The 115,343-nt window shown below is 50.3% G+C and carries 115 protein-coding genes, 3 tRNA genes and 4 pseudogenes (2 of these 122 running past the window's edge); 56 read left to right on the forward strand and 66 right to left on the reverse strand.

From position 1 onward, the window contains the following. The 4 genes from chaA to A7589_RS03530 all read left to right on the forward strand — a co-directional run. Nucleotides 1-1,045 carry the 3' portion of a sodium-potassium/proton antiporter ChaA gene (chaA, locus tag A7589_RS03505; protein ID WP_000180147.1) on the forward strand. The gene continues 56 nt to the left of window position 1, outside the view, so 1,045 of the gene's 1,101 nt are visible here — the last part of the coding sequence; the start codon falls outside the window, past its left edge; the stop codon is at nt 1,043-1,045. A 405-nt stretch (nt 1,046-1,450) separates the two neighbouring features. Beyond that, nucleotides 1,451-1,558, forward strand: coding sequence for a type I toxin-antitoxin system toxin Ldr family protein (locus A7589_RS03510; protein WP_001441942.1), 108 nt, complete (start codon nt 1,451-1,453; stop codon nt 1,556-1,558). A gap of 427 nt (nt 1,559-1,985) precedes the next feature. Then, the gene (locus A7589_RS03520; protein ID WP_001441942.1) at nt 1,986-2,093 is read left to right on the forward strand and encodes a type I toxin-antitoxin system toxin Ldr family protein; all 108 of its coding nucleotides are present in this window, start codon (nt 1,986-1,988) and stop codon (nt 2,091-2,093) included. Between the two features lie 412 nt (nt 2,094-2,505). Beyond that, complete coding sequence (locus A7589_RS03530; protein WP_001441942.1) at nt 2,506-2,613, forward strand: type I toxin-antitoxin system toxin Ldr family protein; 108 nt, start codon at nt 2,506-2,508, stop codon at nt 2,611-2,613. A 146-nt stretch (nt 2,614-2,759) separates the two neighbouring features. On the opposite strand, the gene kdsA is transcribed toward A7589_RS03530, so the two are convergent. From kdsA to hemA, 6 genes are read right to left on the reverse strand one after another with little or no spacing between them, the layout of a single operon-like run. Beyond that, on the reverse strand, nt 2,760-3,614 hold the full coding sequence (kdsA, locus tag A7589_RS03535) for a 3-deoxy-8-phosphooctulonate synthase (protein WP_000811058.1): 855 nt from the start codon (nt 3,612-3,614) through the stop codon (nt 2,760-2,762). A gap of 35 nt (nt 3,615-3,649) precedes the next feature. Further along, entirely contained in the window at nt 3,650-4,459 is an 810-nt protein-coding gene (gene sirB1 / locus A7589_RS03540) for an invasion regulator SirB1 (RefSeq protein ID WP_001257033.1), read from the reverse strand. Nucleotides 4,460-4,462: 3 nt separating this feature from the next. Next, entirely contained in the window at nt 4,463-4,855 is a 393-nt protein-coding gene (gene sirB2 / locus A7589_RS03545) for an invasion regulator SirB2 (protein ID WP_000200411.1), read from the reverse strand. Next, nucleotides 4,852-5,685 (reverse strand): peptide chain release factor N(5)-glutamine methyltransferase, encoded by an 834-nt coding sequence (gene prmC / locus A7589_RS03550; protein WP_000456437.1) that lies wholly within the window; start codon nt 5,683-5,685, stop codon nt 4,852-4,854. Before prmC ends, sirB2 begins: the two co-directional genes overlap by 4 nt. Further along, a complete protein-coding gene (gene prfA, locus A7589_RS03555) occupies nt 5,685-6,767 on the reverse strand; it encodes a peptide chain release factor 1 (RefSeq protein ID WP_000804729.1) in 1,083 nt (360 codons plus the stop codon). The genes prmC and prfA overlap by 1 nt, the downstream gene beginning before the upstream one ends. 40 nt (nt 6,768-6,807) lie before the next feature. Next, complete coding sequence (gene hemA, locus A7589_RS03560; RefSeq protein WP_010354707.1) at nt 6,808-8,064, reverse strand: glutamyl-tRNA reductase; 1,257 nt, start codon at nt 8,062-8,064, stop codon at nt 6,808-6,810. Nucleotides 8,065-8,277: 213 nt separating this feature from the next. On the opposite strand from hemA, the gene lolB reads away from it, so the two are divergent. From lolB to dauA, 4 genes are all read left to right on the forward strand, one after another. Continuing rightward, nucleotides 8,278-8,901, forward strand: a complete 624-nt coding sequence (lolB, locus tag A7589_RS03565) for a lipoprotein insertase outer membrane protein LolB (RefSeq protein WP_108188726.1) — start codon at nt 8,278-8,280, stop codon at nt 8,899-8,901. After that, nucleotides 8,901-9,752: a 4-(cytidine 5'-diphospho)-2-C-methyl-D-erythritol kinase gene (gene ispE, locus A7589_RS03570; RefSeq protein ID WP_001260349.1), complete on the forward strand. Its 852-nt coding sequence runs from the start codon at nt 8,901-8,903 to the stop codon at nt 9,750-9,752. The genes lolB and ispE overlap by 1 nt, the downstream gene beginning before the upstream one ends. A gap of 150 nt (nt 9,753-9,902) precedes the next feature. Further along, complete coding sequence (gene prs / locus A7589_RS03580) at nt 9,903-10,850, forward strand: ribose-phosphate diphosphokinase (RefSeq protein ID WP_001298109.1); 948 nt, start codon at nt 9,903-9,905, stop codon at nt 10,848-10,850. A 124-nt stretch (nt 10,851-10,974) separates the two neighbouring features. After that, nucleotides 10,975-12,654 carry a C4-dicarboxylic acid transporter DauA gene (dauA, locus tag A7589_RS03590; protein WP_001033163.1) on the forward strand — a complete coding sequence of 560 codons (1,680 nt, stop codon included), beginning with the start codon at nt 10,975-10,977 and terminating at the stop codon, nt 12,652-12,654. 59 nt (nt 12,655-12,713) lie between these two features. On the opposite strand, the gene ychH is transcribed toward dauA, so the two are convergent. Next, entirely contained in the window at nt 12,714-12,992 is a 279-nt protein-coding gene (gene ychH, locus A7589_RS03595) for a stress-induced protein YchH (protein WP_000823884.1), read from the reverse strand. Between the two features lie 276 nt (nt 12,993-13,268). Between ychH and pth the strand changes: the two genes are divergently transcribed. The 3 genes from pth (at nt 13,269) to A7589_RS03610 (ending at nt 15,427) form a co-directional block, all read left to right on the forward strand. Then, on the forward strand, nt 13,269-13,853 hold the full coding sequence (gene pth / locus A7589_RS03600) for an aminoacyl-tRNA hydrolase (RefSeq protein WP_000152950.1): 585 nt from the start codon (nt 13,269-13,271) through the stop codon (nt 13,851-13,853). A gap of 116 nt (nt 13,854-13,969) precedes the next feature. Next, entirely contained in the window at nt 13,970-15,061 is a 1,092-nt protein-coding gene (gene ychF / locus A7589_RS03605; protein WP_000505865.1) for a redox-regulated ATPase YchF, read from the forward strand. Nucleotides 15,062-15,250: 189 nt separating this feature from the next. Further along, entirely contained in the window at nt 15,251-15,427 is a 177-nt protein-coding gene (locus tag A7589_RS03610) for a hypothetical protein (RefSeq protein ID WP_016158417.1), read from the forward strand. Nucleotides 15,428-15,462: 35 nt separating this feature from the next. Here the strand turns inward: A7589_RS03610 and dhaR are convergent, their stop codons facing one another. Continuing rightward, nucleotides 15,463-17,382, reverse strand: a complete 1,920-nt coding sequence (gene dhaR, locus A7589_RS03615) for a dihydroxyacetone kinase operon transcriptional regulator DhaR (RefSeq protein ID WP_105282434.1) — start codon at nt 17,380-17,382, stop codon at nt 15,463-15,465. Nucleotides 17,383-17,608: 226 nt separating this feature from the next. Between dhaR and dhaK the strand changes: the two genes are divergently transcribed. The 3 genes from dhaK to dhaM are packed head-to-tail and all read left to right on the forward strand — an operon-like array spanning nt 17,609 to nt 20,751. Further along, entirely contained in the window at nt 17,609-18,679 is a 1,071-nt protein-coding gene (gene dhaK, locus A7589_RS03620; protein ID WP_000733747.1) for a dihydroxyacetone kinase subunit DhaK, read from the forward strand. Nucleotides 18,680-18,689: 10 nt separating this feature from the next. Beyond that, complete coding sequence (dhaL, locus tag A7589_RS03625; protein WP_000059414.1) at nt 18,690-19,322, forward strand: dihydroxyacetone kinase subunit DhaL; 633 nt, start codon at nt 18,690-18,692, stop codon at nt 19,320-19,322. A gap of 10 nt (nt 19,323-19,332) precedes the next feature. Next, a complete protein-coding gene (gene dhaM / locus A7589_RS03630; RefSeq protein ID WP_010354701.1) occupies nt 19,333-20,751 on the forward strand; it encodes a dihydroxyacetone kinase phosphoryl donor subunit DhaM in 1,419 nt (472 codons plus the stop codon). A gap of 52 nt (nt 20,752-20,803) precedes the next feature. Here dhaM and A7589_RS03635 read toward each other — a convergent pair whose 3' ends face one another. Continuing rightward, nucleotides 20,804-22,180 carry a glycoside-pentoside-hexuronide (GPH):cation symporter gene (locus A7589_RS03635; protein WP_108188727.1) on the reverse strand — a complete coding sequence of 459 codons (1,377 nt, stop codon included), beginning with the start codon at nt 22,178-22,180 and terminating at the stop codon, nt 20,804-20,806. Between the two features lie 329 nt (nt 22,181-22,509). On the opposite strand from A7589_RS03635, the gene A7589_RS03645 reads away from it, so the two are divergent. After that, a complete protein-coding gene (locus tag A7589_RS03645; RefSeq protein ID WP_000804566.1) occupies nt 22,510-24,201 on the forward strand; it encodes an alpha,alpha-trehalase in 1,692 nt (563 codons plus the stop codon). A gap of 139 nt (nt 24,202-24,340) precedes the next feature. On the opposite strand, the gene A7589_RS03650 is transcribed toward A7589_RS03645, so the two are convergent. Further along, complete coding sequence (locus A7589_RS03650) at nt 24,341-24,595, reverse strand: GlsB/YeaQ/YmgE family stress response membrane protein (RefSeq protein ID WP_000511315.1); 255 nt, start codon at nt 24,593-24,595, stop codon at nt 24,341-24,343. Nucleotides 24,596-24,795: 200 nt separating this feature from the next. Between A7589_RS03650 and ycgR the strand changes: the two genes are divergently transcribed. Then, the gene (gene ycgR / locus A7589_RS03655) at nt 24,796-25,530 is read left to right on the forward strand and encodes a flagellar brake protein YcgR (protein ID WP_000020170.1); all 735 of its coding nucleotides are present in this window, start codon (nt 24,796-24,798) and stop codon (nt 25,528-25,530) included. A 1-nt stretch (nt 25,531) separates the two neighbouring features. Here the strand turns inward: ycgR and emtA are convergent, their stop codons facing one another. Beyond that, nucleotides 25,532-26,143 carry a membrane-bound lytic murein transglycosylase EmtA gene (emtA, locus tag A7589_RS03660; RefSeq protein ID WP_001295616.1) on the reverse strand — a complete coding sequence of 204 codons (612 nt, stop codon included), beginning with the start codon at nt 26,141-26,143 and terminating at the stop codon, nt 25,532-25,534. 99 nt (nt 26,144-26,242) lie between these two features. Between emtA and ldcA the strand changes: the two genes are divergently transcribed. Continuing rightward, a complete protein-coding gene (gene ldcA / locus A7589_RS03665; protein WP_000051594.1) occupies nt 26,243-27,157 on the forward strand; it encodes a muramoyltetrapeptide carboxypeptidase in 915 nt (304 codons plus the stop codon). A 94-nt stretch (nt 27,158-27,251) separates the two neighbouring features. Further along, nucleotides 27,252-28,922 (forward strand): annotated as a pseudogene (locus A7589_RS03670) (potassium/proton antiporter); the annotation flags it as partial. Here the strand turns inward: A7589_RS03670 and A7589_RS23650 are convergent. From A7589_RS23650 to dadA, 3 genes are read right to left on the reverse strand one after another with little or no spacing between them, the layout of a single operon-like run. After that, complete coding sequence (locus A7589_RS23650) at nt 28,860-29,006, reverse strand: hypothetical protein (protein WP_423779532.1); 147 nt, start codon at nt 29,004-29,006, stop codon at nt 28,860-28,862. The pseudogene A7589_RS03670 and the gene A7589_RS23650 sit on opposite strands and share 63 nt — an antisense overlap. A gap of 43 nt (nt 29,007-29,049) precedes the next feature. Beyond that, nucleotides 29,050-30,120, reverse strand: coding sequence for a catabolic alanine racemase DadX (gene dadX / locus A7589_RS03675; protein WP_000197888.1), 1,071 nt, complete (start codon nt 30,118-30,120; stop codon nt 29,050-29,052). 9 nt (nt 30,121-30,129) lie between these two features. Beyond that, nucleotides 30,130-31,428, reverse strand: coding sequence for a D-amino acid dehydrogenase (gene dadA, locus A7589_RS03680; protein ID WP_001266888.1), 1,299 nt, complete (start codon nt 31,426-31,428; stop codon nt 30,130-30,132). A 329-nt stretch (nt 31,429-31,757) separates the two neighbouring features. Here dadA and A7589_RS03685 point away from each other — a divergent pair, with 329 nt between their 5' ends. Then, complete coding sequence (locus tag A7589_RS03685; protein ID WP_000190825.1) at nt 31,758-33,290, forward strand: SpoVR family protein; 1,533 nt, start codon at nt 31,758-31,760, stop codon at nt 33,288-33,290. Between the two features lie 149 nt (nt 33,291-33,439). Here the strand turns inward: A7589_RS03685 and fadR are convergent, their stop codons facing one another. Beyond that, nucleotides 33,440-34,159: a fatty acid metabolism transcriptional regulator FadR gene (gene fadR, locus A7589_RS03690; RefSeq protein ID WP_010350948.1), complete on the reverse strand. Its 720-nt coding sequence runs from the start codon at nt 34,157-34,159 to the stop codon at nt 33,440-33,442. Nucleotides 34,160-34,380: 221 nt separating this feature from the next. On the opposite strand from fadR, the gene nhaB reads away from it, so the two are divergent. Beyond that, entirely contained in the window at nt 34,381-35,922 is a 1,542-nt protein-coding gene (nhaB, locus tag A7589_RS03695) for a Na(+)/H(+) antiporter NhaB (RefSeq protein WP_000406399.1), read from the forward strand. A gap of 145 nt (nt 35,923-36,067) precedes the next feature. After that, a complete protein-coding gene (gene dsbB / locus A7589_RS03700; RefSeq protein ID WP_000943445.1) occupies nt 36,068-36,598 on the forward strand; it encodes a disulfide bond formation protein DsbB in 531 nt (176 codons plus the stop codon). Nucleotides 36,599-36,685: 87 nt separating this feature from the next. On the opposite strand, the gene ruvB is transcribed toward dsbB, so the two are convergent. Continuing rightward, nucleotides 36,686-37,696, reverse strand: a complete 1,011-nt coding sequence (gene ruvB / locus A7589_RS03705; protein WP_000568522.1) for a Holliday junction branch migration DNA helicase RuvB — start codon at nt 37,694-37,696, stop codon at nt 36,686-36,688. A gap of 8 nt (nt 37,697-37,704) precedes the next feature. Continuing rightward, nucleotides 37,705-38,316, reverse strand: a complete 612-nt coding sequence (gene ruvA, locus A7589_RS03710) for a Holliday junction branch migration protein RuvA (RefSeq protein ID WP_000580341.1) — start codon at nt 38,314-38,316, stop codon at nt 37,705-37,707. Nucleotides 38,317-38,590: 274 nt separating this feature from the next. Between ruvA and A7589_RS03715 the strand changes: the two genes are divergently transcribed. Continuing rightward, nucleotides 38,591-39,193 (forward strand): YebB family permuted papain-like enzyme, encoded by a 603-nt coding sequence (locus tag A7589_RS03715; RefSeq protein ID WP_000701080.1) that lies wholly within the window; start codon nt 38,591-38,593, stop codon nt 39,191-39,193. A 1-nt stretch (nt 39,194) separates the two neighbouring features. Here A7589_RS03715 and ruvC read toward each other — a convergent pair whose 3' ends face one another. Genes ruvC through aspS form a run of 4 tightly spaced genes read right to left on the reverse strand, consistent with a single transcriptional unit; the run spans nt 39,195 to nt 42,738 of the window. Continuing rightward, complete coding sequence (gene ruvC, locus A7589_RS03720) at nt 39,195-39,716, reverse strand: crossover junction endodeoxyribonuclease RuvC (protein ID WP_010350951.1); 522 nt, start codon at nt 39,714-39,716, stop codon at nt 39,195-39,197. Between the two features lie 34 nt (nt 39,717-39,750). Next, nucleotides 39,751-40,491 (reverse strand): YebC/PmpR family DNA-binding transcriptional regulator, encoded by a 741-nt coding sequence (locus A7589_RS03725; protein ID WP_000907234.1) that lies wholly within the window; start codon nt 40,489-40,491, stop codon nt 39,751-39,753. A gap of 29 nt (nt 40,492-40,520) precedes the next feature. Continuing rightward, nucleotides 40,521-40,973, reverse strand: coding sequence for a dihydroneopterin triphosphate diphosphatase (gene nudB / locus A7589_RS03730; RefSeq protein ID WP_077629253.1), 453 nt, complete (start codon nt 40,971-40,973; stop codon nt 40,521-40,523). Continuing rightward, nucleotides 40,966-42,738: an aspartate--tRNA ligase gene (gene aspS / locus A7589_RS03735; protein ID WP_001258657.1), complete on the reverse strand. Its 1,773-nt coding sequence runs from the start codon at nt 42,736-42,738 to the stop codon at nt 40,966-40,968. Before aspS ends, nudB begins: the two co-directional genes overlap by 8 nt. Before the next feature lie 310 nt (nt 42,739-43,048). On the opposite strand from aspS, the gene A7589_RS03740 reads away from it, so the two are divergent. From A7589_RS03740 to cmoB, 5 genes are read left to right on the forward strand one after another with little or no spacing between them, the layout of a single operon-like run. Beyond that, on the forward strand, nt 43,049-43,615 hold the full coding sequence (locus A7589_RS03740) for a hydrolase (protein WP_000891643.1): 567 nt from the start codon (nt 43,049-43,051) through the stop codon (nt 43,613-43,615). After that, on the forward strand, nt 43,612-44,430 hold the full coding sequence (locus tag A7589_RS03745) for a DUF72 domain-containing protein (protein WP_000639252.1): 819 nt from the start codon (nt 43,612-43,614) through the stop codon (nt 44,428-44,430). Before A7589_RS03740 ends, A7589_RS03745 begins: the two co-directional genes overlap by 4 nt. Before the next feature lie 52 nt (nt 44,431-44,482). Next, nucleotides 44,483-44,878 (forward strand): MAPEG family protein, encoded by a 396-nt coding sequence (locus A7589_RS03750; protein ID WP_002462319.1) that lies wholly within the window; start codon nt 44,483-44,485, stop codon nt 44,876-44,878. A gap of 40 nt (nt 44,879-44,918) precedes the next feature. Then, the gene (gene cmoA / locus A7589_RS03755; protein ID WP_000019621.1) at nt 44,919-45,662 is read left to right on the forward strand and encodes a carboxy-S-adenosyl-L-methionine synthase CmoA; all 744 of its coding nucleotides are present in this window, start codon (nt 44,919-44,921) and stop codon (nt 45,660-45,662) included. Beyond that, nucleotides 45,659-46,630 carry a tRNA 5-methoxyuridine(34)/uridine 5-oxyacetic acid(34) synthase CmoB gene (gene cmoB / locus A7589_RS03760; protein ID WP_000564733.1) on the forward strand — a complete coding sequence of 324 codons (972 nt, stop codon included), beginning with the start codon at nt 45,659-45,661 and terminating at the stop codon, nt 46,628-46,630. The genes cmoA and cmoB overlap by 4 nt, the downstream gene beginning before the upstream one ends. A 35-nt stretch (nt 46,631-46,665) precedes the next feature. On the opposite strand, the pseudogene torZ reads toward cmoB, so the two are convergent. The 4 genes and pseudogenes from torZ to A7589_RS03785 form a co-directional block, all read right to left on the reverse strand. Further along, a pseudogene (gene torZ, locus A7589_RS03765) lies at nt 46,666-49,096 on the reverse strand (trimethylamine N-oxide reductase TorZ). A gap of 24 nt (nt 49,097-49,120) precedes the next feature. After that, nucleotides 49,121-50,221, reverse strand: coding sequence for a NapC/NirT family cytochrome c (locus A7589_RS03775; protein ID WP_001214350.1), 1,101 nt, complete (start codon nt 50,219-50,221; stop codon nt 49,121-49,123). A gap of 373 nt (nt 50,222-50,594) precedes the next feature. After that, nucleotides 50,595-51,341, reverse strand: a complete 747-nt coding sequence (cutC, locus tag A7589_RS03780; RefSeq protein ID WP_001185708.1) for a copper homeostasis protein CutC — start codon at nt 51,339-51,341, stop codon at nt 50,595-50,597. Between the two features lie 13 nt (nt 51,342-51,354). Then, nucleotides 51,355-51,921, reverse strand: coding sequence for a VOC family protein (locus tag A7589_RS03785; RefSeq protein WP_010354695.1), 567 nt, complete (start codon nt 51,919-51,921; stop codon nt 51,355-51,357). A 215-nt stretch (nt 51,922-52,136) separates the two neighbouring features. Here A7589_RS03785 and argS point away from each other — a divergent pair, with 215 nt between their 5' ends. Further along, nucleotides 52,137-53,870, forward strand: a complete 1,734-nt coding sequence (argS, locus tag A7589_RS03795; protein ID WP_001025300.1) for an arginine--tRNA ligase — start codon at nt 52,137-52,139, stop codon at nt 53,868-53,870. Between the two features lie 41 nt (nt 53,871-53,911). Here argS and yecV read toward each other — a convergent pair whose 3' ends face one another. Then, nucleotides 53,912-53,956, reverse strand: a complete 45-nt coding sequence (yecV, locus tag A7589_RS23190) for a protein YecV (RefSeq protein ID WP_211180499.1) — start codon at nt 53,954-53,956, stop codon at nt 53,912-53,914. A gap of 90 nt (nt 53,957-54,046) precedes the next feature. Between yecV and A7589_RS03800 the strand changes: the two genes are divergently transcribed. Further along, a complete protein-coding gene (locus tag A7589_RS03800) occupies nt 54,047-54,535 on the forward strand; it encodes a lysozyme inhibitor LprI family protein (RefSeq protein ID WP_016158432.1) in 489 nt (162 codons plus the stop codon). Nucleotides 54,536-54,656: 121 nt separating this feature from the next. Here A7589_RS03800 and flhE read toward each other — a convergent pair whose 3' ends face one another. The 14 genes from flhE to flhD all read right to left on the reverse strand — a co-directional run bounded on the left by flhE (nt 54,657) and on the right by flhD (nt 68,752). Then, complete coding sequence (gene flhE / locus A7589_RS03805; RefSeq protein WP_001221461.1) at nt 54,657-55,049, reverse strand: flagellar protein FlhE; 393 nt, start codon at nt 55,047-55,049, stop codon at nt 54,657-54,659. Further along, nucleotides 55,049-57,127 (reverse strand): flagellar biosynthesis protein FlhA, encoded by a 2,079-nt coding sequence (gene flhA / locus A7589_RS03810; protein ID WP_000066958.1) that lies wholly within the window; start codon nt 57,125-57,127, stop codon nt 55,049-55,051. Before flhA ends, flhE begins: the two co-directional genes overlap by 1 nt. Further along, a complete protein-coding gene (gene flhB / locus A7589_RS03815) occupies nt 57,120-58,268 on the reverse strand; it encodes a flagellar biosynthesis protein FlhB (RefSeq protein ID WP_001278915.1) in 1,149 nt (382 codons plus the stop codon). Before flhB ends, flhA begins: the two co-directional genes overlap by 8 nt. A gap of 201 nt (nt 58,269-58,469) precedes the next feature. Beyond that, nucleotides 58,470-59,114, reverse strand: coding sequence for a protein phosphatase CheZ (cheZ, locus tag A7589_RS03820; RefSeq protein ID WP_000983594.1), 645 nt, complete (start codon nt 59,112-59,114; stop codon nt 58,470-58,472). Between the two features lie 10 nt (nt 59,115-59,124). Beyond that, nucleotides 59,125-59,514: a chemotaxis response regulator CheY gene (gene cheY / locus A7589_RS03825; RefSeq protein ID WP_000763857.1), complete on the reverse strand. Its 390-nt coding sequence runs from the start codon at nt 59,512-59,514 to the stop codon at nt 59,125-59,127. A gap of 14 nt (nt 59,515-59,528) precedes the next feature. After that, nucleotides 59,529-60,578: a protein-glutamate methylesterase/protein glutamine deamidase gene (gene cheB, locus A7589_RS03830; RefSeq protein WP_000036375.1), complete on the reverse strand. Its 1,050-nt coding sequence runs from the start codon at nt 60,576-60,578 to the stop codon at nt 59,529-59,531. 2 nt (nt 60,579-60,580) lie between these two features. Next, nucleotides 60,581-61,441: a protein-glutamate O-methyltransferase CheR gene (cheR, locus tag A7589_RS03835; RefSeq protein ID WP_000204527.1), complete on the reverse strand. Its 861-nt coding sequence runs from the start codon at nt 61,439-61,441 to the stop codon at nt 60,581-60,583. Between the two features lie 148 nt (nt 61,442-61,589). Next, nucleotides 61,590-63,251 (reverse strand): methyl-accepting chemotaxis protein II, encoded by a 1,662-nt coding sequence (tar, locus tag A7589_RS03840; protein ID WP_010357117.1) that lies wholly within the window; start codon nt 63,249-63,251, stop codon nt 61,590-61,592. 140 nt (nt 63,252-63,391) lie between these two features. Beyond that, nucleotides 63,392-63,895 carry a chemotaxis protein CheW gene (cheW, locus tag A7589_RS03845; RefSeq protein WP_000147309.1) on the reverse strand — a complete coding sequence of 168 codons (504 nt, stop codon included), beginning with the start codon at nt 63,893-63,895 and terminating at the stop codon, nt 63,392-63,394. Between the two features lie 21 nt (nt 63,896-63,916). Next, nucleotides 63,917-65,881, reverse strand: coding sequence for a chemotaxis protein CheA (gene cheA / locus A7589_RS03850; protein WP_010357118.1), 1,965 nt, complete (start codon nt 65,879-65,881; stop codon nt 63,917-63,919). A gap of 4 nt (nt 65,882-65,885) precedes the next feature. Further along, nucleotides 65,886-66,812, reverse strand: a complete 927-nt coding sequence (motB, locus tag A7589_RS03855; RefSeq protein ID WP_108188730.1) for a flagellar motor protein MotB — start codon at nt 66,810-66,812, stop codon at nt 65,886-65,888. Further along, on the reverse strand, nt 66,809-67,696 hold the full coding sequence (gene motA / locus A7589_RS03860) for a flagellar motor stator protein MotA (protein ID WP_000906346.1): 888 nt from the start codon (nt 67,694-67,696) through the stop codon (nt 66,809-66,811). Before motA ends, motB begins: the two co-directional genes overlap by 4 nt. 124 nt (nt 67,697-67,820) lie before the next feature. Further along, entirely contained in the window at nt 67,821-68,399 is a 579-nt protein-coding gene (flhC, locus tag A7589_RS03870) for a flagellar transcriptional regulator FlhC (RefSeq protein WP_001291598.1), read from the reverse strand. A 2-nt stretch (nt 68,400-68,401) separates the two neighbouring features. Then, entirely contained in the window at nt 68,402-68,752 is a 351-nt protein-coding gene (gene flhD / locus A7589_RS03875; RefSeq protein ID WP_021550922.1) for a flagellar transcriptional regulator FlhD, read from the reverse strand. Between the two features lie 776 nt (nt 68,753-69,528). Between flhD and uspC the strand changes: the two genes are divergently transcribed. Beyond that, a complete protein-coding gene (uspC, locus tag A7589_RS03880) occupies nt 69,529-69,957 on the forward strand; it encodes a universal stress protein UspC (protein WP_000122664.1) in 429 nt (142 codons plus the stop codon). A 6-nt stretch (nt 69,958-69,963) separates the two neighbouring features. Here uspC and otsA read toward each other — a convergent pair whose 3' ends face one another. From otsA to araF, 5 genes are all read right to left on the reverse strand, one after another. After that, nucleotides 69,964-71,388 carry an alpha,alpha-trehalose-phosphate synthase gene (gene otsA, locus A7589_RS03885; RefSeq protein WP_010356942.1) on the reverse strand — a complete coding sequence of 475 codons (1,425 nt, stop codon included), beginning with the start codon at nt 71,386-71,388 and terminating at the stop codon, nt 69,964-69,966. Next, nucleotides 71,363-72,166 (reverse strand): trehalose-phosphatase, encoded by an 804-nt coding sequence (gene otsB, locus A7589_RS03890; RefSeq protein WP_000138761.1) that lies wholly within the window; start codon nt 72,164-72,166, stop codon nt 71,363-71,365. Before otsB ends, otsA begins: the two co-directional genes overlap by 26 nt. 163 nt (nt 72,167-72,329) lie before the next feature. Beyond that, nucleotides 72,330-73,316 carry an arabinose ABC transporter permease AraH gene (gene araH / locus A7589_RS03895; protein WP_010356944.1) on the reverse strand — a complete coding sequence of 329 codons (987 nt, stop codon included), beginning with the start codon at nt 73,314-73,316 and terminating at the stop codon, nt 72,330-72,332. A 14-nt stretch (nt 73,317-73,330) separates the two neighbouring features. After that, nucleotides 73,331-74,845: an arabinose ABC transporter ATP-binding protein AraG gene (gene araG / locus A7589_RS03900; RefSeq protein WP_105282653.1), complete on the reverse strand. Its 1,515-nt coding sequence runs from the start codon at nt 74,843-74,845 to the stop codon at nt 73,331-73,333. 73 nt (nt 74,846-74,918) lie between these two features. After that, a complete protein-coding gene (araF, locus tag A7589_RS03905) occupies nt 74,919-75,908 on the reverse strand; it encodes an arabinose ABC transporter substrate-binding protein AraF (protein WP_000548667.1) in 990 nt (329 codons plus the stop codon). Between the two features lie 789 nt (nt 75,909-76,697). On the opposite strand from araF, the gene A7589_RS03915 reads away from it, so the two are divergent. After that, nucleotides 76,698-77,201 carry a non-heme ferritin-like protein gene (locus A7589_RS03915; RefSeq protein ID WP_000246122.1) on the forward strand — a complete coding sequence of 168 codons (504 nt, stop codon included), beginning with the start codon at nt 76,698-76,700 and terminating at the stop codon, nt 77,199-77,201. An 83-nt stretch (nt 77,202-77,284) separates the two neighbouring features. On the opposite strand, the gene yecJ is transcribed toward A7589_RS03915, so the two are convergent. Then, the gene (gene yecJ / locus A7589_RS03920) at nt 77,285-77,536 is read right to left on the reverse strand and encodes a DUF2766 family protein YecJ (RefSeq protein ID WP_000082114.1); all 252 of its coding nucleotides are present in this window, start codon (nt 77,534-77,536) and stop codon (nt 77,285-77,287) included. A gap of 114 nt (nt 77,537-77,650) precedes the next feature. After that, nucleotides 77,651-77,737: a stress response protein AzuC gene (gene azuC / locus A7589_RS22760; protein ID WP_077629254.1), complete on the reverse strand. Its 87-nt coding sequence runs from the start codon at nt 77,735-77,737 to the stop codon at nt 77,651-77,653. A 264-nt stretch (nt 77,738-78,001) separates the two neighbouring features. Between azuC and yecR the strand changes: the two genes are divergently transcribed. Both yecR and ftnA read left to right on the forward strand, forming a co-directional pair. Next, nucleotides 78,002-78,325, forward strand: a complete 324-nt coding sequence (yecR, locus tag A7589_RS03930) for a YecR family lipoprotein (RefSeq protein ID WP_000681530.1) — start codon at nt 78,002-78,004, stop codon at nt 78,323-78,325. A gap of 177 nt (nt 78,326-78,502) precedes the next feature. Beyond that, entirely contained in the window at nt 78,503-79,000 is a 498-nt protein-coding gene (gene ftnA, locus A7589_RS03935; RefSeq protein WP_000917207.1) for a non-heme ferritin, read from the forward strand. Nucleotides 79,001-79,037: 37 nt separating this feature from the next. Here the strand turns inward: ftnA and A7589_RS03940 are convergent, their stop codons facing one another. Next, the gene (locus tag A7589_RS03940) at nt 79,038-79,277 is read right to left on the reverse strand and encodes a YecH family metal-binding protein (RefSeq protein ID WP_000377222.1); all 240 of its coding nucleotides are present in this window, start codon (nt 79,275-79,277) and stop codon (nt 79,038-79,040) included. A 190-nt stretch (nt 79,278-79,467) separates the two neighbouring features. Here A7589_RS03940 and tyrP point away from each other — a divergent pair, with 190 nt between their 5' ends. Next, a complete protein-coding gene (gene tyrP / locus A7589_RS03945; RefSeq protein WP_000797589.1) occupies nt 79,468-80,679 on the forward strand; it encodes a tyrosine transporter TyrP in 1,212 nt (403 codons plus the stop codon). A gap of 62 nt (nt 80,680-80,741) precedes the next feature. Here tyrP and yecA read toward each other — a convergent pair whose 3' ends face one another. From yecA to uvrY, 7 genes are all read right to left on the reverse strand, one after another. After that, the gene (gene yecA, locus A7589_RS03950; RefSeq protein WP_000847896.1) at nt 80,742-81,407 is read right to left on the reverse strand and encodes a UPF0149 family protein YecA; all 666 of its coding nucleotides are present in this window, start codon (nt 81,405-81,407) and stop codon (nt 80,742-80,744) included. Between the two features lie 194 nt (nt 81,408-81,601). Continuing rightward, nucleotides 81,602-81,688 (reverse strand) — tRNA-Leu (locus tag A7589_RS03955). A gap of 12 nt (nt 81,689-81,700) precedes the next feature. Beyond that, nucleotides 81,701-81,774 (reverse strand) — tRNA-Cys (locus A7589_RS03960). Nucleotides 81,775-81,826: 52 nt separating this feature from the next. Further along, nucleotides 81,827-81,902, reverse strand: a tRNA-Gly gene (locus tag A7589_RS03965). A 151-nt stretch (nt 81,903-82,053) separates the two neighbouring features. Next, the gene (gene pgsA / locus A7589_RS03970) at nt 82,054-82,602 is read right to left on the reverse strand and encodes a CDP-diacylglycerol--glycerol-3-phosphate 3-phosphatidyltransferase (RefSeq protein ID WP_001160187.1); all 549 of its coding nucleotides are present in this window, start codon (nt 82,600-82,602) and stop codon (nt 82,054-82,056) included. A 56-nt stretch (nt 82,603-82,658) separates the two neighbouring features. Next, the gene (gene uvrC, locus A7589_RS03975) at nt 82,659-84,491 is read right to left on the reverse strand and encodes an excinuclease ABC subunit UvrC (RefSeq protein WP_000116021.1); all 1,833 of its coding nucleotides are present in this window, start codon (nt 84,489-84,491) and stop codon (nt 82,659-82,661) included. Then, the gene (uvrY, locus tag A7589_RS03980) at nt 84,488-85,144 is read right to left on the reverse strand and encodes a UvrY/SirA/GacA family response regulator transcription factor (protein WP_000611331.1); all 657 of its coding nucleotides are present in this window, start codon (nt 85,142-85,144) and stop codon (nt 84,488-84,490) included. The genes uvrC and uvrY overlap by 4 nt, the downstream gene beginning before the upstream one ends. A 296-nt stretch (nt 85,145-85,440) precedes the next feature. On the opposite strand from uvrY, the gene A7589_RS22765 reads away from it, so the two are divergent. Both A7589_RS22765 and yecF read left to right on the forward strand, forming a co-directional pair. Further along, the gene (locus tag A7589_RS22765) at nt 85,441-85,617 is read left to right on the forward strand and encodes a hypothetical protein (RefSeq protein WP_032337164.1); all 177 of its coding nucleotides are present in this window, start codon (nt 85,441-85,443) and stop codon (nt 85,615-85,617) included. Further along, nucleotides 85,604-85,828, forward strand: coding sequence for a DUF2594 family protein YecF (gene yecF / locus A7589_RS03985; protein ID WP_000106474.1), 225 nt, complete (start codon nt 85,604-85,606; stop codon nt 85,826-85,828). Before A7589_RS22765 ends, yecF begins: the two co-directional genes overlap by 14 nt. 66 nt (nt 85,829-85,894) lie before the next feature. On the opposite strand, the gene sdiA is transcribed toward yecF, so the two are convergent. The 4 genes from sdiA to dcyD all read right to left on the reverse strand — a co-directional run bounded on the left by sdiA (nt 85,895) and on the right by dcyD (nt 89,266). Then, on the reverse strand, nt 85,895-86,617 hold the full coding sequence (sdiA, locus tag A7589_RS03990) for a quorum-sensing transcriptional regulator SdiA (protein WP_001154262.1): 723 nt from the start codon (nt 86,615-86,617) through the stop codon (nt 85,895-85,897). 230 nt (nt 86,618-86,847) lie between these two features. Next, nucleotides 86,848-87,600: an L-cystine ABC transporter ATP-binding protein TcyN gene (gene tcyN / locus A7589_RS03995; RefSeq protein ID WP_001273017.1), complete on the reverse strand. Its 753-nt coding sequence runs from the start codon at nt 87,598-87,600 to the stop codon at nt 86,848-86,850. Beyond that, complete coding sequence (gene tcyL / locus A7589_RS04000) at nt 87,597-88,265, reverse strand: cystine ABC transporter permease (protein WP_001158229.1); 669 nt, start codon at nt 88,263-88,265, stop codon at nt 87,597-87,599. Before tcyL ends, tcyN begins: the two co-directional genes overlap by 4 nt. A gap of 14 nt (nt 88,266-88,279) precedes the next feature. After that, nucleotides 88,280-89,266, reverse strand: coding sequence for a D-cysteine desulfhydrase (gene dcyD, locus A7589_RS04005; protein WP_001128249.1), 987 nt, complete (start codon nt 89,264-89,266; stop codon nt 88,280-88,282). 239 nt (nt 89,267-89,505) lie between these two features. On the opposite strand from dcyD, the pseudogene A7589_RS23195 reads away from it, so the two are divergent. The 3 genes and pseudogenes from A7589_RS23195 to A7589_RS04020 all read left to right on the forward strand — a co-directional run. Continuing rightward, nucleotides 89,506-89,640: pseudogene (locus A7589_RS23195) on the forward strand (tyrosine-type recombinase/integrase); the annotation flags it as partial. 436 nt (nt 89,641-90,076) lie between these two features. Continuing rightward, nucleotides 90,077-94,048 carry an autotransporter outer membrane beta-barrel domain-containing protein gene (locus A7589_RS04015; protein WP_108188731.1) on the forward strand — a complete coding sequence of 1,324 codons (3,972 nt, stop codon included), beginning with the start codon at nt 90,077-90,079 and terminating at the stop codon, nt 94,046-94,048. A 23-nt stretch (nt 94,049-94,071) separates the two neighbouring features. Further along, nucleotides 94,072-94,313: pseudogene (locus A7589_RS04020) on the forward strand (integrase core domain-containing protein); the annotation flags it as partial. Nucleotides 94,314-94,347: 34 nt separating this feature from the next. Here the strand turns inward: A7589_RS04020 and tcyJ are convergent. The 4 genes from tcyJ to A7589_RS04040 form a co-directional block, all read right to left on the reverse strand. Further along, nucleotides 94,348-95,148: a cystine ABC transporter substrate-binding protein gene (tcyJ, locus tag A7589_RS04025; RefSeq protein WP_000779810.1), complete on the reverse strand. Its 801-nt coding sequence runs from the start codon at nt 95,146-95,148 to the stop codon at nt 94,348-94,350. An 87-nt stretch (nt 95,149-95,235) separates the two neighbouring features. Continuing rightward, nucleotides 95,236-95,787, reverse strand: coding sequence for a flagella biosynthesis regulatory protein FliZ (fliZ, locus tag A7589_RS04030; protein WP_024257326.1), 552 nt, complete (start codon nt 95,785-95,787; stop codon nt 95,236-95,238). Between the two features lie 45 nt (nt 95,788-95,832). Next, on the reverse strand, nt 95,833-96,552 hold the full coding sequence (gene fliA, locus A7589_RS04035; RefSeq protein WP_000839543.1) for an RNA polymerase sigma factor FliA: 720 nt from the start codon (nt 96,550-96,552) through the stop codon (nt 95,833-95,835). Nucleotides 96,553-96,855: 303 nt separating this feature from the next. Beyond that, nucleotides 96,856-98,199 carry a FliC/FljB family flagellin gene (locus A7589_RS04040; protein WP_000079761.1) on the reverse strand — a complete coding sequence of 448 codons (1,344 nt, stop codon included), beginning with the start codon at nt 98,197-98,199 and terminating at the stop codon, nt 96,856-96,858. 245 nt (nt 98,200-98,444) lie between these two features. Here A7589_RS04040 and fliD point away from each other — a divergent pair, with 245 nt between their 5' ends. The 4 genes from fliD (at nt 98,445) to amyA (ending at nt 102,226) form a co-directional block, all read left to right on the forward strand. Next, nucleotides 98,445-99,860 carry a flagellar filament capping protein FliD gene (fliD, locus tag A7589_RS04045; protein ID WP_108188732.1) on the forward strand — a complete coding sequence of 472 codons (1,416 nt, stop codon included), beginning with the start codon at nt 98,445-98,447 and terminating at the stop codon, nt 99,858-99,860. Nucleotides 99,861-99,875: 15 nt separating this feature from the next. Further along, a complete protein-coding gene (gene fliS / locus A7589_RS04050) occupies nt 99,876-100,286 on the forward strand; it encodes a flagellar export chaperone FliS (protein ID WP_000286601.1) in 411 nt (136 codons plus the stop codon). Beyond that, nucleotides 100,286-100,651, forward strand: a complete 366-nt coding sequence (fliT, locus tag A7589_RS04055; protein WP_001015043.1) for a flagella biosynthesis regulatory protein FliT — start codon at nt 100,286-100,288, stop codon at nt 100,649-100,651. The genes fliS and fliT overlap by 1 nt, the downstream gene beginning before the upstream one ends. 87 nt (nt 100,652-100,738) lie before the next feature. After that, nucleotides 100,739-102,226, forward strand: coding sequence for an alpha-amylase (gene amyA, locus A7589_RS04060; protein ID WP_001245675.1), 1,488 nt, complete (start codon nt 100,739-100,741; stop codon nt 102,224-102,226). 33 nt (nt 102,227-102,259) lie between these two features. On the opposite strand, the gene yedD is transcribed toward amyA, so the two are convergent. Beyond that, on the reverse strand, nt 102,260-102,673 hold the full coding sequence (yedD, locus tag A7589_RS04065; RefSeq protein WP_010354207.1) for a lipoprotein YedD: 414 nt from the start codon (nt 102,671-102,673) through the stop codon (nt 102,260-102,262). Between the two features lie 185 nt (nt 102,674-102,858). On the opposite strand from yedD, the gene yedE reads away from it, so the two are divergent. Both yedE and yedF read left to right on the forward strand, forming a co-directional pair. Continuing rightward, nucleotides 102,859-104,064, forward strand: coding sequence for a selenium metabolism membrane protein YedE/FdhT (yedE, locus tag A7589_RS04075; RefSeq protein ID WP_000118928.1), 1,206 nt, complete (start codon nt 102,859-102,861; stop codon nt 104,062-104,064). Continuing rightward, a complete protein-coding gene (gene yedF / locus A7589_RS04080; protein ID WP_000790504.1) occupies nt 104,061-104,294 on the forward strand; it encodes a sulfurtransferase-like selenium metabolism protein YedF in 234 nt (77 codons plus the stop codon). The genes yedE and yedF overlap by 4 nt, the downstream gene beginning before the upstream one ends. Before the next feature lie 126 nt (nt 104,295-104,420). Here the strand turns inward: yedF and zinT are convergent, their stop codons facing one another. Next, the gene (zinT, locus tag A7589_RS04085) at nt 104,421-105,068 is read right to left on the reverse strand and encodes a metal-binding protein ZinT (protein WP_105282720.1); all 648 of its coding nucleotides are present in this window, start codon (nt 105,066-105,068) and stop codon (nt 104,421-104,423) included. A 223-nt stretch (nt 105,069-105,291) separates the two neighbouring features. Here zinT and A7589_RS04090 point away from each other — a divergent pair, with 223 nt between their 5' ends. Further along, nucleotides 105,292-105,696 (forward strand): DUF1398 family protein, encoded by a 405-nt coding sequence (locus tag A7589_RS04090; protein WP_000373062.1) that lies wholly within the window; start codon nt 105,292-105,294, stop codon nt 105,694-105,696. Nucleotides 105,697-105,881: 185 nt separating this feature from the next. Next, nucleotides 105,882-106,283, forward strand: coding sequence for a g-type lysoyme inhibitor PliG (gene pliG / locus A7589_RS04095; protein WP_000700155.1), 402 nt, complete (start codon nt 105,882-105,884; stop codon nt 106,281-106,283). Nucleotides 106,284-106,872: 589 nt separating this feature from the next. On the opposite strand, the gene fliE is transcribed toward pliG, so the two are convergent. Beyond that, a complete protein-coding gene (gene fliE, locus A7589_RS04105; RefSeq protein WP_024257392.1) occupies nt 106,873-107,187 on the reverse strand; it encodes a flagellar hook-basal body complex protein FliE in 315 nt (104 codons plus the stop codon). 214 nt (nt 107,188-107,401) lie between these two features. Between fliE and fliF the strand changes: the two genes are divergently transcribed. The 9 genes from fliF to fliN all read left to right on the forward strand — a co-directional run. Beyond that, nucleotides 107,402-109,060, forward strand: a complete 1,659-nt coding sequence (gene fliF, locus A7589_RS04110) for a flagellar basal-body MS-ring/collar protein FliF (protein WP_105282718.1) — start codon at nt 107,402-107,404, stop codon at nt 109,058-109,060. Further along, a complete protein-coding gene (fliG, locus tag A7589_RS04115) occupies nt 109,053-110,048 on the forward strand; it encodes a flagellar motor switch protein FliG (RefSeq protein ID WP_000067965.1) in 996 nt (331 codons plus the stop codon). Before fliF ends, fliG begins: the two co-directional genes overlap by 8 nt. Continuing rightward, complete coding sequence (gene fliH, locus A7589_RS04120) at nt 110,041-110,727, forward strand: flagellar assembly protein FliH (RefSeq protein WP_001282690.1); 687 nt, start codon at nt 110,041-110,043, stop codon at nt 110,725-110,727. The genes fliG and fliH overlap by 8 nt, the downstream gene beginning before the upstream one ends. Then, nucleotides 110,727-112,097: a flagellar protein export ATPase FliI gene (gene fliI / locus A7589_RS04125; RefSeq protein ID WP_000213314.1), complete on the forward strand. Its 1,371-nt coding sequence runs from the start codon at nt 110,727-110,729 to the stop codon at nt 112,095-112,097. The genes fliH and fliI overlap by 1 nt, the downstream gene beginning before the upstream one ends. Nucleotides 112,098-112,118: 21 nt before the next feature. Next, the gene (gene fliJ / locus A7589_RS04130; protein ID WP_000807574.1) at nt 112,119-112,562 is read left to right on the forward strand and encodes a flagellar export protein FliJ; all 444 of its coding nucleotides are present in this window, start codon (nt 112,119-112,121) and stop codon (nt 112,560-112,562) included. Further along, complete coding sequence (locus tag A7589_RS04135; protein WP_000620050.1) at nt 112,559-113,686, forward strand: flagellar hook-length control protein FliK; 1,128 nt, start codon at nt 112,559-112,561, stop codon at nt 113,684-113,686. The genes fliJ and A7589_RS04135 overlap by 4 nt, the downstream gene beginning before the upstream one ends. Nucleotides 113,687-113,790: 104 nt before the next feature. Next, complete coding sequence (fliL, locus tag A7589_RS04140) at nt 113,791-114,255, forward strand: flagellar basal body-associated protein FliL (protein ID WP_000133128.1); 465 nt, start codon at nt 113,791-113,793, stop codon at nt 114,253-114,255. Between the two features lie 4 nt (nt 114,256-114,259). After that, nucleotides 114,260-115,264 carry a flagellar motor switch protein FliM gene (gene fliM / locus A7589_RS04145; protein ID WP_010346990.1) on the forward strand — a complete coding sequence of 335 codons (1,005 nt, stop codon included), beginning with the start codon at nt 114,260-114,262 and terminating at the stop codon, nt 115,262-115,264. Beyond that, nucleotides 115,261-115,343, forward strand: the start of a protein-coding gene (gene fliN, locus A7589_RS04150; protein WP_001281689.1) for a flagellar motor switch protein FliN. It continues 331 nt past the right edge of the window; only the first 83 of its 414 coding nucleotides appear in the window; its start codon is at nt 115,261-115,263; the stop codon falls past the right edge of the window. The genes fliM and fliN overlap by 4 nt, the downstream gene beginning before the upstream one ends.

A 115,343-nucleotide genomic window follows, 5' to 3' on the forward strand; every position in this document is an offset into this window, starting at 1 on the left:
CCCGGTTCTGGCGCTGGTAGTGCTGTTCCTTTGGGGAAGCAGTCAAACACTACCAGTGGTCATAGGCATCAATCTTCTTGCGCTTATTGGTATTTTAAGCAGCGCCTTTAGTGTTGTCCGTCATGCGGACGTATTAGCCCATCGACTGGGAGAACCTTATGGTTCTCTTATTCTTAGCCTTTCCGTGGTTATTCTTGAAGTCAGCCTGATATCAGCCTTAATGGCGACCGGCGATGCGGCGCCGACGTTAATGCGAGATACGCTCTATTCAATCATTATGATTGTTACTGGTGGACTGGTTGGTTTTTCATTACTGTTGGGCGGGCGCAAATTTGCCACCCAATATATGAATCTGTTTGGTATTAAACAGTATTTAATCGCCCTGTTCCCATTGGCAATTATTGTGCTGGTATTCCCGATGGCCCTGCCTGCGGCGAATTTTTCAACCGGTCAGGCGTTGCTGGTGGCATTAATTTCCGCAGCAATGTACGGAGTATTTTTGCTAATTCAGACCAAAACGCATCAAAGTCTGTTTGTCTATGAACATGAAGATGACAGTGATGATGACGATCCGCACCATGGCAAACCCTCTGCCCATAGCAGCCTGTGGCATGCCGTCTGGTTGATTATCCATTTAATTGCAGTGATAGCGGTTACCAAAATGAACGCAAGTCCGCTGGAAACACTGCTCACCAGCATGAATGCCCCGGTGGCCTTTACCGGTTTCCTGGTGGCGCTATTGATTCTTTCGCCGGAAGGTTTAGGGGCGTTAAAGGCGGTATTAAACAACCAGGTCCAGCGCGCGATGAATCTGTTCTTTGGTTCGGTTTTAGCGACAATTTCGCTTACCGTACCTGTCGTCACGCTGATCGCCTTTATGACAGGCAATGAATTGCAGTTTGCGCTTGGTGCGCCAGAAATGGTGGTGATGGTAGCCTCTTTGGTGCTGTGCCATATCTCCTTCTCCACCGGACGTACTAACGTGCTCAACGGCGCTGCACATCTGGCACTCTTTGCCGCCTATTTAATGACAATATTTGCCTGACATTGATATCTCCCCTGGCGACGGAACCTGGGGGAGATAATAAAAATACCTGCCCGGTTCCTTTCTTCAGTTATTCTGAACAATTCGTCAGACATAATTGCGAGCCTGTACCACAACATGCAAGAAAGCACTGCAACAGTTGATGAAAAGCTGGAATGAACTCTTCATTACGAACGTTTCAGTGGTGAAGTAAAGAAGACTTGAGACGTAGTATCCACACCAAGCCGGCGTTATCCGGTGAGGCGCAATGTTGTGGGGGCTTTATCCCTGGCGGCATTGGTTGCTGGAAAGAGAAAACCCCCGCACGTTGAGAGGTAAAACCTGACAACAGAACGGGGGCTAATCTTGAACCATCAACAATTCAAGAATAGCCGCAAAATGTTGTCATTACAACAAGGCGGTTATATGACGCTCGCACAGTTTGCCGTGATTTTCTGGCATGACCTGGCAGCGCCGATCCTGGCGGGAATTATTACCGCAGCGATTGTCGGCTGGTGGCGTAACCGGAAGTAAGGTGAAAACGGGCGTCAGGCTGCCGTGATGGCAATATGCGCCCGAAACCGGCCGCAGGGGTAACAGCCTGCGGCCTTTTTTGTCTTTATCTCTTTCAGAAGTAGACACCGCCAACCCAACCTGGAAGCATCAACCAGAGCATTCATGAAACAACTGCAACGGCTGATAAAAAGCCGGAATGCATACTGCATTACGAACATTCCTGGGGTGAAGTGAAGAACACTTGAGATATAGAATCCACACCAAGCCGGCGTTATCCGGTGAGGCGCAATGTTGTGGGGGTTTTATCCCTGGCGGCATTGGTTGCTGGAAAGAGAAAACCCCCGCACGTTGAGAGGTAAAACCTGACAACAGAACGGGGGCTAATCTTGAAACCAGACACTTCAAGAATAGCCGCAAAATGTTGTCATTACAACAAGGCGGCTATATGACGCTCGCGCAGTTTGCCGTGATTTTCTGGCACGACCTGGCAGCACCGATCCTGGCGGGAATTATTACCGCAGCGATTGTCGGCTGGTGGCGTAACCGGAAGTAAGGTGAAAACGGGCGTCAGGCTGCCGTGATGGCAATATGCGCCCGAAACCGGCCGCAGGGGTAACAGCCTGCGGCTTTTTTGTCTTTATTGACCCGTCAACCCAACCTGGAAGCATCAACCAGAGCATTCATGAAACAACTGCAACGGCTGATAAAAAGCCGGAATGCATACTGCATTACGAACATTCCTGGGGTGAAGTGAAGAACACTTGAGATATAGAATCCACACCAAGCCGGCGTTATCCGGTGAGGCGCAATGTTGTGGGGGCTTTATCCCTGGCGGCATTGGTTGCTGGAAAGAGAAAACCCCCGCACGTTGAGAGGTAAAACCTGACAACAGAACGGGGGCTAATCTTGAACCAGAACAATTCAAGAATAGCCGCAAAATGTTGTCATTACAACAAGGCGGCTATATGACGCTCGCACAGTTTGCCGTGATTTTCTGGCACGACCTGGCAGCACCGATACTTGCGGGAATTATTACCGCAGCGATTGTCGGCTGGTGGCGTAACCGGAAATAAGGTGAATACGGGCGTCAGGCTGCCGTGATGGCAATATGCGCCCGAAACCGGCCGCAGGGGTAACAGCCTGCGGCCTTTTTTGTCTCCGTCAACCATGAAAAAAGCCTTACCGCAGAACGATAAGGCTTTTGTTTTCAAGCAAAAAATTACTTGCTGGTATCCAGTTCTTCGAAACCTTTCACCAGATCATCAATCGCTTTCATCTGCTTGAGGAACGGTTCCAGTTTAGCCAGCGGCAGCGCAGATGGGCCATCGCATTTTGCGTGTTCCGGGTCCGGATGCGCTTCAATAAACAGCCCCGCCAGACCTACCGCCATACCAGCACGTGCCAGCTCAGCCACCTGAGCACGACGACCACCAGAAGCTGCACCAAACGGATCGCGGCATTGCAGTGCGTGGGTCACGTCGAAAATCACCGGCGAGTTGCCAGAAACTTTCTTCATAATGCTGAAGCCCAGCATATCGACAACCAGGTTGTCATAGCCAAAGTTAGCGCCGCGATCGCAAAGAATCACTTTATCGTTGCCGCCTTCTTTGAATTTATCAACGATGTTACCCATCTGACCCGGGCTGACAAACTGCGGTTTCTTGACGTTAATTACCGCACCGGTTTTCGCCATGGCTTCCACCAGGTCAGTCTGACGAGCGAGAAATGCCGGTAACTGGATCACATCCACAACATCAGCAACTGGCTGTGCCTGGCTTGGTTCGTGAACGTCGGTGATAATTTTCACGCCAAAAGTTTGCTTCAATTCCTGGAAGATTTTCATCCCTTCTTCCAGGCCCGGTCCACGATAAGAGTGGATAGAGGAGCGGTTGGCTTTGTCAAAAGAGGCTTTGAACACGTAAGGGATACCCAGTTTCTGGGTCACGGTTACGTAGTGTTCGCAAATGCGCATCGCCAGATCGCGAGATTCCAGCACGTTCATACCGCCAAACAGCACGAACGGCAGGTCATTTGCTACGTTGATGTCGCCAATGCTAACCACTTTTTGTTTCATAGGATCGCCTTAATCTTAAGTAAAATGTCGATTAATTAATGCAGCACAATATGTTTATGCGCGATGTTATTAATTTGCGCACGGATCATTTCGCTGATCGGGTCTTCCGGACACTGTTCAACGAAATAACTTAAATCATTTAACGCAACGTGTTCGCAATCCAGTTGCGCGTAAATCAACCCACGATCGCGAATTTCATACGGATCTTCCGGGTTGAACTGTAATAAGGCCTCGCTGGTGCGTAATGCCAGTTCCATCTGATTTTCTTCCATCAGCGACGCTTTCAGCGTATCCAATAGTTTGCGGATAACCTCAATGTTATCGGCTTCATCCAGGTCTTCATAAAACAGTTCCGCTGACGGGCTGATATTTCCCTTTAACCATACATCCAGCATATGTTCGCTTAACGATTCACCGTTAAAAGGGTTAATCAACCAAATTTCGCCATCCGGACATTCAATGCGCAATATAAGCTGCGTCGGGAATATCACCGGCATCAGCGGCAAATCGAGACGATTAGCGACCCACACCAAAACGGCGCCTAATGATACCGCACTGCCCTGCCGATTTTTTAACACCTGATCCAACCATAATGCATCGGAAAGACGATAAACACCGCGTGAGGCTTTAAATCCCCATTCGCCGTAAAACAACGCGATCAATTTTTCCAGCTGTTCTTCTAAAGGCAGAAGCTGGCTAATTTCTTCCTTCGCCAGATTAACGAGACGCTCCAGTTCGTCGTATACATCTTGCGAGGGAAAATCGCGGCGGATTGCTTCGCAAGCCAGGATCATGCCTTCGCACAGCGGCGCTTTATTAAATTCGAAATCAGCTAACGATCTCATGACTTACCCCAGTAACGGTACTTTTGTGGTGGCGAGTTTAATGATGATGTACAGCACCACCAGCGCCAGCGGGAAGGCAATAATGCGCACCTGCTGACTGTGCACCCGACGATAATCGAGAGCAATAAAACCCAAAACGATATAAATGATAACTCCAAACAGCTTTTCAGTCAGCCATTGTGCCTGCCCGGAAAATGGCAGGATGTGCGCTTTAGCCATTAGCGCAACGCCGCTTAACAATAACACCGTGTCGATAACCGGCGGCGTAATGCGCGTCCAGCGAGCAAATGCCTGAGGATGCTCCTGATAACGTAGCCAGAAACGTAAGGTTAGTAGCCCAACAGAAAGCGCGACACTGATGAGATGAACGCTAAGCAGCGTAGTAAAACTTGTCATCGATAATAGCGACCAAGCGTCACGCGCTCGTTATCACCGTAGTCCCGGCAGGTTTCGACATTACGATAACCCGCCTGCATAAATGCCTGTCGAACCACTTCGCCCTGCTGCCAGCCATGCTCCAGAAGCAGAAATCCGCCAGATGTCAGTGCGTTACGAGACTTTTCGATGATGTGAACGATATCCGCCATACCGCTGTCTGCCGCAACCAACGCCGACAGCGGCTCAAAGCGGACATCGCCTTGTTGAAGATGGGGGTCCTGCTCGTCAATATATGGCGGATTGCTGACAATCATCGCAAATTGCTGCTCGCCAAGCGCACTAAACCAGTCGCTTTGCAGGATATGGATATTTTTAATCGCCAGATGCTGCGCATTACGCTTCGCAAGGGCAACAGCATCCGGCATTCGGTCAACGGCGGTTACCTCACAATCTGGACGCTCGCTGGCCAGCGCCAGCGCAATTGCCCCGGTGCCCGTACCGAGATCGAGAATACGACAAGACTGTTCAGGCAACCGCGCCAGAGCCTGTTCCACCAGACATTCGGTGTCAGGACGGGGAATTAAGGTCGCTGGCGAAACAAATAACGGCAACGACCAAAATTCACGCACACCGGTTAAATGAGCAATAGGTTCACCCGCACGACGACGCGCCAGCAGTACGTCGAGTTGCTCACACTGCGCATCAGTCAGCAGTGTTTCGCCAAAAGCGAGAATGAAGGTGCGCCCCTTGCCGGTAACATGCTCCAGCAAGATTTCAGCATCGCGACGCGGACTTTCGCTCGCCTGAAGTTGGGTTATTGCGTCACGCAACCAGTGTTGATATTCCATTATTCTTGCTCGGACAACGCCGCCAGTTGGTCAGCCTGATGTTCCTGGACGATCGGCTCAATCAGCATATCCAGCTTCCCTTCCATCACTTCATCCAGACGGTAGAGCGTCAGGTTGATACGGTGGTCGGTGACGCGCCCCTGCGGGAAATTGTAGGTACGGTTACGGTCGCTGCGATCGCCACTGCCCAGCAGGTTACGACGGGTAGACGCCTCCGCCTGCTGGCGTTTTGCCATTTCTGCTGCGTGGATGCGAGCACCAAGTACAGAAAGAGCTTTAGCTTTGTTTTTATGTTGTGAACGTTCGTCCTGACATTCAACAACAATACCGGTTGGTAAGTGGGTAATACGGATTGCCGAATCGGTGGTGTTAACGTGCTGCCCGCCTGCCCCTGAAGAGCGGAAAGTATCAATGCGCAAATCTGCCGGGTTGATATCCGGCAGTTCCGCGTCAGGCAGTTCTGGCATTACAGCAACGGTACAAGCAGAAGTATGAATACGCCCCTGAGATTCAGTGGCCGGAACACGCTGCACGCGATGACCGCCGGATTCAAATTTCAAACGACCATATACACCATCACCACTGATTTTGGCGATGATCTCTTTATAGCCACCATGCTCGCCCTCGCTGGCGCTCATGATTTCCACGCGCCAGCGACGGGCTTCTGCGTAACGGCTGTACATACGGAACAGATCGCCGGCAAATAATGCGGCTTCATCACCACCGGTTCCGGCACGCACTTCGAGGAAGGCGTTGCGTTCGTCATCAGGATCTTTTGGCAGCAAGAGAACCTGAAGTTGTTGTTCCAGTTGCTCGCTTTTTTCTTTAGCTTCGCGCAGTTCATCCTGCGCCATTTCACGCATTTCAGGATCGTCGAGCATCATCTGTGCGGTTTCGATATCTTCCTGAACCTGTTGCCAGTCGGTGAAACAGCGCGAAACATCACTTAACTGCGCATATTCACGAGATAATGCGCGAAAACGTTCCTGGTCAGCGATGGTTTGCGCATCACCCAGCAGCGCCTGAACTTCTTCATGGCGTTCATGCAGGGCTTCCAGTTTGGCAACGATAGAAGGCTTCATAGGCGTAAATGCACCCTGTAAAAAAGAAAATGATGTACTGCTACTCCAGCCCGAGGCTGTCGCGCAGAATATTCAGGCGTTCGTTATCCCCGTCACGGGCGGCCTGTTGAAGTGATTTCGTTGGCGCATGGATCAGGCGGTTAGTCAGTTTCCATGCCAGATCCTGCATAATGGCTTGCGCGTCTCCGCCCTGCTCAAGGGCTGCTAACGCTTTGGCGGTTAACTCATCGCGAACCTGCTCTGCCTGACTGCGATACTCGCGAATGGTTTCGCTGGCGCTTTGTGCGCGTAACCAGGACATAAACTCGCTGGTTTCCTGAGCGACGATAGTTTCCGCCTCAACTGCTGCAGCTTTACGCTGCGCCAGGTTATGCGAAATAATGCTTTGCAGATCGTCAACGCTATAAAGATAAGCATTCGCCAGTTTGCCGACTTCCGGCTCAACATCGCGCGGAACGGCAATATCCACCAACAGCATCGGTTGGTTGCGACGGCTTTTTAATGCGCGCTCCACCATACCTTTACCGATGATCGGTAACGGGCTTGCAGTGGAACTAATGATGATATCGGCTTCACGCAGACGTTCGTCGATATCGCTCAATGCAATCACTTCCGCACCGACTTCATCTGCCAGAATTTGGGCACGTTCACGAGTACGGTTGGCGATAATCATCTTCTGAACTTTGTGTTCGCGCAGGTGACGCGCCACCAGCTCGATGGTTTCACCCGCGCCAACCAGCAAAACCGTTACCGTTGAGAGCGATTCAAAGATCTGCCGCGCCAGCGTACAAGCCGCAAAAGCGACAGATACGGCACTGGCGCCAATATCCGTTTCAGTGCGGACGCGTTTTGCTACAGAGAAAGATTTCTGGAACATGCGTTCCAGCTCGCTCGCCTTCATATGGCCTTTTTGCGAATCAGCAAATGCTTTTTTCACCTGACCAAGGATTTGCGGCTCACCAAGGACGAGTGAATCAAGCCCGCTGGCAACACGCATCAGATGGCTGACCGCGTCGTTATCCTGATGCCAGTAGAGGCTATTACGCAGATCTTCTTCGTTGAGATTGTGGTAATCGCACAACCAGCGAATGAGCGCCTCTTGCAGGTTATCCTGCTCTTCAACGCTAAGATAAAGTTCCGTGCGGTTACACGTCGACAGCACCACGCCGCCCTGCACCATCGGCTGCGCGAGCAGGCTGTCAAGCGCCTGATCGAGCTTGTCCGGCGAAAACGATACACGTTCTCGTAGCGATACAGGTGCCGTTTTATGGTTAATACCGAGTGCTAAAAGGGTCATGTCTGCGGGAAATAATACCAACGTTGATATGGTTAGTCTGCTCGCATCATACAGGATGCGTGGGATCAATAAAAGAGAGCGCCCCCTTTTGGAGTAATTGCCAAAAGCCGTTAGATTCTGGCAATTAAGACAACTTGAACATAGACGATAGCGGACGGTAACGCTAGCATTAAAGGTTATAACTGCAACGTATCTCAAGGACTTGTCATCACTATGCCCCTGCCCGATTTTCGCTTTATTCGCCTGCTACCGCTGGCTGCCCTCGTGCTCACTGCCTGTTCCGTTACCACGCCAAAAGGCCCCGGCAAAAGCCCGGATTCCCCGCAGTGGCGTCAGCATCAGCAAGACGTTCGTAACCTCAATCAGTATCAGACACGCGGTGCATTTGCGTATATTTCCGACCAGCAGAAAGTGTATGCCCGCTTCTTCTGGCAGCAAACTGGCCAGGATCGCTACCGTCTGCTGCTGACTAACCCATTGGGAAGCACCGAACTGGAGCTGAATGCTCAGCCGGGTAACGTGCAACTCGTAGATAACAAAGGTCAACGTTACACCGTCGATGACGCCGAAGAGATGATTGGCAAATTGACAGGAATGCCGATTCCGCTCAACAGCTTGCGTCAGTGGATTTTAGGTTTGCCCGGTGATGCGACCGACTACAAACTGGACGATCAGTACCGCCTGAGCGAAATCACCTACAGCCAGAACGGCAAAAACTGGAAAGTCGTATACGGTGGTTATGACACCAAAATGCAACCTGCGATGCCTGCCAATATGGAACTCACCGACGGTGGTCAGCGCATCAAGTTAAAAATGGATAACTGGATAGTGAAATAATGCGGACACAGTGGCCCTCTCCGGCAAAACTTAATCTGTTCTTATACATTACCGGTCAGCGTGCGGATGGTTACCACACGCTGCAAACGCTGTTTCAGTTTCTTGATTACGGCGACACCATCAGCATTGAACTTCGTGACGATGGGGATATTCGCCTGTTAACACCCGTTGAAGGCGTGGAACACGAAGATAATCTGATCGTTCGCGCAGCACGGTTGTTGATGAAAACAGCAGCAAACAGCGGGCGTCTTCCGGCGGGAAGCGGTGCAGATATCAGCATTGACAAACAATTACCGATGGGCGGCGGCCTGGGCGGTGGTTCATCGAATGCCGCGACTGTTCTGGTGGCGCTGAATCATCTCTGGCAATGCGGCCTGAGCATCGATGAGCTAGCGGAAATGGGTCTGACGCTGGGCGCAGATGTTCCTGTATTTGTCCGTGGTCATGCCGCTTTTGCTGAGGGAGTGGGTGAAATATTAACGCCAGTGAATCCGCCAGAGAAATGGTATCTGGTGGCGCACCCTGGTGTAAGTATTCCGACACCGGTGATTTTTAAAGATCCTGAACTCCCGCGCAACACGCCGAAAAGGTCAATTGATACGTTGCTAAAATGTGAATTCGGTAATGATTGCGAGGTTATCGCAAGAAAACGTTTTCGCGAGGTTGATGCGGTGCTTTCCTGGCTGTTAGAATACGCCCCGTCGCGCCTGACTGGGACAGGGGCCTGTGTCTTTGCTGAATTTGATACAGAGTCTGAAGCCCGCCAGGTGCTAGAGCAAGCCCCGGAATGGCTCAATGGCTTTGTGGCGAAAGGCGTCAACCTTTCCCCATTGCACAGAGCCATGCTTTAAGCCGGGCAAGCTGAGTTTCGGTGACAACGTCACCTTGTTCCAGACGTTGCATCGCGCTCTTTAATACACCGCCTGGAAAGAATATTGCCTGGCCCGCACAGTTTTCGGCAGATTCTTTCCACCAATGGACGCATGCCTGAGGTTCTTCTCGTGCCTGATATGAAGCTTTTTGCTGGTAACGCCACCCCGGAACTAGCACAACGTATTGCCAACCGCCTGTACACTTCACTCGGCGACGCCGCTGTAGGTCGCTTTAGCGACGGCGAAGTCAGCGTACAAATCAATGAAAATGTACGCGGTGGTGATATTTTCATCATCCAGTCCACTTGTGCCCCTACTAACGACAACCTGATGGAATTAGTCGTTATGGTTGATGCCCTGCGTCGTGCTTCCGCAGGTCGTATCACCGCTGTTATCCCCTACTTTGGCTATGCGCGCCAGGACCGTCGCGTCCGTTCCGCTCGTGTACCAATCACTGCGAAAGTGGTTGCAGACTTCCTCTCCAGCGTCGGTGTTGACCGTGTGCTGACAGTGGATCTGCACGCTGAACAGATTCAGGGTTTCTTCGACGTTCCGGTTGATAACGTATTTGGTAGCCCGATCCTGCTGGAAGACATGCTGCAGCTGAATCTGGATAACCCGATTGTGGTTTCCCCGGACATCGGCGGCGTTGTGCGTGCCCGCGCTATCGCTAAGCTGCTGAACGATACCGATATGGCAATCATCGATAAACGTCGTCCGCGTGCGAACGTTTCCCAGGTGATGCATATCATCGGTGACGTTGCAGGTCGTGACTGCGTACTGGTCGATGATATGATCGACACTGGCGGTACGCTGTGTAAAGCTGCTGAAGCTCTGAAAGAACGTGGTGCTAAACGTGTATTTGCGTACGCGACTCACCCGATCTTCTCTGGCAACGCGGCGAACAACCTGCGTAACTCTGTAATTGATGAAGTCGTTGTCTGCGATACCATTCCGCTGAGCGATGAAATCAAATCACTGCCGAACGTGCGTACTCTGACCCTGTCAGGTATGCTGGCCGAAGCGATTCGTCGTATCAGCAACGAAGAATCGATCTCTGCTATGTTCGAACATTAATCGAACCCGGCTCAAAGACCCGCTGCGGCGGGTTTTTTTGTCTGTAATATCCATTTGTATGACCTATGCCTCCTTCACCTGCCATTTAGTTGACAGATGATGCGCTCACGGATGAAACATTATTGTGAACAAAATATTCTTCTCACATGTGATGCCTTTCCGCGCTCTGATCGACGCTTGCTGGAAAGAAAAATACACTGCCGCACGGTTTACCCGTGACCTGATTGCCGGGATTACCGTCGGGATTATCGCTATTCCGCTGGCGATGGCGTTGGCAATTGGTAGTGGCGTAGCTCCGCAGTACGGTTTATATACCGCTGCTGTTGCAGGGATTGTCATTGCTCTGACGGGTGGGTCGCGTTTTAGCGTTTCCGGTCCGACTGCGGCATTTGTGGTAATTCTCTATCCTGTTTCGCAACAGTTTGGACTGGCAGGCCTGCTGGTTGCGACGTTGTTGTCGGGGATCTTTTTGATCCTGATGGGGCTGGCGCGCTTCGGTCGCCTGATTGAGTATATTCCGGTTTCCGTTACCTTAGGCTTCACTTCGGGTATCGGGATCACCATCGGTACGATGCAGATTAAAGATTTTCTCGGTCTGCAAATGGCACATGTCCCGGAACATTATCTGCAAAAAGTTGGCGCATTATTTATGGCGCTACCGACCATTAACGTGGGCGATGCCGCAATTGGTATTGTAACGCTTGGGATACTGATTTTCTGGCCGCGTCTGGGCATTCGTTTACCTGGTCATCTTCCGGCCTTGCTGGCTGGTTGTGCGGTGATGGGCATTGTTAACCTGCTCGGTGGACACGTTGCTACCATCGGATCGCAATTCCACTACGTCCTCGCCGATGGATCTCAGGGTAATGGTATTCCGCAACTGCTGCCGCAACTGGTACTGCCGTGGGATCTACCTAATTCAGAATTCACGCTGACCTGGGACTCCATACGCACACTGCTGCCTGCGGCATTCTCAATGGCAATGCTCGGCGCAATCGAATCTCTGCTCTGCGCTGTGGTACTGGATGGTATGACCGGGACTAAACACAAAGCGAACAGCGAGCTGGTCGGTCAGGGTCTGGGGAATATCATTGCCCCGTTCTTTGGTGGTATTACCGCTACAGCCGCGATCGCGCGTTCTGCCGCTAACGTCCGTGCCGGTGCAACCTCGCCCATCTCGGCGGTGATCCACTCGATTCTGGTTATTCTTGCCCTGCTGGTACTGGCACCGCTGCTCTCCTGGCTGCCGCTTTCCGCCATGGCTGCCCTGCTGTTAATGGTGGCATGGAACATGAGTGAAGCACACAAAGTGGTCGACTTGCTGCGCCATGCGCCGAAAGATGACATCATCGTCATGCTGCTTTGCATGTCGCTGACCGTGCTGTTTGATATGGTTATTGCCATCAGTGTGGGTATCGTACTGGCATCGCTGCTGTTTATGCGTCGCATCGCCCGTATGACTCGTCTGGCACCTGTGGCGGTAGATGTTCCTGACGATGTACTGGTTCTGAGAGTTATTGGTCCGCTGTTTTTCGCTGCGGCTGAAGGCTTATTCACCGATCTTGAATCGCGTCTGGAAGGCAAAAGAATTGTTATTCTGAAGTGGGATGCAGTTCCGGTGCTTGATGCCGGTGGCCTTGATGCGTTCCAGCGTTTTGTGAAGCGCCTGCCTGAAGGGTGTGAACTGCGGGTGTGTAACGTGGAATTCCAGCCACTGCGCACCATGGCTCGTTCTGGTATTCAACCGATCCCTGGACGCCTGGCGTTCTTCCCGAATCGCAGCGCAGCAATGGCCGATCTGTAAGAAAGGCATTAAACTGACCAGTCAGCGCAAACTGACTGGTCAGCAACCTACATTATGCGTTAGCTATGACGACGATTATCGTTACGGCGGCAACGTTTGTCATAGTGGCGAACCCACCAGTAACGGTCACACACCTGTTCATGCCCGCCAACACGGGCACCCGCCAGCCAGAGAATGGCACCGACGAAAATACTCAGCACTGCACCATGTGCGAAATACTGGGGCATATTAAACTGTGGTAACTGGTTGAGGATTGAATACCCCACGCCGACCACCATGACCACCAGACCCAACCCCATGAGCACGTTACCGAGTAACGAAGCGTTTTTGCGTTTCATATGTCACCTCCGGAACTTTCTGGGTTGTAACAGGGAATACCCCTCTTCCTTATGTGTAAAGTATAGACAACACCCTGTAGGTTATGTGCGGGCGTGATCACAATTACAACCCTTATTTCAACAAAACTTTACAAATAACCGCCTGAACACCCTGACTTTCTAATAGTTCGCAGAGGCAATTATTGTGTTGTCTGCGTATAAGGTGCTGTTTTTTGTCAAGCGAGGCCACAACCAGTAAACTACGCGCCAGTTATGCACTCACTCAGGACAAAAAACGTGACGATTAAATTGATTGTCGGCCTGGCGAATCCCGGCGCTGAATACGCCGCAACGCGACACAATGCTGGCGCCTGGTTCGTTGACTTACTGGCGGAGCGTTTGCGCGCCCCCCTGCGCGAAGAAGCTAAATTCTTTGGTTATACCTCGCGAGTTACCGTTGGAGGCGAAGATGTCCGCCTGTTAGTCCCGACCACATTTATGAATCTCAGCGGCAAAGCCGTCGCGGCGATGGCCAGTTTTTTCCGCATTAACCCGGACGAAATTCTGGTCGCCCACGACGAACTGGATCTGCCCCCTGGCGTCGCCAAATTTAAGTTGGGCGGCGGCCATGGTGGTCACAATGGACTGAAAGATATCATCAGTAAATTGGGTAATAACCCTAACTTTCACCGTTTACGCATTGGAATCGGTCATCCGGGCGATAAAAACAAAGTTGTCGGGTTTGTGTTAGGCAAACCTCCTGTTAGTGAACAGAAGTTAATTGATGAAGCCATCGACGAAGCGGCACGTTGTACTGAAATGTGGTTTACAGATGGCTTGACCAAAGCAACGAACCGATTGCACGCCTTTAAAGCGCAATAAGTCGTTGTCTGCGGCATTTTTGCCGCGTGCCGTGTATAATAGGCAGAGTTATTTCCATTTCTACAATCTGTTTACGATAACAGGTTGATTATTAAGATATTAAGGTGATTTAAATCATGGGATTCAAATGCGGTATCGTCGGTTTGCCCAACGTCGGGAAATCTACCCTGTTCAACGCGCTGACCAAAGCCGGTATTGAAGCGGCCAACTTTCCATTCTGCACCATCGAGCCGAACACAGGCGTTGTGCCAATGCCCGATCCGCGTCTGGATCAACTGGCTGAAATCGTAAAACCGCAGCGTACGCTTCCCACGACCATGGAGTTTGTCGATATCGCTGGCCTGGTAAAAGGCGCATCGAAAGGCGAAGGTCTGGGTAACCAGTTCCTGACCAACATCCGTGAAACCGAAGCGATCGGTCACGTTGTTCGCTGCTTTGAAAATGACAACATCATTCACGTTTCCGGCAAAGTTAATCCGGCAGACGATATTGAAGTTATCAATACCGAGCTGGCTCTGGCGGATCTCGACACCTGTGAACGTGCGATTCACCGCGTACAGAAAAAAGCCAAAGGTGGCGATAAAGACGCGAAAGCCGAGCTGGCGGTACTGGAAAAATGCCTGCCACAACTGGAAAACGCAGGTATGCTGCGCGCGCTGGATTTAAGCGCAGAAGAAAAAGCAGCTATTCGTTACCTGAGCTTCCTGACGTTGAAACCGACGATGTACATCGCTAACGTCAACGAAGACGGTTTTGAAAACAACCCGTATCTGGACCAGGTGCGTGAAATCGCGGCGAAAGAAGGTTCTGTTGTCGTTCCGGTTTGTGCTGCTGTTGAAGCCGACATTGCCGAACTGGACGACGAAGAACGTGACGAATTTATGCAGGAGCTGGGACTGGAAGAGCCGGGTCTGAACCGTGTGATCCGTGCCGGTTATAAACTGCTGAACCTGCAAACTTACTTCACCGCCGGGGTGAAAGAAGTGCGCGCATGGACCATTCCGGTTGGTGCAACCGCGCCGCAGGCTGCTGGCAAAATCCACACCGATTTTGAAAAAGGCTTTATCCGTGCACAAACCATCGCGTTTGAAGATTTCATCACTTACAAAGGTGAACAAGGCGCGAAAGAAGCAGGCAAAATGCGTGCAGAAGGTAAAGATTACATCGTTAAAGATGGCGATGTGATGAACTTCCTGTTTAACGTTTAACTCCGCGTCATCTCCTGACGGTTAATAATGAGCCATTATGTGAATCGCACATAATGGCTTTTTTACGCCTGCTACGCTGCTTCTTTCAATTCTGAGCTACCAAAACTCATAATCAGACTTCTGGCAATATTAACAATGCGGTCTTTATGTGATAACAATCACAATGCATTAACTGTTCAAGAGTTTGTCATGAAAAAAACATTTACCTTCAGCCTGTTAGCAATTGTCTTTGCGAGCCTGTTAAGTGCTTGTGTTCCTCACCATCATCACCGCCACAGCGATGGCCCGCGTGGTCCTGCGGCTTCCGGTAAGCCAATGCCACCTTCAAATGGTGGGCCAAATCATGGCAGTCATGGTCGCTATTAATTAGCAAGTCATACGCAGGAGAGTGCATACTCCCGCTATCCCCGGCGCTTAAACTGACCCGCATCAATGCCATATTGTTTCATTTTTCGCCACAGCGTGGTGCGACCAATTCCAAGTAACGCCGACATTTCCAGAATACGTCCGTCAGTCACCTGGGCGGCGTTAATAATCGCTTCTTTTTCGACTTCCGCAAATGACAGACTGGTGGAAAGACGCGTGGCGCTGATATCTTCTGTCGCCTGTTCGGTAAACAGATGCTCAGGCAAATTACTGACGCGAATACGCCCGTTGTCGCTGCTCAGGGCAAGGTTCTCAATGACGCTATACAGTTCAAAATCATTACCGGGCCATGCGCAGGAGACCAAACGAGCAAGCGCATCATCATCAATCTTCAAACGGGTTGAGAAGCGTTTTTCGAGATTACGCAATTTATTATTCACCAGCGCCGGAATACTGCCGCGCCGCATACGCAGAGGCGGGATGGTAATTTCAAATGCATGGAGCGCGTAATAAAGCTGCCGACTAAAGCGATTTTGTTCCACCAGCATTGCCAGATCTGCGGTCGTTGTGGCAATCACTTTGACATCAATCGGGATTAAACGCCGCGCATCCAACCGCGTGATAACGCCCTGCTTGATGACCTGAAGCAATGCTGACTGTAACTCCACCGCCAGATACTCAATCTTTTCGAGAAACAGCGTGCCGCCGTGTGCCAGTTCCAGACGACTCAGACGGCCATTTTTATTCTCCGTGCGATCGCCGCCAATAAATTCTTCCACCAGCGTCGCATCACCATATAACTCGCAATTGACGGCGATATAGGGACCTGCGGCGCGTTCGCTTTCATTATGAATCGCCTGGCTTAACAGGGCTTTACCAACGCCTTCTTCTCCACAAAGTAACACCGGAAAACTGCTGCGCGCCGCCTGACGACCAAAATGAATCAAGCGGCGGGTTTGCGGATCATCCTGTGGCATATGAGCAAAAGTATGACTAACTTTGCCTAATTGACTGGTCATCAATTGCCGCATCTGTTCCACCGGATGCAGCAGCAGAATAAAGCTGGTTCCCTGGGCTTCAATTATCGGTTTAAGGGTAATGACCGTATCAATAAACTGGTGCTGACTTTCAAAGGTCGCTTCCACATGTTTGAGCGGATGTGCCTGTTTTATTGCCTGTTGCAACACGGCGGGTAACGTTAACAGTTCCGTGATTGCTCTTCCCTGACTTGCCGTCACATCCAGACGTAAAACACGCGCCGCCTGAGCATTGATAAATTGCAGATTACCCTGCTCATCCCAGCTAATCACGCCATCGTCCATACTTTCTAACAGGGCGTTAAGCTGATTTAAATGCCGATTAGTTTCAGCCAGCAAACTGTCCGTTAGCAGTAAGTTTCCCACCTCGCGAGCAATTGCCAGCGTCAACGGCAAATCGGCTGCTGTCGATTGTTCCGCCGGACACGCCAGGGCTATCGTCCCCGTCAATCGCCCCTTGCTGTCAAACAGCGGCGCTGCACAAAATGCCCATTTCCAGAGCGCCTGTTTAAAATGTTGATCGGCTATCGTTTTCACCGCCTGACCAGAGATAGCCGCTAACGATAACGCACAAGTACCGATGATTCCTTCGGCACAATAAGTGCCGTCATTAAATCCCAACGCACTAAGCTGCTCCATAGTCTGCGGATCACCATAACGGCTAAGGATGCAGGCAGTTTCATCGAGAATAAGCAAAACGCACGCTCGTGGCGCCATATATTCCAGGGCATCTTCCAGCGCCGCCTGACCAAGTGTCAGCATCGCCTTTTTACGCCGACAGATAGTAGCAAATGTCACGCCCTGGGCCTGGTGCGGTACGCTCCACGATTCCCGTTTCATCAGTTTGCGGCATCGCTCCCAGGATGCTGCAATCCAGGGAGAGTTAGCCTGGTCATCGTTGTGAAAACCGCCTCTCATATTCCACTCGCTTCTGGCAAAAGGTGTTCTGACTCGCAATTTTAAGTATCAGGACATTCTTATGTTCCATTATGGAACATTTATTAAAACATATGTTTCACCATGAAACATAATTTGTATGAATTTTCTTTTCCTAAGTCTGATGCACAATGGATTCATCGGCAGTCAGTGGTCGCCGTGTCGTTGAACATCATCCATGCCCTACGATAATTGCTGGAGCAAAATAATGAAAAAATTGATCAATGATGTGCAAGACGTACTGAACGAACAACTGGCAGGGCTGGCGAAAGCGCATCCTTCGCTGACATTGCATCAGGATCCGCTGTACGTCACACGAGCTGATGCACCGGTTGCCGGAAAAGTCGCCCTGGTGTCAGGCGGCGGCAGCGGACACGAACCGATGCACTGCGGTTATATCGGTCAGGGGATGCTTTCGGGAGCCTGTCCGGGCGAAATTTTCACTTCACCGACCCCCGATAAAATCTTTGAATGCGCCATGCAGATTGATGGCGGCGAAGGCGTACTGCTGATCATCAAAAATTACACCGGCGATATTCTTAACTTCGAAACAGCAACCGAATTACTCCACGACAGTGGCGTAAAAGTGACCACGGTGGTCATTGATGACGACGTCGCGGTGAAAGACAGTCTTTATACCGCCGGGCAGCGCGGTGTTGCCAACACGGTATTAATAGAAAAACTTGTGGGTGCGGCGGCGGAACGTGGCGACTCACTGGACGCCTGTGCGGAACTGGGGCGTAAGCTGAATAATCAGGGTCACTCAATTGGTATCGCTCTCGGTGCCTGTACCGTTCCAGCCGCTGGCAAACCCTCATTTACGCTGGCAGATAATGAGATGGAGTTTGGCGTCGGTATTCATGGCGAGCCGGGTATCGATCGTCGCCCCTTCTCTTCTCTTGATCAAACCGTCGATGAAATGTTCGACACGCTGCTGGAAAATGGCACATACCATCGCACACTGCGCTTCTGGAATTATCAACAAGGAAACTGGCAGGAAGAGATACAAACCAAACAGCCGCTACAATCTGGCGATCGGGTGATTGCACTGGTCAACAATCTCGGCGCCACACCACTTTCTGAGCTTTACGGCGTCTATAACCGTCTGGTTACGCGTTGTCAGCAAGCGGGGCTGACTATCGAACGTAATTTAATCGGCGCGTATTGCACTTCACTGGATATGACCGGTTTTTCCATCACCTTACTGAAGGTTGATGACGAAACGTTGGCGTTATGGGATGCCCCAGTCCACACCCCGGCGCTGAACTGGGGTAAATAAGGAGATAACGATGTCACTGAGCAGAACTCAAATTGTTAACTGGCTTACTCGCTGTGGGGAAATCTTCAGCAAAGAGAGCGATTATCTTACCGGACTGGATCGTGAAATTGGCGACGCTGACCACGGGCTAAATATGAATCGAGGATTTAGCAAAGTGGTGGAAAAACTACCCGCCATTGAGGACAAGGATATTGGTTTCATCCTCAAAAATACCGGTATGACGCTGCTTTCCAGCGTCGGTGGTGCCAGTGGTCCGCTATTCGGTACATTCTTTATTCGCGCCGCGCAGGCAACTCAGGCGCGCCAAAGCCTGACGCTGGAAGAGCTTTATCAGATGTTCCGCGATGGTGTGGACGGCGTAATCAGCCGGGGGAAAGCCGAACCTGGCGATAAAACCATGTGCGATGTCTGGAAACCAGTGGTTGAGTCGTTACGCCAGTCCAGCGAGCAAAATCTCTCTGTTCCGGCGGCGCTCGACGCAGCCAGCGGAGTGGCTGAATCCGCTGCACAAAGCACGATTACGATGCAAGCTCGCAAAGGCCGTGCCAGTTATCTCGGTGAACGCAGTATTGGTCACCAGGATCCTGGCGCGACCTCAGTGATGTTTATGATGCAAATGCTGGCGTTAGCCGCGAAAGAGTAAGGAATTGGTGATGGTAAACCTGGTCATAGTTTCACATAGCGCCCGGCTGGGTGAAGGTGTCGGTGAATTAGCCCGTCAGATGTTAATGAGCGATAGTTGTAAAATCGCCATTGCCGCAGGGATTGATGACCCGCAAAATCCCATTGGTACTGATGCCGTCAAAGTGATGGAAGCCATCGAATCCGTTGCTGATGCCGACCATGTGCTGGTTATGATGGACATGGGAAGCGCGTTATTGAGTGCAGAAACCGCTCTGGAATTGCTGGCGCCAGAGATCGCCGCAAAAGTACGTTTGTGTGCAGCGCCATTGGTCGAAGGAACTCTGGCGGCAACGGTTAGCGCGGCATCGGGTGCAGGTATCGACAAAGTTATTCATGATGCTATGTCTGCGCTGGAAGCCAAACGCGAACAACTGGGTTTACCGTCATCCGCCACTGAGATATCTGACACATGCCCGCCGCACGATGAAGAAGCCCGTTCCCTCGCTGTGGTGATTAAAAACCGTAACGGCCTCCACGTACGCCCGGCCTCTCGACTGGTCTATACCTTATCGGTATTTAATGCAGATATGTTGCTGGAGAAAAACGGCAAATGCGTCACGCCGGAAAGTATTAACCAAATTGCGCTATTACAAGTCCGCTATAACGATACTCTGCGCCTGATCGTGAAAGGGCCAGAAGCTGAAGAGGCGCTGGCCGCTTTCCGCCAGTTGGCTGAAGATAACTTTGGTGAAACAGAAGATATTGCGCCACCAACTCTGCGCCAGGTTACTCCTGTCACGGGTAAAGCCTTTTATTATCAACCGGTTTTATGCACAGTACAGGCAAAATCAATCCTGACGGTGGAACACGAACAGGAACGATTACGCCAGGCTATTGACTTTACGTTGTTAGACCTGATGACGTTAACGGCAAAGGCAGAAGCAAGCGGGCTTGACGATATCGCCGCGATCTTTTCCGGTCACCATACTCTGTTAGACGATCCTGAACTGCTGGCGGCAGCAAGCGAACTTCTTCAGCATGAACATTGCACCGCAGAGTATGCCTGGCAGCAGGTTCTTAAAGAACTTAGCCAGCAATATCAGCAGATTGATGATGAATATCTGCAGGCGCGCTATATCGATGTGGATGATCTTCTGCATCGCACCCTACTCCATCTGACACAGACGAAAGAAGAACTACCGCAATTTAGTGCACCGACCATTTTGTTGGCAGAGAACATTTATCCCTCCACCGTGCTGCAACTGGACCCGACGGTCGTTAAAGGCATCTGCCTTAGTGCCGGAAGTCCGGTATCCCACAGCGCCTTAATTGCCCGTGAACTGGGTATTGGCTGGGTTTGCCTGCAGGGGGAAAAACTGTACGCGGTACAACCTGAAGAGACGTTAACTCTGGACGTTAAAACCCAAAGTTTTAGCCATGATGGCTAAAACAGTGTTCGGATGGCATCGCTACGATGCTATCCGAAAAAGCCGTACGCTATTAGCCAGCGTACTGACCATGTTGTAAATCCTGTACTACTTTGTTCATTTTCGCTTCATTCAACAGATAAAACTTAATAGAAATTGCAGTCAGGAAGTAGAAGAATGCCGGCAGGAAGTAGAAGAATGCCGGCAGGAGGGTAAACAGTAACACTACGCCCTGTACTGAATTAGCGGATTGAGTTGTGCTACTGGTTGCATAACCATAATAAGCCAGTACCCAACCAATCACCGCCCCACCTACTGCAACGCCCAGTTTGATGACAAAAATATTCGCAGCAACGTTCATCCCCGTAATACGACGACGCGTTTTCCATTCACCATAGTTATTCGCATCGGTAATCATTGACCACTGGAGCGCACCATTTCCGCCCTGAATAATCTGAATTGCCAGATGAGCCAGTAATGGAATAATCCAGTATTCCACCGGCAGGAAATAACAGAGCACGCCCAACGCTGCGTTAATAATATTAACCCAGAATGAAAGTTTAATTTTACAAAAGCGAGTGCCAAATGGTTTCGCCAGTACAGAACCTAACATAGAAGCAAACATTCCGCCGAGCATAAACCACGTAAGAATATCTGAACCTTTATTTAAAACGGTATTAACATAATAAACAACAGCACCGCCACGGATAACCACCGCCACCAGCATCATAAAATTATAAACAGAGAGAATGCGCCACTGATCATTCTTAAAAAGAATCTTCAAATCGCGCGCGATATTCAGATTTTCTTCCTGAATAGGTTGTACACGCTCTTTGGTGGTCAGGAAACAAATTAAGAACATAATGCAGCCAATAACGCCAAAAACCGCCATCGCAATCTGGATACCAGTAGCCCGGTCTCCAGGAGAGAGGAAGTCAGCGACAGGCAGGATAAATGCAGTACCTAACGCACCACCAATAGGCGTGATGGCAAAACGCCAGGATTGCAGTGACAGGTTTTCACGCGGATCGGACGTCAACGCCGCGCCCAATGAGCAGTAAGGGATATTAATGGCCGTATACATTAATGTCATAAATATATAGGCGGCAACCGCATAGACAACCTTACCGCTGTCAGAGAAATCAGGAATGGAGTAAACCAGCACGCAACTGACCGCAAACGGTACACAGATGGCCAACAGCCACGGACGGAAACGCCCCCAACGAGATGAGGTTGCATCGGCGATTGCCCCCATAATCGGATCGGTAATTGCATCCAGTAGACGCACCAGTAAAAACATGGTTCCCATTACGGCTGGCGGCAGACCATAAATATCGGTATAGAAATAAGCGAGGATGGCAACAGAAGAATCAAAGACGATATGGCTGGCAGCATCACCCAGGCTATAGCCTATTTTTTCTTTTATTGGCAATTTTTCCACATTAGACATGTTTTATCCTTATCTATAAATTTACTTCACGAAATACCTTTCACTGGCGCAATTCTTCACGGAAGTTTTTGGTCGGTCTATTATGTTTTTTCATTAAATTCTTATGATTTTTTTCTTCTGTGATCGCACAGCAAAAGTCACTGCCCATTTAATAAACAACATATATTTTGTGAATATATTGCAACACTATTTATGCCTTTAATTACACCTTCCATATGCCTGACACTTCGCAGAATGAGATTTCAATCATGCAGTTGCCGCGATCCTGAACTAAGGTTTTCTGATACTTGATTACCGTTTTGTTCGGTATCGCCAAAGGAGAATGATTGATGAAACCACGTGTCCCTCGTCACCTGCAAAGAATGGCGTTAATTCCCACCACCGTTTTATTGTGTTTTGCCACGCTATCGGCACAAGCGGAAGAAATCGCTGTCACACCACAATCGCCTGATATTTTGTTGGGACCGTTGTTTGACGATGTGCAAAACGCCAAACTTTTTCCTGATCAAAAAACCTTTGCCGACGCCGTGCCCAACAGCGACCCGCTAATGATCCTCGCTGATTACCGGATGCAGCAGAACCAGAGCGGGTTTGATTTACGGCACTTTGTGAAAGTTAATTTCACTCTGCCAAAAGAAGGCGAGAAGCATGTCCCACCGAAGGGACAGTCGCTGCGTGAACATATTGATGGACTTTGGCCGGTATTAACCCGTACAACGGAAAGCACCGAAAAATGGGACTCTCTGTTGCCATTGCCGAAACCCTATGTCGTGCCAGGAGGCCGTTTTCGGGAAGTGTATTACTGGGACAGTTACTTCACCATGCTGGGGCTTGGCGAAAGCGGTCACTGGGATAAAGTGGCGGATATGGTGGCGAATTTTGGTTATGAAATAGATACTTATGGACACATTCCCAACGGGAACCGCAGCTACTATTTAAGCCGTTCGCAGCCGCCTTTCTTTGCGTTGATGGTGGAGTTACTGGCGCAACATGAAGGCGACGCCGCGTTGAAACAGTATCTGCCGCAACTACAAAAAGAATATGCTTACTGGATGGACGGCGTTGAAAATCTGCAAGCCGGGCAACAGGAAAAGCGCGTTGTAAAGCTCAAGGATGGCACCATTCTTAACCGCTACTGGGACGACCGCGATACACCTCGTCCGGAATCATGGGTAGAAGATATCGCTACCGCTAAAAGCAATCCAAATCGTCCTGCCACTGAAATTTACCGTGACCTGCGTTCTGCCGCCGCATCTGGCTGGGATTTCAGCTCGCGCTGGATGGACAATCCACAGCAGTTAAGTACATTACGCACCACCAGCATCGTACCGGTCGATCTCAATAGCCTGATGTATAAAATGGAAAAAATCCTTGCCAGCGCCAGTAAAGCCGCCGGGGATAATGCGATGGCCAGCCAATACGAAACGCTGGCGAATGCCCGTCAGAAAGGGATCGAAAAATACTTGTGGAATGATCAACACGGCTGGTATGCCGATTACGATCTGAAGAGTCATAAAGTACGTAATCAGTTAACTGCCGCCGCCCTGTTCCCGTTGTACGTTAATGCAGCAGCGAAAGATCGCGCCAGTAAAATGGCAACAGCGACCAGAACGCATCTGCTGCAACCTGGCGGACTGAACACCACCTCGGTGAAAAGTGGGCAGCAATGGGATGCGCCAAATGGCTGGGCGCCGTTACAATGGGTCGCTACTGAGGGATTGCAAAACTACGGACAGGAAGATGTGGCGATGGACATTAGCTGGCACTTTCTGACCAATGTTCAGCACACCTATGACCGGGAGAAAAAGCTGGTGGAGAAATATGATGTCAGCACCACCGGAACAGGTGGCGGCGGTGGCGAATATCCGTTGCAGGATGGTTTTGGTTGGACCAACGGCGTAACGCTGAAAATGTTGGATTTGATCTGCCCGAAAGAAAAACCGTGTGACAACGTTCCGGCAACGCGCCCGACCAGTGCTTCCGCAACGCAGCCAACAAAAGTCACAGAACCCACACCTTAATCTTTTCTTCTCCCGACAGCGTCATTCTGCTTATCTGGATGACGTTGCCGTTTTATCTGGTTTTCAAACACCGTGAGATTTACACATAATTTGAAAGCGGATAGTGATGCCTGCACCGCTATCCGCCAGAAAGATTACGTTATTCTCTTCGCAGGAGGCGGAATACCCCCAGCACCAGGATAGCGCCGACCACCGCCACCAGGAAGCTATGTAAATTAAAACCACTGATGGAGCCGCCAATGCCAAACATGGTCGCCAGCCAGCCGCCGACAACCGCACCGACTATCCCGAGAATGCAGGTCAGGAAAAATCCACCACCATCACGCCCTGGCATGATCAGCTTGGCGATAATGCCGGCTATCAGGCCAAAAATAATCCAGGCAATAATTCCCATGTTCAGGCCCTCGTTTCGATGAATCGGACGCAAGAAATGCTTACGTCAACGCTCTAAGTATAGGCAAGCACAGGATCAATGGTGGGAGGCTGTCGGTTGAATTAGTCGTAAGTTGTAAAAAAAATTCACGCATTTGTATTAAGTTTTGTTAGTCCCTACCGATAAACCAAAGACAGTTTGTCGGTCAGGAGTTTTTCCGCGTGAGTCATTACCATGAGCAGTTCCTGAAACAAAATCCGTTAGCAGTCCTGGGCGTTTTACGCGATTTACATAAAGCCGCAGTACCACTGCGTATCAGTTGGTCAGATGGTCAGTTGATCAGCAATATACTGGCGATAAGCCCTGATAAACTGGTGCTGGATTTTGGTAGTCAGCAAGAAGACAACAATGCCGTGCTTAAAGCGCGACAAATCACTATTACCGCCGAAACGCAAGGCGCCAAAATCGAATTTACCCTTGCTCAATTACAGCAAAGTGAATATTTGCAGCTTCCGGCGTTTATCGCCACTCCCCCTCCCGCATTATGGTTTGTGCAACGACGCAGATATTTCCGCATCTCCGCCCCACTTCATCCGCCTTATTATTGTCAGACCAAACTGGCGGATAACAGTACGTTACGTTTTCGCCTGAGTGATTTATCACTAGGTGGCATGGGTGCATTACTGGAAACGGAAAAACCGGCCGGATTGCACGAAGGTATGCGCTTCGCACAGATTGAAGTCAACATGGGACAATGGGGCATTTTTCACTTTGACGCCCAGTTACTGACCATCAGCGAGCGCAAAGTGATTGATAGCAGAAATGAAACTATCTCCACTCCCCGCCTGAGCTTTCGTTTTCTTAACGTCAGCCCGACGGTGGAGCGGCAATTACAGCGGATTATATTCTCACTCGAACGGGAAGCCCGGGAGAAATCGGACAAAGTGCGCGACTGAGTTACATCGCGTCCAGCGCCTGCTCAAGTTTGTAGATATAGCGTGGAGCCTGCGGTGCAGGGTGATTTCTTGCTACGTGATCGAGGAACTCATCAGCATCCAGATCATTAATTTTGCTGATCGCTTTTTTCCGATCTGATGAGAAAGTCCGCAGCAACGCACCAGCCCCGTTAGCGTATGACACCACCAGCGCATATTGCAGTACCTTCGGATCTTCAATGCCTGCCAGCGGGCCGGTTTCCAGAATATTCAGGTAAGCCGCCCCCATTGAGATATTACGCTCCGGGTTTTTCAGCTCGCTGGTCGTCGGCTCGCCACTCCAGCCCATACGGCGATAAACATCACGTCCGGAGGTTGAGGCTTTTAACTGCATTAAACCAATAGCATTCGACTTACTTACCGCGTTCGGGTTACCACCCGATTCGATAGCGATAATTGCCGTGATCAATTGCGGATCAACGCCCCATGCCGCTCCGGCTTTCTGACTTATTGGCATCCACTGCATCGCACGTTGTACCGGGACTTTCGCATTCCATGGCGGGTTCGTATAGTCATGCTTTGAAGAACAACCCGCTAATAACACAATCAAAAAGGCAAACCATCTCAATTTCACTTCATCAATCCTTATAGCCTGGAATCGCCGTTGAGGTGACAACGGCACACCTAAGCGGCATGATATACATTTCGTTTCTGTTGTCAGCAAGGAATTGCCATGTCTCTGTTTCACTTAATTGCCCCGTCGGGTTACTGCATTAATCAGCACGCCGCACAGCGCGGCGTTCAGCGCCTTACCGATGCGGGGCATCAGGTCAATAACGTCGGGGTTATCACCCGTCGCTGTGAACGTTTTGCTGGTACGGAAACGGAGCGTCTGGAAGATCTCAATTCCCTTGCCAGACTGACCTCACCCAACACCATCGTGCTGGCAGTACGCGGCGGTTACGGTGCCAGTCGCTTACTGGCGGATATTGACTGGCAGGCTCTGGTGGCTCGCCAACAACATGATCCGTTGCTTATCTGCGGGCATAGCGATTTTACGGCCATTCAGTGCGGTCTTCTGGCACAAGGCAATGTCATCACCTTTAGCGGCCCGATGCTGGTGGCAAATTTTGGCGCGGATGAGCTGAATGCCTTTACCGAGCACCACTTCTGGCTGGCGTTACGCAATGAAACGTTCAGCATTGAATGGCAAGGGGAAGGCCCGGCGTGTCAAACAGAAGGAACATTGTGGGGAGGCAACCTCGCGATGTTGATTTCGCTTATCGGTACGCCGTGGATGCCACAAATTGAGAACGGTATTCTGGTACTGGAAGACATCAACGAACATCCGTTCCGTGTCGAACGCATGTTGTTACAGCTTTATCATGCTGGAATTTTACAGCGCCAGAAGGCGATTATTCTCGGTAGCTTCAGTGGCAGCACGCCCAATGATTATGATGCGGGTTACAACCTGGCGTCGGTGTACACGTTCTTGCGTTCCCGCCTGTCGATTCCGCTGATTACCGGCCTCGACTTTGGTCATGAACAACGCACAGTGACGCTGCCGCTGGGTGCACATGCTATCCTCAAAAACGACAAAAACGGCACACAATTGACAATTAGCGGTCATCCTGTTCTGAAAGCGTAAAAAAATCACGCTTCCGGGCTAACTAAAACGCTGTTTCTGCCGTGAATATGGTAGGTTTATAGCACGAGACAGCGTAATCAGGAGTAACCGACCGTTGGATGCCGCAACAATTATTAGCCTTTTTATCTTAGGCTCCATCCTTGTCACCAGCAGTATTTTACTTAGTTCATTTTCTTCCCGCCTTGGCATTCCGATTCTGGTTATTTTCCTGGCGATCGGTATGCTGGCTGGAGTCGATGGTGTCGGCGGCATTCCGTTTGATAATTATCCTTTTGCCTACATGGTAAGTAACCTGGCACTGGCGATTATTTTGCTCGATGGCGGAATGCGCACCCAGGCCAGTTCATTTCGCGTGGCGTTAGGACCTGCACTTTCACTGGCGACGCTGGGCGTGCTTATCACCTCCGGTTTAACCGGCATGATGGCGGCATGGCTGTTTAATCTTGATTTGATTGAAGGCTTATTGATTGGCGCAATTGTCGGCTCCACCGACGCCGCAGCGGTCTTTTCTCTGCTGGGCGGCAAAGGGCTTAACGAACGTGTTGGCTCGACGCTGGAAATAGAGTCCGGCAGCAATGATCCGATGGCGGTCTTTCTGACAATTACCCTGATTGCGATGATCCAGCAGCATGAAAGCACTATTAGCTGGATGTTCGTTGTCGATATCCTGCAACAATTTGGCCTGGGGATTGTCATCGGTCTTGGCGGGGGTTATTTACTGCTGCAGATGATTAACCGCATCGCCCTGCCTGCGGGCTTGTATCCATTGCTGGCATTAAGCGGCGGTATTTTAATTTTTGCTTTAACCACGGCGCTGGAAGGCAGCGGCATTCTGGCAGTTTATCTGTGCGGTTTTCTGCTGGGTAATCGTCCGATTCGCAACCGCTACGGCATTCTGCAAAATTTCGACGGCCTCGCCTGGCTGGCACAAATCGCTATGTTCCTGGTGCTGGGGTTGTTGGTTAACCCGAGCGACCTGTTGCCTATTGCCATTCCGGCGCTCATTTTGTCTGCATGGATGATTTTCTTCGCCCGCCCCCTTTCGGTATTTGCTGGATTGCTACCGTTCCGTGGCTTCAATCTGCGCGAGCGCGTGTTTATTAGTTGGGTTGGATTACGCGGCGCAGTGCCGATCATCCTGGCGGTGTTCCCGATGATGGCGGGGCTGGAGAATGCGCGTCTGTTCTTTAATGTCGCCTTCTTCGTAGTTCTGGTTTCACTGCTATTGCAGGGAACATCGCTGTCGTGGGCAGCGAAAAAAGCCAAAGTGGTGGTTCCGCCAGTGGGACGTCCGGTATCACGCGTTGGGCTGGATATTCATCCGGAAAATCCGTGGGAGCAGTTTGTTTACCAATTGAGTGCCGATAAATGGTGCGTGGGCGCGGCGCTGCGCGATCTGCATATGCCAAAAGAGACGCGCATTGCGGCACTGTTTCGTGATAACCAGTTGCTTCACCCCACCGGCAGCACCCGACTGCGCGAAGGCGACGTGTTATGCGTGATTGGTCGGGAACGCGATCTTCCGGCACTCGGAAAACTGTTTAGCCAGTCGCCGCCGGTCGCGCTTGATCAACGCTTCTTTGGTGACTTCATTCTCGAAGCCAGCGCGAAATATGCCGATGTGGCGCTGATCTATGGTCTGGAAGACGGTCGGGAGTATCGCGATAAACAGCAAACGCTGGGTGAAATTGTTCAGCAATTGTTAGGTGCGGCTCCGGTTGTCGGCGACCAGGTGGAGTTTGCCGGGATGATCTGGACGGTGGCTGAGAAAGAAGATAACGAAGTGTTGAAGATTGGCGTTCGGGTGGCGGAGGAAGAAGCCGAATCTTAAGTTTGATGCGGCTGATATCGCCGGATGCGATGCTTACGCATTTTATCCGGCTTGCCACAAGTTACACCGTCACAACAGGTACACGTAGCGCCAGCGCGCACATCAACTCATAGCCCACCGTTCCGGCAGCGGCGGCGACATCATCAATTTTGATCTCCTTGCCCCACAGCTCAACTGGCGTACCAATACCCGCCTGCGGGCAAGGCGTCAAATCGACCGCCAGCATATCCATCGAGACTGTCCCCACCGTCATGGTGCGCACGCCGTCCACTAAAACAGGTGTTCCGGTTGGTGCATGACGCGGATAGCCGTCGGCGTATCCGGCGGCGACAATGCCGATTCGCTGCTCATCGCGCGCAGTATAGCGACCGCCATAGCCCACACGTTCGCCCGCTTTTAGCGTCTGAACACCAATAATCTCACTGCTTAACGTCATGACCGGGCGTAATCCGGTATTGGCGATATCGCGCCACTGACCGGACGGCGAAGCACCATATAAAATAATGCCAGGTCGAACCCAGTCAAAATGCGCTTCCGGATGCCACAGGGTTGCCGCCGAATTAGACAACGAGCGCCGACACTCCAGCCCTTCCGCTGCCTGCTCAATACGCGCCATCGCGCCGGAAATCCCATCAGGATGCTCCGCATCGGCAAAATGCGACATCAGCGTCATTTCGCCAACGTTCGCCATCGCCCGCAGCTGCTGCCAGACAGTGAGCACGCGATCGGGCTGGAACCCCAACCGATTCATCCCACTATTCACCTTAAGGTAAATATCCAGCGGCGCTTTTAGCCGCGCATTTTGCAGTGCTTTGAGCTGCCAGTTACTGTGCACGCAGGTGGTCAGGCGGTACTGGTCATAAATTTCCAGATCCTGAGCGTGAAAAAAACCCTCCAGCATCAGGATTGGCCCTTTCCAGCCGCGCTCGCGCAGGATAATAGCCTCTTCAGGATTAAGTAACGCAAAACCATCGGTCGCCCCGAGCGCGCTCCAGATACGCTCGATACCGTGCCCGTAAGCGTTCGCTTTTACCACCGACCAGACGCGCGCGTGCGGCGCGGCCTGGCGGACAATGGTCAGATTTTGTTTTAATGCCTGCAGATCGAGGCTGGCCTGTATCGGACGAGTCATCTCGATTCCTTAACTGTGCGCGCCATGTAAATGGCCTGGACGTGATGGCGTAAATCCACGACTGTAGCGCGCTACACTTAGATCCTCATACGGGATCGCTGGCGTGCGCCCTGACAGCAGATCGCTTAACAACTGACCGGAACCGCAAGCCATCGTCCAGCCAAGCGTGCCGTGACCGGTATTCAGCCACAAATTTTTAAAGCGTGTACGCCCCACAACCGGCGTGCCGTCTGGTGTCATCGGGCGCAGACCGGTCCAGAAAGTAGCCTGCTCAACATGGCCGCCGCGCGGATAAAGGTCGCGAACCACCATCTCCAGCGTTTCACGACGCGGTTGCAACAGCTCGGTGTTAAAGCCAACAATTTCCGCCATCCCGCCGACACGAATACGGTTATCGAAACGGGTAATAGCGATTTTGTAGGTTTCATCAAGAATGGTGGACACCGGCGCACCGTCTTCATGCGCAATCGGAATGGTCAAAGAATAACCTTTCAGCGGATAAACCGGGATATCGACAATGCCCTTGAGCATCGCCGTCGAGTAAGAGCCAAATGCCATAACATACGCATCGGCCTTAATCACCTCATCACCACACTTCACGCCATAGATCTGCTCGCCGTCACAAAGCAGTTGATCGACTGGTGTATTAAAGCGGAATTTAACCCCCGCCTGTTCCGCCATTCGCGCCAGATTCTGGGTAAAGAGCTGACAGTCACCGGTTTCGTCATTGGGTAGTTGCAGGCCGCCAGTCAGTTTGTGCGCAACTTCCGCCAGCGCAGGTTCCACTTCCGCCAGGCGACTGGATTCCAGCAATTTATATGGCACGCCTGCATCTTCCAGTACGGCGATATCGCGAGTGGCGTTTTCATACTGTTGTTCAGTGCGGAACAGTTGCAGCGTCCCGCCCTGCCGGCCTTCATACTGGATATTGGTTTCGGCGCGCAATGCTTTCAGGCAATCACGGCTGTATTCTGCCAGGCGCACCATCCGCCCTTTGTTTTCCATATAGTGGCTGGTGTCACAGTTACGTAACATTTGCCACATCCATTTCAACTGGAATTGCGAACCATCGAGACGAACCGCCAGCGGCGCATGGCGCTGGAACATCCATTTAATCGCTTTTAAAGGCACGCCTGGCGCCGCCCACGGCGCGGCATATCCGGGAGAAATTTGCCCGGCATTTGCTGCGCTGGTTTCCAGTGCTGCGCCCGGCTCCCGATCAATGACGGTGACCTCATGTCCTGCCTGATTTAAATACCAGGCGCTGGCAACGCCTACCACACCACTTCCCAGTATGACAACTCGCATAGCCACTCCGATAACGGTATATACAGTAAAAGAACAATAATCTAATTACATCTTGATAACCCAGATGAAAATATTATTCAACATATGGCTTTTTTATGGTGAGCTGGCTCACATCTCCCTGACTCTGCGGGAATATGGCGTCTTTGGTATCTCCTGCTGGTCGAGCTTTATATCCAGCAGAAAATTCCGTTCAGAAGCTAATTATTGGCACTCCGATAATAAGAAATCGCAAAGAAAAAAATTCTCCAGCGACGCGGTTTTTAACTGGTGTTCTATGCTTGAAATGAGGTGCTCCACACAGAGAGCGCCGACAACAATGAGGTGCGCGTATGGCGACGATCGATTCTATGAATAAGGACTCCACACGTTTGAGCGATGGACCTGACTGGACGTTCGACCTGCTGGATATTTATCTGGCAGAGATAGACCGGGTGGCAAAACTCTACCGGCTTGATACCTACCCGCACCAGATTGAAGTAATTACATCAGAGCAAATGATGGATGCCTACTCCAGCGTCGGGATGCCAATTAACTATCCGCACTGGTCGTTTGGCAAAAAGTTTATTGAAACCGAGCGTCTGTATAAGCACGGTCAGCAAGGGCTGGCCTATGAAATCGTTATTAACTCTAATCCGTGCATCGCTTACCTGATGGAAGAGAACACCATTACCATGCAGGCGCTGGTGATGGCTCACGCCTGTTATGGCCATAACTCTTTCTTCAAAAACAATTACTTATTCCGTAGCTGGACCGATGCCAGTTCGATTGTCGATTACCTGATTTTCGCCCGCAAATACATTACCGAGTGCGAAGAACGCTATGGCGTTGATGAGGTAGAAAAGCTGTTGGACTCGTGCCATGCGCTGATGAACTACGGTGTGGATCGTTATAAACGCCCACAAAAAATCTCGCTGCAAGAGGAGAAAGCCCGGCAAAAAAGTCGCGAAGAGTATCTGCAAAGCCAGGTCAATATGCTCTGGAGAACGCTGCCTAAGCGCGAGGAAGAGAAAACCGTTGCCGAAGCGCGCCGCTATCCATCCGAGCCACAAGAAAACCTGCTCTATTTTATGGAGAAAAATGCGCCGCTGCTGGAATCATGGCAGCGTGAAATCCTGCGCATTGTACGTAAAGTGAGCCAGTATTTTTATCCGCAAAAACAGACTCAGGTGATGAACGAAGGCTGGGCGACCTTCTGGCACTACACCATCCTTAACCATCTGTATGATGAAGGGAAAGTGACCGAACGTTTTATGCTGGAGTTCTTGCATAGCCACACCAATGTGGTCTTCCAGCCGCCCTATAACAGCCCGTGGTACAGCGGAATTAACCCGTATGCCCTCGGATTCGCTATGTTTCAGGATATTAAACGGATTTGTCAGTCGCCAACGGAAGAAGACAAATACTGGTTCCCGGATATCGCCGGTTCCGACTGGCTGGAAACGCTGCATTTCGCGATGCGTGACTTCAAAGATGAGAGCTTTATCAGCCAGTTCCTGTCACCGAAAGTAATGCGTGATTTCCGCTTCTTCACAGTGCTGGATGACGATCGGCATAATTATCTGGAGATTTCCGCCATTCATAATGAGGAAGGTTATCGGGAGATCCGTAACCGTTTATCGTCGCAATATAACTTAAGTAATCTTGAGCCGAATATTCAGATCTGGAACGTAGATTTACGCGGCGACCGTTCGCTGACGCTACGTTACATTCCACATAACCGCGCACCACTGGATCGGGGGCGTAAAGAAGTGCTGAAGCATGTACATCGCCTGTGGGGGTTTGATGTGATGCTCGAACAGCAAAACGAAGACGGCAGCGTTGAGTTACTGGAACGTTGCCCGCCAAGAATGGGAAATCTGTAAATATCCCTCCTCGTTTGAGGAGGGTTTATTTTGCCGGATGCGGCGTAAACGTCTTATCCGGCTTATAGAACATAGCAAATTCAATATATTGAAGGCCTGATAAGCATAGCGCATCAGGTAACTATGCATTAGTCATCAGTATGGATGGATTATCGCCCCTGAATGGCTAAATCACCCGGCAGGTTTTTCTGCATCCGGTGCCAAATCTCGCCACTCTCATGCCCATAGCGGCGTACTGTTTCGTAAACCTGGTCGTGGGCGCCTTCACTGCACAACGCAGACAGCTTGTGGTAGAAGCCCAGCGCCAGACTACGCGCTTCCGGATTGGCGAAATAGTGACGACCAATGCGCGTATACAACCCTTTCATTCCGTTAAGGATCAGACCATAAATCGGGTTACCAGAGGCAAACGCCAGACCGCGAAAAATGTTGTAATCCAGATCAGCAAAAGCGTCTGCGTGATCGGCCACTTCATTAGCCGTTGCCAGCACTTCCTGCGCTTTATCAGGATGCTGGCGAAACGCGGTACGAATAAAAATGGTCGAAATATTGGTACGCACTGACAGCAAATTATCTATGAGTTGCGGTACACTTTCGTGATCCAGTCGCGCCAGCGTCTCAAGGATATTCAACCCGGAGGTTTCCCAGAAATTATTCACCTTCGTCGGTTTGCCGTGTTGAATGGTCAGCCAGCCGTCTCGCGCCAGGCGCTGTAACACTTCGCGTAACGTCGTTCTCGTTACACCAATTAATTCCGAAAGTTCACGTTCTGCGGGCAAAATAGTCCCGGGTGGGAAGCGGTTATTCCAGATACTTTCAATAATGTACTCTTCCGCGAAACCCGCCGGGCTTTGCGCCTTAATGACCATAGTGAGATTTCCATAACACAGCAAAACAAAGTTGGACTCATCATACCAGAGGGCTAACAACGCTGATAGCAGACAAAAAGAAGAAAAAAGGGATCAAGGCTTCATTTTCTGTATCTCTTTCCCCTTGACTATCAAGACTTGCCTCGATCCCCCCCGACCGTTAAGCTTTGCGTTCTAACATAAAAACATCATTTATTATTTGTAAGGTAAGGGAAACCATCATGGAGATCTCCTGGGGCCGCGCGTTATGGCGCAATTTTTTGGGTCAGTCACCTGACTGGTACAAACTTGCCCTTATTATTTTCTTAATTGTTAACCCGTTAATTTTCCTCATCAGCCCTTTTGTTGCTGGCTGGCTGCTTGTCGCGGAATTTATTTTCACTCTGGCGATGGCTCTGAAATGCTATCCGCTGCTCCCCGGCGGTCTATTGGCTATCGAAGCTGTCTTCATCGGCATGACCAGTGCGGAACACGTCCGTGAAGAGGTGGCGGCAAATCTTGAAGTCTTACTGTTACTGATGTTTATGGTGGCGGGCATCTATTTTATGAAACAGCTTCTGCTGTTCATATTTACCCGTTTACTGTTAAGCATTCGCTCCAAAATGCTGCTGTCACTCTCTTTTTGCGTGGCGGCGGCGTTTCTCTCTGCGTTCCTCGATGCCTTAACCGTAGTTGCTGTGGTGATCAGCGTTGCTGTTGGTTTTTATGGTATTTATCACCGCGTAGCTTCTTCCCGCACCGAAGATACCGACCTGCAAGACGACAGCCATATCGACAAGCATTACAAAGTGGTTCTGGAGCAGTTCCGTGGCTTTCTGCGTAGCCTGATGATGCATGCGGGTGTCGGCACTGCATTAGGCGGCGTGATGACCATGGTAGGCGAACCACAGAACCTGATCATTGCCAAAGCTGCTGGCTGGCATTTTGGCGATTTCTTCCTGCGCATGTCACCGGTGACCGTCCCTGTCCTGATTTGCGGTCTGTTAACCTGCCTGCTGGTGGAGAAGCTGCGTTGGTTTGGCTACGGCGAAACGCTGCCGGAAAAAGTCCGCGAAGTGCTGCAACAGTTTGACGATCAAAGCCGCCTCCAGCGTACACGTCAGGATAAAATTCGTCTGATTGTCCAGGCGATTATCGGCGTCTGGCTGGTCACCGCGCTGGCGTTGCATCTGGCAGAGGTCGGCTTGATTGGTTTGTCTGTCATTATATTGGCGACATCACTGACCGGTGTAACTGATGAACATGCAATCGGCAAAGCCTTCACAGAATCTCTGCCATTCACCGCACTGTTGACGGTCTTTTTCTCGGTAGTGGCGGTGATTATCGACCAACAACTGTTCTCCCCAATTATCCAGTTTGTATTGCAGGCATCAGAACACGCTCAGCTATCGCTGTTTTATATCTTCAACGGTTTGCTGTCTTCAATTTCGGATAACGTCTTTGTAGGGACGATTTATATCAATGAAGCAAAAGCGGCAATGGAGAGCGGTGCTATTAGTATGAAGCAATATGAACTGCTGGCAGTCGCCATCAACACCGGGACCAACCTGCCCTCCGTCGCCACGCCGAACGGACAGGCTGCGTTCTTATTCCTGTTGACCTCAGCACTCGCGCCATTAATACGTCTTTCTTATGGCCGCATGGTGTGGATGGCTCTGCCCTACACTCTCGTACTGACCCTCGTCGGATTACTCTGCGTAGAGTTTACTCTTGCCCCTGTAACTGAATGGTTTATGCAAATGGGGTGGATTGCAACGCTTTGATAACAACTTACCGGGCATATTTATGCCCGGTTTGCCTTTCCGCCCGATAATTGTTCAATTACATCCTATTTTTACTCCCTCCTGGTGGCGCAACGAATGAATTGGTTTAAACTGCGCATTCGATGCATATTGCAGGGAAATTATTATGTTGCGATTTTTGAACCAATGTTCACAAGGCCGGGGGGCGTGGCTGTTAATGGCGTTTACCGCTCTGGCACTGGAACTGACGGCGCTGTGGTTCCAGCATGTGATGTTACTTAAACCTTGCGTGCTCTGTATTTATGAACGCTGTGCGTTATTCGGCATTCTGGGCGCCGCGCTGATTGGCGCTATCGCCCCGAAAACTCCGCTGCGTTATGTGGCGATGATCATCTGGCTGTATAGTGCTTTTCGTGGCGTGCAATTAACTTACGAGCACACCATGCTCCAGCTCTATCCTTCACCGTTTATGACCTGTGATTTCATGGTCCGATTCCCGGACTGGCTGCCGCTGGATAAATGGGTACCACAAGTGTTTGTCGCCTCTGGTGATTGCGCTGAGCGTCAGTGGGATTTTTTAGGTCTGGATATGCCGCAGTGGCTGCTCGGTATTTTTGTTGCTTACCTGATTGTCGCAGTGCTGGTGGTGATCTCTCAGCCGTTTAAAGCGAAAAAACGTGACCTGTTTGGTCGCTAATCAATTCGGCGCTCCTGCGGGAGCGCCTGTCTGGCTTCATCTTGTCGATAGCTTAATGTTGGATGCGGCGTGGACGCCTTGCCCGACCTACGGCATTTCTGGCGGAGTAATCCCGAAGTGGTTCCACGCCCGCACTGTCGCCATACGCCCGCGCGGCGTGCGCTGCAAAAAGCCCTGCTGAATCAAATAAGGTTCCAGCACATCTTCAATGGTTTCACGTTCTTCGCCAATGGCCGCTGCCAGGTTATCCAGGCCTACCGGCCCACCGAAGAATTTATCAATTACCGCCAGCAATAACTTGCGGTCCATATAATCGAAACCTTCAGCATCAACGTTCAGCATATCCAGCGCCTGAGCAGCGATATCTGCCGAGATGGTGCCATCATGCTTCACTTCAGCGAAATCTCGCACACGACGCAGCAGGCGGTTGGCGATACGTGGCGTACCTCGCGCCCGGCGAGCCACTTCCAGCGCGCCATCGTCACTCATCTCAAGCCCCATAAACCGTGCGCTACGACTGACGATATATTGCAAATCAGGCACCTGGTAAAACTCCAGGCGCTGCACAATACCGAAACGGTCACGCAATGGCGATGTCAATGAGCCAGCACGCGTTGTCGCGCCAATCAGGGTGAACGGGGGGAGATCGATTTTAATTGAACGTGCTGCCGGGCCTTCACCAATCATAATATCCAACTGGTAGTCTTCCATGGCCGGATACAGCACTTCTTCCACCACAGGCGAAAGACGGTGGATCTCATCAATAAACAACACATCATGTGGTTCAAGGTTGGTGAGCATCGCCGCCAGATCGCCCGCCTTTTCCAGCACCGGGCCGGACGTGGTGCGTAAATTGACGCCCATTTCATTGGCGACGATGTTGGCAAGTGTGGTTTTACCCAGCCCCGGAGGACCAAAAATCAATAGATGATCAAGGGCATCGCCGCGCAGTTTCGCCGCTTTGATGAAAATTTCCATCTGTGAACGAACCTGCGGCTGACCAACATACTCTTCCAGTAGTTTGGGGCGAATGGCGCGATCTGCCACATCTTCCGGCAAAGTCGTACCGGCAGAAATCAGACGGTCTGCTTCAATCATCCGTTACCTCATAACGCGGCGCGCAGGGCTTCGCGAATTAATGTTTCACTGCTGGCATCAGGGCGAGCGATTTTGCTCACCATGCGGCTGGCTTCTTGTGGTTTATAGCCCAGCGCCACCAGCGCAGCAACAGCTTCCTGTTCGGCATCGTCGGTTGCCGGGCTTGCCGGTGAGGTCAATACCAGATCGGCAGCCGGTGTGAACAGATCGCCATGCAGACCTTTAAAGCGATCTTTCATTTCAACGATCAGGCGTTCAGCAGTTTTCTTACCAATGCCAGGTAATTTCACCAGTGCACCCAGTTCTTCACGCTCAACGGCATTCACAAACTGCTGCGCTGACATACCCGAGAGGATCGCCAGTGCCAGTTTCGGTCCCACGCCGTTAGTTTTGATCAACTCTTTAAACAACGTGCGCTCTTGTTTATTGTTAAAACCATACAGTAGCTGCGCATCTTCACGCACCACAAAGTGAGTGAAAACAATCGCTTCCTGGCCCGCTTCAGGGAGTTCATAAAAACAGGTCATCGGCATATGCACTTCATAGCCTACGCCGCCCACTTCAAGTAACACCAGCGGGGGTTGTTTTTCCAGAATGATGCCTCTCAGCCTGCCTATCACATGACGCTCCTGCGTAATGAATCAAAGATAATGTTGTATGATAAAAAAATGCTGGATAGATATCCAGCGAAGGATGAAGAAAAATTGCGAGGCGTCTCGATGAACTGAAAAATGACGCAGTATAATTGATCCGCTAAGTCATCTTTAAAATAAATATTGTAATGTTAAATATTTAGAGGATAAATCCACTAAAAAAATAAACCTTTCCGTTCCTGCAAAAAAATATTTTTTATGGTATTACGTATATTCATATTTATTTCAATGGAATGACAAAGTGAAAATTAATTACCCTTCTGAATATGAAATTGGCGATATTGTATTTACATGTATAGGTGCTGCCTTATTTGGTCAAATATCTGCCGCATCAAATTGCTGGAGTAATCACGTCGGGATCATTATCGGTCATGACGGCGATGATTTTCTGGTCGCAGAAAGTCGTGTTCCCCTCTCCACAATCACCACACTGTCCCGCTTTATTAAACGCTCTGCTAACCAACTCTATGCAGTAAAGCGATTAGGTACCGGGCTAACAGAACAGCAAAAACAACGGCTGGTAGAACAGGTTCCCTCCCGGCTGCGCAAGCTCTACCATACCGGTTTTAAATACGAATCTTCCCGCCAGTTCTGTTCAAAATTCGTTTTTGATATTTATAAAGAGACGCTATGTATCCCGGTGGGTGAAATAGAGACATTTGGAGAACTGTTAAACAGCAATCCGAATGCAAAGCTTACTTTCTGGAAATTCTGGTTTTTAGGTTCGATTCCGTGGGCGCGTAAAACCGTCACGCCAGCGAGTTTGTGGCATCATCCGGGTCTGGCGTTGATATATGCAGAAGGAATAGAAACACCTCAGCCAGAATTGACTGAGGCGGTATAACTTAACGCAGTCGCCCGCGAGCCAGGTTCAGCCTCGATTCGCTCATCTGCATCGCATTCTGGCTGACATGGCAGTGGGTGATGGCAATCGCCAGCGCATCGGCGGCGTCCGCCTGTGGGTTAGCGGGTAGTTTTAGCAAGGTGCGCACCATATGTTGCACCTGACTTTTTTCAGCACTACCAATACCTACCACCGTTTGTTTGACCTGACGGGCAGCATATTCAAACACCGGCAATTCCTGATTAACCGCTGCCACAATCGCCACGCCGCGTGCCTGCCCCAGTTTCAGGGCAGAGTCGGCATTCTTCGCCATAAAGACTTGTTCGATTGCGAAATAATCGGGCTGGAACTGGGTGATGATTTCCGTCACGCCCGCATAGATGAGCTTCAGACGAGACGGTAAGTCATCCACTTTGGTGCGTATGCATCCACTGCCCAGGTAGGACAGTTGCCTGCCCACCTGACGGATAACGCCGTAGCCGGTAACGCGCGAACCCGGGTCAATACCGAGAATAATAGACATCACGCGTCTCCGTTTTGTTGGTTAGCCGGCCTCATCAGAGGGTCGCTGCAACCTCATCAGAGATCTCACCGTTATGGTAAACTTCCTGCACGTCGTCACAGTCTTCCAGCATATCGATCAGACGCATCAGTTTCGGTGCAGTTTCTGCATCCATATCGGCTTTGGTTGACGGGATCATGGAAACTTCTGCGCTGTCTGCTTTCAGACCAGCCGCTTCCAGAGCATCACGTACTTTACCCATCTCTTCCCACGCAGTGTAGACGTCGATTGCGCCGTCATCATAGGTCACAACGTCTTCTGCACCTGCTTCCAGCGCCGCTTCCATGATGGTGTCTTCATCACCTTTCTCAAAGGAAATCACACCTTTTTTGCTGAAAAGATAGGCTACGGAACCGTCAGTACCAAGGTTGCCGCCACATTTGCTGAATGCGTGACGCACTTCAGCAACAGTACGGTTACGGTTGTCAGACAGACATTCAATCATGATTGCAGTGCCGCCAGGACCGTAACCTTCGTAGATGATGGTTTCCATGTTCGCATCATCATCACCGCCTACACCACGTGCAATTGCGCGGTTCAGGGTGTCACGAGTCATGTTGTTAGACAGTGCTTTATCAATGGCTGCACGCAGACGCGGGTTAGCATCCGGATCGCCGCCGCCCAGTTTAGCTGCGGTCACCAGCTCACGAATGATTTTAGTGAAGATTTTACCGCGCTTAGCATCCTGCGCAGCTTTACGATGTCTGGTGTTGGCCCATTTACTATGACCTGCCATAAAAAATATCTCCAGATAGCCCTGCCTGTTCAGGCAGCGTTAATTACAAACTGTTCAATCGCCTGCCGGTTGCTCCATGACTTAGTGAGCGCCGCTGCAGCGGGCGCATCAAGCCACTTGTAGGCCAAATGTTCAGTAAAAACAATCTGACGTTCGTGCGGGAGCGCAAGGCAGAACCATGATTCTGTATTGCGCGTCACGCCCGGCGCATAGCGATGACGTAAATGTGAAAAAATTTCAAACTCTACCGTGCGCTGACAGTCAATTAAGGTCAGTTGTTCAGCGACAACATCTATAGTGACCTCTTCCTTTACTTCGCGCATGGCAGCTTGCGGCGCGGTTTCACCCTCTTCCACGCTGCCGGTTACCGACTGCCAGAAATCGGGATCGTCACGCCGCTGCAACATCAGCACCCGTTTCGTATCTTGTGCATAGATGACCACTAAGATCGAAACGGGACGCTTATAAGTCATATCAATTATTCTCAGCCTTCTTTACAACCTGAATGCTCAGCTCTGCCAGAGCAGTCGGGTTGGCAAAGCTCGGAGCTTCAGTCATCAGACACGCTGCCGCCGTGGTTTTCGGGAAGGCGATAACGTCACGGATGTTGTCGGTGCCAGTCAGCAGCATGGTCAGACGGTCAAGGCCAAATGCCAGACCTGCGTGCGGCGGAGTACCGTATTTCAGGGCGTCGAGCAGGAAGCCGAATTTCTCGCGCTGTTCCTCTTCGTTGATACCCAGAATACCAAACACCGTCTGCTGCATATCACCATTATGGATACGCACAGAGCCACCGCCTACTTCGTAACCATTGATGACCATATCATAAGCGTTCGCCACCGCATTTTCCGGCGCCGCTTTCAGCTCGGCAGCAGTCATGTCTTTCGGTGCGGTGAACGGATGGTGCATCGCGGTCAGGCCGCCTTCGCCGTCGTCTTCAAACATCGGGAAGTCGATAACCCACAGCGGTGCCCATTTGCTTTCGTCAGTCAGACCAAGGTCTTTACCCACTTTCAGACGCAGTGCGCCCATCGCGTCGGCAACAATTTTCTTGTTGTCGGCACCGAAGAAAATCATATCGCCATCTTGCGCGGCAGTACGATCCAGGATGGCTTCGATGATTTCAGCGTTGAGGAACTTCGCTACCGGGCTGTTGATACCTTCCAGACCTTTCGCGCGTTCGTTGACTTTGATGTAAGCCAGACCTTTCGCGCCATAGATTTTGACGAAGTTACCGTATTCATCGATCTGCTTACGGGTCAGCGATGCACCGCCCGGAACACGCAGAGCAGCGACGCGGCCTTTCGGATCGTTCGCCGGCCCCGCAAATACTGCAAATTCAACAGATTTCAGCAGATCGGCAACGTCGGTCAGTTCCATCGGGTTACGCAGATCTGGTTTATCGGAACCGTAACGGCGTTCAGCTTCCGCAAAGGTCATTACCGGGAAATCGCCCAAATCCACGCCCTTCACTTCCAGCCACAGATGACGCACCAGGGCTTCCATCACTTCACGCACTTGCGGCGCGGTCATGAAAGAGGTTTCCACATCGATCTGGGTAAATTCTGGCTGGCGGTCAGCACGCAGGTCTTCGTCACGGAAGCATTTTACAATCTGATAATAACGGTCGAAACCGGACATCATCAGCAGCTGTTTGAACAACTGCGGCGATTGCGGCAGTGCGTAGAATTTACCTTTATGCACACGAGAAGGCACCAGGTAGTCACGCGCACCTTCCGGCGTCGCTTTGGTCAGCATCGGGGTTTCGATGTCGAGGAAGCCGTGGTCGTCCATAAAACGGCGCACCAGGCTGGTGATTTTTGCGCGGGTTTTCAGGCGCTGAGCCATTTCCGGGCGACGCAGATCAAGATAGCGGTATTTCAGACGCGCTTCTTCGGTGTTGACGTGGTTAGAGTCCAGCGGCAGAACGTCTGCGCGGTTGATGATGGTCAGCGAGGACGCCAGCACTTCGATTTCGCCGGTCGCCATATCGCGATTGATATTTTTTTCGTCACGCGCACGTACGGTGCCCGTTACCTGAATGCAAAACTCATTACGCAGTTCAGAGGCCAGCTTTAACGCGTCCGCACGATCCGGATCGAAAAATACCTGCACGATACCTTCGCGGTCGCGCATATCGATGAAGATCAGGCTACCAAGATCACGACGACGGTTGACCCAACCACACAGAGTCACCTGCTGCCCCACGTGGGACAAACGGAGCTGTCCACAATATTCTGTACGCATGAGATATCCCTTAACTTAGCTGCCGGCGGACGTCCCCTGCTGCGCAGGTGACCTAAGTCGCAGCGTTAGCTGTATGTCACAACTGAATGAAAAAAGGCGGCTATTATACTGGAAATTCTGCCGCACCGTAAGAGTCTGGCCCGCTCTGGAACGACTCGTTACCACTTTATATCAGGCCTGAAATCAGACTCTACCCTTGTTTGCTATAAAGGTGTTGCCTGAGCACATAAAAATTAACAAAATTTGTCGTTCTGCCATCGGCTAATCGCATTAAGGTGAGAGGCTCGATTTTGTTTTATCTGGAGTCATCATGCTTGAACTGAATGCTAAAACCACTGCGCTGGTGGTGATTGATTTACAAGAAGGTATCTTACCTTTTGCCGGTGGACCGCATACTGCTGAAGATGTCGTTAATCGCGCCGGGAAACTGGCGGCGAAATTTCGAACTAACGGTCAGCCTGTGTTTCTGGTGCGCGTCGGCTGGTCTGCCGATTACGCCGAAGCATTAAAACAGCCAGTTGATGCTCCCTCACCTGCCAGAACGTTGCCGGAAAACTGGTGGCAACATCCTGCGGCGTTAGGTGCAATCGACAGCGATATCGAAATCATCAAGCGTCAATGGGGTGCGTTTTACGGTACGGATCTGGAGTTACAATTACGCCGTCGTGGCATTGACACCATCGTCTTATGTGGGATCTCAACCAATATTGGCGTCGAATCAACCGCCCGCAATGCCTGGGAACTCGGCTTTAATCTGGTGATAGCCGAAGACGCCTGCAGTGCAGCCAGCACCGAACAGCACAATAACAGCATCAACCATATCTACCCGCGCATTGCCCGCGTGCGTCGCGTGGAAGAGATCCTCAACGCATTATGATTTACATCGGTCTGCCGCAATGGTCGCATCCCAAATGGGTGCGGTTGGGGATCTCCAGCCTGGAAGAGTACGCCCGCCATTTTAACTGCGTGGAGGGCAACACCACACTTTATGCTCTGCCAAAACCGGAAGTTGTTCTGCGCTGGCGCGAGCAGACCACCGATGATTTTCGTTTTTGCTTTAAGTTTCCGGCGACTATTTCGCATCAGGCAGCATTACGGCATTGCGATGATTTAGTGACTGAATTTTTGACCCGCATGTCACCGTTAGCGCCGCGCATTGGACAATACTGGCTGCAACTGCCCGCCACGTTTGGTCCACGGGAGCTGCCTGCGCTTTGGCACCTTCTCGATTCTCTTCCTGACGAATTTACCTATGGTGTGGAAGTCCGCCATCCGCAGTTTTTCACCAAAGGCGAGGAAGAACAAACGCTTAATCGCGGTTTGCATCAGCGTGGCGTTAATCGGGTGATTTTAGACAGCCGTCCGGTTCATGCAGCACGTCCACATAGTGAAGCCATTCGCGACGCGCAGCGGAAAAAACCGAAAGTTCCGGTACATGCCGTGTTGACGGCGACGAATCCGCTGATCCGTTTTATCGGTAGCGATGATATGACACAAAACCAGGAATTATTTCAGGTCTGGTTACAAAAATTAGCGCAATGGCAACAGACCACCACGCCTTATCTTTTCCTGCATACACCAGATATCGCCCAGGCACCGGAACTGGTACATACTCTGTGGGAAGACTTGCGTAAAACACTCCCAGAGATCGGAGCAGTTCCGGCTATTCCACAGCAATCTTCTCTTTTCTGAAATTGCCACCTATCATAGACAAGTGCCATCGGCCATTTTAAAGGGAGTTTGTATGGTAAGCGCGCTGTATGCCGTTTTAGGTGCGTTGTTATTAATGAAGTTCTCTTTTGATGTTGTTCGCCTGCGAATGCAATATCGCGTTGCCTATGGCGACGGCGGTTTTAGCGAACTGCAAAGCGCCATTCGCATTCACGGTAACGCGGTGGAATATATTCCCATCGCGATTGTGTTGATGCTGTTTATGGAAATGAATGGCGCAGAAACCTGGATGGTGCATATTTGCGGCATCATTCTGCTTGCTGGTCGTCTGATGCATTATTACGGTTTTCATCACCGGCTGTTTCGCTGGCGACGTTCCGGCATGAGCGCCACCTGGTGTGCGCTGTTGCTGATGGTGCTGGCGAATCTTTGGTATATGCCCTGGGAGTTGGTTTTCTCCCTGCGTTAGCGCACAATACGCCACTTTCTTTTTCCCGGATTTTTACGTTATGTCTCACCGCGACACGCTATTTTCTGCCCCTATCGCCAGTCTGGGTGACTGGACCTTTGATGAACGGGTAGCCGAAGTCTTCCCGGATATGATCCAGCGTTCCGTTCCTGGCTATTCCAATATTATTTCAATGATTGGGATGCTGGCTGAACGCTTTGTACAACCAGGTACGCAGGTCTACGATTTGGGCTGTTCTTTGGGCGCCGCGACGCTCTCGGTGCGTCGCAACATTCATCATGATAATTGCAAAATTATTGCCATCGACAACTCTCCAGCGATGATCGAACGCTGCCGTCGCCATATCGATGCATACAAAGCGCCGACACCTGTAGACGTGATCGAGGGTGACATTCGCGATATCGCTATTGAAAACGCGTCAATGGTGGTACTGAATTTTACCCTGCAATTCCTGGAACCTTCTGAACGTCAGGCATTACTGGATAAAATTTATCAGGGGCTGAATCCTGGCGGCGCGCTGGTGCTTTCGGAAAAATTCAGTTTCGAAGATGCCAAAGTTGGTGAACTGCTGTTCAACATGCACCACGACTTTAAACGAGCCAACGGTTACAGCGAGCTGGAAATCAGCCAGAAGCGCAGCATGTTAGAAAACGTAATGTTGACTGATTCCGTTGAAACCCACAAAGCGCGTCTGCATCAAGCCGGGTTTGAACATAGCGAGCTATGGTTCCAGTGCTTTAACTTTGGTTCGCTGGTGGCATTAAAAGCAGAGGACGCTGCATGATCGACTTTGGTAACTTTTATTCTCTGATTGCCAAAAATCACCTTTCGCACTGGCTGGAAACACTGCCCGCGCAGATTGCCAACTGGCAGCGTGAACAGCAGCACGGTCTGTTTAAACAGTGGTCCAATGCGGTGGAATTTCTGCCTGAAATTAAACCGTATCGTCTTGATTTACTGCATAGCGTGACGGCAGAAAGCGAAGAGCCGCTGAGTGCCGGGCAAATTAAACGCATTGAAACCCTGATGCGCAACCTGATGCCGTGGCGCAAAGGGCCGTTCTCGCTGTATGGCGTTAACATTGATACCGAATGGCGTTCCGACTGGAAGTGGGATCGTGTTCTGCCCCATCTCTCTGATTTGACCGGGCGCACGATCCTCGATGTCGGCTGCGGCAGCGGTTATCACATGTGGCGCATGATTGGCGCGGGTGCACATCTGGCGGTGGGTATCGACCCGACCCAACTCTTCCTCTGCCAGTTCGAAGCGGTACGCAAACTGCTGGGTAACGATCAGCGCGCACATCTGTTACCTTTAGGCATTGAACAACTTCCGGCGCTGAAAGCCTTTGATACCGTCTTTTCGATGGGCGTGCTGTACCATCGCCGTTCGCCGCTGGAGCATCTCTGGCAGTTGAAAGATCAGCTGGTGAATGAAGGTGAACTGGTACTGGAAACACTGGTTATTGATGGCGACGAAAACACCGTGCTGGTGCCGGGCGACCGTTACGCGCAAATGCGTAATGTCTACTTCATTCCTTCGGCGCTGGCGCTGAAAAACTGGCTGAAGAAGTGTGGTTTTGTTGATATCCGCATTGTGGACGTGAGTATCACCACAACAGAAGAGCAGCGTCGCACTGAATGGATGGTTACCGAGTCTCTGTCCGATTTCCTCGACCCGCATGATCCGAGTAAAACAGTAGAAGGCTATCCTGCGCCTAAACGCGCGGTGCTGATTGCGCGTAAGCCGTAAAAATTTAGCGCCCATTTCCGGGCGCTATTTATTTCTTACGCCTGAATGGCTGGCTGATCAAACGCCGTTAACTTCGGCGCATTGCCCGTGTATTTTTCGATATACACCAGAGAGGTGTTACCGGCACAAGCATTCGCCAGCTGCGAGCTTGGAATATCCGCCGTTAACACGTTTGCGCAGCCGTTTTTACACAAGCCATTTTCCAGATCCGGCCATGCGCCTTCATGCACGCACACCACGCCTTTTTTGATCCCGTCAGTCACCACGGCTCCAGTCAGGATCTGACCACGTTTGTTCCAGACGCGTACCAGATCGCCATTCGCAATACCAAAGCGAGCAGCATCTTCGGTGTGAATAGTGATCGGTTCACGATCGGCAACCGCATATTTTTTACGCAGTTCCGCATAGTTAAGCTGACTGTGTAAACGGTGTGCCGGATGCGCGGTCAGAAGCTGCAACTGCTTCTCGTCGGCGGTGCCTTTCCACTCATCAGGTGCAAGCCAGGTTGGGTGCGCCGGGCAATCCTTATAAGCAAATTTTTCCAGCGTTTTGGAATAAATCTCAATTTTGCCGCTTGGCGTACCCAGCGCGTTTTTCACCGGATCGGCGCGGAAATCGCTATAGCGAACATATTGCTCGTTCTTCTCGCTGCGGCGCATTTCGAGCAGTTTATTTTGCAACCAGAAGGTATTAAACACTGGCATGGTAACACGCTGCGCACGGGCGCTTTTCTGAGCGGCATCATAAAAGAATTTCAGCCACGCCATTTCATCTTTACCTTCGGCATAGATCTCTTTTCCGCCTGGTTTCAGTAATTCAGCAAGGTCGGCAAACACGTCAAAATCGTTACGTGCTTCAAACTGCGGCGCAACCACTTGCTTCATCGGTACGATGTGCTGGTTGCTGTAGTCGCCGGTCATCGTCAGGTCATTGCGCTCAAACGATGTGGTGATCGGTAATACGATATCCGCGTGTTTAGCTGCTGCCGTCCAGTAGCATTCAGAAACGACGATCAGCTCTGGTTTCTGCCAGGCTTTTATCAGACGATTGGTATCCTGGTGATGGGTGAAATTACCGCCGCCAGCCCACCAGATCATTTTGATATTTGGGTAAGTTTGTTCTTTACCATTGTGCTGATATTTGCCGCCAGGATTTTCCAGCGCATCGACAATACGGGCGACAGGGATCGCCGTCATTCCGCCATCATCAGCGGACTCACTGGCCTGTCCGGCAATCGCCGCAGACATTTCCGGCAGTACGCCGCCAACGCGTGTTGGGTTGCCACCGTTGGAGTAATGATAAGAGAAACCAAAGCCGCCGCCTGGCGTACCAATCTGTCCTAACATCGCCGCCAGGGTCACCAGCATCCAGTGTTTCTGTTCACCATATTGCTGGCGCTGAATTCCCCAACCTGCCATCAGCATCGTGCGATTCGCCGCCATCAGTTCGGCAAGTTTGACTATCTGCGCTTCCGGCACGCCGGTAATTTCCGCCGCCCAGGCCGCGCTCTTCGGCGAATTATCTTTCTTGCCGGTCAGATACTCTTCAAATTGCGGATAGCCGGTGGTGTATTTTTCAAGGAACGCTTTATCGTGTTTGCCTTGTGTCATCAGGGTGTGCGCAACCCCTAACATCAGCGCCACGTCTGTGCCCATATTCGGCGCGATCCAGGTGGTGTTATCGCCAAAGAACTCGATCGTTTCGGAACGGATAGGATCAATGGCAATCACCGGTTTGCCAGATTTCTTCAGTTGATGGAAGTACTCCAGCCCCTGCTCATCAGTACTGCTCCAGGCAATTTTTAAGGTATTCAGCGGGTTCATCCCCCACAACACCACCACCTGGCTGTTTTCCAGAATCAGCGGCCAGGAGGTCTGCTGTTCATAAACCTCTACGGAACCGACAACGTGCGGCATGATCACCTGCGCAGCCCCGGTCGAGTAATCGCCACTATGTCCTGAATAACCGCCCGCCAGATTCATATAACGTTGCAGTAAAGTTTGCGCTTTATGCAACACGCCAGAAGAACGCCAACCGTAAGATCCGGCAAAAATGGCCGATGGTCCATTGGCCTTGCGGATGCGCTCGTGTTGTTCATGAATCAGTTTTAATGCCTGTTCCCAGCTCACCTGAACGTAACTGTCGTCGCCGCGACCTTTCGCCGGTTGCAGTGGATTGTCGAGATAGCTTTTTCTCACCATCGGATGCTGAATACGCGCCGTGGTATGCACCTGATCCGCCGCCGTAGATTGCAAAGAGTTCGGGATGGTCTTCGCCAGCGCGCCTGTAGAAGAAACAATTTTACCGTCCTTCACTTCTACGTTCATTCGCTCCCCAACGGCCTGCGGTAAGAATTTTACCGCCCTTCTCTTCTGCCCAGGCAGGTAACGGTACAGCCGATGTCACCACCAGCGCCCCTGCCGCAATACCACTATGTTTAATAAACTCACGTCTTGTTAATGCCATAACTTCCTCCCTGATCAACGAAGATCACTGTTTCTCGGTAATATCTTTAGCGTTGTACTGGAAGTACCGCGTCAAAATATCCAGTTCGTTTTCGCTCATGCTGGTTCGCGCCCCCATCCCTTTGGCAATGGACGGCCAGGCATTGACGGTGTAATGGTCGGCGGCAATAGGTGCATGGCAACCAGCGCAATAGGTGTCGTCGAGTTTTTCAGCGTATTGCCATAGCGGTTTACGGTCTGCTAATGCGGGATCGGTAAGCGTCCCCTGTAATGACGCCTGACGCCATTGATTACCGTATTCGTCAGCTTTCCATTCCCCGTTTATCGTTAGCGCCTTGATACCATCTTCGCTTAGTGTGGCTAACGCCAGTCGTTGACCTGCCGCCAAGTAAAGCGTGTTTTCACTGCCCTGCATCTGATAACCCTGCAACAGGACGAGCGGCTGTTTGCCACTGGCATCAACAACCGTGAGAGCGGTGCCAGGATTCACAGTAGCCAGTTCACCTATGCGGGAAGGTTTGAAAGGATAAATATGCGCGCCATTAGTCACTGATGTGGCGGCCTGACTTTCCAGTTCATGTGCCGCGTTGTCATCCATTTTTATTTCAGGCGGAAAATGGGCAATGCCTTTATGACAATCGATACAGGTTTCGCCATCCTTTTGCGCTTTGTTATGCATTTTCTGTGCAGCTTCACTTTGCGAAGCAATATCCATGGCATCAAAAGAATGGCAACTACGGCACGTTGCAGAGTCTGAGGCCTTTAATTCTTTCCACACTGTTTCGGCCATTTCCTGACGATGGGATTCGAACTTATCGTCGCTGTCTATTTTGCCGCTAACAAATTCATGATAAATATCTTTAGATGCTTTTAATTTAGCAAATAAATAATCCCTTCCTGACTTTGGAATATGGCAATCGGCACATTCAGCACGAATACCTTTTTGATTAGAAAAATGGACAGTCCCCTGATATTCCTCAAACGGTTTGCTCATTGAGTGGCAGGAAAGACAAAATGCCGTGTCCGACGTTTTGTGCAACGTTTTTTGCGCCAGCAATAACCCACCGCCACCCACCACTACTGCCATGAGTAGAAAAAATAACCAAATGCGTTTTTTCCCTCGCATAGATTCCTCTAATTAAATTCCAGTAAACCGAACTAGTTGTATAAATAAATACACAACGAATTAATAACTCACTAAATTCGGCACAACACTGCCTGAAATAATCGACAAAGAATATGATTTATTGCAATTTAACCATTAATTATTAAAGAAGAAAGCAGTCGTTATTTTTAATATATATTTGGTGGTTTTAATAATTTAAATTACATAGTTAATATGAATATATATAACATTTTAGCAGCATGAATTTGCGCACTATCACACGATAATTGTTCATTTTTTATACTATTCAAGAATAAAAAAAGGCCCCTGTTGAATGGGCAGGGGCCTGGTACGAGCAAGCATCATATTGGGCGACATGATGCAACGGTAAAAATCATTTGGCCTGATGGCGCTCAATGATTCCTTTCATTTCAGCAACCGCCGTCCCGTCTACGACATAACGCGAATACTCGTCCGCGCGTGCATCTGATGACATGGACAATCCCTGATTACGATAACGCATCGGTGAGGCTTGCCACGCTCCTGCAGAGCTATGGACTTCCAGCACTCCGGCATCGAGGAAATGGTGCAGGTTTTCTGCACGGACTCCTGCTCCGGCCATGATGATTGGAGCATCACCATAGGCAATAAGTTCCATAATTTTTGATAAACCTTGCAATGCATCTGATTTTTGCCCCGATGTCAGCACCCTGGCAACGCCTAATTCAGCAAGGTTATTCAGTGTATTTAAAGGGTTAGCGCACATATCGAAGGCGCGATGAAAAGTGACTGCCAGCGGACCGGCAGCCGCCATTATTTTTTCCATTCGTGGCATATCGACATTACCGTCAACATCCAGAACGCCCGTCACCAGCCCAGGAAATCCTAATTCGCGTACTGTGCGGATATCTTCAAGAATGGCGGCAAACTCACCGTCGCTGTAGCAAAAATCGCCACCGCGTGGGCGGATGATCGGATGTACGGGGATCGTAACATGCTGGCGCACGGACTTAAGAACGCCCAGCGACGGCGTTAGCCCCCCTTCTTTCGGTGCCGCACACAATTCTATTCTGTCGGCACCGTTTTGCTGCGCCGTCAGCGCGCACTCCATGCTGTAACAGCAAATTTCCAGTAATGCCATTTTTGCTCCTTAATCACGCCGACTGCTCACTGGCGACAATCTCTTCGATAGACCACGGATGAAACTTAATCGTTGTTTTGCCATCGGTGACCGCCAGCGTCGGATTTGGTAATCGCTCATGTTCACCTTTTGGCGAGCTGGTTTTAACCGAGATCCCCGGCTGGCGGAGTCCTTCATCAGAAAGCAACGCCAGCGCACGAGCATTCAACGTTTCCGGCTCTCCTGGCAGAACAATTTCGATATGTTCCCAGCCTTCGTGCGGGTAGCGTTTTTCCCCAGGCCACGGTAGCTCCACAATGGAAAACTGCCAGTGAGCAACCTGTACCGGTTCACGCAATTTAAACAGACAAATCGGTCTGCCATTGATCATATTTTCTGACAAAAGCTCGCCGCACTGTTCAAACCCGCAACGCCAGCGTTCAGCAGTGGCGTTTTGATGGCAACGCAAAGAAATGTGATCGGCAGTCAGCGGAGTGATATCCAACCCCAGACGGCGGGAAAGTTCATCTAATGCGTGGATAAATCGCGGTAAATCCGTTGCAATATCCTGCAACTCGTCGATAGATTGCCAGTTCGCCATAATCACTCTTCGTCTTTCAGTAAAAGCGTTAATTTACCCTGTTGCCCTGCGCCAACCAACTGCTGATTTCACGCCGCTTCTGATGCAATAGTGAAAACGGCAATACGCCACGCGCACGTAGCTGACGAAAACAGCCATTTGCAGTATACTCCCGCCCTAATTTCTTTAACTGGTGCGGGCAATTTTTGCTCGCTTCATCAATGTAAGGTATTCCGGTGAATATTCAGGCTCTTCTCTCAGAAAAAGTCCGTCAGGCCATGATTGCGGCAGGCGCGCCTGCGGATTGCGAACCGCAGGTTCGTCAGTCAGCAAAAGTTCAGTTCGGCGACTATCAGGCTAACGGCATGATGGCAGTTGCTAAAAAACTGGGTATGGCACCGCGACAATTAGCAGAGCAGGTGCTGACTCATCTGGATCTTAACGGTATCGCCAACAAAGTTGAGATCGCCGGTCCTGGTTTTATCAACATTTTCCTTGATCCGGCATTCCTGGCTGAACATGTTCAGCAGGCGCTGGCGTCCGATCGTCTCGGTGTTGCTACGCCAGAAAAACAGACCATTGTGGTTGACTACTCCGCGCCAAACGTAGCGAAAGAGATGCACGTCGGTCATCTGCGTTCCACCATTATTGGTGACGCGGCAGTACGTACTCTGGAGTTCCTCGGTCACAAAGTGATTCGCGCTAACCACGTTGGCGACTGGGGCACTCAGTTCGGTATGCTGATTGCATGGCTGGAAAAGCAGCAGCAGGAAAACGCCGGTGAAATGGAACTGGCTGACCTTGAAGGTTTCTACCGCGATGCGAAAAAGCATTACGACGAAGATGAAGAGTTCGCCGAACGCGCACGTAACTACGTGGTAAAACTGCAAAGCGGTGACGAATATTTCCGCGAGATGTGGCGCAAGCTGGTCGACATCACCATGACGCAGAACCAGATCACCTACGATCGTCTGAATGTGACGCTGACCCGCGATGACGTGATGGGCGAAAGCCTTTATAACCCGATGCTGCCGGGTATCGTGGCAGATCTGAAAGCCAAAGGTCTGGCAGTAGAAAGTGAAGGCGCGACCGTCGTATTCCTTGATGAGTTCAAAAACAAGGAAGGCGAACCGATGGGCGTCATCATTCAGAAAAAAGATGGCGGCTATCTCTACACCACCACCGATATCGCCTGTGCGAAGTACCGTTACGAGACGCTACATGCCGATCGCGTGCTGTATTACATCGACTCCCGTCAGCATCAACACCTGATGCAGGCGTGGGCGATCGTCCGTAAAGCAGGCTACGTGCCGGAATCCGTACCGCTGGAACACCACATGTTTGGCATGATGCTGGGCAAAGACGGCAAACCGTTTAAAACCCGTGCGGGCGGTACGGTGAAACTGGCGGATCTGCTGGATGAAGCACTGGAACGTGCACGTCGTCTGGTGGCAGAGAAGAACCCGGACATGCCAGCTGACGAGCTGGAAAAACTGGCTAACGCGGTTGGTATTGGTGCGGTGAAATACGCGGATCTCTCCAAAAACCGCACCACCGACTACATCTTCGACTGGGACAACATGCTGGCGTTTGAGGGTAATACCGCGCCGTACATGCAGTATGCCTACACCCGCGTATTGTCCGTGTTCCGTAAAGCGGAAATTAACGAAGAACAACTGGCTGCCGCTCCGGTGATCATTCGTGAAGATCGCGAAGCACAACTGGCTGCTCGCCTGCTGCAGTTTGAAGAAACCCTCACTGTGGTTGCTCGTGAAGGCACGCCGCATGTGATGTGTGCTTACCTGTACGATCTGGCCGGTCTGTTCTCTGGCTTCTACGAGCACTGCCCGATCCTCAGCGCAGAAAACGAAGAAGTGCGTAACAGCCGCCTGAAACTGGCACAACTGACGGCGAAGACGCTGAAGCTGGGTCTGGATACGCTGGGTATTGAGACAGTAGAGCGTATGTAATCCATTTTTCGTGAGAATGAAGCCTGATCAGGGTTACCCGATCAGGCTTTTTTATTGCCATCTAAATGTATTCTGAAAATGGACATACCATCGTTTTCTCACTGTTGGGTAAGAGGCCAGAAGCGTAATATCCAGCCCCAGGGTAACGGTAACGGTTGATTTTAAGGAATACCTCAGTGTTTAAATTTCTTGTATTAACATTAGGCATTATTTCTTGCCAGGCTTACGCAGAAGATACGGTTATAGTAAATGACCATGACATTTCAGCCATCAAAGATTGTTGGCAAAAAAACTCAGATGATGATACTGACATTAACGTGATCAAATCATGCCTGCGACAAGAATACAATCTCGTCGATGCGCAATTAAATAAAGCCTATGGTGAAGCTTATCGTTATATAGAACAGGTGCCACGCACAGGTGCAAAAAAACCTGATACCGAACAACTTAACTTGCTTAAAAAATCACAACGAGCCTGGCTGGACTTTAGGGACAAAGAATGTGAATTAATCCTTTCAAATGAGGACGTTCAGGATTTAAGTAACCCTTATTCTGAATCAGAATGGCTATCATGTATGATCATCCAGACCAATACGCGAACTCGCCAGTTGCAGCTATACCGTAACTCTGAAGATTTTTATCCAAGCCCTTTGACAAGAGGGTAATTCACATATTTTTGGCATGTTTTGTTGCAAGCTATTCCTGATAAATAATTGCAACAAAACATGGAGCCTTTTTCACTGAGTTATTAAACATGCTCACGAGCGCGTATTTTTTATTTGTACTTCAGCGATAATTCACAATCACTTCATTACGTTGTACCTTCAGCGGCGGAATTAACCGCCCACCGCCAGGCACTTCCCAGATAAAGCGCAACGGTTCTGCTGCCGGGATGCTGGAAAAGGCCACAGTGTTCCCGCTCTGCCCGTCTAATTCGACACAACGAGATTGCGAGCACAAGCGAACCCGCAGCCCCGATGGTGTCGGGCCGATAAGCTGATAACGCCACGCCACCAGCGTCATCAATCCTGAAACAGGTTGTCGCGAAGAAAGAGGTGCTGACGACATCGACTCACCGCGATGATTTAGCGTAACGCCCACACTACTTGTCTGCCACATCCCCTCCCCGGCGGCTTGTACAACCAGCGGAAACAACAATATCGCCAGTAAGATCCTCATTATTTACCACCAATAGTCGCCGTCATCCGAATCTGCCGGTTATCAGAGAGTTCGAGATTCGACAGCACCACCAGTTGCGGCAGGCTACGGCGCAGAAAGCGAGACAATAGCGGGCGCAGCGCGTGGTTCACCAACAGTACTGGCGGCGCACCCAGCATCTCCTGACGGGATAATGCTTCCTGGGTTTGCGCCAGCAAACGATCCGCCAGCCCCGGTTCCAGTCCGCCACCGCCCTGCAACGCCTGTAACAGTAACCGCTCCAGTGGCGTATCCAGACCAATAACGTGAACTTCATCTTTACCGGGGAACCACTGCTGAGTAATTGCCCGCCCCAGCGCCACGCGGACGACGGCGGTTAATTCATGCGGATCGCTCTGGATGGGCGCGTGTTCCGCCAGCGTTTCGAGAATGGTGCGCATATCGCGGATCGGTACTTTTTCATCAAGCAGGTTTTGTAGCACTTTATGCAGCGTAGTGAGCGTGACAACGCCAGGAACCAGATCCTCCGTCAGTTTTGGCATCTCCTGCGCCACGCGATCCAGCAACTGCTGCGCCTCCTGGCGACCAAACAGTTCTGCGGCATGTTGACTAATGAGGTGGTTAAGATGCGTTGCCACCACTGTACTGGCTTCAACTACCGTATATCCCTGAATCTGCGCTTGTTCTTTAAGCGCACTTTCGATCCAGATAGCATTAAGACCAAATGCCGGATCGACAGTCACTTCACCGGGAAGCGTCCCGGCGGCTGTTCCTGGGTTAATGGCCAGCCAGCGCCCCGGATAAGCATCACCACTGCCAATCTCAACGCCTTTCATCAAGATACGATAGCGGGCAGGTTGTAGATCCATATTGTCGCGGATGTGCACCACTGGTGGCAGAAAGCCCATCTCCTGAGCAAATTTCTTGCGAATACTGCGAATACGACCAAGCAACTCGCCATCCTGCTGAAAATCGACCATCGGGATCAGCCGATAACCCACTTCCATTCCCAGAGAATCTTCCAGTTGCACATCGTTCCAGGTCGCTTCGACAACGGCATTATTTTCCGCCATCTTCACTGGTTTCGGTTCAGCAGGCGCGTTTTGTTCGCGTCCACGTATCCACCACGCCAGCCCCAGCAATCCCGCTGTGAACAGTAAAAATACCAGGTTTGGCATTCCTGGCACCAGACCAAGTAAACCCAACACAGCGGCACTTAACAGCATGACTCTGGGGTTACTGAAAAGCTGATTCACCATCTGCTCGCCAACATCCTGATCGGTGCTGACTCGCGTAACGATAACCCCCGCAGCGGTAGAAATAACCAGTGCTGGTATTTGCGCGACCAGGCCATCACCGATGGTCAACAGCGTATAACTTTCCGCTGCATGACCCATGCTCATGCCATGTTGCAACACACCAACCAGCAATCCGCCAACAACGTTAATGACCATGATGAGGATCCCGGCGATGGCGTCACCACGGACAAACTTACTCGCCCCGTCCATTGAGCCGTAAAAATCAGCTTCCTGGGTCACTTCTGAACGTCGCTTTTTTGCTTCATCTTCGCCAATCAGGCCAGCGTTGAGGTCGGCATCAATCGCCATCTGCTTACCCGGCATACCGTCGAGAACAAAGCGCGCGCCCACTTCCGCGATACGTCCGGCACCTTTGGTGATAACCATAAAGTTGATGATCACAAGAATGACGAACACCACAATGCCAATGGCAAAGTTACCGCCCACGAGAAAATGACCGAACGCTTCGACGACCTTCCCTGCCGCCGCCGCACCGGTATGGCCTTCCATCAAAATGATACGCGTGGAGGCCACATTAAGCGCCAGACGCAACAGCGTGGTAAACAACAGAATGGTCGGAAACGCGGCAAACTCAAGCGTGCGCTGGGTAAACATCGCCACCAGCAACACCATAATCGACAAGGCAATATTGAAGGTAAACAGCAGATCGAGAATGAATGCAGGCAATGGCAGCACCATCATCGACAAAATCAGCAAGATCAAAATAGGCCCGGCAAGGATCTGCCATTGTGTCGATTTCAGGTTTGCGGGCAGGCGCAGCATCGCGGCCAGATTACTCATGGGACGGTTTCTCGTTGATAAAATCCAGGGCTTCCGGCACCGGAAGATAAGTGGGTTGTACGGGGCGTTGTCCACCGGCCAGACGCCAGCGTTTCAGTTGCCAGACCCAGGCCAGCACTTCCGCCACGGCGGCATACAGTTGACCGGGAATTTGCTGGCCGATTTCTGCGTGTCGATACAGCGCGCGCGCCAGCGGCGGTGCTTCAAGAGTCGGGACGTTATTTTCAGCGGCAATTTCACGAATGCGTAACGCCACCAGCCCCGCGCCTTTAGCAACGACTTTCGGCGCGCTCATTTTGTTTTCGTCATATTGCAATGCCACTGAGTAGTGAGTTGGGTTATTAACAATGACGTCCGCTTTCGGCACATCGGCCATCATCCGCCGCCGCGCGGCAGCACGCTGCATCTGACGAATTCGCCCTTTGACATGCGGATCGCCTTCGCTTTGTTTGAACTCATCACGAATATCCTGTCGTGACATACGAAGCTTTTTCAGGTGGCTGAAAATTTGAAAAAAGACGTCAAATCCCACCATCGGAATGACACCAAGCACCACTAAAAGCGCGCATAACCCCACAACATCCATCGCGTTAGCCATTGCAGTAATGGGTGACTGCGCCATTAAGCGCATCATCTGCGGCCAGTGATGCCAGAGATAAAAGCCAGTAACACAGCCAACCAGTGTAGATTTCAGGATAGCTTTCAGCAGCTCCGCGCCAGTTTGCGCCGAGAACATACGTTTAATGCCCGGTAGCGGGTTGAGTTTAGAAAACTTCGGTTGCAATGATTTACCACTGAATACCAGCCCCCCCAGCATGACCGGCGAAATAAGCGCCACCAGCACCACCCCGCTAATCAGCGGCAACAGTGCCAGCATGGCTTCTCTGATCAGCAAAATAATCTGTCCGAGGATCAGGTTGGGATCATTAATGATGCTGTGATCAAAATGCAGCCCGGCGGAGAGCATCCCCGACAACCGCCGTGCCAGAGACGCGCCACCAAACCAGATAACACACACGCCAACCAGCAAAATCAGCAGTGAAGTCAGCTCACGGGAGCGTGGGATCTGCCCCTCTTCCCGCGCTTTTTCAAGTCGGTGAGGTGTGGGGGCTTCTGTTTTGTCGTCGCTCTCGTCAGACACGTCGCCAATCCTGGAAATGGTGATAAGCGTGAATAATGCCAGAGCGAAAAGCGTTCAATGCCTGGAGTAAGGGGCAAAACAGGTGGGATTTGGGGCTTTTGCCGCAATACACCAGGCATGGTGCACGTTTGTCGGATGTGGTGTAAACGCCTTATCCGACCTCCTGATATGACGCGGTCACGCCACATCAGGCAATACAAATCAAAACCCAAGACTATCCAGTAAATCGTCAACCTGATCCTGACTGGCAACCACACCGGCTTTGCTGGTATCGACCTGTGGTCCGTTAAGCAAACTCTGGTTTTCACGTTTCGGGCGCGCATCCTGCTCCGGGATGTTTTCCAGCAGCACCATCAACAGCTGGCGTTCAATTTCCTGAATCACATCCATCATCCGTTTAATCACCTGCCCGGTGAGATCCTGAAAATCCTGCGCCATCATAATTTCCAGTAACTGCGCGTTAGTGAAGCTGGTATGAGCGGGCACATCCGCCAGAAATTGCCGCGTATCCGTCACCAGTTCCCGGGCATCGGCAAGGTCAATCGGATCGGCAAACCAGTCATCCCAACGTTGGGTTAATGCTTTTGCCGATTTCTCCATTTGATCCTGATGCGGTTGTGACGCCTCAACGCTGTTCAGCGCCCGCTCTGCGGCCTGCGCAGTCATCTGTACAACGTAGAACAGGCGATCGCGGGCATCAGGGATGGCTTCCGCTGCTTCGGCTATCGCCTGATCCAGCCCCAGCTCACGCAGGCTGTCACGCAGCATACGCGTCAGGCTGCCGATGCGCGCTATGATATCGCCGGCTGCATGTTCATCAGCAGGTTTGATTGATGGTTGCATCATAGTCGCATCCTCACATGCCCAGTTTCTCAAAGATTTTGTTGAGTTTTTCCTCCAGCGTCGCGGCGGTAAATGGCTTAACCACATAGCCACTGGCCCCCGCTTGTGCTGCCGCGATAATGTTCTCTTTCTTCGCCTCTGCGGTCACCATCAGCACTGGCAGCGCCGACATCACCCCATCGGCACGAATGGTTTTCAGCAACTCCAGACCATCCATATTCGGCATATTCCAGTCGGAGATCACAAAACCATAACCACCCGCCTGTAACTTGTTGAGAGCATCAGCGCCATCTTCTGCTTCCTCAACATTGTTGAAACCCAACTCTTTCAGTAGGTTACGCACAATGCGTCGCATGGTGGAAAAGTCATCCACAACCAAAAATTTAAGTTCTTTATCCGCCATTTCACACTCCTGATTTAAATACGTATCGCCTGTCCGGCACTGATTTTCGCCAGCATTTGCTGGCTTACCTGGCTAAGATCGACCACTTCGCAGACGCCCCCCAGATTGATAGCCTCGCGCGGCATACCGAACACCACACAGCTTGCTTCGTTTTGCGCAAGGGTCCATGCCCCCGCCTGACGCATCGACAACATTCCCGCCGCACCGTCGTTGCCCATACCGGTGAGGATCACCCCAACCGCGTTGCGCCCCGCCTGTCTGGCGACAGAATGAAACAACACATCCACTGACGGTCGATGACGGTTAACCGCCGGGCCATCGTGAATTTTGATTTGATAGTTCGCGCCGCTGCGCGCCAGTTCCATATGTCGATCGCCTGGGGCGATATAGGCATGTCCCGGTAAGACGCGTTCACCGTCTTCCGCCTCTTTCACGCCGATTTGACACAGCTTATTCAGGCGGTCGGCAAAAGAACGGGTAAAGCCAGGCGGCATATGCTGGGTGATTAACAGTGCCGGGCTGGAAAGCGGCAGCGGCTGCAATACGTGCCGAATTGCCTCAGTTCCCCCCGTCGAAGCGCCAATCGCAATCAGTTTTTCAGAACTCAACAACGGCCCCGCCTTCAGCGTTGTCGGTGCCGACAATGGCTTATGTGCTGCAAGGCTCGCCTTTGCTGCCGTACGCACCTTTTCAGCAATCATTTCGCTATACGCCAGCATTCCTTCGCGAATACCCAGTTGCGGTTTGGTGACAAAATCTATTGCCCCCAGCTCCAGCGCGCGCAGCGTCACTTCAGAACCTTTGCCGGTCAGAGAAGAAACCATCACAACGGGCATTGGACGCAAACGCATTAACTTTTCGAGGAAATCCAGTCCGTCCATCCGTGGCATTTCAACATCCAGCGTCAGCACATCGGGGTTGAATTTCTTAATCAAATCTCGTGCGACCAGCGGATCGGGCGCCGTTGCCACCATTTCCATATCGCTATGGCTGTTGATGATTTCCGTCATGATCTGGCGCATCAGTGCCGAATCATCGACAGACAACACCCTGATTTTGCTCATGGTTAATCCTTACTTAGCGCATACACCGTCTGCCCACGCAGCGTGAAGCTGCGCTCAAGGTGGCTGAAATTTTCAGAGTGCCCCGCAAACAGCAATCCGTCAGGTTTAAGTAGTGGTACGAAGCGGCGCAAAATCTCCTGTTGGGTCGTTTGATCAAAGTAGATCATGACGTTACGACAGAAGATCGCATCAAACGGCCCCGGTACGGTGTACTGTTTCGCCAACAAATTCAGCGGGGAAAAATCGACATAGCTCGCCAGTTCCTGGCGCACGCGCACCAGCCCTTCATGCGGCCCCGTGCCGCGCATGAAGTAACGCTGGAGTTGTTGTGGCGTCAGGTTTTTCAGTTCTTCATGGCGATAAATACCGCTTCTGGCTTTTTCCAGCACTTCGGTGTCGATATCACTGGCGAACACTTTCCAGCGTCCGGGCGCGGTGCCTAATGTGTCCGCCAGCGTCATGGCAATGCTGTACGGCTCTTCACCTGTCGACGCCGCCGCGCTCCATACACGATATTCTCCGGAACGACGGCGAGCGTGAGCCGCGATCAGTGGGAAATGATGCCCTTCACGAAAAAATGCCGTCAGGTTGGTGGTCAGCGAGTTAATAAATGCCTGCCACTCGCCGCTGTGCTGATTAGATTCCAGCATGTTCAGATAATGACCAAAATCGACCAGTCCCAGCGAACGCAAACGGCGTATCAACCGGTTGTAGACCATGTCACGCTTGTGATCGGCCAGAACGATCCCCGCCCGTTGATAGATCAATTGGCTTATCCGCCGAAAATGAACGTCGGAAAGCACCAGGCGCTCGGTCATCTGTAACAATAAAGACGTTTGCCCACAGGGCTGAGATGATGTCATAGCGCCTTCTCAATCACTTCAGGAAACCACTGACACAGCCTGTAACTGCGCCGATTGTGTTGTAATAGCGCCATCAGAGACGATAAGCGCGACGTTCTGTTGCATCATCGGCCTCATCTGGCGGCAATGGCGCTTGGGTAAATACCCATCAAAATGTTTCCCAGTTTGGCTCTTGTTCCGCGATACGCCGCCGCGACTGTGCTGGTGATTGCTCACTGGCAGGCCGGGATTTTAGTGGTGGTTTGTGGTTTAGCTGACTTGCAGCCAGACGAAATGCGGATACAGCCTGAGTTAAACGGCTGGCCTGCTCTTCCAGTGCGGCAGCAGCGGCGGCTGACTCCTGCACCAACGAGGCATTCTGTTGAGTGACGCGATCCATTTCCGACACAGCCAGCGCAACTTGATCAATGCCACGGCTCTGCTCATCGGAGGCTGAAGCAATTTCCCCCATAATGTCGGTGACGCGCGTAACCGCATTAACGATACTCGTCATCGTTTCCCCGGCGCTTTCGACCAGCACCGAACCAGTATCAACGCGGGAAACTGAGTCTTCTATCAGAGCTTTGATCTCTTTTGCTGCCTGGGCGCTGCGACTGGCAAGATTACGCACTTCGCCCGCCACCACAGCAAAACCACGCCCCTGTTCCCCGGCACGCGCGGCTTCAACAGCGGCATTCAGCGCGAGGATATTGGTCTGGAATGCGATGCCGTCGATTACGCTAATAATGTCGGCAATTTTCTTCGAACTGTCGGCGATTTCATGCATGGTTTTCACCACGCCATCCACCACTTTGCCGCCGTGCTGCGCGGTGTCGGAGGCACTTTGTGCCAGTTGCGAGGCCTGACGGGCGTTATCGGCGTTCTGTTTTACCGTCGCGGTGAGCTGTTCCATGCTGGCGGCAGTTTCTTCCAGCGCGGATGCCTGCTGTTCAGTACGGGAGGAAAGATCGGTATTGCCCGCTGCAATTTCACGTGTGCCGGCATAGATGGCGTCCGACCCCTGCCGCACGTGAGTAACTGTGTCGGTCAAGGAACGCTGCATATGCGAAACGCTCTGTGCCAGCTCGCCCATTTCACTGCGTCCATCAATGATGAGGCTATTCGCCAGGTTACCGCCGGCAATTTCGCTAATGTGAGCAATGATTTTCGCCAGCGGGTTAAGCAACATGCGGCGGATGCCGAACCACGCCACCAGCAAAATTAATACCACCACCAGCGCGATAATCGCCAGTTGCCACTGGGAAAAGCGGTAATCTTCTGCATTGTTAGTGACGATATTGCGGTAAAGTTTTTCACTACTAAGGGCGTACTGAGCAAATGCTTCGCCCATCGCATTTTGCATTCCCTGGGTTGGTTGAGCGAAGTAGGCGCCAGTATTGCCATAATCAAGATAATCAATCAGTTCTGTTAATGCTGTGTGATAGTTTTTGTATTTTTCATCAATATTACGACTGGTGGCGACCATTTCAGGTAACGGTGCCATGCTTTTGAATTTTTTATAATGAGTCGCGGCCTGGGCCAATGTTTTCCTGGCGCTATCGAGCAATTCAACTTTGGCGTTACTTTGTTGATTGGAGGAATCCATCATCATCCGCACCGCTGAACGACTCAGGTTAATGCGCGTTTGTAGCATTAAATCCCAGGTTGAGGTTAGCTCACTCTGTTGTTCCCGTAGTTCATTGGAAACGACAAAGCTTTTCTGGCTATGGTGAAGCGAAGAAAAAAACAGACTGCCGGAAATAAGCTGTAACAGTGCAAATACCCCCAGCACCATCATCAGCAGCGTGACTACGCGGATACGGTTAATCATAAGGCACCTTCCTGAAAACAAGTTGTTTTCGTTATCGGCAGGAAGAAGGGAAACTTTATTGCTGATGCCAGTCATGGCGAAATGAAGTAAAAAAACCCGATGCGCAGGTCATCGGGTTCATTTCAGTACAGCAGGATAAATTACGCCACCTCTGACGCTGCGCTATCTAACAGCGCCATCTCTTCACTATTGAGCAGTTTTTCGATATTCACCAGAATTAACATGCGGTCACCCAGCGCCCCCAGCCCGGTGAGATATTCAGTAGAAAGCGTCACAGCAAATTCCGGTGCCGGACGAATTTGCTCCGCCGTCAATGAAAGAACGTCTGACACGCCATCAACCACAATGCCGACCACACGCTGCCCCAGATTCAGGACGATGACCACCGTGTTGTCGTTATATTCCACATCCACCTGGCTGAACTTAATGCGTAAATCGACAATCGGCACAATAACGCCGCGCAGGTTAGTGACACCTTTGATAAATGCAGGCGTGTTCGCAATCCGCGTAACCTGATCATAGCCACGGATCTCCTGCACTTTCAGAATATCAATACCGTACTCTTCGTCACCAAGGGTAAATACCAGAAATTCCTGGCCTGACGGTTCGCTGGCCAGTTTTGTTACATTTGTCATACCGGTCATATTTATTACCTTTTTACTCAATCAGGCGGCGGTGTTCGCCATACATTGTTCGCGGTTTATCGTCTGCAAGGCAGATACATCAACAATCAGTGCCACGCTGCCGTCGCCGAGAATCGTTGCGGCGGATATTCCCGGGATTTTTCGATAGTTACTTTCCAGGTTTTTCACTACCACCTGGTGTTGACCAATTAATTGATCCACCAGCAAGGCGTAGCGGCGACCGCCACTTTGCAGAATCACCACAATGCCCTGAGTGGCTTCAGTTTTCGCGCCCGCAACGTTGAACACTTTCCACAGTTCGACGATGGGCAGATATTCACCACGTACTTCCAGTACCCGCTCGCCACCCGCCAGTGGATGCATATCAGCTTCACGAGGTTGCAATGATTCCATGACGGCATTCAGCGGCAGAATGAAAACTTCATCTGCAACACGCACAGACATGCCATCGAGGATCGCCAGCGTCAGCGGCAGTAAAATACGGATTGTGGTTCCTGCGCCCGGCTTCGATTTGATTTCGACATGACCGCCCATCTCCTGGATATTACGTTTGACGACATCCATACCAACGCCGCGTCCAGAGACATCGGTAACCTGCTCTGCTGTAGAAAAACCAGGAGCAAATATCAGCATTGCCACTTCGTCATCCGTCATGTTGTCGCTGACGGTCAGACCCTGTGAAACAGCTTTTGCCAGAATCCGTTCACGGTTCAGCCCCGCGCCATCGTCGGTTACTTCGATGCAGATGTTGCCGCCCTGATGTTCAGCAGACAGAACCAAATTTCCGACGCTGTTTTTGCCTGCGGCGAGGCGTTTGTCCGGCAGTTCAATTCCGTGGTCGAGACTGTTGCGTACCAGGTGGGTCAGCGGATCGATAATGCGTTCTATCAGACTCTTGTCGAGTTCGGTGGAACTGCCCACCAGCGTCAGTTCCACCTGCTTGCCGAGTTTTCCCGCCAGATCACGCACCAGCCGGGGATAGCGACTAAAGACATATTCCATCGGCATCATGCGGATCGACATCACCGATTCCTGCAAATCACGAGCGTTACGTTGTAACTGCCCCATGCTGGTAATCAAATCACCATGATTAACCGGGTCCAGTTCGCTGGAACGCTGGGCCAGCATTGACTGGGTGATGACCAGTTCGCCGACAAGGTTAATCAGTTGATCAACCTTCTCCACCGCCACACGGATACTGGTGGATTCGCTGCCGCGCGGCGGTTTTTCCCGTTCTGCCCGTACGGCTGGCGCTTCTGCTGCGGCAAGTTTAAGCACCGGTGGCGCAGATACTTTCGCCGTAGACTCAACGCTTTCAAAGGCAATCTGATCGGCCTCAATGACAAAGCAAAGCACCGCAGTAATGTCGTCTTCCGCAATATCTCCCGCTAATGTCGCCGATAGCGAATCGGCTCCTTTCACCACGTCAGCCAACGTTGTCAGATGTCCCAGCTCTTCTTCCAGCAGATCGATTTCTCCCGCTTTCAGGCGCGAAAGGATAATTCGTCTCGGCGATTGACTACTATTCTGACCATCTTGCGGTTCACTTTTGGCAACCACACTTAATCGGGTCACTGCGGATACCGTTTCGCCTTTCGCTTCTAATGCCAGTTGACGCAAGGCCTGGCAGATATAATCGAAGTTGGCGGTATCCGGCTCTTGCGACTGTTTATAAGCGTCGAGCTGTTCTTGCATGATGTCCTTCGTTTCCAAAAACAGATTGATAATGTCGGTATTAAGCTGCATCTCACCGCGTCTGGCTTCATCGAGCAGATTTTCCATCAGATGCGTGGTTTCCTGTAACACAGTAAAACCAAACGTTCCTGCCCCTCCTTTGATGGAATGGGCTGCACGGAAGATGGCATTCAACTGTTCGGCATCTGGCGCTTCAGGTTGCAAATTAAGCAGATGCTGCTCCATATCGGCTAACAGTTCGTCCGCTTCATCAAAAAATGTCTGATAAAAATCGCTTATATCCATGCTCACGCTGTCACCTCGGTTCGGCTGATGGCATTGTGGGAGCACTGACCTGCGGTGCGCTCCCTGTTTTTTCCAGAACACTTACCGGCTCATTCTGGCTTTCAGCGTTTTCATGCAAAATAGCTTGTTCGGCTTGTCTGTTCAGAACCAGCAGGCTGATTCGACGATTGACGGCATCATCAGGTCCACGATCGCTTAAACGCATGGTGGCAGCCATGCCGACGACGCGCAGAATTTTGCCATCAGCCAGACCACCCACCATTAGCTCACGGCGCGACGCATTAGCGCGTTCGGCAGAAAGCTCCCAGTTGCTATAGCCTTGCTCACCATTGGCGTAAGGGAAATCATCGGTATGACCGGAGAGACTGATACGGTTAGGAATACCGTTCAGCACAGGCGCAATACTCCGCAGAATGTCACGCATATAGGGTTCGACGTCAGCACAGCCGGTTTTAAACATCGGGCGATTCTGGCTGTCGATAATCTGAATGCGTAAACCTTCCTGCACCAGATCGATTTTGAGATGTGGACGCAGCGCCCGTAGTTTCGGATCTGATTCGATAAGCTGGTCGAGATCGCCCCGCAATTTCCGCAGCCGACTTTGCTCCATGTGTTTTTTCAGTTCTTCAATGTCTGGCTGCTTATTCACTTCTCCCTGGCTTTGGGTGTAATCATCACCCCCGCCAGGAATTGGGCTTTCACTATTCGAAATGCGATCGCCGCCCGTTACTGCCGTCGCCAGCGGCGTGCGGAAATATTCCGCAATCTGAATCAGCTCTTTTGGGCTGGAGATGGAGATCAGCCACATCACCAGAAAAAAAGCCATCATCGCAGTCATAAAGTCAGCATAAGCAATCTTCCACGATCCATGCGCCGCGCCGTGACTTTTCGCTTTGCGTCGTTTGACGACAATAATTGGATGCGCGTGATTCTTCATGCTTCCTCGGTTGTCGTCTGCTGTTGCGGATTTTTCACTGCACGAACATGCTCTTCCAGTTCGACGAACGACGGGCGCTCGCTGGAGTAGAGCGTTTTGCGACCAAATTCAACCGCAATTGGCGGTGCATAACCGTTGAGATTAGAAAGCAGTATGACTTTGACACACTGCATCATTTTGCTGGTCTCTGCGCTTTTCTGGCGCAAAACACTTGCCAGCGGGGAAATAAATCCATAAGCCAATAAGATACCGAGGAAAGTCCCCACCATCGCATGAGCAATCAGCGCCCCCAGTTCGGCGGCAGGACGATCGGCTGAACCTAACGCGTGAACCACCCCCATCACTGCGGCGACAATACCAAATGCCGGGAGCGAGTCACCGACCAGCGCCAGACTGTTTGCCGGGACTTCCGCCTCGCTTTCGTGAGTCTCGATCTCTTCATCCATCAAAGCTTCGATTTCGAAGGTATTCATGTGACCACTAATAATCAGGCGCAGATAATCGACAATAAAATCAAGCATGACGGCATCTGCCATAATGCGAGGATAACTGGCGAAGATCTCGCTCTCGCGAGGATTTTCAATATCGCGCTCCAGCGAAAACATGCCCATCTGGCGTGATTTCGCCATTAGCCGGTAAAGCAGTGCCAGCAGATCCATATACATCGCTTTGGTGTATTTGGAGCGGCGAAACAGTAACGGCAGCGCCTTAAGCGTGCCTTTGATGGCTTTACCGTTGTTGCCGACAATAAACGACCCAATGCCTGCACCGGCAATAATCACCAGTTCAGCGGGTTGATAGAGTGCTCCAAGGCTTCCGCCGGTCATCAAATAACCGCCGAAAACTGTACCGAGAACAACCAGGTAACCTAATAAGATAAGCACGACATCATTCTTTCACTGTTGACCATGACAGGATGTTCAGTCGTCGGGCGTTAACTTACGGTCGGGGAAAAAAAGCAGCGACAATCACTTGCCGCTGCTGGAATGTTTCGCCATATCGCGTGAGTTAAACAGCCTGTACTCTCTGTTCATCCAGCAGTTGAGGGATAATATCGGCAGGGTCTTGAGAAAGTTTACGTCTTTTTACCGCTCGTGATGGCGGCTGACATAAGCTGCAGGCAAAGCTGCCAACAGGCTGATGGGCATGGGTGATAAAATTACCGCCGCAGCACTTGCAACTGGAAAGTTGTAGTAAACCACTTTCAACAAATCGCACCAGTGTCCAGGCGCGTGTCAACGCCAGCAGAGGGCCTTCTTCGGCTTGCGGACACTGTTCGAGGTATAAACGATAGGCTTTGATCACGGCATCGACGCCGTTACATAACCCGGTTTTCAGCAAAAACTGCCATGCATTACAAAACATCGACGCATGAACATTTTGTTCCCAGGTCATAAACCAGTCGGTGGAGAATGGCAGCATACCTTTCGGCGGCGGACTTCCGCGCAGTTCTTTATAGAGTTTGATCAGGCGTCCGCGACTTAATTGTGTTTCACTTTCCAGCATCTGCAAACGAGCGCCGAGGGTGATCAATTCCATTGCCAGCTGAATATCCCGGGCTTCCTGAACAATGCTTTTTTCGCTCATTATCAGGCCCTTTTTTTACGCAGCACTTCTTCGGGCTGATTAACATCATTCAACAAACGTGTAGAGAGCATGATACCGGTATGAACTTGCTGGAGATCGTCAACGTGGGAATCCTGCGTCAACTGATTAATAGTCTGGTGGCTGTCAAAGCGGAAATGACAAATCAGTTGATTGGTTTCTGCCAGTTTAACCATTTGCGGAAGCGTCAGCGTCGCTAACGTTGTTGCCATTTCTTCATTAATACCGAGACGAAACATGGCGGACGCTTTGTCCTGAACGATCAGACGTTGTGCAAGAAGTAAATATGACAAATTGATGTCATAAATATGTTTCAGCAACTCGGAGGTATGCATTATTCCCATCCAGAATAACTAACTTTATTTTTATGCGGTATCACCGCACCCCGTGATGTCGCCGGGAAATCCCGGTAAAAAGTAAATAACCATGGAATAGTTGCGATCAACGAAAAAACACAGGCATCGTAAGAGATGAAACAATCCCTTACAGAGAGTAGTGTTTTTTACACTTATCTAAGATTTTTCCTAATTCGACGCAACTGTACTCGTCACCACTCACACATACAACGGAGCGACGCTGCGATTTTCGATAATGTGTGACTCAGATCACACAAAACACTCAATTACTTAACATTAATGTATAAGTCATACTTTTGTTTTGGTGATATTTCATTCTGTTAAAAAGTTTTTCAGCACCCCTGACTTCAAAAATGAAGTGGATGCATAAAATTATTATGTTGCGCACTGTTAATATAAATCACCGTAAATAACCATATGTTATGTATGAAATAAATTTATTTATCCTCTATAAATTATTTTCAAACAGAGAGTTACATAACATGAGCCTGTTCAAGTGAAAATAAAGCCGGGAACCCCTCAAATGTTAAGTAAATGTTTTACAAATATTATCCATTTGTTTTATAAGGAAAATAGTTAATTTCACTTCTTATAACCACACTGGTGATCGCATGATAACATTGCGGTACTAATTAATTATTCTTACTAGTAACCAGCCTAATATTTACCTTTTTGACTGAGTTGTTATTGCATCAGTGCCTCATTCAGAGTAAAGCTGTAATAACACCTGAAGTTCACAGAATAAGGAGCAGGTTATGAGCTATACCAATGTTCTTGTTGCCGTAGCTGTCTCGCCAGAAAGCCAGCAACTGTTAACAAAAGCGGTATCTATCGCCCGTCCGGTTAATGGACGCATAAGTTTGATCACTCTCGCTTCCGACCCGGAAATATTCAATCAATTAGCCGCACCGATGCTTGAAGATTTACGCAGCGTGATGCATGAAGAAACACAAAACTTTCTTGATAAATTAATTAAGGATGCGGGATATCCGGTAGAAGAGACGTTTATTGCTTGCGGAGAGTTAAGCGAACATATTCTGGCAGTGTGCCGTAAACATAAATTCGATTTGGTGATTTGCGGCAATCATAACCACAGTTTCTTTTCGCGAGCATCCTGCTCAGCGAAAAGTGTGATTGCCTCAAGCGAGGTCGATGTACTACTGGTTCCGCTTAAGGGAGATTAACCGCGATTACGCCAGTTTCGGAAAGGTGGCAACTTTATCGCGCTGCTGACTTTCCGCGCTTCGCGGAACTATCTGCTTTAGGTCGCGAATAAAATACTCCTGCCAGTGATTAATGTCGTTTTTCACAATAACTTCCAGCATTTCTGCATGGCGGGAAATACGTTCCGCCAGCGACATCGTCAACGCCCGATTGAGCGCCGCCGCAACTTCATCACGATCGTATGGGTTTACAATTAACGCCGACGTCAGTTCGTTTGCCGCCCCGGCAAATTGCGAAAGTACCAGTACGCCCGGATTGGCAGGATCTTGTGCGGCAACATACTCTTTCGCGACCAGGTTCATTCCGTCGCGCAGCGGCGTCACTAATCCAACATCGGAATAGCGGAAGATTTTCATCAGTAATTTACGATCAAAATGCTGATTCAGATAATAAAGCGGCGTCCAGCCTAATTGACCATATTTGCCGTTAATTCTCCCGGCTTCATTTTCCAACTGATGACGAATATCCTGATACGCTTGCACATCACCACGCGACGTTGGCGCAATCTGGGTATAGCGAATTTTACCGTGATGTTGCGGATATTTTTCCAGCAACGCTTCATAGGCAAGAAAACGCTCCGGCAAACCTTTGGAATAATCCAGTCGTTCGACAGAAAAGATATTCTGTACGTTTTTCAGTTCCGCTTTTAGTTGCGCCAGTTTTGCCGGCAGTGGCCCGGCAGCCTGTTTGGCAATCTCATCTGGTTCAATGCCAATGGGGTAAACTTCGGTTCGAAACGTTTTGCCCCAGGCCGTATGGCTTTTTGAGCTACGCGTCGTAACACGGGTCAGGTTAGAAAGGCAATCCAGGAACGCCAGACGATCGTTCTCTGTCTGGAAACCCAGCAAATCATAATCACAAAGCTGTTCAAGCAAGGTGTCATACGTCGGTAGCGCATTGAAGATTTCCGGCGTCGGGAAAGGAATATGCAGGAAGAAACCAATGCGATTATTCACCCCACGTTTGCGTAATTCATGCGCAAATGGCAACAGGTGATAATCGTGAACCCAGATAATGTCATCGTCTTCCAGCAGCGGCAGTAATTTATCTGCCAGTAACGCATTTACGCGTAGATAGCCGTCCCAGGCAGGACGCTGAAATTGCACCAGATCGAGTCGATAATGAAATGCAGGCCAGAGAACGGCATTAGAGAATTGGTTGTAGTATTCGTCGAGATCCTGTTCGCTGAGGTTAAAAGAGGCCCAGGTAATATTTCCTTTTTTCACCTTTTTTAGCGGCTGATCCTCATTCCCTGTTTCGCCACTCCAGCCAAACCACAGCCCACCTGCGGCTTTCAGTGCCCCCAGTATGCCGACAGCAAGGCCACCGGCACTGGCGGCGTGCTCGTCTGGTGGTGCAATCCGGTTAGATACTACGACTAAACGACTCATAGTCATCACTCCTGTTATTTTCTCTTTTTTGTTGTTGTAATGCGTTGGTTATCATTTCAAGCCAGCTCCAGACATCCGGCACGCCCGCCAGCCGCCATGATGCCTGAGTCGCTCCGGTGCCAATTTTCACTGACATTCCACCCAGTCGGTTAACGACCGCGAAGCCAGATTCATCGGTTAAATCATCGCCCAGAAAAACGGGCTTACGACCGACAAAGGGAGCTTCCTGCATAAAGGCTGCAATCGCCTCCCCTTTACTGGTGTTTCCTGGTTTAATCTCGACGACACACTTTCCCTGCTGTAATGCCATTTGCGGCCAAATCTGGGTAATGCGTTGCGCTAATGTCAATAAGGCGTCTTCGTGCTGCGGCGCCTGACGATAATGCAGCGCAAACGCCATCCCTTTGGCCTCAAGTTCCGCACCGGGATAGTGGCTGATTGCCGTATGCAGTTGAACGCTAATATCGCGGGCAATCGCATCCGGCAGGTGAACGATATGCGTTTTACCATTGATGTCACGGCGCTCCGCCCCATGCACGCCCGCTAACGGGAAGCGATAAGGTTTTGCCAGTGCGTCAAGCTCGACCATTGAGCGCCCTGATATCAATGCCAATGCACCATCACTTGCGGTTGCCAGTAGCTGAAGTCCTTGCAGAATATTGTCAGGCACGACGACCTGATCGGGATGCGGTTTAATTTCTGCCAGCGTTCCATCGAGATCAAAAAACCAGGCATATTTCGCGGATAGTTCAGGGGGTTCGGTTAACGGTTCTGTCACCCGGTACTCCTCCTTATCTTTTTATAGTTTGCGCAGAACGCGCTTTACAGACATGTAAGTATAGACAGTGTGACGTAGCTCGCCATTTGCAAAAAAGAACAGCCAGCCGTTGTGGCGGCTGGCTGTGATGGAAAAAAGAGCTAAATTGTTGCGAAAAAAAGCATCAGACAGTGCGTTTCGCTTTTTGCTTGTAACGGTCGAAGATCACCGCCGCCAGCAGGATTAAGCCACGAACCACGTACTGCGCGAAAGGAGAAATATTGAGCAGGTTCATAGCATTTTCTACAGTACCTAAAATTAAGATACCCGCCACCACATATGAGATTTTTCCGATGCCACCTTTCAGAGAAACGCCACCTAAAACGCAGGCTGAGATAACAATCAACTCATAGCCAATCGAGGTCATCGGCTGACCGCTGGTCATGCGCGAAGCCAGAACAATCCCGGCAATCGCCGATACCAGACCAGAGAGAACGAAGATAATGATTTTGGTGCGGACAACAGGTACACCCGCCAGACGCGCGGCCTCTTCGTTACCGCCAATCGCCAGCGTATTACGACCAAAGGTAGTTTTGTTCAGCAGCAAGCCAAAGATTATCAGGCAAGCGACAGTGAGCCAGATTGGCGCAGGCAGGCCGAACCAGTTGGCATAACCGAGAGCAAAGAAACTTTCATCTTCGATACCAACCGCTTTACCGTCAGAGATGATATACGCCAGACCACGGACAATCTGCATCGTCGCCAGCGTGGTAATCAAGGCGTTAATTTTAAGTTTAGCGATAACAAAACCATTCACCAGACCGCAGAGGACGCCCAGCAGCAAACCTGCCGCCACGCCTATCCACAGGCTTTCGGTCAGATTGATAACCACCGCCGTAGTGACACCTGCACAGGCAATGACCGAAGCAACAGAAAGGTCAAAGTCACCCGACGCGAGACAGAACAACATACCGCACGCCACCATCCCCGACATGGAGATTGCCAGCCCCAGCCCTTTCATATTAATGAAGGTGGCAAAGTTCGGGACAAAAATGGCACAGGCAATAAACAGCACCGCAAACACCACCAGCATACCGTACTGATCCCAGATACGGCCGAAGCTGAATGACGACTTAGGTGCGCCAGAACCCGATGTAGAAACAGAAGACATCATACTCTCCTTACTCAGGCAACTGCCTGACTGACTTTAGGCATAGCAAGGCTTAGTGCCTGACGCTCATCTGCCTGCTCGTGTAGCAATTCACCAGCGATTTCACCTTCACGCATGATGACAATACGGTCGGCGACGCCGAGGACTTCGGGCAGATCGCTGGAGGCAAACAGCACCGCCACCCCCTGCGCCGCCAGCGCATAAATCACGTTATATATTTCGTGCTTGGCTCCCACATCAATACCGCGCGTAGGTTCATCCAGCAAAATGACTTTCATATCTTCCGATAACCAGCGTCCCAGAATGGCTTTTTGCTGATTACCACCGGAGAGATTCATGATTAATTGCTCTGCTCCTGGCGTTTTGATATTGAGCGAACGAATATGGTGATCAGCATTATTTGCTTCCCAGCCGTTATTGATCACGCAACCGCCGAGAACATGCTTGCGACGGGCGCTGATGTTGATATTGTCACGGACGGAATGCACCGGAATAATGCCTTCCGCTTTACGATCTTCTGGACAGAGCATCATGCCAGCCGCAATGGCGTGGCCTGGTTTACGGATATCGATTGGCTTTTGGTCGATATAAACCTGACCGGCGGTGATTTGCGTCCCACCAAACATGCCTTTCATTAATTCGCTGCGTCCTGCCCCCACCAGACCAAACAGACCAACGATTTCACCACTGCGAACGGTCAGGCTTATTGGCGTACGCACGCCAGGTGCCTTCACGGCATCCAGACGCAATCGCTCCTCACCATAGCTACGCGGTTGCCAGCCGTAGATATCGCCGATATCGCGACCAACCATCGCCTGTACCAGTGCGTCGTGGTCAACCTGCTGCATATCGGTAAAGGTTTTGACATAACGCCCATCTTTAAAGACGGTGATGGCATCGCTGAGGGCAAATATTTCTTCCATACGGTGAGAAACGTATAAGATCACCCGCCCCTCTTTTCGCAGTTCACGAATAACGCGGAAAAGATTGTCGATTTCACGGGCAGACAGGGAGCTGGTTGGCTCATCAAAGGCGATAATTTTGGCGTTACGCGCCAGAGCTTTGGCAATTTCAACCATCTGCCACTGACCAATGGAGAGATATTTCAGCGGCGTAGCCGGGTCAATATCCATACCCAGATGTTTGAGTTGTAAACCTGCTTCATAATTCAGCAGTGAACGATTCACAATGCCGCCTTTATGGGGAAGCTGGCCGAGATAAATATTTTCCGCGACGGTCATTTCCGGCACGAGATGCAGTTCCTGGTAAATAATCGCCACACCCGCGTTAAGCGCAGCGGTCGTGTCGGAAAAGGACATTTCTTGTCCATTAATCACTACAGAACCCGTGGTTGGCGCATAGTTTCCACTAAGGATTTTTAAGAGTGTTGATTTTCCTGCGCCATTTTCACCCATCAACGCATGAACCTGACCGGCATAGCAGTCAAAACTGATATCCGTCAACGCCTTAACGCCGGGGAAAGTTTTACCAATGCCGCGAAATGAGAGATACGGGGTAGACTGTTGCATAACGTCTCCGTGAATCACTGGTCTTTCACACCCCCTCTGCACAATAAAGGCAGAGGGGAATTTTTACGGCAGATTACTTACCGCCTAAACCTTTTTTCTCCAGTTCTTCTTTAAAGTTGTCGCGCGTAATCAGAACTACATCGGTAACTTCAGTGAATTTTGGTGGTTCTACGTCTTTCGCTACCCAGTTGTAGAGCATTTCGCTGGATTTATAGCCATGTACGTCCGGACTTGGCAGGAGTGAACCGTAGAAACCGGTAGCCTGCGCTTTTGACAGCTCACTCACCGCATCCACCCCATTGATACCAATACCAATGATGTCCGCCGCTTTAAAGCCCTGACCTTCCGTTGCACGTACACCGCCCAGCACGGTGCTGTCATTCATCCCGACAATCAACCAGTGTTTAACTTCAGGATGCTGAACCAGCATGGAGTTGGCGGCGTCAAATGCCCCTGGGATGTCGTTAGATTTGGTGGGAACCTGATAAATTTGTTTTTCCGGGAATCCGGCGGCTTTCAGCGCGTCCATAGACCCCGTGGTACGGCGACGAGCGGTATCCAGTTCGTTGGCAGTAATCGCCATTACGGCACTTTCTTTTACGTCCCAACCACGTTTCTGCATCTCTTTATACAGTTCCTGGCCCTGACGCTCACCAATTTTGGTCGCCGCCATCATCACCAGCGGCACGGTATCCATCGGCTTACCTTTGGCATTTACAAACTGGTCATCCACGGCAATCACTTTCATACCATAGCCACGTGCTTTCGCCACAATTGCGGAACCCAGTTTCGGGTCTGGCGTACAAATGACAAACCCTTTCGCACCGCTGGCAGCCAAACTGTCGATGGCGTTCAGCGTCTTTTCGCCATCCGGCACGGCAATCTTAATAACGTCAAACCCTAAATCTTTCCCGGCTTTATCGGCAAACTTCCATTCGGTCTGGAACCACGGCTCTTCTGGTTGCTTTACCAGGAAACCGAGTTTCAGGTTTTCCGCCATAGCGGATTGTGACATAACGGCAGCCAGACCAATGGCTGCAAGAGCTTTAGTAAATTTGTGCATGGTTATCTCCAGCTTTAGCGTCATTTTGTGTAGGGCAAAAACTAAGAACTTTTGTTAATTCAATCGGAAAACAAAGCATTACCTTTATCGAAAAGATAATTGACTGTGTTGGCATAGTTTTAGCGAGAAATTAATTCTCCATAGGAGAGCAATATCACATAGCAGAATTACAGTGAGAACGTGCATAAATTCAGCGAGAAATGACATACTGGAATCGGTAATTGTCTGACAAATCAAAAAAGCATTAGCAGAATAATCCATGACATTAGCCTGGAAATCCTTGTGGTGTGCTTTGAGAGGCAGGGAGTGTCTTTTTTAATCTAATTATTACCGGGCAAGAGGTTGTTCATTTGCGCTGAATAGTGAAAGGAGGAAGAAGTCTCTAAACCTTGCACCAATCAATTTCCACATCAATTATCACCTCATTTATTAATTAAAGGTAACGCTATAACGAGAGCATTATCGCATAATCGAAAAAACACCTTAAAATATCAAAACATCATCATGTTATTAAGAAATCATTTTAATATCAATGAAATACATCAATATAACGCATTAGGAATTATTGCAAACCAATTGATCTCACCAATGAAATGTAAAAAAATATAAATCCGGTGATTTAAGGATTTTCTTATATTCGTTCAGACGTTATGCTTATTTCAGATCATCGTCAGAATTGACTCCACGATCACATTTTGGACATGCAGAAAGGAATTATTCTGCAAGCAGTAATTACGGTGTTTTGATTCATCTTGCACCTCACGTCTTCTGGATATAAGGATATTAGGTATGGCAACCACTGGAATGCTTCTCAAACTCAACACCCAAATGAACCGCGAGTTTTACGCATCCAATCTCTACCTTCACCTGAGCAAATGGTGTTCTGAACAAAGTCTGAATGGCACCGCTACTTTCCTTCGCGCCCAGGCACAAAGTAACGTGACGCAAATGATGCGCATGTTTAACTTTATGAAAAGTATCGGAGCAACTCCCATCGTTAAAGCTATCGATGTACCAGGAGAAAAGCTTAACTCTCTGGAAGAACTCTTCCAAAAAACGATGGAAGAATATGAGCAGCGTTCAAGCAAGCTGTCACAATTAGCCGATGAAGCTAAAGAATTGAATGATGATTCTACCGTCGATTTCCTGCGCGATCTGGAAAAAGAACAGCAGCACGATGGCCTGTTGTTGCAAACCATTCTTGATGAAGTGCGCAGCGCGAAACTTGCCGGTATGTGCCCTGTCCAGACCGACCAGCATGTTCTTAATGTCGTGTCGCATCAGATACATTAATCATGTTCGGCGCTTTAAAACATGCGCCGGATACAAATAATTTTGAGAAAACCGCTGCTTCATACTTTGAAGCAGCGGTTTTTTTAATGGGATTCACCTTGCGGAGTAAATTTCAGTTCAATCAGCGCGATAGCTTTTTGGATAGCGCGCATCGTTACCGGATCGGCTGCGGCGGGATGGTTAGTAAAATCGATATTCTTCAGCTGGCTGGACATTTTTTCACGCAACTCAACAGGTGCGATCACATCGAGTACGTCGAGAATTTGTTTGATTACCAACTGGCAAGCGACAACATCAGAGACCAGTTCCTGATCGGCATTCAGCGGCTGGGACATTGTAAACTCCTGATAGCATTTTGAAAGCCGCTATAGTAGCGGCTTCCCCTCCACAGCGATAGTCACATCCGCCATCACCAGGGCACAAAAAAACCTGCCGAAGCAGGTTTTTTGTTATCTGAACATATTGCCTGGCGGTACGTCTTTGAACGTCTTGCAATAGTTATCGAACATGCTTTTCAGGATTTTGCGCAGTTTCATTGAGGTACCCCGACCATTTGTTATGCAGGTGTTATCGTCTTTGCGCTTATAATATGACATCCATCACAAAAATCAATCTTTATGTGATTTATATCACACAAATATCCCTTTAATGTTATGAAATTGATAACCCGCAAAGTCGCCATAAAGCATCTGACTTCTGGGAAAAGCAAGGAATAGCGCCGATCCGTCGTCTTTTCTGTCCATAACCTGATCCTGCACGCAGGTACAATACCTGTTTCTTCTCCCTTTTCAGGCCGTGACATGAAACATCTGATAATTGTTTTTTCGCTTTTAACATTAGCGGGCTGCACCGTAACTCGTCAGGCTCAATTGAGCGAGGTTAATGTCACGAGCGGTATTGTACGCCTCGTTTATGACCAGGCGTTTTTACAACACGCCCGTACTGACAGCTATCTTAATCAAAGAATAGCGGAACGCGCATGTCAGCACGCAGGGTTTACCCGCGCCATTGCGTTTGGGCAACCTGTAAGTAACTGTAGTCTGTTTGCGGGGGCGTTATGTCTGAATACGGAATTTACGTTGTCGTATCAGTGCCAAAATTTAATGCCCTCGACTTATCAATAAAGCCTTAATCAGCGAGGGATGCTTCGCTGGTTAATTAATCCCACGAATAGCGTTAATGCGTTTTATTCCCATTCGTATTTTTAATAATTGAATTTAATATTTTACCTTTTGCAAATAATAAAATAACAAATTATAGTGGCGCCACAGCAACAAAAATAACCTTTGTGGAGCACTATCATGCTGAAACCAGAAATGATTGAAAAACTCAATGAGCAGATGAACCTGGAACTGTACTCTTCACTGCTTTATCAGCAAATGAGCGCCTGGTGCAGCTATCATACCTTTGAAGGTGCGGCTGCATTTCTGCGCCGCCACGCCCAGGAAGAGATGACGCATATGCAGCGTCTGTTTGATTATCTGACCGATACCGGAAACTTACCGCGTATTAATACCGTTGAATCCCCGTTTGCTGAATATTCTTCACTTGATGAATTATTCCAGGAAACTTATAAGCATGAACAATTAATCACGCAGAAAATTAATGAACTGGCTCACGCCGCCATGACCAACCAGGATTACCCAACGTTTAATTTCCTGCAATGGTATGTTTCTGAGCAGCATGAAGAAGAGAAATTGTTCAAATCGATTATTGATAAATTAAGTCTGGCTGGTAAAAGCGGCGAAGGTCTTTATTTCATCGATAAAGAACTTTCTACCCTCGACGCGCAAAACTAATCTACTCTGGCGGCAGATTTACTGCCGCCGTTTCATATCAGTGGCGACAAATTTTACTTGTATCGGTTGAGAACCCTTCTTCGCCGGGAATAAATTTACCTTTCGCCGCCAGAAACGCCACCAGCTCTCCCGCTGTCATCCCTTCCGCCGAGCAGGTATGAAAACGCGCCTGTTCACCAAAACGCGCTTTGATCGCCGCTTCCAGACTGGCGTGCGTATATTGCTCGCCTGATTCAATCATCATATTTAACACTTCATGACCGTGAATAGAGTCCATCGTTCCTCCTCAAAAAGGGCATAGCGTAGCGATATCCGCTCATCAAGGCTTTGCGCCAGCGCAGTTCCGAATGCATTTTATTGTACATTTTTGTTTACAGTAAATGTAACGTCGATTTGACGAGAAATGTAGAATGCCTTAACCTGCGCCGCAGATATCTCTCATAAAGATCGTCAGGACAGAAGAAAGCGTGAAAAACAGAACTCTGGGAAGTGTTTTTATCGTGGCAGGAACCACAATTGGCGCGGGTATGTTGGCAATGCCACTGGCGGCAGCAGGCGTCGGTTTTAGTGTCACATTGACATTGTTAGTTGGTCTGTGGGCATTGATGTGTTACACCGCACTGCTATTGCTGGAGGTGTATCAGCATGTCCCCGCAGATACCGGTCTGGGCACGCTGGCAAAACGCTATCTGGGGCGTTATGGGCAGTGGCTCACTGGCTTCAGTATGATGTTTTTAATGTACGCCCTGACAGCGGCGTACATTAGCGGTGCCGGTGAATTACTTGCCTCCAGCATCAGTGACTGGACCGGTATTCCAGTGTCGGCAACCGCTGGCGTGTTGTTGTTCACTTTTGTTGCCGGTGGTGTGGTTTGTGTCGGGACGTCGCTGGTCGATTTATTTAACCGCTTTCTGTTTAGCGCCAAAATTATTTTTCTGGTGGTGATGCTGGTACTGCTGCTACCGCATATTCATAAAGTGAATCTTTTAACTCTACCGCTGCAACAAGGACTCGCGTTGTCTGCGATCCCGGTAATTTTTACGTCATTTGGCTTCCACGGTAGTGTACCGAGCATCGTCAGTTATATGGATGGCAACATTCGCAAGCTGCGCTGGGTATTTATTACAGGTAGTGCGATCCCTCTGGTGGCATATATATTCTGGCAACTGGCGACACTGGGCAGCATTGATTCAACAACCTTTATGGGACTGCTGGCTAATCATGCCGGGTTAAACGGGCTGTTGCAGGCATTACGCGAAGTGGTGGCCTCACCGCATGTCGAACTGGCGGTGCATTTATTTGCTGACTTAGCCCTCGCAACGTCCTTCCTCGGTGTAGCATTAGGCTTATTTGATTATCTTGCGGATCTGTTTCAGCGTTCAAATAGCGTTGGCGGGAGAATGCAAACCGGGGCAATTACTTTTCTGCCACCGCTGGCATTTGCTCTGTTTTACCCACGTGGCTTTGTAATGGCGCTGGGTTACGCCGGTGTGGCGCTGGCTGTACTGGCGTTGATTATCCCTTCCCTGCTGACCTGGCAAAGCAGAAAACATAATCCACAAGCAGGTTATCGGGTTAAAGGCGGCCGTCCGGCGCTGGTACTGGTGTTTCTCTGTGGTATTGGCGTGATTGGAGTGCAATTTTTGATTGCAGCAGGATGGTTACCAGAGGTGGGGTGATTAAATAGCCTCACATATCCTTGTTGGGTGCCAGAATTAACTCTGGCACCCAATGTGACCTCTTAATGCAGGCAGCACTGCTTAAATTTCTTACCACTACCGCACGGACAAGGATCGTTACGACCCGGTTTTTCTTCTGCTTTGATCGGTTGCTGAACAGGCTTTTCCTGCTGATGAGCCATCCAGTAAGCGTGCAAATCAAGTGCCGCCAGTCGAATGGCATCCACACTCTCATCAAACGCTTCCGGTGACAGCTTCTCTACCCGCTCGAAGTTTTCTTCCGTACCGTGCAGCGCAATCGCCTCAAGCGCCGGTTTTAAGGATTCAGGCAATGCCGACCAGTCAGAGAGGGCAGCGCCACGCATATAGCCAAAGCACCACTCCTCAACGATCGTCAGCTCACGACCATCAACCTCTCGCAGACCAAATAACGGCTCAAACTGTTCAGGAAATTCGTTCAGACGTTCTGCGGTATCGGCCATATGTTGAAAAGCCAGATTCATAAAGCGCGTCATCTCTTTTTCTGACGCCCAGCGCGGTACATAATCCGCCCCACCCCAGACGGCCACCAACCACTGTTCTGGTTCAATTTCTTGCGGAGAACTCAACACCGCCGTCAATAAACCGTCCAGCTCAGCTACATCAAGGATGGCGTGGTCTGTGTTGTATTTGGTCAGGATATCATCCAGCCATTCCAACTCACTTTCGTTCAACGGTCCCGTTTTCATACGCTTTTCCTTGTGGATCTCGACTCACCAGCGTCTATCTTACATGTCGCTCTGGCATAGAGATACTTTTTGAGTGGATTACCTGGTGATTAAAAATAAGAGGGGTATAACGATAAGTGGCAGGTACAAAAAAACCACCCGAAGGTGGTTTCACGACACTGCTTATTGCTTTGATTTTATTCTTGTCTTTCCCATGGTACCCGGAGCGGGACTTGAACCCGCACAGCGCGAACGCCGAGGGATTTTAAATCCCTTGTGTCTACCGATTCCACCATCCGGGCTCGGGAAAAAATTGGAGGCGCGTTCCGGAGTCGAACCGGACTAGACGGATTTGCAATCCGCTACATAACCGCTTTGTTAACGCGCCAAATTCTTTAGGCTTTTCAGCCAGACACCCGCTTAAGCCGATGTCTTTTAACTGGAGCGGGAAACGAGACTCGAACTCGCGACCCCGACCTTGGCAAGGTCGTGCTCTACCAACTGAGCTATTCCCGCACTCATCAAGCAATCATCTAATCACTTGATTTTATTATCGTCTGGCAATCAGTGCCGCCGTTCGATGCGTTGCATTCTACTTACCTGACGCGATGAGTCAACGATATTTTTCACCACTTTTGATCGTTTGCTGAATTTTGCGCCGAAACGATCACTGATCAAGCAAATCTGCGCGAGCTGCGCTCAAATATTGCAACATAGACCACAGAGTCAGTACCGCAGCCACAAAGAAAAGTGCAATACCAGCATACTCAACCCAAATGTTCGGACGCCATAACAGCCAGGCCAGCGCCACCATTTGGGCGGTCGTTTTTACTTTACCAATCCAGGAGACAGCCACACTGCTGCGTTTACCGAGTTCAGCCATCCACTCACGTAGAGCAGAAATGATAATTTCACGGGCGATCATCGTTGCCGCTGGCAAAGTGACCCACCAGCTATGGTAATGCTCAGTTACCAACACCATGGCAATGGCAACCAGCACTTTATCAGCTACTGGATCAAGGAAAGCGCCAAAACGGGTACTCTGATTCCAGCGACGCGCCAGAAAACCATCGAACCAGTCAGTCACCGCCGCAACGCAGAAAATGAGTGCGGCAGCAAACGGCGACCAGGTGACAGGCAGATAAAAGACCAATACAAAGAATGGGATAAGGATGACACGGAACAGTGTGAGCAACGTAGGGATATTAAATTGCATAATGACGGGTAACTATCTGTTGTCAGTAAGATTACCCCTATGTTGCTACAGAGACATCAATGTTTCAACGACCAGAAGATCTTTTCTGCCAGACCTTGCGAAATACCCGGCACTTTTGCAATTTCCTCAACGCTGGCGTTACGTAAACCTTGCAAACCACCCATATATTTCAACAACATTTGCCGACGTTTTGGTCCAACGCCTTCGATGGTTTCCAGCGTGCTGGTATTTTTGACTTTTGCGCGTTTTTTGCGATGCCCACCAATCGCGTGATCGTGTGATTCATCTCGGATATGCTGAATGACATGCAGCGCCGGTGAATCTGGTGGCAGACTGAAGCCCTCACCTTCAGGTTCGAAGAACAACGTTTCCAGCCCAGCCTTACGATCGGCTCCTTTTGCCACGCCAAGCAACAGCGGATGGTTTTTATCCCATGAGACATCCAGCTCGGCGAAGACATTTTTCGCCTGCGCAAGCTGGCCTTTGCCGCCATCAATCAGGATCACGTCCGGAATCTTACTGTCGTCGATGGCTTTACCGTAACGCCGACGCAGCACCTGATTCATTGCCGCATAATCATCACCAGGCGTAATGCCGGTAATGTTATAGCGCCGATACTCTGCACGCAGCGGGCCGTTAGCATCGAACACCACACACGAAGCGACCGTTTGTTCACCCATGGTATGGCTGATGTCAAAACACTCCATCCGCTTCACTTCCGGCAATTTCAACACGCTGGCAAGCGCGGTCAGACGCTGGTGAACGGTAGATTGTTGCGAAAGTTTGGTGGTTAACGCTGTCGCCGCATTGGTGCGCGCCAGCTTCAGGTAACGTGCCCGATCGCCACGCGGTTTAGTCTGAACGTTAATCTTGCGCCCTGCCAGTTCTGAAAGGGAATCGGCGAGCAGCGTTTTATCGCTAAGATTAAAGTCGAGCAGGATCTCACCCGGTAAGGTGCGCATCTGGCTGCCCTGTAAATAGAACTGACCGACAAAGGTTTCCACCACTTCGCCCAGCTCCGTACCGCCAGGTACTTTCGGGAAATAACTACGGCTACCGAGCACCTTGCCCTGACGAATAAACAAGACGTGGACACAAGCCATGCCCGCATCGAAAGCGACGCCAATAACGTCAAGGTCATCACCTGTATTGGAGACAAACTGTTTTTCGGTTACGCGTCGCACCGCCTGGATTTGGTCGCGAATACGTGCCGCTTCTTCAAACTCCAGATTCTGGCTGGCTGTTTCCATGCGACTAATCAGTTGAGTAAGTACCTGATCGTCCTTGCCGGATAAAAACAGGCGCACATACTCTACCTGCTGGGCGTACTCTTCTTCACTCACCAGTCCTTCAACGCATGGACCCAGACAGCGCCCTATCTGATATTGCAGACACGGACGCGAGCGGTTGCGATAAACGCTATTTTCACACTGGCGAATCGGGAAAATCTTTTGTAGCAGCGCCAGGGTTTCACGCACCGCATAGCCATTTGGGAACGGGCCGAAATATTCACCTTTGGCGTGTTTTGCGCCGCGATGCATAGCCAGACGCGGATGGGTATCGCCGCTAAGAAAAATAAAAGGATAAGATTTATCATCGCGTAACAGAACGTTGTAACGCGGCTGATAAAGTTTGATGTAGTTGTGTTCCAGCAACAGAGCTTCGGTTTCGGTATGGGTAACCGTCACATCAATTTGCTGGATCTGGGCAACCAACGCTTCGGTTTTGCGCGAAGCGAGGTTGCTACGGAAATAGCTGGAAAGCCGTTTTTTCAGGTCTTTCGCTTTGCCGACATAGATAACCGTACCACCAGCATCATACATGCGATAAACGCCCGGCTGGCTGGTTACGGTTTTTAAAAACGCTTTTGCGTCAAACTGAACACTCACTGACTTGTTAATGTCTCCGCATTACACAGACCATGGCGAATTGCCAGGTGAGTCAGCTCAACATCGCCATGAATGTTTAATTTACTGAACATACGGTAGCGATAGCTGTTCACCGTTTTCGGGCTGAGATTAAGCTGTTCTGAGATCTCATTGACCTTTTGGCCTTTGGTAATCATCAGCATAATCTGCAATTCACGTTCAGACAAACTGGCAAATGGGCTTTCTGTTTTTTCTGGTTCGATCTGGCTTAATGCCATTTGTTGAGCAATGTCAGAAGCAATATAACGCTGCCCTGAATAGACAGAGCGAATCGCACTCACAACTTCCTGCGGAGCCGCACCTTTGCTGAGGTAGCCCGCAGCACCGGCCTGCATTACTTTCGCTGGTAAAGGGTTTTCAGTATGAACCGTAAGCATGATGATTTTGACATCTGCTGTTGAGCGAGCGATTTTACGCGTCGCCTCAAGACCGCCAATGCCAGGCATACTCATGTCCATTAGCACGACGTCAACGGTGTTTGCCCGGCACCACTTAACGGCGTCTTCACCGCAGGATGCCTCACCGACGACTTTAATACCCTTTATATCTTCCAGAATGCGTCGTATCCCTGCGCGCACCAGTTCGTGGTCATCAACAAGTAGAACGTTGATCAAAGGAATATCTCCAGAAATAGGGATAACGCTACTGATAGTTAGTCATTCGTATATTAGCGGGTTTTATTGCAACTTTGAAACGTTAAAAATGGTGGGTATTCGATTTTTCTCTCGTTTTTGTAAATTCGATTGTCCAGAGTTATCGTCACGTCCGTCATCAAAGGTTTGCCAGCTCGTTTCGCAGTAAGGCTAACGCCGAAATGTGACAAAAATTGACTTTATTCAGCATAAATGAAAAATCAGCGGCATGAATATGTAACATGAATTAACCCGAACAATACGCGCGAAAAACATTCATGATAAAAATATTTATTGCGCGTTATATTCCCTGTTTTATTACTATTGCTGATATCGTGAGCAAAAAACAACCACTGCTATTTTTAGCAAAGCTTATGGTATACTCCGCCGCCTTAACATTTTTCACCGCAAATTTTCATTGCAACATGACGAGGAAAATAAATGAGTACGCCTGATTTTTCTACTGCCGAGAATAATCAAGAACTGGCAAATGAAGTCTCCTGCCTGAAAGCGATGCTGACGCTGATGCTGCAGGCGATGGGACAAGCTGACGCGGGCCGCGTGATGTTAAAGATGGAAAAACAGCTTGCGCTGATCGAAGACGAAACCCAGGCTGCGGTATTTTCCAAAACGGTTAAGCAAATTAAACAAGCCTACCGTCAGTAATATAAAACCGGCTGAAAGCTCACCTTTCAGCCGGTTTGGCATCTTGCACGCCCAATGTAATAGATATCATATTAAGCCAGTTGCGGCTGCGTAACAGGCAACCTGCGTTTTATTCGGTGCATTGATTTTTTTCTGCATGTTTTTCTGATGGAAATTGACAGTATTCTCAGAGATTGACAGGATCATCGCTATCTCTGCTGACGTTTTACCTTCTGCGGTCCATTTCAGTATTTCTTTTTCCCGCTTGCTGAAATTCATCTCTGGCGTCATCACTATTTCATCATTTAAACGTATCAACGCCATCAGACTTTCACGCACCAATAGCTGCATTTTTAATTGCAGTTCATCACTAAGAATGGGTATTTCACGCGTACTGCTACGGGAAAAGGACAAAAACCCCAGCGCACGATTCGGCAACATTAAATACTGAGTGACGCCACGGCGTAAACCATGCGCACGTGCGGCTTCCCATAACGGCTGTGCTTCGTTGAATAAATCATCATTCCACAATAAATGCCCCTGACTGAAGTTTTCAGGGTTAAGTACCGGATCAATAGCGAGGAAGTTGTTGGCCTGATAATAACTGACCCATGACTCCGGATAATTGGTGTAGAAAGCCACTTTCGGTCGCGTGAATGGCACCGGGTGACGCACACATAATGAATAAAAATCGTACTCCAGTTGGTAAGTCTGATGCTCTATTTCATGGTAGACCTCTTCTGCGGCCTCCATCCTCTGAAAACGCAACAACATCGTGCGACGCCAGCTGAAAAAATCCGTATCCTGCATAGTTAACCGCTACGCCCCTGAGAGTGAGTATCATTTATACTGATAACTCAAACTATCACATAAATAAGATTTATATATAATTTATATTATTCAGACAATGAATTACTTTTGCAAGACATAGCATTCTCTTATGTTATTAATAAGTTATGCTGATTTATTAAGCGATTTATGCGGTCAGGAATACGTTTTCGCCCCGACTAAAAAGCGGCCGGGGCTGATTTTTTCTTATTTTATTGCAACAGAAACTTCTCAAGGAACTGGCGTGTGCGGGGATGCTGAGGATCGGCAAATAAGGTTTTTGCAGGTCCCTGCTCTACTATCCGCCCTTGATCCATAAAGATCGCGCGGTCAGCAACGTCACGGGCAAAGCTCATTTCGTGCGTCACAATCACCATGGTGCGCTTTTCCTGTGCCAACTGGCGTATGGTATTCAGGACTTCCCCCACCAGCTCAGGATCCAGCGCCGAAGTAGGTTCGTCAAACAGAATGACTTCAGGTCGCATCGCCAGCGCACGCGCAATCGCCACACGTTGCTGTTGACCGCCGGACAAACGACGCGGATAGCTGGTCTCTTTCCCTTCCAGTCCAACTTTTGCCAGCAGCTCGCGAGCGCGCGCCGTGGCCTCCTCCTTCGGCTCGCCTTTAACGATCACCGGCCCTTCAATAATGTTTTCCAGCACTGTGCGATGCGGAAACAGATTAAAATTCTGAAAGACAAATCCGACATGCTGGCGCAACTGGCGAATCAGCGATTTTTGCTGGCTTAACGAACGCGCAGTATCAATAGTGATATCGCCAACGGTGATGCTCCCCGCCTCCGGTTGTTCCAGCAAATTTATGCTGCGTAGCAACGTGGTTTTGCCGGAGCCACTTGGGCCGATAATCGCCACCACTTCGCCGGTTTTGACCTCCAGATCGATACCGTGCAGTACCGTCTGACCGTGGAATTTTTTCACCAGGTTTTTAACTTCTATGGCACTCATTTTGGCTCTCTCTCCTGGCGGTTTAGTTGATTCTCAAAATGGTTCTGTAGCGTCGATAACACTGTCGCCATAATCCAGTAGATGAGCGAAGCCGCCAGATACATGGTGAAAACTTCCAGCGTGCGCGAGGTAATCAACTGCGCCTGACGAAACAGCTCCGGCACCTGAATCGTCGCTGCCAGCGAGGTATCTTTTACCAGGCTGATAAAGCTGTTCGACAGTGGCGGCAGTGCCACCCGAGCCGCCTGCGGCAAAATTGCGCGACGCATGGTCTGCCATGGCGTCATGCCAATACTGGCGGCGGCTTCCCACTGGCCTTTATCAATAGATGAAATGGCGGCGCGCAGCGTTTCGGCAGCATAGGCAGCGGTGTTCAGTGACAGGCCAATCATCGCCGACGGAATCGGATCTAATTCAATGCCAAACTGCGGTAGGCCGTAGTAGATCATAAACAGTTGCGCGATGAGCGGCGTACCGCGAAAAATGGAAATGTAAAAACGCGCCAGCCAGCGCACGGGCCAGAGCGGCGACAGGCGCATCAGCGCGAGAATAAATCCCAGCAGTAAGCCAAAAAACATGCCGCCGATACTGAGTTGCAGCGTATACCCAGCCCCTTTAAGCAGGAACGGCAAAGAATCAATAACCAGTTGTATACTTTCTTGCATGAGCGTTTCCGGGGCTAGACGTGAGGATGATAGGCGAACAGCGCAGGCGCGCCGCCAGTATGAATAAACAGAATCGGCCCTTCGTCTTTGAAGCGTTTCTGACTGATGCCATCAATCAGCCCCGCCATCGCTTTTCCGGTATACACAGGATCAAGCAGAATGCCTTCCAGCCGCGCCAACAGTTTCACCGCTTCCATGCCTTCGTCGTTCGGCACGCCGTAGCCAGGCGCAAAATAGTCATCCCAGAGTAAAATTTCCGCTGATGCGCTCAGTTCCAGTTCTTTCGCGATTGCCTGTTGTAGGTTAACCACTTTTGGCAACTGGTCAGCAACGGAACGTGACACGGTCACGCCAATCAGTTCGCTTTCTGGCATTAGATGTTCCAGTCCTACTGCCAGTCCGGCGTGAGTTCCGGCGCTGCCCGAAGCCACCACCACCGAAGAAATATTAACCGCCCCTTCACACTGTTGCGCGATTTCCAGCGCGCTCTCCACATAGCCCAGCGCGCCTAAAGCATTAGAACCTCCAACTGGAATGACGTACGGACGGAACCCTTGCGCTTCGACTCGCGTTGCCAGCTCTTCCAGTTGGGCATTGGGATCGGTCAGCGCATCGCACATTTCAATCTGGGTATTGAAGAGATCCAACAACAAGCGATTGCCGTTGGTTAAATAGTTTTCTGCGGCTGTTCCGATAGGATTCTCCAGCAGCGCCACACAATGCAGCCCAAGTTTTGCGGCGACGGCGGCCGTCTGGCGCACGTGGTTAGACTGAATCGCTCCGGCGGTAATCAGAGTGTCGGCACCTTCACGCAGGGCATCTGCCGCGAGAAACTCCAGTTTGCGTAATTTATTGCCACCCATCGCCATCGGTGTGACGTCATCCCGTTTAATGAAAATTTCCCGCCCAAGATAATCAGAAAGACGCGGCAGATATTCGAGCGGCGTTGGTGCGCCGATAAACTCCAGCCGTGGGAAACGAGTTAAATTATGCAGTGGCATAAAAGCCTCCGGTGTGTGTTGTTGTGATATTGTTATTATGCACGCAAAAAACGCTTAAATAAAAAAGGCGCTAATTAAAGCACCTTTTTTGTCATTATGCCCCGTCCAGAACAGCGTTGACACGTTTCTGGCTGTGATTTCACCCGATGGATGCAACACACTGGTTGAACCGCTCTGCGGGTGATTCATACTCTGGCGTTTTATCGGTCTTTCGTTGAGCGTCTGGCAACTGTAGTAGTCACGGATTCCGGGTGATGGCATGTAGTGCATTAATAGAATCAGGTTTGTGGTCCCGTGATACTGTTGAATGTCCGATGGATCATCAGGAACGTAACGGTGTAAAGGCTGCTTATATCCATAAAGCAGAACATCTGATGTCCCCTGGTTACGGGGATAACTTCTCCTGGCATTTTCGGTTGTTCAAGTCTGGTTATCCCCCCATTCATTAATATGAAAATCATTATCTCTGCATTAATTATTATTTATACCTAAGTCTATTTTTAGGAAAAGAATATTATATTCTCCGAGAATATTTTTAGACACTTTTCCTATAAAAGAAGCAGAGAAACACTCACTATCTAAAATTACACTAATCAATAAACAAACTAACATCCAGAAAACATTACAATTTCAAATTACTCATCAAAAAAAATCAACCTGATTGCTTGAGATAGATTTTTTCTGTTTATTTGCAATAATGCTCGCATCGAGCATTTGTATGATGATTAGATAATACATATTATTTCCCAATGACATTTACACAGTCAAAAAATTTAACCCACCATTCTTAAAGAAAAAATTGGAGCTTTTGTGAAAATCAAAATTAATAAAAAAGAAAAGTTTAATGTATATATAAACAACAGAAAAACATTCGGCATAACGCAAGAGGGAATGAAGACAACGTTACTATGCAGCCTTATATCTGCCACTCTGGCCATTCAGCCTGCTTTGGGAGCTAAAAAGGAAGTTACTCTTTCTGAAGGAAACCCTGCTGAAATATCTGAAAATATCATTGGTGCTGATGGCTCGCAGGACAGGCCGGATAATGATGATGGGGAGGCCGGTGAAGATGCTCTCATTGTTAATGTTGTACCCGGTTCGTTACAGAATGAAAATATCCTGACAATTAACAGCGGTACTAGCATTAGTGGCGGTGAAGGCGGATGGGCTGGTGATGATGATGTTACTAAAATGGGCTCTGCAGGGGGCCAGGGCGGTACAGCCATTACTGGAAATAATTTTACTCTTGTTAATTCTGGTTATATTTCCGGTGGTAAGGGTGGTTGGGGAGGTTATGGTAATGGCGGAGGCGATGGAGGTGAAGCGGGCACCGCTATTTCCGGAGATGATCTTACCATTACAAACAACGGAAGCATTACAGGTGGCAATGGCGGAATGCCTGGAGCCAGTGGTTATGGCGATGAAAGCGGTGGTTTAACTGGGACTCCTGCTGTTGGTGGAACTGCCATATCTGGCAATAATCTTCAAATAAGCAATAACGGAAATATCACTGCCGGGCAAGGTAGTAGTGGTGCCTGGTGGGCGGTATGGGGGTCTTCTGCCGGCAACGGAGGGAATGGAGGCACGGCCATATCCGGAAATAATATGGAGATAACAAATAATAATCACATTACAGGTGGCCAGGGGGGGGATGGTGCTCGCGGTGGCGAAGGTAGTGTCGAATTTACTACCGTTCAGAATATTAATGGAAGTAGCGGTGGTAATGGTGGTATTGGGGGGACTGCTATATATGGTAATAATATTAAGATAAATAATACGGGAGATATAACTGGCGGACAGGGGGGCACTGGTGGTGAAGGTGGTAGAGGTGGTACAGATGAATATGAACACGCTGGTTCAACTACCCCTGGTACTGGTGGTACTGGTGGAATTGGAGGTACCGGTGGGATTGCCATATCTGGAAATAATATTGAAATAAATAATTATGGAAATATTATTGGCGGAAATGGCGGTACTGGTGGTGATGGAGGTAGTCCCGGTGAAAGTTATGATACTGGAAATACTGGTGACGGAGGTGATGGTGGCAACGGAGGTAATGGTGGCACCGCTATATCCGGGAGTAATATTACGATAAATAATCATGGCGGAATTTTTCCTGGTAGTGGAGGACAGGAAGGTAACGCTAACTTCTCCGGGGCTGGAGGGATATCTGGTAACAGAGGGCAAGATTGTGACACCGCAATATCTCTGAATGGTGGAGCTAACTTGTTAAATCTCTACGCCGGTTCGACCATTCAAGGTGATATTGTTTTGAATAATGTTGTAAATAATGCCGATGGTAATTCTCTGTCCATTACAAATAAAGACTCCGCCAGCTCTGAGATAAAAGGCAATCTGAGTGCGGGTACAGGTACACATGTTTCCGTTTCGGGAGCTGATGTCACTTTTAGCGGAAGTTCGGTATTTGACAGAGATTCATCGCTGAATATGGGTACAGGTTCCAGTCATTTAACTGCCAACAGTATTCAGTTCAATAACGGTGCAGTGCTTAATGTTGATACTGCCATGACAATATGGAAGCAAAATGAGTACGGCTTGTTGACGACCTCCGACGGCATAACAGGGCTCTCTGAAAATAATATTTATCAGCATAATAATCTACTGAGTGATGGTGCCGAAGACTATGTTTTAACATCACTTAGTGGTAACGGGCAGACAGTAAAAGAGGTTAGTTCTTCCCTGAAGTGGAATGACCCCTCAGGAAATGGATATGGCACGTTTGATCTGAGAAATGGCGCGGTGTTAGAGCTAAAGGTACGACTTGCAGATAACAATGCTGCTCAGTTATCTCATGGCTGGGATGGAAAAACGCTGACCAAAGCCGGCGAAGGAACACTGATTCTGTCCTCCCAAAACACTTACACGGGTGTAACAGACATCCGTGGCGGCAATGTCCGCATGAACAGCAACAGTGCTCTGGGACAGACCAGCGAGATTCGCCTGGCAGCTGACACCATGCTGGATATGAACGGTCACAGCCAGACCGCAGGTAAACTGAACAGCGCAGCAGGTTCCATACTGAACATTAATGGCGGTAATCTGACCCTCGCAGGTGGAGGCCTGTCTGCAGGTACCCTCATCGGCTCTGGCTCCCTGAACATCAGCGGTGGCGTGTTCGCTATTACTGGTGCCACCCGCGCCCTGAATGCCACCACCACTATCGCAGAAAAGGCAATGGTGAAGGTGCTTAATACTGACGGACTGGGAGCAGGCTCGGTTAACACTGCCGGCACACTGATTCTGGGCAAGGCTGATGCACCTGTCATGCTTGCCAACAGCCAGGTCACCATCTCTCAGCAGGGGACACTCTCCGGCTCTGGTGGTGTCGCCGGGAACGTAACCAACAGCGGTACTCTTGACCTGAGAGCCGATGCCCCGGGTAATGTACTGACGATCGGGGGTAACTATACCGGTAACAATGGCATACTGCTCATGAACACCGCTCTGGGAAATGACAGCTCCGCAACAGACAAACTTGTAATCAGAGGCGATGCCTCCAGTCAGACACGTGTGATTGTTATAAATGCAGGTGGTACCGGAACACAGACACTAAACGGTATTGAGTTGATTCATGTCGACGGAAATGCTGACAGTGCTGAATTTATTCAGGCTGGGCGTATTGCTGCCGGGGCTTATGACTACACGCTGGGACGTGGTCAGGGAAGCAACAGTGATAACTGGTATCTGACCAGTGGTAAAAACACTCCGTTCCTGCTGCGCGCTCTGAAAGCAATGCAACCCCCTGCCCCTGAACCTGCTCCGGGTGGTCATGACAACGACCTGCGTCCGGAAGCTGGCTCCTACACAGCGAACATTGCTGCAGCAAACACCATGTTCGTATCCCGTCTTTATGAACGCCAGGGGCCGATGCATTACACTGATGTGATTACCGGTGAGCAGAAAGAAACCAGCATGTGGATGCACCATGAAGGGGGACACAACCGCTGGCGTGACGGTACAGGCCAACTGAAAACACAGGGTAACCGTTACGTCCTGCAGATGGGCGGTGACCTGGCTCACTGGAGCCGGAACAGCTCTGACCGCTGGCATCTGGGGGTTATGGCTGGTTACGGTAATGACCATAACAATACAGATTCTGTACGTACCGGATACAGTTCAAAAGGCAGTGTGAAAGGATACAACACAGGTCTGTATGCCACCTGGTATGCTAATGATGAGACACATAGCGGGGCTTATCTGGATAGCTGGGCACAGTACAGTTGGTTCGATAACGATGTGAAAGGTGACGGCCTGCCGGGGGAATCCTGGAAATCAAAAGGTCTGACAGCCTCACTGGAAACCGGTTATGCCTGGAAAGCCGGTGAGTTTACCGGTAGCCATGGCAGTCTGAACGAATGGTATGTCCAGCCTCAGGCTCAGGTTATCTGGATGGGCGTAAAAGCTGATGAGCACCACGAACGCAATGGTACCCATGTTGAAAGCACCGATGATGGCAACGTCCGTACCCGTCTGGGTGTGAAAACCTGGATTAAGGGGCACAACAGAATGAACGGCGGCAAATCCCATGAGTTCCGTCCGTTCGTTGAGGTGAACTGGCTGCACAACACCCGTGATTTTGGCACCTGCATGAACGGTGTGACGGTACATCAGGACGGCGCCAGCAATATCGGAGAAGTAAAAACCGGTGTTGAGGGACAGATAAATGACCATCTGAACCTGTGGGGCAATGTGGGTGTACAGATCGGTGACGAGGGATACAGCGACGCCTCTGCCATGCTGGGTGTGAAGTATACATTCTGAACCGGGTAGTTTAGTGGCCAGCTCTTTATCAGTCAGTGCATGAGAGAAACGGGATAACCTGTTCAATGACCGTTGGTTATGACTGCGACCAGAATGCACTGGCTGAACGAATAAATGAGATCCTGAAAAATGAGTTTTACTCTCGAGTCCTACAAACCTGACGTAGCCCCAGGAAATGGTAAAAAAATCCGTGGCAATTTATAACCATGAGCGACCACACCTGGCACTGAAATACAAAACGCCCGATGGAGTTCATCAGGCGTTTTACAGACAGAAAACTGTCAACTTAAAGCAGGTGATTATTTGGTCACATCAGCACCAAACCATTTTTCGGAAAGGGCTTGCAGGGTGCCGTCTTTTTGCATTTCTGCAATGGCATCGTTAACCGCTTTCAGCAGGTCTTCGTTACCTTTACGCAGCGCCACACCTGACTCCTGGCGGGAGAAGGCTTCGCCGGTTACTGCCAGCGTATCATTGGTTTTTTTCACCAAATCCAGCGCAGCCAGACGATCAACCAGGATGGCATCAATACGACCTACACGCAGATCCTGATATTTGGTCGGATCATCATCATAGGTACGCACATCAACACCCTGAACATTCTGCCGCAGCCACTCTTCGTAGTTAGTCCCCAGACCAACGCCAACTTTTTTACCTTTCAAATCGTCGGCGGTTTTAATGGTTCCTTCATTGCCTTTTTTCACCAGCGCCTGAATACCGGAAATGGTGTACGGGGTAGAGAAATCGTATTTTTTCTTACGTTCATCAGAGATGGTGACCTGATTAATCACCACATCGATGCGCTTAGAATCCAGTGACGCCAGCATACCGTCCCACTTTGTCGGTTTTAATGCGGCTTCCACGCCCAGATGTTTTGCCAGTTGTTGCGCAAATTCCACTTCAAAACCGGTCAATTTACCGTCATCGCCCTGAAAGCTAAACGGCGGGTAAGTTCCTTCCAGTCCCACCAGCAAAGTACCCCGCTCTTTCACTTTATTGAGCAGACCTTCGTCGGCAAAACTTTTCACGCTCATACCCGCAACCAGCGCCACAGCCATAACCCCCATCAGCGCCTGACGTCCCAGATGTACTAATTTCATATTCACCCCGAATGTTGTTATGTTGGTTTGCAGTGTAGAGCCATTGTTCGAAGACACAAAAACAACTCTGCTACATCTTATTCTTATTTAATATATATCAGAAGCTGACAGGCTGGGGGATTTCTGCGTAAGGTCACCACGGGTTTGCATCTGGTAGCACTGGTACTTACGTAATGCGATGCGATAATTATTGGTGCTGGTGGTGGGCAGCCAGGGAGCCAGGTTTTCATCAAGAAAACCATCCTGCAGCAGGTCGGAGGAAATATCGTGTTCGCTTAAATAATTTCCCAAACGACGTAGGCGTACCACATATTCGCGCACGGTGCCGGGGCTCATTTCAGTATGATCAAAGAGAAACTGTTTAAAGCCGATAATATCAAAAAAATCACTCTGGGTTTTGCAATGTAAATCGCCGCAGAAACGGCATAATGCCGCCCATGATTTTTGTTCCTCAAACCAGCCATTTTCATCAAGCAGTGTATCAAGGCGAGATATCGCGATTTTATTCACTATCTTGCCATCGCGAACGAGAGTAATGCGATCGAGTAATTTACGGCAATATGCGCAATGAGTCTGGCTATGTTTAAAGTCTTTAAGATAGCGACTCAATGGCCGCCTTTTCTGGTGCTGCGCCATTATTAAGAACTCCTGGTATTCAAAATTAATGTGCGGCATTTACCTAAGTTATAACTTACCCAGTTTGGTGCGTAACCGTTTAATAGCCTGGCTATGTAACTGACTGACCCGAGATTCACCGACTTCCAGCACTGCGCCAATCTCTTTGAGATTAAGCTCTTCCTGGTAATAGAGCGTTAATACCAACTGTTCGCGCTCCGGTAACATTTCGATGGCTTCCATCACCCGCTGACGCAAATTACCGTCCAGTAATTGCTGTAATGGGTTATCCCGCTGATGATCGTCAGTAACCAGTTCAATGCTATCACCGTGCTCTTCGCGCCACTCATCATAAGAGAAAAGTTGGCTGTTATTAGTATCAAGCAACATTTGTCGATAGTCGGCGATTTCAATCCCTAAACGTTCTGCCACTTCAGTTTCTGTGGCATTGCGGCCAAGTTCCTGCTCCAGTTGCCCTATTGCCTGTGCCACTTCACGTGCATTGCGTCGCACGCTGCGCGGCACCCAGTCACGGCTGCGAAGTTCATCCAGCATAGCACCACGGATACGCTGCACTGCGTAAGTTGTAAATGCCGTTCCTTGCAGGGCATCATAACGTTCAACAGCATTAAGTAATCCAATGCCGCCTGCCTGTAGCAGATCGTCAAGTTCTACACTCGCGGGCAGTCGAACCTGCAGGCGCAATGCTTCGTGACGCACCAGCGGGATATAACGCTGCCACAGCGAATGTTTATCCATTACACCTTCAGCGGTATAGAGTGATTTCACGATAAACAGCCCTGCGTTATATAAATAATCGGCATAATTATCCGTTTCTGCAGGTTTTTTAATCGGACGATTAATGGGTGAAATAAGGGGTTATTTGGGGTAATCGGTAAATAACGAGCAGAATAACCCCGCCGGAGCGGGGTTAAGATAGATGACAAGGTCCGCCTCATCTTGCCGGATGCGGCGTGAACGCCTTATTCGGCCTACGCGAATATGCAAATTTATTAATTGCGATTCACCTTGTAGGCAGATAAGCGCAGCGCATCAGGCAATTTGGCGTTTGCTGTCATTATATTACGACGATTAGCCTTGCAGCAGAGACAGAACTTGTTGCGGCACCTGGTTAGCTTTAGACAACACGGAGTTACCCGCCTGCTGGATGATCTGCGCTTTCGACATGTTAGACACTTCGGTCGCATAGTCGGCGTCCTGAATACGGGACTGCGCTTCAGACAGGTTGGTGGTGGTGTTGTTCAGGTTAGTGACCGCAGAATCCAGACGGTTTTGTACGGCACCGAGGGAGGAGCGGAAAGTATCAACTTGTGAGATCGCTTTGTCTAAAAGTGCCAGTGGATCGTTGGTTGCAGTACCAGAAAATGTTGCTGTTGCCGCTGTTTTTACCGAGCCATTAGCATTGAGTTCATCAGTAAGCTGGATTGTTGTGGCTTCACTTGTTGCAGTGTCACCACCGTTTTCAATTGCATCCTTACCGTCTGCACCAGCAAGGTAATCTTTGCCTTGAATAGTAACATAGCCAACAGCCGTGCCAGCACTATTCGTCGTGACCTTGATAGGCTGACCTGTCTGTGTTGCTGTGGTAACACCGTTCGCAGGATCAGTGAAAGTAACATCGGTGGTATTAAGTTTAACAACGCCACCAGCATTAACGGAAGCCGAATAGAAGTCATTACCAGACTGAACAACATAGGTTCCTGTCGCTTTACCATCCGCGCTTTGTACGTTATGTAGGGACAAGCCTGATGTATCACTTATTCCCAACGTTTTGGCCATTGCGGCGGCAGCAGCATCGTCCGTACCAAATTTAACCGTAACCGGGGCATCGCCAGCATTAGCACCAGGAACTGTAGTTATCGCATCGCTAACTTTTAATGCGTTCCCTGATACCGAGAAACCTTTCAATCCCAGCGTTGAAGAGTCAATTTTCTGCAAATCGATAGAGATGGTCTGCCCATCATTCGCGCCAACCTGAATCTTCATCGAACCGTCTTTCGCCAGCACGTTCACGCCGTTGAACTGGGTCTGACCGGAAACACGGTCAATTTCATCCAGACGGGATTTGATTTCATCCTGAATAGAAGACAGGTCAGAATCAGAGTTAGTGCCGGTCGTCGCCTGAACGGTCAACTCACGCACACGCTGCAAGTTGTTGTTGATTTCAGACAGTGCGCCTTCTGCGGTCTGCGCCAGAGAAATACCGTCATTAGCGTTACGCGCGGCCTGAGTCAGACCTTTAATGTTAGAAGTGAAGCGGTTAGCAATCGCCTGACCTGCGGCGTCATCTTTCGCGCTGTTAATACGCAGACCAGAAGAGAGGCGCTCGATAGAAGTCGACAGCGCAGACTGGTTTTTGTTGATGTTGTTCTGAGTGATCAGCGAGAGGCTGTTGGTATTAATGACTTGTGCCATGATTTATTTTCCTGTTTTCAAGTCTACGGTTTAAGTATTGGGCTTCCACCCTTCGGCTTCGTCGCCGTCAACCCTGTTATCGTCTGGTCTCTCACAACCTTTAGAATTTTTTTCTAGCGGTCGAAATACTCCCCTTCCTCGTTGCTGTTCGTGTCATTAAGCCAAAAAATAAATCGTAAACTTTGCCCCGCTTACGCCGATAACCCCGGTATTCGTTCTACATGTCGCATGATTAAGGAATCAATATGGCTAGTATTTCAACGCTTGGGGTTGGGTCGGGGCTGGACTTAAGCAGCATCCTCGACAGTCTGGAGGCGGCAGAAAAATCTACCCTGACGCCGATATCAAAACAGCAAAGCTCTTACACCGCGAAACTGAGCGCCTACGGGACGCTGAAAAGCGCACTGGAGAGTTTCCAGACCGCCAACACAGCACTGAATAAAGCCGATTTATTTACCGCCACCTCAACCACCAGCAGTTCATCGGCTTTCAGCGCCACCACCACGGGCAGCGCGATTGCCGGGAAATACACCATTAGCGTCAGCCAACTGGCGCAGGCTCAGACGCTGACCACCAAAAATAGTCAAAAAGACAGTAAAGCCGCCATCGCCACCAGCGATAGCGTACTGACCATCCAGCAAGGCGGCGGTAAAGATCCGGTCACGATTGATATCAGCGCGGTCAACTCGTCACTTTCCGGTATTCGTGATGCCATTAACAACGCCAAAGCTGGCGTCAGCGCCAGTATCATCAATGTGGGTAACGGCGAGTATCGTCTGTCCATCACCGCTAACGATACGGGCAGCGATAACGCGATGAAACTTAGCGTCAGCGGCGACAGCGCCCTGGAAAATTTTATGGGTTACAACGGAACTTCGGGTGATAGCAGCAATGGCATGATTGAAAGCGTCACCGCGCAAAACGCCAAACTGACGGTCAATAACGTTGAGATTGAAAACAGCAGTAACACTATCAGTGACGCGCTGGAAGATATCACCCTCAACCTGAATGACGTCACCACCGGTAATCAGACACTGACCATCAGTAAAGACACATCCAAAGCTGAAAATGCGATTAAAGCGTGGGTGGATGCCTATAACACATTGCAGGATACGTTCAGCAGCTTAACCAAATACACCGCAGTCGATGCCGGAGCAGAAAGTCAGGACTCCAGCAATGGCGCATTACTTGGCGACTCCACACTGCGTACCATCCAGACTCAGCTTAAAACCTTGCTCGCCAATACCCACAGCAGTTCAAACTATAAAACGCTGGCACAAATTGGCATTACCAGCGATGCCAGTACCGGCAAGCTGGAAATCGCGACCGACACGCTGCAAACGGCGCTGAAGAAAGATGCCGCTGGCGTCGGTGAAATGTTTATTGGTGACGGTAAAAGTACTGGAGTAACCACCGGCATTAGTAGCAACCTGACCAGTTGGCTCTCCTCCTCCGGGATAATCCAGGCCGCAAAAGATGGCGTCAGCAAAACGCTGAACAATTTGACTGATCAGTACAACGCTGCCAGTGAACGTATCGATACCTTAATGGCGCGCTATAAAGCCCAGTTCACCCAATTAGATGTGTTAATGAACTCGCTGAACTCCACCAGTAGCTATCTGACACAGCAGTTCGACACCTCAAATAGCAGCTCGAAATAATCTTCAGGAGAAACTATGTACAGCGCAAAAGGCACCCAGGCCTATGCCCAAATTGGCGTCGAAAGCGCCGTAATGAGCGCCAGCCAACAACAACTGGTCACCATGCTGTTTGACGGCGTGTTGAGCGCACTGGTAAGAGCGCGCCTGTTTATGCAGGACAACAATCAGGAAGGAAAAGGCGTCTCTTTGTCGAAAGCGATCAGCATTATTGATAACGGGCTGAGGATCGGTCTTGACGAAGAAAGCCAGGACGAATTAACCCAGAATTTGATAGCCCTGTATAGCTATATGATCAGGCGTTTGCTGCAAGCTAATTTACGCAACTATGTCTCCGCAGTTGAAGAAGTGGAAACGTTGATGCGTAACCTTGCCGATGCCTGGAAAGAGTCTTTACTCTCCCCTTCTTTGATTCAGGATCCTGTCTGATGAACCACGCACCGCACTTGTATTTTGCCTGGCAACAACTCGTCGAAAAAAGCCAACTCATGTTACGCCTGGCGACAGAAGGACGATGGGATGAACTCATCGCCAGCGAAATGGAATATGTCAATGCGGTGCAAAAGATCGCACACCTAACGGAAGAAACGGAACCCTCTGCCATGATACAGGAGCAACTCAGACCGCTGCTGCGCCTCGTTCTGGAAAACGAAAACAAAGTAAAACAGTTATTGCAGATTCGGATGGATGAACTGGCGAAACTGGTCGGTCAGTCATCAATGCAAAAATCTGTGTTAAGCGCCTACGGTGATCAGGGGGGCTACGTGCTGGCACCGCAGGAAAACCTCTTTTGAGTTCAGGCAACGCTTAAAGAGATGGTGGCTCGCGAATAATTCGATTACGGCTACGCTTCTAATGTTCCCCTTGAGTGGAGTCGAAGAATGCGTAATCCCACGCTGTTGCAATGTTTTCACTGGTATTACCCGGAAGGCGGCAAGCTCTGGCCTGAACTGGCCGAGCGCGCCGACGGTTTTAATGATATTGGTATCAATATGATCTGGCTGCCACCAGCCTATAAAGGCGCATCGGGCGGGTATTCGGTCGGCTACGACTCTTACGATTTATTTGATTTAGGCGAGTTTGATCAAAAAGGCAGCATCCCCACCAAATATGGCGATAAAGCACAACTGCTGGCCGCCATTGACGCACTCAAACGCAATGACATTGCGGTACTGCTGGACGTGGTTGTCAACCACAAAATGGGCGCAGATGAAAAAGAAGCCATTCGCGTACAGCGCGTCAATGCTGACGATCGCACGCAAATTGATGATGAAATCATTGAGTGCGAAGGCTGGACGCGTTACACCTTTCCCGCTCGTGGCGGGCAATACTCGCAGTTTATCTGGGATTTCAAATGTTTTAGCGGTATCGACCATATCGAAAACCCAAACGAAGACGGTATCTTTAAAATCGTCAACGACTACACCGGCGAAGGCTGGAACGACCAGGTTGATGATGAGCTTGGTAATTTTGACTATCTGATGGGCGAAAATATCGACTTTCGCAACCATGCCGTTACGGAAGAGCTCAAATACTGGGCGCGCTGGGTGATGGAGCAAACGCAATGCGATGGTTTTCGTCTCGACGCAGTAAAACATATTCCGGCCTGGTTTTATAAAGAGTGGATCGAACACGTGCAGGAAGTCGCACCAAAGCCGCTATTTATTGTGGCGGAATACTGGTCGCGCGAAGTTGACAAGCTGCAAACGTATATTGATCAAGTCGAAGGCAAAACCATGCTGTTTGATGCGCCGCTACAGATGAAATTCCACGAAGCATCACGCATGGGGCGCGACTACGACATGACGCAGATATTCACCGGTACGCTGGTGGAAGCCGATCCTTTCCATGCTGTTACGCTGGTCGCCAATCACGACACCCAACCGTTACAAGCCCTCGAAGCGCCGGTTGAACCGTGGTTTAAACCGCTGGCTTATGCCCTTATTTTGCTGCGGGAAAATGGCGTCCCTTCCGTGTTCTACCCTGATTTGTACGGTGCCCATTACGAAGATGTCGGCGGTGACGGGCAAACTTATCCCATAGATATGCCGATAATCGAACAGCTTGATGAGTTGATTCTCGCCCGCCAGCGTTTCGCCCACGGTGTACAGACGTTATTTTTCGACCATCCGAACTGTATTGCGTTTAGTCGCAGCGGTACTGACGAATATCCTGGCTGTGTGGTGGTCATGTCAAACGGCGACGATGGCGAAAAAACCATTAATCTGGGAGAGAATTACGGCAATAAAACCTGGCGCGACTTTCTGGGTAATCGACAAGAGAGCGTAGTAACCGATGAAAACGGCGAAGCGACCTTCTTTTGCAACGGCGGTAGCGTCAGTGTGTGGGTTATCGAAGAGGTGATTTAAATTCATCCCCGGTGGCAAGCCGGGGAGATTTCATTACGGCAGTGGCGTCGGTAACGGCGCTTTATCCAGCGCGGCGGCACATTCAGCCGTCGGACGATTCACGCGTTCCATCGTCATGCCGTCATATTCGATAGTGTTACCATCACGTTCAATTTCATATAGCTCACGTTTGACAGTAACGTTAGTGAGATCATCCAATATCAGCGTCAACTTACCCGGTAAAGCAATCACCCGCTGCCACTGACGACAATCCAGCGTATCCCCCTCTTTAGTAACAATCAGGCTACCTATCGCTTCAGGGCTGACCAGAGCACGCTGCGGCCCTTTGGTCTGCCAGTAACCCGCCAGCCAGTCTGGCGCGGGCGCTTTCACAACATTGTTATAATTTTCAACTTCGGCACAGCCAGCCAGCAGCATAAGTGCGCCTGCAATTGCGAGTTTTTTCATCATTCATCCTGCATGAGAAGAAAAGAGGATTGTGGCATTAATGCCTTGATGCTGCCAGCCTTTCCAGGCCCAAGGTGAAATTTGATCTAACCATTATTTTTGTGAATTATTGCCACGCAAATAAATTCTCCTGGTGTATGATTCGCGACTCTTGTTTAAACCTTCTGAGTTCAGAGGCTACATACATGTCATGGCAGCAATTCAAGCAAGCCTGGTTGATTAAATTCTGGGCCCCCATCCCCGCAGTCATCGCGGCGGGTATTCTCTCCACTTATTATTTTGGCATCACCGGCACCTTTTGGGCAGTGACGGGTGAATTTACCCGCTGGGGCGGTCAGCTCCTGCAACTGTTTGGCGTCCATGCTGAAGAGTGGGGTTATTTTAAAATAATCCATCTGGAAGGATCGCCATTAACCCGCATCGACGGGATGATGATTTTGGGTATGTTTGGCGGCTGTTTTGCCGCTGCTCTGTGGGCCAACAACGTTAAATTACGTATGCCGCGCAGCCGTATCCGCATTATGCAGGCCATTATTGGCGGCATTATCGCCGGTTTCGGCGCGCGTCTGGCGATGGGCTGTAACCTGGCCGCGTTCTTCACCGGTATTCCGCAATTCTCGCTGCACGCCTGGTTCTTTGCCATCGCCACCGCCATCGGTTCATGGTTTGGTGCGCGCTTTACCCTACTGCCGATGTTCCGCATCCCGGTAAAAATGCAGAAAGTCTCTGCCGCATCACCGCTAACACAAAAACCGGATCAGGCACGGCGTCGCTTCCGCCTCGGTATGCTGGTATTTTTCGGTATGCTGGGCTGGGCGCTGCTGACAGCAATGAATCAACCGAAGCTGGGGCTGGCGATGCTGTTTGGCGTCGGCTTTGGCTTACTGATTGAACGCGCGCAAATCTGTTTTACCTCGGCGTTCCGCGATATGTGGATCACCGGACGAACCCATATGGCGAAAGCGATCATTATCGGTATGGCGGTGAGTGCCATCGGTATTTTCAGTTATGTACAGCTAGGCGTAGAACCGAAAATCATGTGGGCGGGGCCGAACGCTGTCATTGGTGGGTTACTGTTTGGTTTTGGTATTGTTCTGGCGGGCGGCTGTGAAACTGGCTGGATGTACCGCGCGGTGGAAGGCCAGGTGCACTACTGGTGGGTTGGACTGGGCAACGTTATCGGCTCGACGATTCTGGCTTATTACTGGGATGATTTCGCCCCGGCGCTGGCAACCGACTGGGAAAAAATCAACCTGCTGAAAACCTTTGGCCCAATGGGCGGCCTGCTGGTGACATATTTACTGCTGTTCGCTGCGTTAATGTTGGTTATCGGCTGGGAGAAACGCTTCTTCCGCCGTGCGGCGCCGCAAACTGCTAAGGAGATCGCATGAAAAATATCGTTCCTGATTACCGTCTTGATATGGTGGGCGAACCCTGCCCTTATCCAGCGGTCGCTACTCTTGAGGCGATGCCGCAGTTAAAGAAAGGTGAGATCCTCGAAGTGGTCAGCGATTGCCCGCAGTCAATTAACAATATTCCGCTGGATGCACGTAATCACGGCTATACCGTACTGGATATCCAGCAAGATGGGCCGACCATTCGTTATTTGATTCAAAAGTAATCTTTTCTCCCGCTGTTTCAGGCAGCGGGAGTGTCTATGCTACAAATGCTCTGCTGTAGAGACAGAGAAAAGTACGCGATATATCAGACAAATATTCTCAAGGATTTATGGCAATCCTGAAATGAATTAGTGATGAAGCATCTCATCCACAATTTCTTTCGTCTGTAACTGATAAGGATAATAAGTTGGCCAGTTGTCCATCTCTTCAAGTAATTGCTGTTGTGACGTATTCCCCATAAATATATGGAAATGAGAGGATTTTCGGGGGGCAATTATATGATCGCTAAACTGCACAAACTTAGGTGCTTTACTGGCAGGCTCCTGGCACTCAAACAGATAACGAACCCCTTTCTTTCCTGATTTATATGTCAATATCTTAAATCCACTATAATTATATTTACAGGAAGTCACCTCCTCTCCTCTGTGGAATTCCATAACACCATTTTCGATACCGATTGTGTCAATATCCGTCGCATATCCTTGCTGATAGTAGGACTTAATATCCGCAAATGATTTACCCGGATCTTTTTCTGCTTTCATTTTAAAAACAGGATCAAGGTCACCACTTTGAAGCAAGGGATATACCGATTGCCAAACACCCTCCCAGTCAGTAAGTTTTCTATCTTTCACGTTATTATCATCAAAAATACCCTCTGCTGCTTTTTGTTCTATTTCTGTCAGTGGTGCCCCATGTGAATGATGCCCATGAGCAAGTGCATAGTTGCCAGTCAATAGTAACCCCAGCGCAAAAGCCAATTTATTAACAACCATCATCCAGTTTATCCTCCCGCTTCAATACTCATTGAATGTTATAACATAACATTTGACGAGTGCAATACTGAAGAACGAATAGCAAAACCTAACCAGACACACGCATCATAACCCTATATTTAGTAGGCCTTTATCACCGGCATTAAGTCATCAGATCTGATTGAAGGAATAGCACCAATCATGCAAACTACAAACTCTCACAACCAACAAGAGATTATTCCCCCTGATGGATCAGGTTGCTATTTTCCAAAAGATGTTTGAGCAAGTGAGAACGGAGCTAAACTTTTCCTGGTTTTACACAGAGTTAAAACGTCATCATATTGCGCATTACATTTACTATCTTGCTACAGATAACATTAGGATCGTCACACACGATGACAAGGTGTTGTTAATAAGAGGAAGCAGAAACCTATTAAAAGTCAGTGCCACTAAGAACCCTGAGCAAGTAATAAAAGCAGCCCGGACTCACATTTCCAGAAAGTCTACTTTTCGGGAATATTGTATAACGCTCGCGAATGCGGGTGTCTTCCGGTGGGTTACTGACGTTAATGATAATAAACGTCGTTACTATTCTATCGATAATACACTCTTATATATTGAAGATGTTGAGAACAATAAACCCTTAATTTAGATGTATTAGCTCATCTCAGATCTGACAGTTATCCGTTATTTGTACAGGTATCTGTCAGATTATCTCTTCCCTGACACCACTCACGCTCCATAGCAACTTCCAGGCGGGAGGCTCATGGAAAATACCTGTCAAAAATTGTTATATTATAACAACAAATAGTTTTTCCATGACTGAGGAGAACACACATGAAAATCAATGGTGTAAGTAAAGCCATTTTTCTTTTTGCACTGCTAACCTCAACGGCCTCTGCCGCTGGCAAGGACGTTAATGTTGAGTTCAGGAAGGGTCATAGTAGTGCGCAGTACTCAGGAGAGATAAAGGGATACGATTACGACACATATAACTTCTATGCCAAAAAAGGCCAGAAGGTGCACGTCAGTATCTCCAATGAGGGTGCTGATATTGTCCTCTTTGGGCCCGGAATCAGCGATTCGGTTGATCTCTCCAGATACTCTCCCGAACTTGATGACAATGGTCAGTACATCCTTCCCGCTTCCGGTAAATATGAGCTAAGAGTGCTTCAAACCCGCAATGACGCTCGTAAAAACAAGGCTAAAAAATACAGCGTCAACATACAGATTAAGTAAACAAGACCGACGGGGCTATCCCCGTCATTACTTTCCTGTACCTGAAAATGACTGTCAGTAACAGACAGGAGCTGGCTGTGACACGGTTTCCCCACATCACACCTACTGGCGCGAGCGACAAACCCACGCCCTGTTTACGCGTTAAATACTTGCTGCTTTAACCGTCTGAATGGCGTGGGGATATATCGGTAAGTGTTACCTAAAAATACGATTAATTTTATGGTTTAAACCTTTTTTAGTTATTAGTAAGATACATGCGCTTCCAAAAAAGCTGGGAAATTCAACAACTCTTGGAAAATTTTTGGCCTTGTCCCGCGGCTCCAATCCGACAGCCGCGTTTCTTTTCACTGTTTAATCCATCGCTAACTTACAAACTTTACCTTCAGGCTTTCAAACACGGAATACAAAAGATCGGCTGCACGGGAGAAGAGAGTCTGGATTGTATCCAGTGCAAAGCGTTGTGGATGGCAGAAAACAATCAGGAGCAGGTATCTATTTTAAATAAGAAATTGAGTGAGTTTGCCCCATCCATGCCCCACGCTGTGGGATCGGATGTCATTAAACATGCATAGTCAACAGGTTATAAAACCTACACCTGCATGGACATCACTTCCTGGTACGCTGCCACCAGCTTATTACGCACCTGAATCCCCATTTGCATCGAAACCGACGCTTTTTGCATATCGGCCATCACATCGTTTAGCGCCACGCCGGGTTCGCCGAGGGTGAATTTTTCTGCCTGCGTGCGGGCGGCGGTTTGCGTATCGCTTATGCGATCGAGAGCGGCATGAAGCTGTCCGGCAAAACTGATAGTGGATTGCGACAGCGGCTCCTGGGCACGCGCACTCATTGCCGTGGCCTGTAACTGGCTGATAACCCCTTCGATCCCTTGTATAGCTGACATACTCATCTCCCAAATAGTTTCTGGTAGCAGAGCCTATCAGCAAGTCAATAAGATAAAGGCGTTAAATAACGATAAAAAAACGGGTTAATTGGCGCATAGAAAAAAATAAAACCACAAATAATGAGGCCGTTAATTTTTCGAGTGTGCTGACCCGGGAGTGCGTCTTGTTCCACTTTGCCAATACCGCCGTCTATCATCTGCCGCGAGGTGCGCGATGAATACGACCGCAGCCCAGACAAAATCTCTTGAGTGGCTCAATCGCCTACGCGCGAATCCGAGAATCCCCCTGATTGTTGCTGGTTCCGCTGCGGTGGCAGTGATAGTCGCGTTAATTCTGTGGGCAAAAGCCCCTGATTACCGCACGTTATTCAGCAATCTTTCCGATCAGGATGGCGGCGCAATCGTCAGCCAACTGACGCAAATGAACATTCCTTACCGCTTCAGCGAAGCCAGCGGCGCGATTGAAGTTCCGGCCGATAAAGTTCACGAGTTGCGTCTGCGTCTGGCGCAGCAAGGCTTGCCTAAAGGCGGTGCTGTTGGGTTTGAGCTGCTCGATCAGGAAAAATTTGGCATCAGCCAGTTCAGCGAACAGGTGAATTATCAGCGGGCGCTGGAAGGCGAGCTTTCCCGTACCATCGAAACTATCGGCCCGGTAAAAGGAGCGCGCGTGCATCTGGCGATGCCAAAGCCCTCTTTATTTGTTCGTGAACAAAAATCTCCTTCGGCATCAGTGACGGTAAATTTGTTGCCAGGCCGCGCGCTGGATGAAGGGCAAATTAGCGCCATTGTACATCTGGTTTCCAGCGCGGTTGCTGGTCTGCCTCCGGGAAATGTCACGCTGGTGGATCAGAGTGGACATCTGTTAACCCAGTCCAACACCAGCGGACGCGATCTTAATGACGTCCAGTTGAAATATGCCAGCGATGTCGAAGGACGCATTCAGCGGCGTATTGAAGCGATTCTGTCGCCTGTTGTCGGCAACGGCAATATTCACGCCCAGGTAACGGCACAACTGGACTTCGCCAGTAAAGAGCAAACAGAAGAACAGTATCGCCCTAACGGCAACCAATCACAGGCGGCGCTCCGCTCACGCCAGCTTAATGAGAGCGAGCAAAGCGGTTCCGGTTATCCGGGCGGCGTACCGGGCGCGTTGTCGAATCAACCAGCGCCTGCGAATAACGCACCAATCAGTACGCCTCCGGCAAATCAAAATAATCGCCAGCAGCAGGCGAGCACCACCAGCAATAGTGGGCCGCGCAGCACGCAGCGTAATGAAACCAGTAACTACGAAGTCGATCGCACCATTCGTCATACCAAGATGAACGTGGGCGACGTGCAACGCTTATCCGTTGCGGTAGTGGTGAATTACAAAACGTTGCCAGATGGCAAACCGTTGCCTCTCAGCACCGAACAGATGAAGCAGATTGAAGATCTGACCCGCGAAGCGATGGGCTTTTCAGAAAAACGTGGCGACTCGCTCAATGTCGTCAACTCGCCATTCAATAGCACTGACGAAAGCGGTGGAGAACTGCCGTTCTGGCAACAGCAAGCGTTTATCGATCAGTTGCTGGCTGCCGGGCGCTGGTTGCTGGTGCTGCTGGTGGCGTGGCTGCTGTGGCGTAAAGCGGTACGCCCGCAGCTAACACGTCGCGCCGAGGCGGTGAAAGCTGTGCAGCAACAGGCACAGACCCGCGAGGAAGTGGAAGATGCGGTGGAAGTTCGCCTGAGCAAAGATGAACAACTGCAGCAACGCCGGGCTAACCAACGTCTGGGGGCAGAGGTAATGAGCCAGCGTATCCGTGACATGTCTGATAACGATCCGCGCGTGGTGGCGCTGGTCATCCGCCAGTGGATAAACAACGATCATGAGTAACCTGACAGGCACCGAAAAGAGCGTCATCCTGCTAATGACCATTGGCGAAGACCGGGCGGCTGAGGTATTCAAACACCTCTCCCAGCGCGAAGTGCAAACCCTGAGTGCGGCGATGGCGAACATCACGCAGATCTCCAACAAGCAGTTAACTGAAGTGCTGGCAGAGTTTGAGCAAGAAGCTGAACAGTTTGCGGCACTGAATATCAACGCCAACGATTATCTGCGTTCGGTGCTGGTCAAAGCCCTTGGTGAAGAGCGTGCCGCCAGCCTGCTGGAAGATATTCTCGAAACCCGCGATACCGCCAGCGGCATCGAAACTCTCAACTTTATGGAACCGCAGAGCGCCGCCGATCTGATTCGCGATGAGCATCCGCAGATTATCGCCACCATTCTGGTGCATCTGAAACGCGCGCAGGCCGCCGATATTCTGGCGTTGTTCGATGAACGCCTGCGCCACGACGTGATGTTGCGTATCGCCACCTTTGGCGGCGTACAGCCTGCCGCGCTGGCGGAACTGACCGAAGTACTGAATGGCTTGCTCGACGGTCAGAATCTCAAGCGCAGCAAAATGGGCGGCGTGAGAACGGCAGCCGAAATTATCAACCTGATGAAAACTCAGCAGGAAGAAGCCGTTATTACCGCCGTGCGTGAATTCGACGGCGAGCTGGCGCAGAAAATCATCGACGAGATGTTCCTGTTCGAGAATCTGGTGGATGTCGACGATCGCAGCATTCAGCGTCTGTTGCAGGAAGTGGATTCCGAATCGCTGTTGATCGCCCTGAAAGGGGCCGAGCAGCCACTGCGCGAGAAATTCCTGCGCAATATGTCGCAGCGTGCCGCCGATATTCTGCGCGACGATCTCGCCAACCGTGGTCCGGTGCGTCTGTCGCAGGTGGAAAACGAACAGAAAGCGATTCTGCTGATTGTGCGCCGCCTTGCCGAAACTGGCGAGATGGTAATTGGCAGCGGCGAGGATACCTATGTCTGATAATCTGCCGTGGAAAACCTGGACGCCGGACGATCTCGCGCCACCACAGGCAGAGTTTGTGCCCATGGTCGAGCCGGAAGAAACCATCTTTGAAGAGGCCGAACCCAGCCTTGAGCAGCAACTGGCGCAACTGCAAATGCAGGCCCACGAGCAAGGTTATCAGGCGGGGATTGCCGAAGGTCGCCAGCAAGGTCACGAACAAGGCTATCAGGAAGGTCTGGCCCAGGGGCTGGAACAAGGTCTGGCAGAGGCGAAGTCTCAACAAGCGCCAATTCATGCCCGGATGCAGCAACTGGTCAGCGAATTTCAAACTACCCTTGATGCGCTTGATAGTGTGATTGCTTCGCGCCTGATGCAGATGGCGCTGGAGGCAGCACGTCAGGTGATCGGTCAGACGTCAACGGTGGATAACTCGGCACTAATCAAACAGATCCAACAGTTGTTGCAGCAAGAACCGTTATTCAGCGGGAAACCACAGCTGCGCGTACACCCGGATGATCTGCAACGTGTGGATGATATGCTCGGCGCAACTTTAAGTTTGCATGGCTGGCGCTTGCGGGGCGATCCCACCCTCCATCCTGGCGGCTGTAAAGTCTCCGCCGATGAAGGCGATCTCGACGCCAGTGTCGCCACTCGCTGGCAAGAACTCTGCCGTCTGGCAGCGCCGGGAGTAGTGTAATGACCACGCGCCTGACACGCTGGCTAACCACACTGGACAACTTTGAAGCCAAAATGGCGCAGTTGCCTGCGGTGCGTCGCTACGGGCGATTAACCCGCGCCACCGGGCTGGTACTGGAAGCTACCGGATTGCAATTGCCGCTCGGCGCAACCTGTGTGATTGAACGCCAGAACGGCACTGAAACTCACGAAGTAGAAAGCGAAGTGGTTGGCTTTAGCGGTCAACGGCTGTTTTTAATGCCGCTGGAGGAAGTGGAAGGCGTACTACCTGGCGCGCGCGTTTATGCCAAAAATATCTCCGGCGACGGCCTGCAAAGCGGCAAGCAGTTACCGCTCGGTCCGGCGTTGTTAGGTCGGGTTCTGGACGGCAGCGGTAAACCGCTCGATGGCCTGCCCTCCCCCGATACGACCGAAACCGGTGCGCTGATTACCCCGCCATTTAACCCATTGCAACGCACGCCAATTGAACATGTGCTGGACACGGGCGTGCGTCCAATCAATGCCCTGCTTACCGTCGGGCGTGGGCAGCGCATGGGACTTTTTGCCGGTTCCGGCGTCGGTAAAAGTGTGCTGCTGGGAATGATGGCGCGTTACACCCGCGCCGATGTGATTGTCGTGGGTTTGATTGGCGAGCGTGGGCGCGAAGTAAAAGATTTTATTGAGAACATCCTCGGTGCTGACGGACGTGCACGTTCGGTGGTGATCGCCGCACCGGCAGATGTTTCTCCGCTCCTGCGAATGCAGGGTGCCGCCTATGCCACGCGCATTGCCGAGGATTTTCGCGATCGTGGTCAGCATGTGTTGCTGATTATGGATTCCCTCACCCGCTACGCGATGGCCCAGCGTGAGATTGCGCTGGCGATTGGCGAACCACCCGCCACTAAAGGTTATCCACCGTCGGTGTTTGCCAAATTACCGGCACTGGTCGAGCGTGCCGGAAACGGCATTAGCGGCGGCGGTTCGATTACCGCGTTTTATACCGTGCTCACCGAAGGCGATGACCAGCAGGACCCGATTGCTGACTCCGCGCGGGCAATCCTCGACGGTCACATTGTTTTGTCTCGCCGTCTTGCGGAAGCCGGACACTATCCGGCTATCGATATTGAAGCGTCGATCAGCCGCGCAATGACGGCGTTGATCAGTGAGCAACATTACGCGCGAGTGCGCACCTTCAAACAGCTGTTGTCAAGTTTTCAGCGTAACCGCGATCTGGTTAGCGTCGGCGCGTATGCCAAAGGCAGCGATCCGATGCTCGATAAAGCCATCGCCCTGTGGCCGCAGCTGGAGGGATATTTGCAACAAGGCATTTTTGAACGCGCGAACTGGGAAGACTCTCTCCAGGGGCTGGAACGTATTTTTCCGACAGTGTGACTACGTAGGAGATAACAGCAGATGGCAGAACATGGCGCACTGGCGACCCTGAAAGATCTGGCAGAAAAAGAGGTGGATAGCGCCGCACGTCTGTTGGGTGAAATGCGTCGCGGATGTCAGCAGGCAGAAGAACAACTCAAAATGCTGATCGATTATCAGAATGAATATCGCAATAACCTCAATAGCGATATGAGTGCCGGGATGACCAGCAACCGCTGGATCAACTATCAGCAGTTTATTCAGACGCTGGAAAAAGCCATTACCCAGCATCATCAGCAACTTACGCAGTGGACACAAAAAGTTGATGTTGCCCTGAATAACTGGCGAGAGAAAAAACAACGTTTGCAGGCCTGGCAGACACTGCAGGAACGACAATCCACGGCGGCGCTGCTGGCAGAAAACCGCCTCGATCAGAAAAAGATGGATGAGTTCGCCCAGCGCGCCGCCATGAGGAAACCTGAATGATTCGCTTAGCGCCCTTGATTACCGCTGACGTTGACACCTCCGCACTGCCCGGCGGCAAAGCCAGTGATGCCGCACAAGATTTTCTCGCGTTGTTGAGCGGGGCGTTAGCAGACGCTACAACAACCGACAAAGCTGCGATCCGGTTGCAGGTGGCGACAGATAAGCCCGCGACAAAAGGCGAGTCGCTGGTCAGCGATATTCTGACCGACGCGCAACAACCGGATTTACTGATCCCTGCGAATGAAACACTGCCAGTCATCAACGACGAACAATCCACATCAACACCGTTAACCACCGCTCAGGCCATTACGCTGGCAGCGGGGTCAGACAAAAATACGGTAAAAGACGAAAAAGCGGATGATCTGAATAAAGATGTTACCGCCAGCCTGAGTGCCCTTTTTGCGATGTTGCCAGGTTTTGACAATACGCCCAAAGTGACTGATACGCCGTCAACCGTGTTATCGACAGAGAAGCCAACGCCCTTCACAAAACTGACTCCTGCGCAACTCACCACAGCACAGCCTGACGACGCCCCTGGCGCCCCAGCTCAGCCATTAACACCGCTGATTGCTGAAGCCCAGAGTAAAGCGGAAGTCATCAGCACGCCTTCGCCGGTGACCGCTGCCGTCAGTCCGCTAATCACTTCGCACGAGACGCAGCCACAGCCCACCGTCGCAGCGCCTGTTTTGAGTGCACCGCTGGGTTCTCACGAATGGCAACAATCCTTAAGTCAGCATATTTCGCTGTTTACCCGCCAGGGGCAACAAAGTGCCGAGCTGCGTTTGCATCCGCAGGATTTAGGCGAAGTGCAAATCTCCCTTAAGGTGGATGACAACCAGGCGCAAATCCAGATGGTTTCGCCGCATCAGCACGTTCGCGCCGCACTGGAAGCGGCTCTGCCAGCACTGCGCACACAACTGGCTGAAAGCGGTATTCAGTTGGGGCAGAGCAATATCAGCGGCGAGAGTTTTAACGGTCAGCAGCAGGCCGCCTCCCAGCAACAGCAAAACCCGCGCACAGCAAACCATGAACACCTGGCTGTCGAAGATGACGATGCCCTGCCGGTTCCCGCCTCTTTACAAGGGCGTGCAACAGGCAATAGCGGCGTTGATATTTTCGCCTAACGTCAGAGGTGGCACCGTAATCCACGTCTTTTCCCCGCTTTGCCGCGCTTAAGACACAGGATAATTAGCCGATAAGCAGTAGCGACACAGGAAGACCGCAACACATGACTGATTACGCGATAAGCAAGAAAAGCAAGCGATCGCTTTGGCTCCCGATCCTGGTATTCATTACTCTCGCGGCCTGTGCCAGCGCGGGTTACAGCTACTGGCATTCACGTCAGGCTGCTACTGACGACAAAGCACAGCAACGCGTCGTGCTCTCACCTGTCTTCTATGCGCTGGACACTTTTACGGTCAATCTTGGCGATGCGGATCGCGTGCTTTATATCGGCATAACGCTGCGGCTGAAAGATGAAGCCACCCGTTCGCGCCTGAGCGAGTATTTGCCGGAAGTCCGCAGTCGCTTGCTGTTACTGTTTTCGCGCCAGGATGCCGCCGTGCTGGCAACTGAAGAAGGCAAGCAAAAGTTGATTGCCGCAATTAAAGCCACACTCTCCACCCCGCTTGTTGCCGGGCAACCGAAACAGGATGTCACCGACGTGCTGTATACCGCTTTTATTCTGCGATAACGACATGGGCGATAGTATTCTTTCTCAAGCTGAAATTGATGCGCTGTTGAATGGTGACAGCGAGGTCAAAGACGAACCGACAACCAGTGCTGGCGGCGAAAGTGACATTCGTCCGTACGACCCCAATACCCAACGTCGGGTTGTGCGCGAACGTTTGCAGGCTCTGGAAATCATTAATGAACGTTTTGCCCGCCATTTCCGTATGGGGCTGTTCAACCTGCTGCGCCGTAGCCCGGACATTACCGTCGGGGCGATCCGCATACAGCCGTATCATGAATTTGCCCGCAATCTGCCGGTGCCAACCAACCTGAACCTTATCCACCTGAAACCGCTGCGCGGCACCGGGCTGGTGGTGTTCTCGCCAAGTCTGGTGTTTATCGCCGTGGATAACCTGTTTGGCGGTGATGGTCGCTTCCCGACCAAAGTAGAAGGTCGTGAGTTTACGCATACCGAACAGCGCGTCATCAATCGCATGTTGAAGCTGGCACTTGAAGGCTATAGCGACGCCTGGAAGGCGATTAATCCGCTGGAAGTGGAGTACGTGCGTTCGGAAATGCAGGTGAAATTTACCAATATCACCACCTCGCCAAACGACATTGTGGTTAACACGCCTTTTCATGTCGAGATTGGCAACCTGACCGGCGAATTTAATATCTGCCTGCCATTCAGCATGATCGAGCCGCTACGGGAATTGTTAGTTAACCCGCCGCTGGAAAACTCGCGTAATGAAGATCAGAACTGGCGCGATAACCTGGTGCGTCAGGTGCAGCACTCACAGCTGGAACTGGTCGCCAACTTTGCCGATATATCGCTGCGCCTGTCGCAGATTTTGAAACTGAAACCCGGCGATGTCCTGCCGATAGAAAAACCTGATCGCATCATCGCCCATGTTGACGGCGTTCCGGTACTGACCAGCCAGTACGGCACCATCAACGGTCAGTATGCGTTACGGATAGAACATTTGATTAACCCGATTTTGAATTCTCTGAACGAGGAACAGCCCAAATGAGTGACTTGAATAATCCGGCCGATGACAACAACGGCGCAATGGACGATCTGTGGGCTGAAGCATTGAGCGAACAAAAATC

This window comes from Escherichia sp. MOD1-EC6475, assembly GCF_003046645.1.
Taxonomy (GTDB): domain Bacteria; phylum Pseudomonadota; class Gammaproteobacteria; order Enterobacterales; family Enterobacteriaceae; genus Escherichia; species Escherichia ruysiae.

Coding starts and splice junctions, on each gene's coding strand:
- tar (WP_010357117.1), bottom strand. CDS start 63,251: ATGATTAACCGTATCCGCGTAGTCACGCTGCTGATGATGGTGCTGGGG.
- kdsA (WP_000811058.1), bottom strand. CDS start 3,614: ATGAAACAAAAAGTGGTTAGCATTGGCGACATCAACGTAGCAAATGAC.
- flhC (WP_001291598.1), bottom strand. CDS start 68,399: ATGAGCGAAAAAAGCATTGTTCAGGAAGCCCGGGATATTCAGCTGGCA.
- A7589_RS03650 (WP_000511315.1), bottom strand. CDS start 24,595: ATGGGAATTATTGCCTGGATTATTTTTGGCCTGATAGCCGGCATTATC.
- tcyL (WP_001158229.1), bottom strand. CDS start 88,265: ATGCAAGAAAGTATACAACTGGTTATTGATTCTTTGCCGTTCCTGCTT.
- A7589_RS03725 (WP_000907234.1), bottom strand. CDS start 40,491: ATGGCAGGTCATAGTAAATGGGCCAACACCAGACATCGTAAAGCTGCG.
- A7589_RS03520 (WP_001441942.1), top strand. CDS start 1,986: ATGACGCTCGCGCAGTTTGCCGTGATTTTCTGGCACGACCTGGCAGCA.
- fliG (WP_000067965.1), top strand. CDS start 109,053: ATGAGTAACCTGACAGGCACCGAAAAGAGCGTCATCCTGCTAATGACC.
- tcyJ (WP_000779810.1), bottom strand. CDS start 95,148: ATGAAATTAGTACATCTGGGACGTCAGGCGCTGATGGGGGTTATGGCT.
- cmoB (WP_000564733.1), top strand. CDS start 45,659: ATGATCGACTTTGGTAACTTTTATTCTCTGATTGCCAAAAATCACCTT.
- cheB (WP_000036375.1), bottom strand. CDS start 60,578: ATGAGCAAAATCAGGGTGTTGTCTGTCGATGATTCGGCACTGATGCGC.
- cheZ (WP_000983594.1), bottom strand. CDS start 59,114: ATGATGCAACCATCAATCAAACCTGCTGATGAACATGCAGCCGGCGAT.
- araF (WP_000548667.1), bottom strand. CDS start 75,908: ATGCACAAATTTACTAAAGCTCTTGCAGCCATTGGTCTGGCTGCCGTT.
- A7589_RS03610 (WP_016158417.1), top strand. CDS start 15,251: ATGAAAAAAACATTTACCTTCAGCCTGTTAGCAATTGTCTTTGCGAGC.
- fliF (WP_105282718.1), top strand. CDS start 107,402: ATGAATACGACCGCAGCCCAGACAAAATCTCTTGAGTGGCTCAATCGC.
- flhE (WP_001221461.1), bottom strand. CDS start 55,049: ATGAGGATCTTACTGGCGATATTGTTGTTTCCGCTGGTTGTACAAGCC.
- yecA (WP_000847896.1), bottom strand. CDS start 81,407: ATGAAAACGGGACCGTTGAACGAAAGTGAGTTGGAATGGCTGGATGAT.
- fliT (WP_001015043.1), top strand. CDS start 100,286: ATGAACCACGCACCGCACTTGTATTTTGCCTGGCAACAACTCGTCGAA.
- fliI (WP_000213314.1), top strand. CDS start 110,727: ATGACCACGCGCCTGACACGCTGGCTAACCACACTGGACAACTTTGAA.
- A7589_RS04135 (WP_000620050.1), top strand. CDS start 112,559: ATGATTCGCTTAGCGCCCTTGATTACCGCTGACGTTGACACCTCCGCA.
- amyA (WP_001245675.1), top strand. CDS start 100,739: ATGCGTAATCCCACGCTGTTGCAATGTTTTCACTGGTATTACCCGGAA.
- yecJ (WP_000082114.1), bottom strand. CDS start 77,536: ATGTCCCAGCCGCTGAATGCCGATCAGGAACTGGTCTCTGATGTTGTC.
- dadX (WP_000197888.1), bottom strand. CDS start 30,120: ATGACTCGTCCGATACAGGCCAGCCTCGATCTGCAGGCATTAAAACAA.
- A7589_RS03750 (WP_002462319.1), top strand. CDS start 44,483: ATGGTAAGCGCGCTGTATGCCGTTTTAGGTGCGTTGTTATTAATGAAG.
- cheY (WP_000763857.1), bottom strand. CDS start 59,514: ATGGCGGATAAAGAACTTAAATTTTTGGTTGTGGATGACTTTTCCACC.
- otsA (WP_010356942.1), bottom strand. CDS start 71,388: ATGAGTCGTTTAGTCGTAGTATCTAACCGGATTGCACCACCAGACGAG.
- fliL (WP_000133128.1), top strand. CDS start 113,791: ATGACTGATTACGCGATAAGCAAGAAAAGCAAGCGATCGCTTTGGCTC.
- ychH (WP_000823884.1), bottom strand. CDS start 12,992: ATGAAACGCAAAAACGCTTCGTTACTCGGTAACGTGCTCATGGGGTTG.
- fliH (WP_001282690.1), top strand. CDS start 110,041: ATGTCTGATAATCTGCCGTGGAAAACCTGGACGCCGGACGATCTCGCG.
- dhaR (WP_105282434.1), bottom strand. CDS start 17,382: ATGAGAGGCGGTTTTCACAACGATGACCAGGCTAACTCTCCCTGGATT.
- fliM (WP_010346990.1), top strand. CDS start 114,260: ATGGGCGATAGTATTCTTTCTCAAGCTGAAATTGATGCGCTGTTGAAT.
- yedF (WP_000790504.1), top strand. CDS start 104,061: ATGAAAAATATCGTTCCTGATTACCGTCTTGATATGGTGGGCGAACCC.
- A7589_RS03645 (WP_000804566.1), top strand. CDS start 22,510: ATGAAACCACGTGTCCCTCGTCACCTGCAAAGAATGGCGTTAATTCCC.
- hemA (WP_010354707.1), bottom strand. CDS start 8,064: ATGACCCTTTTAGCACTCGGTATTAACCATAAAACGGCACCTGTATCG.
- cheR (WP_000204527.1), bottom strand. CDS start 61,441: ATGACATCATCTCAGCCCTGTGGGCAAACGTCTTTATTGTTACAGATG.
- flhA (WP_000066958.1), bottom strand. CDS start 57,127: ATGAGTAATCTGGCCGCGATGCTGCGCCTGCCCGCAAACCTGAAATCG.
- lolB (WP_108188726.1), top strand. CDS start 8,278: ATGCCCCTGCCCGATTTTCGCTTTATTCGCCTGCTACCGCTGGCTGCC.
- A7589_RS03635 (WP_108188727.1), bottom strand. CDS start 22,180: ATGTCTAATGTGGAAAAATTGCCAATAAAAGAAAAAATAGGCTATAGC.
- dhaK (WP_000733747.1), top strand. CDS start 17,609: ATGAAAAAATTGATCAATGATGTGCAAGACGTACTGAACGAACAACTG.
- yecR (WP_000681530.1), top strand. CDS start 78,002: ATGAAACATCTGATAATTGTTTTTTCGCTTTTAACATTAGCGGGCTGC.
- fadR (WP_010350948.1), bottom strand. CDS start 34,159: ATGGTCATTAAGGCGCAAAGCCCGGCGGGTTTCGCGGAAGAGTACATT.
- cmoA (WP_000019621.1), top strand. CDS start 44,919: ATGTCTCACCGCGACACGCTATTTTCTGCCCCTATCGCCAGTCTGGGT.
- ruvB (WP_000568522.1), bottom strand. CDS start 37,696: ATGATTGAAGCAGACCGTCTGATTTCTGCCGGTACGACTTTGCCGGAA.
- dcyD (WP_001128249.1), bottom strand. CDS start 89,266: ATGCCACTGCATAATTTAACTCGTTTCCCACGGCTGGAGTTTATCGGC.
- azuC (WP_077629254.1), bottom strand. CDS start 77,737: ATGAAACTGCGCAAAATCCTGAAAAGCATGTTCGATAACTATTGCAAG.
- prmC (WP_000456437.1), bottom strand. CDS start 5,685: ATGGAATATCAACACTGGTTGCGTGACGCAATAACCCAACTTCAGGCG.
- yecF (WP_000106474.1), top strand. CDS start 85,604: ATGAGTACGCCTGATTTTTCTACTGCCGAGAATAATCAAGAACTGGCA.
- yedE (WP_000118928.1), top strand. CDS start 102,859: ATGTCATGGCAGCAATTCAAGCAAGCCTGGTTGATTAAATTCTGGGCC.
- A7589_RS03510 (WP_001441942.1), top strand. CDS start 1,451: ATGACGCTCGCACAGTTTGCCGTGATTTTCTGGCATGACCTGGCAGCG.
- A7589_RS04040 (WP_000079761.1), bottom strand. CDS start 98,199: ATGGCACAAGTCATTAATACCAACAGCCTCTCGCTGATCACTCAGAAC.
- A7589_RS03745 (WP_000639252.1), top strand. CDS start 43,612: ATGATTTACATCGGTCTGCCGCAATGGTCGCATCCCAAATGGGTGCGG.
- ldcA (WP_000051594.1), top strand. CDS start 26,243: ATGTCTCTGTTTCACTTAATTGCCCCGTCGGGTTACTGCATTAATCAG.
- araG (WP_105282653.1), bottom strand. CDS start 74,845: ATGCAACAGTCTACCCCGTATCTCTCATTTCGCGGCATTGGTAAAACT.
- dhaM (WP_010354701.1), top strand. CDS start 19,333: ATGGTAAACCTGGTCATAGTTTCACATAGCGCCCGGCTGGGTGAAGGT.
- fliS (WP_000286601.1), top strand. CDS start 99,876: ATGTACAGCGCAAAAGGCACCCAGGCCTATGCCCAAATTGGCGTCGAA.
- A7589_RS03775 (WP_001214350.1), bottom strand. CDS start 50,221: ATGCGAGGGAAAAAACGCATTTGGTTATTTTTTCTACTCATGGCAGTA.
- araH (WP_010356944.1), bottom strand. CDS start 73,316: ATGTCTTCTGTTTCTACATCGGGTTCTGGCGCACCTAAGTCGTCATTC.
- A7589_RS03530 (WP_001441942.1), top strand. CDS start 2,506: ATGACGCTCGCACAGTTTGCCGTGATTTTCTGGCACGACCTGGCAGCA.
- A7589_RS03785 (WP_010354695.1), bottom strand. CDS start 51,921: ATGGCGAACTGGCAATCTATCGACGAGTTGCAGGATATTGCAACGGAT.
- A7589_RS03685 (WP_000190825.1), top strand. CDS start 31,758: ATGGCGACGATCGATTCTATGAATAAGGACTCCACACGTTTGAGCGAT.
- cheW (WP_000147309.1), bottom strand. CDS start 63,895: ATGACCGGTATGACAAATGTAACAAAACTGGCCAGCGAACCGTCAGGC.
- dsbB (WP_000943445.1), top strand. CDS start 36,068: ATGTTGCGATTTTTGAACCAATGTTCACAAGGCCGGGGGGCGTGGCTG.
- uspC (WP_000122664.1), top strand. CDS start 69,529: ATGAGCTATACCAATGTTCTTGTTGCCGTAGCTGTCTCGCCAGAAAGC.
- dadA (WP_001266888.1), bottom strand. CDS start 31,428: ATGCGAGTTGTCATACTGGGAAGTGGTGTGGTAGGCGTTGCCAGCGCC.
- tcyN (WP_001273017.1), bottom strand. CDS start 87,600: ATGAGTGCCATAGAAGTTAAAAACCTGGTGAAAAAATTCCACGGTCAG.
- ychF (WP_000505865.1), top strand. CDS start 13,970: ATGGGATTCAAATGCGGTATCGTCGGTTTGCCCAACGTCGGGAAATCT.
- prfA (WP_000804729.1), bottom strand. CDS start 6,767: ATGAAGCCTTCTATCGTTGCCAAACTGGAAGCCCTGCATGAACGCCAT.
- ispE (WP_001260349.1), top strand. CDS start 8,901: ATGCGGACACAGTGGCCCTCTCCGGCAAAACTTAATCTGTTCTTATAC.
- dhaL (WP_000059414.1), top strand. CDS start 18,690: ATGTCACTGAGCAGAACTCAAATTGTTAACTGGCTTACTCGCTGTGGG.
- A7589_RS03915 (WP_000246122.1), top strand. CDS start 76,698: ATGGCAACCACTGGAATGCTTCTCAAACTCAACACCCAAATGAACCGC.
- A7589_RS03940 (WP_000377222.1), bottom strand. CDS start 79,277: ATGGACTCTATTCACGGTCATGAAGTGTTAAATATGATGATTGAATCA.
- pliG (WP_000700155.1), top strand. CDS start 105,882: ATGAAAATCAATGGTGTAAGTAAAGCCATTTTTCTTTTTGCACTGCTA.
- fliD (WP_108188732.1), top strand. CDS start 98,445: ATGGCTAGTATTTCAACGCTTGGGGTTGGGTCGGGGCTGGACTTAAGC.
- A7589_RS04090 (WP_000373062.1), top strand. CDS start 105,292: ATGGATCAGGTTGCTATTTTCCAAAAGATGTTTGAGCAAGTGAGAACG.
- nhaB (WP_000406399.1), top strand. CDS start 34,381: ATGGAGATCTCCTGGGGCCGCGCGTTATGGCGCAATTTTTTGGGTCAG.
- ruvC (WP_010350951.1), bottom strand. CDS start 39,716: ATGTCTATTATTCTCGGTATTGACCCGGGTTCGCGCGTTACCGGCTAC.
- sdiA (WP_001154262.1), bottom strand. CDS start 86,617: ATGCAGGATACGGATTTTTTCAGCTGGCGTCGCACGATGTTGTTGCGT.
- zinT (WP_105282720.1), bottom strand. CDS start 105,068: ATGATGGTTGTTAATAAATTGGCTTTTGCGCTGGGGTTACTATTGACT.
- sirB1 (WP_001257033.1), bottom strand. CDS start 4,459: ATGAGATCGTTAGCTGATTTCGAATTTAATAAAGCGCCGCTGTGCGAA.
- fliE (WP_024257392.1), bottom strand. CDS start 107,187: ATGTCAGCTATACAAGGGATCGAAGGGGTTATCAGCCAGTTACAGGCC.
- fliJ (WP_000807574.1), top strand. CDS start 112,119: ATGGCAGAACATGGCGCACTGGCGACCCTGAAAGATCTGGCAGAAAAA.
- pgsA (WP_001160187.1), bottom strand. CDS start 82,602: ATGCAATTTAATATCCCTACGTTGCTCACACTGTTCCGTGTCATCCTT.
- ftnA (WP_000917207.1), top strand. CDS start 78,503: ATGCTGAAACCAGAAATGATTGAAAAACTCAATGAGCAGATGAACCTG.
- aspS (WP_001258657.1), bottom strand. CDS start 42,738: ATGCGTACAGAATATTGTGGACAGCTCCGTTTGTCCCACGTGGGGCAG.
- sirB2 (WP_000200411.1), bottom strand. CDS start 4,855: ATGACAAGTTTTACTACGCTGCTTAGCGTTCATCTCATCAGTGTCGCG.
- A7589_RS22765 (WP_032337164.1), top strand. CDS start 85,441: ATGATAAAAATATTTATTGCGCGTTATATTCCCTGTTTTATTACTATT.
- cutC (WP_001185708.1), bottom strand. CDS start 51,341: ATGGCATTACTGGAAATTTGCTGTTACAGCATGGAGTGCGCGCTGACG.
- flhD (WP_021550922.1), bottom strand. CDS start 68,752: ATGCATACCTCCGAGTTGCTGAAACATATTTATGACATCAATTTGTCA.
- yedD (WP_010354207.1), bottom strand. CDS start 102,673: ATGAAAAAACTCGCAATTGCAGGCGCACTTATGCTGCTGGCTGGCTGT.
- motB (WP_108188730.1), bottom strand. CDS start 66,812: ATGAAGAATCACGCGCATCCAATTATTGTCGTCAAACGACGCAAAGCG.
- A7589_RS03740 (WP_000891643.1), top strand. CDS start 43,049: ATGCTTGAACTGAATGCTAAAACCACTGCGCTGGTGGTGATTGATTTA.